General features: G+C 39.1%; 78 protein-coding genes and 3 tRNA genes (1 of these 81 running past the window's edge). 47 read left to right on the top strand and 34 right to left on the bottom strand.

Annotation, left to right across the window (positions count from 1 at the left end; translation table 11 throughout):
* Nucleotides 1-22 precede the first annotated feature (22 nt).
* Nucleotides 23-391 carry a helix-turn-helix domain-containing protein gene (locus BQ2683_RS04545; RefSeq protein WP_069987568.1) on the top strand — a complete coding sequence of 123 codons (369 nt, stop codon included), beginning with the start codon at nt 23-25 and terminating at the stop codon, nt 389-391.
* Between the two features lie 200 nt (nt 392-591).
* On the opposite strand, the gene BQ2683_RS04540 is transcribed toward BQ2683_RS04545, so the two are convergent.
* Entirely contained in the window at nt 592-1086 is a 495-nt protein-coding gene (locus tag BQ2683_RS04540) for a hypothetical protein (RefSeq protein WP_069987567.1), read from the bottom strand.
* A 175-nt stretch (nt 1087-1261) separates the two neighbouring features.
* Between BQ2683_RS04540 and BQ2683_RS04535 the strand changes: the two genes are divergently transcribed.
* From BQ2683_RS04535 to BQ2683_RS04525, 3 genes are all read left to right on the top strand, one after another.
* Nucleotides 1262-2980 (top strand): recombinase family protein, encoded by a 1719-nt coding sequence (locus BQ2683_RS04535; RefSeq protein WP_069987566.1) that lies wholly within the window; start codon nt 1262-1264, stop codon nt 2978-2980.
* A 7-nt stretch (nt 2981-2987) separates the two neighbouring features.
* Entirely contained in the window at nt 2988-3344 is a 357-nt protein-coding gene (locus BQ2683_RS04530; protein ID WP_076939116.1) for a sigma factor-like helix-turn-helix DNA-binding protein, read from the top strand.
* Between the two features lie 183 nt (nt 3345-3527).
* Nucleotides 3528-4679, top strand: a complete 1152-nt coding sequence (locus tag BQ2683_RS04525) for a 1-propanol dehydrogenase PduQ (RefSeq protein WP_069987565.1) — start codon at nt 3528-3530, stop codon at nt 4677-4679.
* 441 nt (nt 4680-5120) lie between these two features.
* Here BQ2683_RS04525 and BQ2683_RS04520 read toward each other — a convergent pair whose 3' ends face one another.
* Together BQ2683_RS04520 and BQ2683_RS04515 are read right to left on the bottom strand one after the other, a co-directional pair.
* Nucleotides 5121-9323 (bottom strand): FIVAR domain-containing protein, encoded by a 4203-nt coding sequence (locus tag BQ2683_RS04520; RefSeq protein ID WP_069987564.1) that lies wholly within the window; start codon nt 9321-9323, stop codon nt 5121-5123.
* Between the two features lie 229 nt (nt 9324-9552).
* Entirely contained in the window at nt 9553-10542 is a 990-nt protein-coding gene (locus BQ2683_RS04515) for an AraC family transcriptional regulator (protein ID WP_069987563.1), read from the bottom strand.
* Nucleotides 10543-10836: 294 nt separating this feature from the next.
* Between BQ2683_RS04515 and BQ2683_RS04510 the strand changes: the two genes are divergently transcribed.
* The 4 genes from BQ2683_RS04510 to BQ2683_RS04495 all read left to right on the top strand — a co-directional run bounded on the left by BQ2683_RS04510 (nt 10837) and on the right by BQ2683_RS04495 (nt 19487).
* On the top strand, nt 10837-15090 hold the full coding sequence (locus BQ2683_RS04510; RefSeq protein WP_069987562.1) for a glycosyl hydrolase: 4254 nt from the start codon (nt 10837-10839) through the stop codon (nt 15088-15090).
* A gap of 518 nt (nt 15091-15608) precedes the next feature.
* A complete protein-coding gene (locus BQ2683_RS04505; protein ID WP_069987561.1) occupies nt 15609-15959 on the top strand; it encodes a hypothetical protein in 351 nt (116 codons plus the stop codon).
* Nucleotides 15929-19111 (top strand): glycosyl hydrolase family 2 protein, encoded by a 3183-nt coding sequence (locus BQ2683_RS04500; protein ID WP_069987560.1) that lies wholly within the window; start codon nt 15929-15931, stop codon nt 19109-19111. The genes BQ2683_RS04505 and BQ2683_RS04500 overlap by 31 nt, the downstream gene beginning before the upstream one ends.
* Nucleotides 19112-19398: 287 nt before the next feature.
* A tRNA-Ser gene (locus BQ2683_RS04495) sits at nt 19399-19487 on the top strand.
* 580 nt (nt 19488-20067) lie between these two features.
* Here BQ2683_RS04495 and BQ2683_RS04490 read toward each other — a convergent pair.
* On the bottom strand, nt 20068-24576 hold the full coding sequence (locus tag BQ2683_RS04490) for a family 78 glycoside hydrolase catalytic domain (RefSeq protein ID WP_069987559.1): 4509 nt from the start codon (nt 24574-24576) through the stop codon (nt 20068-20070).
* 207 nt (nt 24577-24783) lie between these two features.
* On the opposite strand from BQ2683_RS04490, the gene BQ2683_RS04485 reads away from it, so the two are divergent.
* Nucleotides 24784-25884, top strand: coding sequence for an AraC family transcriptional regulator (locus tag BQ2683_RS04485; RefSeq protein ID WP_069987558.1), 1101 nt, complete (start codon nt 24784-24786; stop codon nt 25882-25884).
* Between the two features lie 84 nt (nt 25885-25968).
* On the opposite strand, the gene BQ2683_RS04480 is transcribed toward BQ2683_RS04485, so the two are convergent.
* Nucleotides 25969-27519, bottom strand: coding sequence for a DUF6056 family protein (locus tag BQ2683_RS04480; protein ID WP_069987557.1), 1551 nt, complete (start codon nt 27517-27519; stop codon nt 25969-25971).
* Between the two features lie 326 nt (nt 27520-27845).
* Nucleotides 27846-27921 (bottom strand) — tRNA-Lys (locus BQ2683_RS04475).
* 371 nt (nt 27922-28292) lie between these two features.
* Between BQ2683_RS04475 and lepA the strand changes: the two genes are divergently transcribed.
* On the top strand, nt 28293-30101 hold the full coding sequence (gene lepA, locus BQ2683_RS04470) for a translation elongation factor 4 (RefSeq protein WP_069987556.1): 1809 nt from the start codon (nt 28293-28295) through the stop codon (nt 30099-30101).
* Nucleotides 30094-31191, top strand: coding sequence for a radical SAM family heme chaperone HemW (hemW, locus tag BQ2683_RS04465; RefSeq protein WP_069987555.1), 1098 nt, complete (start codon nt 30094-30096; stop codon nt 31189-31191). The genes lepA and hemW overlap by 8 nt, the downstream gene beginning before the upstream one ends.
* A gap of 193 nt (nt 31192-31384) precedes the next feature.
* Here the strand turns inward: hemW and BQ2683_RS04460 are convergent, their stop codons facing one another.
* The gene (locus BQ2683_RS04460) at nt 31385-32353 is read right to left on the bottom strand and encodes a magnesium transporter CorA family protein (protein ID WP_069987554.1); all 969 of its coding nucleotides are present in this window, start codon (nt 32351-32353) and stop codon (nt 31385-31387) included.
* A 284-nt stretch (nt 32354-32637) separates the two neighbouring features.
* Between BQ2683_RS04460 and BQ2683_RS04455 the strand changes: the two genes are divergently transcribed.
* From BQ2683_RS04455 to BQ2683_RS04405, 11 genes are all read left to right on the top strand, one after another.
* Nucleotides 32638-33519 carry a phosphate ABC transporter substrate-binding protein gene (locus BQ2683_RS04455; RefSeq protein WP_069987553.1) on the top strand — a complete coding sequence of 294 codons (882 nt, stop codon included), beginning with the start codon at nt 32638-32640 and terminating at the stop codon, nt 33517-33519.
* A 107-nt stretch (nt 33520-33626) separates the two neighbouring features.
* On the top strand, nt 33627-34580 hold the full coding sequence (gene pstC / locus BQ2683_RS04450; RefSeq protein ID WP_069987552.1) for a phosphate ABC transporter permease subunit PstC: 954 nt from the start codon (nt 33627-33629) through the stop codon (nt 34578-34580).
* Complete coding sequence (gene pstA, locus BQ2683_RS04445; RefSeq protein WP_069987551.1) at nt 34570-35439, top strand: phosphate ABC transporter permease PstA; 870 nt, start codon at nt 34570-34572, stop codon at nt 35437-35439. Before pstC ends, pstA begins: the two co-directional genes overlap by 11 nt.
* A gap of 16 nt (nt 35440-35455) precedes the next feature.
* A complete protein-coding gene (gene pstB, locus BQ2683_RS04440) occupies nt 35456-36220 on the top strand; it encodes a phosphate ABC transporter ATP-binding protein PstB (RefSeq protein WP_069987550.1) in 765 nt (254 codons plus the stop codon).
* A 2-nt stretch (nt 36221-36222) separates the two neighbouring features.
* On the top strand, nt 36223-36864 hold the full coding sequence (gene phoU, locus BQ2683_RS04435) for a phosphate signaling complex protein PhoU (protein WP_069987549.1): 642 nt from the start codon (nt 36223-36225) through the stop codon (nt 36862-36864).
* Between the two features lie 39 nt (nt 36865-36903).
* On the top strand, nt 36904-37584 hold the full coding sequence (locus BQ2683_RS04430; protein WP_069987548.1) for a response regulator transcription factor: 681 nt from the start codon (nt 36904-36906) through the stop codon (nt 37582-37584).
* The gene (locus tag BQ2683_RS04425; RefSeq protein ID WP_069987547.1) at nt 37581-39239 is read left to right on the top strand and encodes a sensor histidine kinase; all 1659 of its coding nucleotides are present in this window, start codon (nt 37581-37583) and stop codon (nt 39237-39239) included. The genes BQ2683_RS04430 and BQ2683_RS04425 overlap by 4 nt, the downstream gene beginning before the upstream one ends.
* Before the next feature lie 783 nt (nt 39240-40022).
* Complete coding sequence (locus tag BQ2683_RS04420) at nt 40023-40679, top strand: hypothetical protein (protein WP_069987546.1); 657 nt, start codon at nt 40023-40025, stop codon at nt 40677-40679.
* A gap of 170 nt (nt 40680-40849) precedes the next feature.
* Complete coding sequence (locus BQ2683_RS04415; protein WP_069987545.1) at nt 40850-41170, top strand: helix-turn-helix domain-containing protein; 321 nt, start codon at nt 40850-40852, stop codon at nt 41168-41170.
* Nucleotide 41171: 1 nt separating this feature from the next.
* Entirely contained in the window at nt 41172-41678 is a 507-nt protein-coding gene (locus BQ2683_RS04410; protein WP_069987544.1) for an SLOG family protein, read from the top strand.
* Nucleotides 41679-41758: 80 nt separating this feature from the next.
* The gene (locus BQ2683_RS04405) at nt 41759-42121 is read left to right on the top strand and encodes a hypothetical protein (protein WP_069987543.1); all 363 of its coding nucleotides are present in this window, start codon (nt 41759-41761) and stop codon (nt 42119-42121) included.
* A 275-nt stretch (nt 42122-42396) separates the two neighbouring features.
* Here BQ2683_RS04405 and BQ2683_RS04400 read toward each other — a convergent pair whose 3' ends face one another.
* The 5 genes from BQ2683_RS04400 to BQ2683_RS04375 form a co-directional block, all read right to left on the bottom strand.
* Complete coding sequence (locus BQ2683_RS04400; RefSeq protein ID WP_069987542.1) at nt 42397-42957, bottom strand: phosphoribosyltransferase family protein; 561 nt, start codon at nt 42955-42957, stop codon at nt 42397-42399.
* 75 nt (nt 42958-43032) lie between these two features.
* Entirely contained in the window at nt 43033-43371 is a 339-nt protein-coding gene (locus BQ2683_RS04395; RefSeq protein WP_069987541.1) for a histidine triad nucleotide-binding protein, read from the bottom strand.
* A gap of 10 nt (nt 43372-43381) precedes the next feature.
* Nucleotides 43382-46015: an alanine--tRNA ligase gene (gene alaS, locus BQ2683_RS04390; protein ID WP_069987540.1), complete on the bottom strand. Its 2634-nt coding sequence runs from the start codon at nt 46013-46015 to the stop codon at nt 43382-43384.
* A gap of 533 nt (nt 46016-46548) precedes the next feature.
* Nucleotides 46549-50196 carry a putative Ig domain-containing protein gene (locus tag BQ2683_RS04380; RefSeq protein WP_069987538.1) on the bottom strand — a complete coding sequence of 1216 codons (3648 nt, stop codon included), beginning with the start codon at nt 50194-50196 and terminating at the stop codon, nt 46549-46551.
* A gap of 203 nt (nt 50197-50399) precedes the next feature.
* A complete protein-coding gene (locus BQ2683_RS04375) occupies nt 50400-51452 on the bottom strand; it encodes an AraC family transcriptional regulator (RefSeq protein WP_069987537.1) in 1053 nt (350 codons plus the stop codon).
* Between the two features lie 891 nt (nt 51453-52343).
* On the opposite strand from BQ2683_RS04375, the gene BQ2683_RS04370 reads away from it, so the two are divergent.
* Together BQ2683_RS04370 and BQ2683_RS04365 are read left to right on the top strand one after the other, a co-directional pair.
* Entirely contained in the window at nt 52344-54011 is a 1668-nt protein-coding gene (locus BQ2683_RS04370; RefSeq protein WP_069987536.1) for an FAD-dependent oxidoreductase, read from the top strand.
* 777 nt (nt 54012-54788) lie between these two features.
* Nucleotides 54789-55319, top strand: a complete 531-nt coding sequence (locus BQ2683_RS04365) for a dihydrofolate reductase family protein (RefSeq protein ID WP_069987535.1) — start codon at nt 54789-54791, stop codon at nt 55317-55319.
* 145 nt (nt 55320-55464) lie between these two features.
* Here BQ2683_RS04365 and BQ2683_RS04360 read toward each other — a convergent pair whose 3' ends face one another.
* Entirely contained in the window at nt 55465-56433 is a 969-nt protein-coding gene (locus tag BQ2683_RS04360; protein WP_069987534.1) for a hypothetical protein, read from the bottom strand.
* A 225-nt stretch (nt 56434-56658) separates the two neighbouring features.
* Between BQ2683_RS04360 and BQ2683_RS04355 the strand changes: the two genes are divergently transcribed.
* Nucleotides 56659-57780 carry an AraC family transcriptional regulator gene (locus BQ2683_RS04355; RefSeq protein ID WP_069987533.1) on the top strand — a complete coding sequence of 374 codons (1122 nt, stop codon included), beginning with the start codon at nt 56659-56661 and terminating at the stop codon, nt 57778-57780.
* Nucleotides 57781-58294: 514 nt separating this feature from the next.
* On the opposite strand, the gene BQ2683_RS04350 is transcribed toward BQ2683_RS04355, so the two are convergent.
* On the bottom strand, nt 58295-59899 hold the full coding sequence (locus BQ2683_RS04350) for a peptidoglycan D,D-transpeptidase FtsI family protein (protein ID WP_069987532.1): 1605 nt from the start codon (nt 59897-59899) through the stop codon (nt 58295-58297).
* A gap of 216 nt (nt 59900-60115) precedes the next feature.
* Between BQ2683_RS04350 and guaA the strand changes: the two genes are divergently transcribed.
* From guaA to BQ2683_RS04300, 10 genes are all read left to right on the top strand, one after another.
* Nucleotides 60116-61648: a glutamine-hydrolyzing GMP synthase gene (guaA, locus tag BQ2683_RS04345; protein ID WP_069987531.1), complete on the top strand. Its 1533-nt coding sequence runs from the start codon at nt 60116-60118 to the stop codon at nt 61646-61648.
* Between the two features lie 4 nt (nt 61649-61652).
* A complete protein-coding gene (locus tag BQ2683_RS04340; RefSeq protein WP_069987530.1) occupies nt 61653-62096 on the top strand; it encodes an SRA domain-containing endonuclease in 444 nt (147 codons plus the stop codon).
* A 133-nt stretch (nt 62097-62229) separates the two neighbouring features.
* Complete coding sequence (locus tag BQ2683_RS04335; RefSeq protein WP_069987529.1) at nt 62230-62667, top strand: hypothetical protein; 438 nt, start codon at nt 62230-62232, stop codon at nt 62665-62667.
* Nucleotides 62668-62750: 83 nt separating this feature from the next.
* Nucleotides 62751-63380, top strand: a complete 630-nt coding sequence (locus BQ2683_RS04330) for a CatB-related O-acetyltransferase (RefSeq protein ID WP_069987528.1) — start codon at nt 62751-62753, stop codon at nt 63378-63380.
* A 449-nt stretch (nt 63381-63829) separates the two neighbouring features.
* A complete protein-coding gene (locus BQ2683_RS04325) occupies nt 63830-64765 on the top strand; it encodes a DMT family transporter (protein WP_069987527.1) in 936 nt (311 codons plus the stop codon).
* Nucleotides 64766-64803: 38 nt separating this feature from the next.
* Complete coding sequence (locus tag BQ2683_RS04320) at nt 64804-66132, top strand: MATE family efflux transporter (RefSeq protein WP_069987526.1); 1329 nt, start codon at nt 64804-64806, stop codon at nt 66130-66132.
* Nucleotides 66133-66470: 338 nt separating this feature from the next.
* On the top strand, nt 66471-66944 hold the full coding sequence (locus BQ2683_RS04315) for a PH domain-containing protein (RefSeq protein ID WP_069987525.1): 474 nt from the start codon (nt 66471-66473) through the stop codon (nt 66942-66944).
* A gap of 784 nt (nt 66945-67728) precedes the next feature.
* A complete protein-coding gene (locus BQ2683_RS04310; RefSeq protein ID WP_069987524.1) occupies nt 67729-68724 on the top strand; it encodes an alpha/beta hydrolase in 996 nt (331 codons plus the stop codon).
* Between the two features lie 28 nt (nt 68725-68752).
* A complete protein-coding gene (locus BQ2683_RS04305; RefSeq protein WP_069987523.1) occupies nt 68753-69721 on the top strand; it encodes a glycosyltransferase family 2 protein in 969 nt (322 codons plus the stop codon).
* Between the two features lie 30 nt (nt 69722-69751).
* Nucleotides 69752-70438: a hypothetical protein gene (locus tag BQ2683_RS04300; protein ID WP_069987522.1), complete on the top strand. Its 687-nt coding sequence runs from the start codon at nt 69752-69754 to the stop codon at nt 70436-70438.
* Nucleotides 70439-70661: 223 nt separating this feature from the next.
* Here the strand turns inward: BQ2683_RS04300 and BQ2683_RS04295 are convergent.
* A tRNA-Leu gene (locus tag BQ2683_RS04295) sits at nt 70662-70749 on the bottom strand.
* A gap of 529 nt (nt 70750-71278) precedes the next feature.
* On the bottom strand, nt 71279-73843 hold the full coding sequence (locus BQ2683_RS04290; RefSeq protein WP_069987521.1) for a 3'-5' exonuclease: 2565 nt from the start codon (nt 73841-73843) through the stop codon (nt 71279-71281).
* Between the two features lie 331 nt (nt 73844-74174).
* On the opposite strand from BQ2683_RS04290, the gene BQ2683_RS04285 reads away from it, so the two are divergent.
* The 4 genes from BQ2683_RS04285 (at nt 74175) to rnr (ending at nt 81359) form a co-directional block, all read left to right on the top strand.
* Nucleotides 74175-76160, top strand: a complete 1986-nt coding sequence (locus BQ2683_RS04285) for a DNA gyrase/topoisomerase IV subunit B (protein ID WP_069987520.1) — start codon at nt 74175-74177, stop codon at nt 76158-76160.
* A 14-nt stretch (nt 76161-76174) separates the two neighbouring features.
* Complete coding sequence (locus BQ2683_RS04280; RefSeq protein WP_069987519.1) at nt 76175-78409, top strand: DNA gyrase subunit A; 2235 nt, start codon at nt 76175-76177, stop codon at nt 78407-78409.
* A gap of 510 nt (nt 78410-78919) precedes the next feature.
* The gene (gene secG, locus BQ2683_RS04275; protein WP_069987518.1) at nt 78920-79171 is read left to right on the top strand and encodes a preprotein translocase subunit SecG; all 252 of its coding nucleotides are present in this window, start codon (nt 78920-78922) and stop codon (nt 79169-79171) included.
* A 70-nt stretch (nt 79172-79241) separates the two neighbouring features.
* Nucleotides 79242-81359, top strand: coding sequence for a ribonuclease R (gene rnr, locus BQ2683_RS04270; protein ID WP_069987517.1), 2118 nt, complete (start codon nt 79242-79244; stop codon nt 81357-81359).
* Nucleotides 81360-81560: 201 nt separating this feature from the next.
* Here the strand turns inward: rnr and BQ2683_RS04265 are convergent, their stop codons facing one another.
* Both BQ2683_RS04265 and BQ2683_RS04260 read right to left on the bottom strand, forming a co-directional pair.
* A complete protein-coding gene (locus BQ2683_RS04265) occupies nt 81561-82904 on the bottom strand; it encodes a hypothetical protein (RefSeq protein ID WP_069987516.1) in 1344 nt (447 codons plus the stop codon).
* A gap of 269 nt (nt 82905-83173) precedes the next feature.
* Entirely contained in the window at nt 83174-84472 is a 1299-nt protein-coding gene (locus BQ2683_RS04260) for a two-component system regulatory protein YycI (protein ID WP_069987515.1), read from the bottom strand.
* 532 nt (nt 84473-85004) lie between these two features.
* On the opposite strand from BQ2683_RS04260, the gene BQ2683_RS04255 reads away from it, so the two are divergent.
* The 3 genes from BQ2683_RS04255 to BQ2683_RS04245 all read left to right on the top strand — a co-directional run bounded on the left by BQ2683_RS04255 (nt 85005) and on the right by BQ2683_RS04245 (nt 88490).
* The gene (locus BQ2683_RS04255) at nt 85005-86810 is read left to right on the top strand and encodes a Na/Pi cotransporter family protein (protein ID WP_069987514.1); all 1806 of its coding nucleotides are present in this window, start codon (nt 85005-85007) and stop codon (nt 86808-86810) included.
* A 79-nt stretch (nt 86811-86889) separates the two neighbouring features.
* Nucleotides 86890-87936 (top strand): LacI family DNA-binding transcriptional regulator, encoded by a 1047-nt coding sequence (locus BQ2683_RS04250; RefSeq protein WP_069987513.1) that lies wholly within the window; start codon nt 86890-86892, stop codon nt 87934-87936.
* Between the two features lie 110 nt (nt 87937-88046).
* Nucleotides 88047-88490, top strand: coding sequence for an RbsD/FucU family protein (locus tag BQ2683_RS04245; RefSeq protein WP_069987512.1), 444 nt, complete (start codon nt 88047-88049; stop codon nt 88488-88490).
* A 771-nt stretch (nt 88491-89261) separates the two neighbouring features.
* On the opposite strand, the gene BQ2683_RS04240 is transcribed toward BQ2683_RS04245, so the two are convergent.
* From BQ2683_RS04240 to BQ2683_RS04185, 12 genes are all read right to left on the bottom strand, one after another.
* On the bottom strand, nt 89262-91418 hold the full coding sequence (locus BQ2683_RS04240; RefSeq protein WP_069987511.1) for a YhgE/Pip domain-containing protein: 2157 nt from the start codon (nt 91416-91418) through the stop codon (nt 89262-89264).
* Nucleotides 91415-91873 (bottom strand): hypothetical protein, encoded by a 459-nt coding sequence (locus BQ2683_RS04235; protein ID WP_069987510.1) that lies wholly within the window; start codon nt 91871-91873, stop codon nt 91415-91417. The genes BQ2683_RS04240 and BQ2683_RS04235 overlap by 4 nt, the downstream gene beginning before the upstream one ends.
* Before the next feature lie 439 nt (nt 91874-92312).
* Nucleotides 92313-93140, bottom strand: coding sequence for a histidinol-phosphatase (locus tag BQ2683_RS04230; protein WP_069987509.1), 828 nt, complete (start codon nt 93138-93140; stop codon nt 92313-92315).
* Nucleotides 93140-93787: a bifunctional phosphoribosyl-AMP cyclohydrolase/phosphoribosyl-ATP diphosphatase HisIE gene (hisIE, locus tag BQ2683_RS04225; protein WP_069987508.1), complete on the bottom strand. Its 648-nt coding sequence runs from the start codon at nt 93785-93787 to the stop codon at nt 93140-93142. The genes BQ2683_RS04230 and hisIE overlap by 1 nt, the downstream gene beginning before the upstream one ends.
* Nucleotides 93788-93799: 12 nt before the next feature.
* Nucleotides 93800-94561 carry an imidazole glycerol phosphate synthase subunit HisF gene (gene hisF, locus BQ2683_RS04220; protein ID WP_069987507.1) on the bottom strand — a complete coding sequence of 254 codons (762 nt, stop codon included), beginning with the start codon at nt 94559-94561 and terminating at the stop codon, nt 93800-93802.
* Nucleotides 94562-94580: 19 nt separating this feature from the next.
* Entirely contained in the window at nt 94581-95294 is a 714-nt protein-coding gene (hisA, locus tag BQ2683_RS04215; protein ID WP_069987506.1) for a 1-(5-phosphoribosyl)-5-[(5-phosphoribosylamino)methylideneamino]imidazole-4-carboxamide isomerase, read from the bottom strand.
* A gap of 13 nt (nt 95295-95307) precedes the next feature.
* Nucleotides 95308-95916: an imidazole glycerol phosphate synthase subunit HisH gene (gene hisH / locus BQ2683_RS04210; RefSeq protein ID WP_069987505.1), complete on the bottom strand. Its 609-nt coding sequence runs from the start codon at nt 95914-95916 to the stop codon at nt 95308-95310.
* Nucleotides 95917-95935: 19 nt separating this feature from the next.
* Nucleotides 95936-96526 carry an imidazoleglycerol-phosphate dehydratase HisB gene (gene hisB, locus BQ2683_RS04205; RefSeq protein WP_069987504.1) on the bottom strand — a complete coding sequence of 197 codons (591 nt, stop codon included), beginning with the start codon at nt 96524-96526 and terminating at the stop codon, nt 95936-95938.
* Entirely contained in the window at nt 96523-97593 is a 1071-nt protein-coding gene (gene hisC / locus BQ2683_RS04200) for a histidinol-phosphate transaminase (protein ID WP_069987503.1), read from the bottom strand. Before hisC ends, hisB begins: the two co-directional genes overlap by 4 nt.
* A gap of 18 nt (nt 97594-97611) precedes the next feature.
* Complete coding sequence (gene hisD, locus BQ2683_RS04195) at nt 97612-98889, bottom strand: histidinol dehydrogenase (protein ID WP_069987502.1); 1278 nt, start codon at nt 98887-98889, stop codon at nt 97612-97614.
* Nucleotides 98886-99509 (bottom strand): ATP phosphoribosyltransferase, encoded by a 624-nt coding sequence (hisG, locus tag BQ2683_RS04190; RefSeq protein ID WP_069987501.1) that lies wholly within the window; start codon nt 99507-99509, stop codon nt 98886-98888. The genes hisD and hisG overlap by 4 nt, the downstream gene beginning before the upstream one ends.
* Nucleotides 99502-100629, bottom strand: coding sequence for an ATP phosphoribosyltransferase regulatory subunit (locus tag BQ2683_RS04185; protein WP_069987500.1), 1128 nt, complete (start codon nt 100627-100629; stop codon nt 99502-99504). The genes hisG and BQ2683_RS04185 overlap by 8 nt, the downstream gene beginning before the upstream one ends.
* Nucleotides 100630-100915: 286 nt before the next feature.
* On the opposite strand from BQ2683_RS04185, the gene BQ2683_RS04180 reads away from it, so the two are divergent.
* The 5 genes from BQ2683_RS04180 to BQ2683_RS04160 all read left to right on the top strand — a co-directional run bounded on the left by BQ2683_RS04180 (nt 100916) and on the right by BQ2683_RS04160 (nt 111001).
* Complete coding sequence (locus BQ2683_RS04180; protein ID WP_069987499.1) at nt 100916-102622, top strand: ABC transporter ATP-binding protein; 1707 nt, start codon at nt 100916-100918, stop codon at nt 102620-102622.
* A gap of 11 nt (nt 102623-102633) precedes the next feature.
* Nucleotides 102634-104364: an ABC transporter ATP-binding protein gene (locus tag BQ2683_RS04175; protein ID WP_069987498.1), complete on the top strand. Its 1731-nt coding sequence runs from the start codon at nt 102634-102636 to the stop codon at nt 104362-104364.
* A gap of 14 nt (nt 104365-104378) precedes the next feature.
* Nucleotides 104379-105167: a molybdopterin-binding protein gene (locus BQ2683_RS04170; protein ID WP_069987497.1), complete on the top strand. Its 789-nt coding sequence runs from the start codon at nt 104379-104381 to the stop codon at nt 105165-105167.
* 11 nt (nt 105168-105178) lie between these two features.
* Nucleotides 105179-105730 (top strand): TIGR01440 family protein, encoded by a 552-nt coding sequence (locus BQ2683_RS04165; RefSeq protein ID WP_069987496.1) that lies wholly within the window; start codon nt 105179-105181, stop codon nt 105728-105730.
* A 441-nt stretch (nt 105731-106171) separates the two neighbouring features.
* Nucleotides 106172-111001: a metallophosphoesterase gene (locus BQ2683_RS04160; protein WP_069987495.1), complete on the top strand. Its 4830-nt coding sequence runs from the start codon at nt 106172-106174 to the stop codon at nt 110999-111001.
* A 600-nt stretch (nt 111002-111601) separates the two neighbouring features.
* Here BQ2683_RS04160 and BQ2683_RS04155 read toward each other — a convergent pair.
* The 4 genes from BQ2683_RS04155 to BQ2683_RS04140 all read right to left on the bottom strand — a co-directional run.
* Nucleotides 111602-112393 carry a prolipoprotein diacylglyceryl transferase gene (locus BQ2683_RS04155; protein WP_069987494.1) on the bottom strand — a complete coding sequence of 264 codons (792 nt, stop codon included), beginning with the start codon at nt 112391-112393 and terminating at the stop codon, nt 111602-111604.
* 283 nt (nt 112394-112676) lie between these two features.
* Complete coding sequence (locus BQ2683_RS04150; protein ID WP_069987493.1) at nt 112677-112949, bottom strand: hypothetical protein; 273 nt, start codon at nt 112947-112949, stop codon at nt 112677-112679.
* Between the two features lie 336 nt (nt 112950-113285).
* Entirely contained in the window at nt 113286-114896 is a 1611-nt protein-coding gene (locus BQ2683_RS04145; RefSeq protein WP_069987492.1) for a CTP synthase, read from the bottom strand.
* A gap of 262 nt (nt 114897-115158) precedes the next feature.
* A protein-coding gene (locus BQ2683_RS04140) for a sensor histidine kinase (protein WP_069987491.1) crosses the window boundary here: on the bottom strand, nt 115159-115343 show its final stretch. The gene runs 925 nt beyond the window's last position; only the last 185 of its 1110 coding nucleotides appear in the window; its start codon lies beyond the right edge, outside the window; the stop codon is at nt 115159-115161.

Raw genomic sequence — 115343 nt, 5'->3', positions numbered from 1 at the left:
AATGAAAGGGGAGTTGATATTTATGCCTTTTTGCGATACATTACGCACTTTAATAGATGAACGTGGTCTTACACAAAAACAACTGGCGAAGGACTTGGAAATCCCTGTGTCTACCCTTGGCGGATATGTGCAGGGAATAAGTGAACCGGATTTTGAAACATTGAAACTGTTTGCAAAATACTTTAATGTGTCTGCCGATTATCTCTTAAATATCAAAATCGGAAATACTCAAACACATTTGGAAAATGAACTATTGCGTATCTTCCGGTCATTGAGTACAGAACAACAGGAGCTATATTTGGAGCAGGGAAAAGCTTTTATCAGAATCAATGCGAAAGAAGATGTAAAATCATCAAAGTCGACTTTACAAGGAAAAAATGAGGTTGGATAGAAAGAACCCTAGTTATCCTTTTAGATAACTAGGGTTTACTTACTTTTTAGGAGGTTTTGTCTGTGGCATTGGTGGTCCTGCCGTTGTGGGAGGAAGTGTAAAATTTCTATGGTCTGTCGATGAGCCGGGCTTTGATGGTGGATTTTTTGGGGTAGTAGATGGGTTGTTACTTGGCTTTTTATTTTCCATTTTTTCACCTTCTAACAATAATTTGATGTAAAATATTCATCTGTTTTTTGGTCAGCCATATCACGAAATTTTTTGTTTTCTACTAAACTATTTTGCTTTAAGTGTTTTTGTTCCAACTCAGCATATCTCTTCTTTAATGAAAATAACTCCTCATTTATTTCGTTTTCGGTGAGTTCCCCATTTGCAACCTTAAACCACATATAATCCGCTTTTGTAAAAAGCAGTTGCAAGTCCGCAATAAATGGTCGAATTATCTCAAGACGTTTACTGTAAGGAAGATACTGCTTTATTGCTGAAACAATCTGCGAAACTGCTATTATTGCACCCCATATAAAATTATACTTACTCCATATTGTCCAAGCTGCAATACTAGCGGAAGAAGTGATAGCAGTAAAAATGTTGATTCGCCTGTCCCATTTGTATGACGATTCCGCATAAACGTCAAGATAAAAAATCCATGCTTTAATTTGTACCAAAAAACGCCAATATCTTTTTTGAATATCCATAGCAACATATTCCCCGACCATTTTTTATATTGTAATTATCGCATTTTTACTTAGTAAATGCAAGCGAGAAAATGTTTTGCTTTTTTGGCGTATTCGGTTTATAATAAGGTTGTAAGGAAAAGCCATTGTGTGATAAATCAAAAAGTCACATAACTTAATATGGAGGGACAAATCAATGAAAGGACAGGATAACCGGAAATACGCCATCTATTCGAGAAAATCAAAATTTACCGGCAAGGGTGAAAGCATTGAAAACCAAATTGAGCTTTGCCGTCAACATATCAAGCTCCACCATGAAAATGTAACGGAAGAAGATGTTCTCATTTTTGAGGACGAGGGATTCTCCGGAGGAAATGTCAACCGTCCACAGTTTCAGGCTATGATGAAGCAAATCAGGGCAAATCAGATTCAGGCTGTGGTCTGCTACCGTTTAGACCGTATCAGCCGTAATGTGGGAGACTTCGCCAAGCTCAAAGACGAATTTGACTACTACAATGTGGAGTTCACTTCAATCCGGGACGATTTTGACACCACTTCCCCAAGCGGCAGAGCCATGATGATGATGGTTTCCGTTTTTGCACAGTTGGAACGGGAAACCACCGCAGAACGTATCCGGGACAATATGCACGAGCTCGCCAAGTCTGGACGTTGGTTAGGCGGTACGACGCCAACCGGATATAAAAGTACGCAGATTGTCGGGAGTGTTACGGTAGACGGAAAAGAGAGAAAAGCCTACAAGCTGGAACTCATTAAAGAAGAAGCGGAGATTATCAAGCTGATTTTCTCGAAATTTATTGAAACCAATTCCCTTACCAAGACGGATACTTACTTGTTGCAGAACAATGTCACCACAAAAAACGGGAAGAATTTTACCCGGTTTTCCATTCGTTCCATTCTGCAAAATCCGGTTTACATGATAGCCGACCAGAACGCATGGGAGTATTTTGACAGCTTAGGCGTGGAGATTTACGCCGAACAATCGGAATTTGACGGCAAGCATGGCATTATGGCCTACAATAAAACCATTCAGAAATCCGGCAAATCCAACCAAATGCGGGATATGGACGAATGGATTGTGGCTGTTGGAAAACACAAGGGCTTGGTTGCCGGAGCCGATTGGGTGAAAGTACAGGAACTGCTCAGTCAAAACCGTTCCAAGTCCTACCGCAAGCCCAAAAGCAATGTGGCGTTGCTCTCCGGTCTGCTGTACTGTGGGAACTGTGGCAGTTTCATGCGACCCAAACTCAGTCAGCGGACAAACGCACAGGGAGAGAAGATCTACAGCTATCTCTGTGAAACAAAAGAACGCAGTCGTTGTCAGCTCTGCAACAGCAAGAATCCCAACGGCAACGAGCTTGACAAAATGATATGCGAACAAATTAAGCTGATTTCGGAAGATAGCTCCTATTTCATGACAAACTTAGTGAATGTACAAAAGAAATTGGAAGGCAACCGGGAGGAATACAATCAACAGTTAGATGTTCTCAAAAAGGAATTGCAGGAGAATGAACAGCAGATTGCCAATCTGGTGGATACCCTTGCAAAGACGCCGAACACTCCGGCATTTGATTACATTACCGAACAGATTAACACCCTCCATGAGAAAAACGAGAAAATCAAGAATCGGATTAACGAACTGGAATCCCTCACGAAAAACCATCTCTATTCCAGCGAAGAATTTGACAGGACAAAAGAACTGTTAAAATCTTTCGGACAGTCCTTTGATACTATGAGTGTAGAACAAAAGCGGATGGCATTGCGTGCATTCATTCGCCGGATTGTCTGGGACGGGAAAAACGTCCATGTGGTGCTGTTTGGCGATACGGAATCGGAGATTGACTATACCGATTTGGCAGAGGAAAACCCAGAGCCAAACCGAGGGGATAGCGAATGAAATCCTAATGCATTTTCGGAATTTAAAAAAGACTGCTGGCGATGTTTACATAAGTGATGCGATTGATACTGATAAGGATGGAAACGCACTGTCACTGCTGGATATTATCGCAGATGAAACCGATATGGCTGATATGGTAGATTTAAAACTGCAATCGGAACAGCTTTATCAAAGTGTTCGAAAATTACTTTCTCCTAGGGAACAAAAGGTTATTTGTATGCGATATGGCCTTAATGGAAACCGCCCGATGACACAACGGGAAGTTGCCAGTTTTTTAAAGATTTCACGTTCCTATGTTTCCCGGATAGAAAAAAAAGCTCTGGAACTGCTACGGGACGGGGTAAAAAACGATTTTACAGATTAAATTAACTTAGAAATAAGGGTTGAATCTTTTAAATAAAAATATCCTTTTTTTTATGACAAATTTTTTACATCAAAAAATAGAATTTTCTTTGACAATGTTTTGACATTAGCTTGTATATGGAGTATAATATAGATTAGATTCTTATCTTTTTCGGAATTTTCTAAATAGTAAGGAGAGAAAATTATGAGTTCTTTTGCTGTAAAAACAAAAGTTTTTTCAGGCGTAGATGCGTTTGAATATCTAAAGGGCTATCCAATCCAAAATGTATATATTATTACTGACCCATTTGCAGCTTCTTCTGGCATGATTAAAAACCTGACCGATGTTCTGGATCAGATGGGAGCAAAATATACTGTTTTCAGCGATGTTGTTGCTGATCCACCAATGAATGTTATCATCGATGGTATTGCCCAGGCAATGGAAGTAAAACCAGATTCCATCATGGCGATGGGTGGCGGTTCTGCGATTGATACTGCAAAAGCAATCAGCTATTTTTACATGAAAATCGCTCAGGTTCCAAAACCATTCTGTGTTGCTATTCCTACTACATCTGGTACTGGTTCTGAAGTAACCGCATTTGCAGTTGTTTCTGATAAAGAAAAAAATGTAAAATATCCATTGGTTGATGATATTATGCTGCCAGATGTGGCAATCCTCAACCCTAAATTGACCTTAAGCGTTCCACCGACTGTTACTGCAGATACTGGTATGGACGTTCTAACCCATGCGATTGAAGCTTACGTTTCTACTGGTGCAACTGATTTTTCTGATACATTAGCAGAAAAAGCCGTACAGATTATTTTTAAATATCTGCCAATGGCGTATGATAATGGAAATGATATTCATGCGCGTGAAAAATTACACAATGCTTCCTGTATGGCTGGCATGGCATTTAATAATGCGAATTTGGGAATCAACCATTCCATCGCCCATGCAATCGGCGCTAAATTCCATGTTCCACATGGCCGTGCCAATGCAATTATTTTACCGTATATTATTGCATTTAATGCTGGTATGCGTGTAATTTCCAAAGAAGATTGTTCTTATGCTATGAGAAAATACGCAAAATTAGCCCATTTAATGGGTGTCGGTGCAGGAAGTAATCGCCAAAGTGTAAAGAACTTTATTCAATTAGTAGAAGGATTAATTGATGCTTTGGGTATTCCAGTAAGTTTGAGAGATCAGGATATTAATGAAGATGATTACAAAGGGTTCCGCAATATTATTGCAGAAAATGCAATGGCGGATGCTTGTACTCCTTCTAATCCACGTGTTCCAACCACTCATCAAATCCGTGAACTGTTGGATATGTGCTATTATCATACTGCATTATAATAAACAAAAAATAAAAGACCGTATCGGTTAGGTACGGTCTTTTTTATTAGTATAAACTTTATTTTCCTGTTTCAACTGCATGGTTTATTTAAGAAATAAGATAAAAAATCAATTTTTAAACCATATACATTGATTGTTAGTATCCGTATAGGCGATATAAACTCTTCATATTACATGTAATATGAAAATATTTGACTTGTACTGATATAATTTAACATTTAAATAATAGGAATTGTTTGTTAAGTATTTTTTTAACACTGCCTAAATTATTGTACTTAGATTCATTTTTTAACAATAATATATTTATTTCTTTTATTTTTTCAACTTTTAATTTGTTGAATGTTTAAAAGAAATGCTATTGAATAACATTATATTGGAAATTTTACAAACATAGAAACAAAACTGAAAGCCTTAATAAGGCTTTCAGTTTTATTATTATAACTATTTTTTCTTACGGGTAATCAGGATTGCTGCACCTGCTACTGCCAATACTGCCATACCTACGATTGGGGCATTGTCCCCTGTTTTTGCTGCATTCGCTTTGGTTGTTGTGCTTTCCTGTCCCGTTTGGGTAGCATTGTTGTTGGTAGTTGGTGTTTCAGTTTCTGTTCCTTCTACTGCTACTAAACTATCCATTGCAGCCTGCACAGATTGTACTGCTACGTCTACTTCTTCCTGGGTTGCGTTTTCATTTGCTAATACTGCATTCGCATCTTTTAATGCCGCTTCCAGTACTGCGTAGCTTTCTGCTGTGTATACATTCGCATCTATCTGATTTGCTTTTGCTACTACTTCTTCCAGGATAGATTTATCTGCTTTGTATCTCAGGTTCAACATTGCGTTTAACAGCTTATCCGCTACTTCGTTAATTTCTGCCTGCATTGCGTCTCCGTCTTTGTATACGCTCTGAGCTGCTTCCAATGCTGTGGTAAATTCCGCTTGACCTGCTTCTACATACTTACTCAGGTCGATTTCTTCTGCTGCTGCAATTAAGCTTGCTAATTCTGTTTTATCGCCTGCTACAAATCCCAACTTATGGATTTCGTTTAGCAAGGTTTTCCATGCTGCATCCACTTCTTCTTGAGTTGCCGCACCATTTTCTGCTACTGATTTTGCATTTGTCAATGCTTCATCAAAGGATTTTTGTACACTTTCGATGGCATTATCATATTCACCACTTGCTTTTGCTGCATCTGCGTATTCGATAATAGAATTTAAGATGCCTTTATCTGCTGTTTCCTGTGGTGTCGCAGAAATGACAACCTCTGTATATGGGCTTAATATAACCGAGGTCAATCCCAAAGAAATTGGATCAGTACCATTCATTTGAGGCATGCCACCTTCTGGTGTATACGCCATATTTTCTACCACTGCACGGTTAAACATGGAAGTCGCCAATTTAATAGTAATTTCGTTTTCACCGGCTTTTAGATAGCCGCCTAAATCGACAGTATCGGTGATGTTATCAATGTCTGGGATTGTCATACCATTAATAGAGATTTCTGTTACCTGGTCATGGTTATATGCAAACTTCATGGTTGCGCCATTTTCGCTGGTCCAGTTTTCTGGTAAGTTAAATTTTTTGGTGTAATATCCAATACCAATCACATTTTGCATAGAAGCTACACCTAATTGTTGTAATTGTTCTTTAGTCGCAGGAAGGTCTTTCCAATCACCCAAAGCAACATTATCAAAGTTTACTGTGGTAACAACGGATTTGCTTGGGTCTTTATACAATGGATAGGTTGGTTCTACACCTGGAATCATTTCATCCTGTATATTATCAGTAGACTTGTCTGGACCCCAACTTTGTAGTTCTAGGCTCCATCCTTCGCCGCTTAAATCGATATCTTCAAAATGGTTATTGATGGTTGTAGATTTTGTGGATCCATCTGATAGGGTAGTTTCATAGGTTCCAGTTTCGTTGGAACGCAGGGTGATCTCTCCATCTTTATTATATTGTACCGTACCGCCAGTTTTAGAAACCGCATGAACATCCTGCACTTCAGGGAAGTTTGTTGTATCATTTGTAATCGCAATCCAGGTGGATTCGCCGCCGGATAAGTTGATGTGGGTTGTGATGGTTCCATCCCCATTTACGGTATAATCCGCTATTGGAGTGATTTCTCCTGTCCAAGCATCCAACATATATGGGATACCATCTCCGGTTAAAGTAACATCTGTATCCACTTTTTTGCCGGATTTATATTTTTCATTTTCACCATCATCAATCATACCGGAGTTTTGCTGTACTGGATTATTGTAAAGGAAATAGTAGTTGCTTGCATCTGTAGCATCCACATAATGGGAGGTTTCCAACTGAGATTCAGTATAAGAAGCATAAGAAGAAACGGACATTTCCTCTAATATGCTTAAAATTTCTGCTTCAGTAGAAGCGATTTTTACATTGTTATAGGTTTTTAACTGGTCAAATAATGCGAGCATTGCCTTATCATTATTAGTAGCAGTACCGGTTCCATATACTTGGGTTGGCTGGGAATTATAGAGGATGATTGGTAAACCAGCTTGTGCGTATTCCAGGATGGTTTGCATCGCATCGGTGGAAATGGTAGAAACTTCGTTTAAGACCAGTGCTTTGTATCCTGGACCTTCTGGGTATATAACGCCATCTTTTACAGTTGCGTTGTCCAAATCCAACAGAGCTTCACTCATAATATTGTAAGAGTAGCCGTTGTCCAATAATTCTTGGAAATTGTTTCCGTGTACATTAGAGAAGGTTGTCAGCTTATCATTTAGAATAGCTAAATCTACTTTTGCTTCGCCTGTTTGCAGGATTGCTTGGTTGAGTGCCATATAGTTTGCTAAGGTATCCATATCCTCCCAATAAGGTTGGCGGTAAGAATAAGAACCACAGAAATTGTTACCAAACGCCATCCAGCCTGGCCAGCTTGCATTGTAGCCATTATAGGATTTGGAATAAGGTGTTCCATGAAGAATCAAGTGATTCACCCCACCCAAGAAGTTTTGGGTTACTTCTGTCGCAACGTCTGCCCAATTAATTTGTAGATTACCAAATCCAGTAACAGCTTCCATGGACAAATAGGTTTTGTCAGCCAGATTTACTGCTGCGGATAAGTTCCTTAAACCATCACCTTTGGTTCCATTATCCCCTTCTGGGATATCCAGTGTTGCGGAAGCACCAGCAATATCTAAACCCGGCAAGGAGTATGGCTGCGCGCGATAGGTGTAGTTAAAAGTAGAGGCCCATTCGCTAATTGGAGCGGCATGGACAGTTTCATATAATTCACCCAATAGGTTGTTATAATCCTGTGAGATTTTTTCGCTTAAAGCAGTATCATTAAAACTGCTTGTTCCCAACGCCATAACAATTGGAAATTCATCGGTATATTGGTAATTTTCCTGCTCCAATTCCTCCATTAGATTATAAGACCAAAAAGCACCGGTATGACTGGCTTCAATAGAATCTTCAAAAATACTGGAACCATTTTCTTTTAATAAAGAGACTAGTTCTTCATCATTTAAGATACTTTTATTCCAATAATCAAAGATCGCATCAACACCATCGCGATTAAAATAGTTTGTAACATAAGATCTTGCGTACATTGCATCACTGATTCCACCAAATGGAGCATCAGACATAATTTGTCCTGTACCACGGCGGTAGGTAGTAACAACAACATAATCGCCGGCTTGGATAGCGTCTCCTTCACTGGAAGTATAACCAGAAATATTTGTGGCACTTAAATCAGCTTGGTAATAGTTCTGCCAGTCAGCCATTCGTTTGCGGTTTCCATTTTCATCAATTTTTTTGTTAAAGCTTTGAGAAAAATCCGCGTCAGCTGCTGGTACTTCTCCAAATATACCAACTACATTAGTCTGATAATTCATATTTTCAGCAATACGGCCATCTTTCTGATATGTATTGAAAGTTGCTTCATCTGGTATACCAGCAGCATATCCTTCTCCGGTAGTAGAGGTATTCAAATCAATAATAGAGTTTAAATCATAAATAATGGTTCCATCCTTTTTTACAGAATCTACTTTTACCAAAGAAGAGGATACTAAAGTATCTGTAAAGAGAAATACTCCTGGTTTTAGCGCTTCTACTCTATCCTGTGTTTTTTGTTCCGGTAAAGCTAGTTTGTAAGAATTGGATTGTAAATCATCAGCGGTTACTTTTGTAACTGTACTTGTAATTTCTTGAGAAGCGGCATCATCATTAGGGTCAATATTATTAATGGTTGTTGGCCAATGTGCAGTAATCGTAATATCTACAATAAATCCACCCTCTACTTTTTTAGCGGCTTTTAATACCTTTTTTAAAGTATTATTCCATGCTTCAGTACCCCAGCCTACTACTTTTGCATCTTCACTAGCAATATTGCTAGAGCTTGACAGCATGGTAACTTCTACGCCACCAAAACCGGCTTCTGCCAATTCCATAATCTGTTTTTCCACAGTGTCATATTCATCAATACCAGCACCACCATCTGGGAACCACATTCTAGCCATTGGTTTTTGTGTATAACTTGGGTTCTGAAATGCGGAAATAACAGAACCGGATGCTGTTTGGTCAGTAGCGCCTGCTGGCAAAGCAGTGGTAACACTGGTTACTACCATAGCGGTTGCCAAGACGGCTGCCAATAATTTTGTTCGTTTCATTTTTTCCTCCCTAATAAAACATTATCTTGTGTGAAATGGTTTATGTTGCTATCATTTTATCACCTTATATCCTGTACAACAATGACTTTAGATGATGATAAGGCTTGCGAAACTTGACATCTATTTGCGTGAAGCAAAAAAATACCGATTTATTTTGTGCAATATATACAACGAACAAATAGGAACAATAAAAACAGCAAGGAAATCCAAGTGGATTTCCTTGCTGTTTTTATCGGGAAGCTCTATGCTGGCTTCGATATTCTTTTGGGGAACAATGGTATTTTTGTTTGAAGTTGCGAAAAAAATTGCTCACGTTTTGATATCCTACCATTTCCGCAATGGTTTCTACGCCTAAATCTGATTGGCAAAGATAATTTTCCGCAATCTGAAACCGTATATCGGATAAAATCTCGGAAAAAGTTTTTCCAGTCTGTTTTTTAATCATGCGGGATAGATGGGCCTCAGAATAATGGAATTGCTTCGCCATTGAAGCTAAATTTACGGTAGCGTAATTCAATTGGATATACTGTAAAATTTCCGGTAGCTTTCCCGATTGTATTAACTGATGATTTTGCTCCGCTACCTGGTTTTTGTGTATCCTGGCAATCTGCCCTAATACTAAGATTAAATTTGCTATCACCATCTGTTTATAGAATGGCTTCCAGTCAAAATGTTCTAGGATTAAGGCGTGAATATACTGTTCCATTTCAGGATCAATGGGAAACACCAGGTAATTTTTAATCATTTCATCATGATAGGTAGAATGAAAGAAAAAATGGAAAATCGTATAATCCTTATCAATAATATTTAAAAGCTGTTTTTCTACAAAATCCCGTTGGATCATAATATTGTAGATAACGGCGTTGGAATCGTTGCAATTCAAGACATGGCGGGTATCGGGATTCATCAAAAGCAGCTGTTTTGGATTTAGTAAAATATCTTCTTTTTGGTTTACAATGGTGTGCATTTCTCCTTTATAAACATAGATTAGTTCAAAAAAATCGTGATAATGGGGATATTTAATATGAGGTCCTGGAGTGACAGGATCATGAAGATTTATATCAACTGCCCAGCCATGTTCCATCAAACTGCTTTGTAAAATGCGGAACTCCCCTGTTTTTTCAATCTGCTGCATAATGGAATGCAATGGTTCTGTGTTAGGTAGAACAATGGGGGCAGGAATGTGTTCCCGAATAGTATAGTAATCCAGAGTTGCCATCTTCTTTATCCTTTCATTCAATCAATGATCTTTTTCTTTCATACTACCTGATATAAGGAGAAAAATCAAGGGAATATTTTTCTTTTAAAAGAAAGAACAGTCATAAAAAACCGTTGTAAGGTCATGGGAGACCGTTGTTTTTTATTGGAGTAAGCGTTAAAATAACTTCTGTTATTTATACAAACTGCCTATAAAATATTATGAATCATGCTGTTTTTTGATAAAAAGATAGCATAACGTTTTAATGGATTATTTTATAGGTAAAATTGACGTTCTTAAGGAGGAGAATGAACTATGAAAAAACGTACAAGAGTGCTTTCCGCCCTTTTGGCGGCGGCATTGGCTGGTTCTGTAGTAGGGGCAAACCTTCCGGTTTTCGCTACAGATGACAGTGTAACCGCAACGGTTGTGGATTCGTTTAAAGACCCATCTTCAGAAGCAAAACCAATGGCGCGTTTTTGGTTCCCGGATGCCGGTGCGGGTTTGCCAGATTCGGATTATAAGAACATGGTAGGAGATTTGATCCGCCAACTAGCTGATGGTGGATTTGGTGGTGTGGAAATTACCATGCTGGCTGACTCCAACAGTTATGACAACGACACAGCCGCAGAAATCGGATGGGGTTCCGACGCATGGGCTGAAGTGCTTTCCCAAGCAGTTTATGCTGCCAATCAAATTGAGGGCGGCTTCCGTGTGGATGTTACCATTACAGCACATTGGCCACCAGTTATTAACAGCATTGATCCAAATGATGACCAACAGCAACAGGAACTTACTTATGTGGTACAAAAACTGACCAATGCGGATTTAAGCGATACCACAATCGACCTGGACTTGCCAGAAATGAAAACACAGGATTTTTCTAATACCCAAAATTTAATTGCTACTTTCCTGTTCCAGGATAAAATTGTTTCTTCTGCAATTGCGAAAGTTGCCTCTGTAGATGAAAACGGCAATCCAGTAATTGATTATGATTCCCTTACAGAATTAAACACATCTGTAAAACCAGACGCAGGTTATGCGGTTGGTATTCCAGAACAAGGGGTATCCGCTTTAAAACAGGATAAATCCGGCGCTATGGTTGCGGTAACTCCTGGTGAAAATGGATATATGCTTTTAGACGAACAAACGGTTATTTGGAAAACTGGAGAAAATAAAGGTAAAATCATCGAAGGTGCTATTGTGGAAATAGAAAATGCCGGTATGCCATGGGCTTCTACAAAAGTAACATTAAATGGGGAAGATATCACATCTCAGGCAACAATATTTGATAAAGGGACTTTAGTACAATACGATGAAGCTACGGATACTTACTCTAACGAAGGGCTAGTAGCTGTAGTTAATAACGATACTTTTGGTGACCGGGAAAGGATGGCGGATTGGCAGGATATTTATCAGGTAAATGAAAGCGATCTCAGTGCAGAAGCAGTAGAAGCAATCCAAAATTCTTCTGATGACACCATCCAGGCTGGCGATTATGTTTTGGTTAATACATACCGCAGAGGTACCGGTCAGATTATGTCCGGGGGACAAACCATTACTATGCCAAACAGGACGTATGCTGTTGATTATTTCAACGAAGAGGGAATTCAGGAAGTCATTGATTACTGGAATGAAAACATGCTGCCACATGTTTCCCCAGACTGTGGCGGAAAAAGTTTGGCGGAACTGATGAAAATCAACGGTGGTAGTATTTTTGAGGACTCCATTGAAATCCATCGTACAGGTAGCATTTGGACTGCAAACATGTTGGAAGACTTTGAAGCCAGCCAAGGCTATGATGTTGGAAAATACGCTGGTGTTATCGCCGGAGTTTCCACTAATAAAGCAGATGAAGCGGAACGTGTTACCGAAGACTACAACTTGGTATTAGGAGAACTGTATTCCTCCGACCATGCTGATAAGATTATGGAATGGACAAAATCCTTTGGCTATACATACCGTGCTCAAGCTTACACACTATCTGGATTGGATGTTGCTGGTGCGGCAAATGCAATTGATATTCCAGAAGGGGATAACTCTACAGCTGGAGATGGTATCCGTAATTTGGCGTCCGCTGCAAATGTAGGTGACAAAGAATTCCTTTCGATGGAAGCCCTGACCTCCGCTAGTGACCATCCAGTGTGGTATGAAGCACTTCGTGAGATTAATATGAATTTATCCGATGGAATAAACCGCATTATCCTACATGGCATCCCATTTACAAAATCCTATACCGATGTAAACAACGAGTGGCCAGGCTGGACCTTTATGTCATACGGTTGTTGGGCTCCTCGCCAACCATTCTGGGAGGACATGGATCTTATGAGCAACTACTTTGCGAGAATCCAATCTGTTACCCAAGAGGGGACAGTAAAAATTCCAGTTGCTATTATGAATGATAAAACAAAATCATTCCAATGCTTGAACGGTACCATGTTCCCAACCTTGCTGAATAATGGCTATACTTACAATATCTTAAGTGAAGCTGTATTGGAAGATGAAGGGGCAATTGCTGAAAACGGAGTGCTTTGCCCAGATACAGCAGGATATCAGGTACTGGTGTTAAAAGAAGTAAATAGCATGTCCTGTGAAACACTGGAAAAAATCATTGGCTTCGCCAATGCCGGTGTGAAAATTGTTTCTTATAACAGCAATCCGACTAGCGTATATGGCACAGAAAAAGCGGATAATTCTGATGCTAAACTGCAAGAACTATATGCTAAACTGCAAACAAACGCAAACTTTAAAGCAGTAACTACAGAAGAAGAATTATTAGCATACCTGGATTCCTGTGATATCGAAACAGGAGCTAGCTATGACCAAGAAGGGCTGGAAGTTACCCATGTAAAAGATAGTGCCGATGATACAAACTATTATTTCTTCTTTAATGAACACAATATTGGGGAAGACCCTTCTGGTGGCATGGGAATTGGTTCGGACTTCAGCAAAGCTGATTATCAGCCAATCGAAACCACCGTTACTCTGGAAGGAGAAGGCACTCCTTATATGTTAGACCCGATTTCCGGTGAGATTACCCCAATCTCTGATTACTCTGTAACAGAAGATAGAAAAATTGAAATGACCCTTTCTCTCGAAGCACTTAACACAACTATTTTAGCAGTAACCAGTAATACGGAAGATTTTCCAGATCCATCTACTGCTCCAGCGGAAAAAACCTACACAGATAGCATTGATTTAAGCAACGAAAAATGGAATTTAGATATCCAAAGCTGGGGGCCAGACGCATCTGTAAATGATTATGACCCATCACAATCTACAAAAACAGAAATTACTGCTGGTGAGATCAACCTTGACTTATGGAAAAACTTGACCATCAACGAAGAAGAACTCGCGAAAGCTGGCGTTGAAAGCTCAGGGCAACTCTCCGGTATTGGTACTTATTCCATTGATGTAACCATGCCAGATGATTGGGATACTGACAATATGGGCGCAGAATTTACTTTTGAACACAAAGGTCTTGTACAATCCGGTGGCGGTTTCCCAGGCGGTCCTGGTAGCGGTTCCGGTGAAACCAAAGAAATTATGGAAACTAACCAGGATATGATTACAGCTGTAACAGTCACCAATGAAAATGGTACCTTTACTATACGGGATATCAACCCATTAAATGAATTTGTTGATTTAGGCAAGGTATTAACAGCTGGTAAAAACACAATCTCTGTTAAGTTGACCACAACGTTGGAAAATCGTGAAGATGGAAAAGCAACTGCTAACTACGGTTTGACGAAAGCTGGATTGAATTTATATGAACAAAAATCTACAGTGGATAAAGGTATCCTAAATTCTGTTATCGAATATGCAGATGCAGCAAAAGCAAGCGGTGAATATGATAATGCCATCGGAAGTGTACAAAAATCCTTTGATGAAGCGTTGACAAATGCAAAAGCAGTAGCAGAAAATGATGCAGCAACCCAGGAAGAAGTGGATGCAGCATGGAAAACCTTGCTAAACGAAATCCATAAGTTGGGATTTGTAGCAGGCGATAAAACAGAGTTAGCAAGCTTGATCGCAGCAGCAGAAGGAATCGATCTGAGCAAATATGTAGAAGCAGGTCAAGCAGAGTTCACCGCAGCATTGGAAGCAGCCAAAGGCGTATTTGAAGATGGCGACGCAATGCAGGCGGAAATTAATGAAGTAGCAGATAAGCTGTTAAACGCAATGTTGAACCTGAGATACAAAGCAGATAAATCTATCCTGGAAGAAGTAGTAGCAAAAGCAAATCAGATAGATGCGAACGCATACACAGCAGAAAGCTACGCAGTACTGGAAGCGACATTAAAAGATGCGGATGCAGTATTAGCAAATGAAAACGCAACCCAGGAAGAAGTAGACGTAGCAGTAGAAAATGTACAGAGTGCAATGGACGGTTTAGTAGCAGTAGAAGGAACAGAAACATCATCTGATAATAATGCTACTCAGACTGGACAGGAAAGCACAACAACAAAAGCAAACGCAGCGAAAACAGGGGACTTTACCCCAATCGCAGGTATGGCAGTATTGGCAGTAGCAGGTGCAGCGGTACTGATTACCCGTAAGAAAAAATAATATTGTAAAACTTCTTTTTCTCTTTTCTTTTATAAAAAATCCAGAGGTATATTGCCTCTGGATTTTTTAACATATTCCTATGATTAAAACATCTTTTTTAGGAAAAAACAGATTGTTATGTGATGCTATGGTAAAATTCCGTATATATTGAATTTAGATTCTCTAAATTTCAATCGCATATGCTATCCTTAATTTCCTATTTTAATATAATGAGCCTTTTAAATTTTATCAGAGTCAAGTAAAAAATTATTAGTTTCCGGGAAGAAGAACATATCATTACCGTAATTATCAATGAATAGCAAAAACTGTAAAAAATTGATATCTATCCTTGAAAGTAATTCGCATTTGTACATTTTTTAATGGATAAAATTTCTCCGCCAAAAAATTTGTATCACAATCAAAAGGTAATAGAAATACCAAAATAGGTACTAGAAGTACATTGTTAGAAGAAAAATGCAATGCTATAATAAACAAAATTATACTTTATACACAAAAGTATTTCGTTTAAGGAGGAAAAAATGAAAAAATCAATTCGTAAATTGTTGGCAGCAGTTACTACTACAGCTCTTGTCGCCAGTGTAACAGCTACCAGTATGGTTTCAGTAAGTGCTATTCCACAATACACAAAATCAGATATTATTTCTGCATTTCAAAATCCGGATTTAGATGCTAAACCGATGGCAAGAATGTGGTTTGTAGATGGGCAGGCTGGAGCGATTGAAAATGATATCATTGCCGAGCATTTGGCAGGTATGGCAAAATCCGGATTTGGTGGAGTGGAAATTGCCTTATTAGCAGATAATTCCAACATGACAAACGATCAAGCAGGAGAATATGGTTGGGGCACAGAAAACTGGAAAAAACAGTGAAAAAGATTTTAAAAGCCGCTAATACCATTGAAGGTGGATTTAAAGTAGATTTTACCATTACACCTCATTGGCCACCAATTTCCAATACAATAGATCCAAATGACGATGAAGCCGCGACAGAGCTTTCCTATGCTTATAAAAAAATTACAGCGGATGATTTGGCTGCTGGTACTGTTGATACTCCCCTTCCTATACAAGAAAAAACAGATTTGGCTAGAACACCCTTTTATAAAACTGACCGTTTTGTTGCAGCTACTGTAGCGCAGGTGATTGGATTTGAGGAAAAAACAAATAAACCGATCTTTCAATTTGAAACATTGCGAGACCTAACTGACGTAACTACCAAAAAAATTGCAGTGGAAGGGGAATGCTATAAAGAAGAAAACGGTATAAAATACGCTGGGTATGCGGCTGGTATTCCTTCCAGGGAAGTAGCCGAAGCGGATGGTATTGATTACGATACACAGATTTTAGCCAAATTTGGTCCAGAACCATCTACCAATGATTTTGAAGGAAAAATTGACAAAGACGGAAACCGCAAACGAATGGCGGATTGGCAATACCTTTACGAAACTGATTTGACAAAACTCAATTTACAGGATTACCATCCAAACAACGACGAAACCTTTGCTGTTGGAGATTATGTGCTATTTGGCAGCTACTGCCGTGGAACAGGGCAAGCCGTTTCCGGCGCAAATACAACGATGAAAAATCGCACTTATGTAACCAACTATTTTGAATCCGATGGTATCCAAAAAGCGTTGGATATTTGGAACGAATGTATTTTAGATGACGAAGTAAGGGCGTTGATGGAGAAAAACTGTGGTAGCATTTTTGAGGATTCCATCGAAACTACCCACGATGGTCCCTTCTGGTCCGCTGACTTAATGGAAGATATGACCAACTATTTAGGGTATGATACTACCCTATATGCTCCGGTTTATATGTCCGGAAGAACAAGCAAAACATTCGTGGATGTACCTGGACAAGCAGCGCCAGATATTATTGTTACACGTGACGCCGATTTTATTTTCCAATCGGAAAATGATGAATCCGAACGGATTATTGAGGATTATAATTTAGCATTGGCGCACCTGTTTGAGACAGAACATGTAAAGACGATTCAAGATTGGGCTGCTGGGTTTAACTATAATTACCGTGCGCAAGCATACTCTTTACCAGGATTAAGTATTGTAGGGGCGGCATTGATGACTGATGTAACAGAAGGGGACAACTCCACTTATAAGGATGCGTTGCGCCAACTTTCCAGTGCCGTCAATATGAAAGGGGAAAAATTCCTTTCTTTAGAATCCTGTACCTTTGCAAAGGCGGATTTTAATTGGCAGACCATTTTAAAAGAAATGAATCAAAACACTTCCCAGGGAGTAAACCGTGTCATTGTACATGGAAGCGCTTATCCTGTTACTTTAAATGATTACCAAGATTCTTGGCCAGGTTGGAACTGGGGTGGTGGGACAGGATTTCCAGCATGGGATAGCCGCCAAATTTTCTGGGATGATGCTGATGCACTCAATGGATATATTACTAGAACACAGGCAGTGATGCAGAATGGTACCGCAAAAGTTGACTTAGCAATCTTAAACGACACCGAGCAATCCTTTCATTTAATTACTAAAAATTCCAACCAGGAGTTATTAAATAACGGATATTCCTACAATATTTTGGATGAAAGCGTATTAAATTTGGATTCTGCTGTTGTTACCAATAGGGTATTAAATGAAAACGGGCCTGCTTACAAGGCCATTGTATTGGATAATGTTAATATGTTGTCTGCTCCTACCGCTTTCAAACTAATTGAATATGCAAAAGCAGGTTTACCAGTCATTTTGAAAAACAGTAATCCACAAAGAATTTATGGGACAGAAAAAGATGAAAATAATGTGGATAATTTGACTGCGTGGATTGCAGAATTGAAAAACATGGACAACGTAAAATCTGTTACCACAGAACAGGAATTAATGGATGTGTTGGCAGAGCTAAATATTTCTTCCAGTGCACAGTATACCGATGTCAATGGATTAGAAGCTTCCCATCGTCAAGATAATGTGGGGGATTATTACTACTTGTTTAACGATAATACAGAACAACCGGTGTCCACTACTGTACAATTGGAAGGGAATGGTGTACCTTACACTTTAGATCCATGGACAGGTGAGATAATACCAATTGCAACCTATACAGAACAGGAAGACGGGGTTTCTATCCACCTTGATTTAGGCGCAAAACAATCTGTAATCATTGCAGTTGCACCGGAAGGTGGAGATTTTCCAAAAGTAGAGGATACCCATGTGACAGCTGTTACAGGAGGTCAAGCTGTTTACGATGGGGAATCTCTCATACATCGGTCAACTGAAAACGGAAGTTACGGTGTGGTAATGTCAGATGGTTCCATCAAACAGATTGTAGATCAAGATGTGGAATCCCCAATTTCAATACAGGAATGGGATTTATCTCTGGAAAGCTGGGGCCCAGATGAATCTGTAAATGATGTTAACCCAACCATTAGTAAAAAAACAACTGTTTTATTCAACCATGTGGCAACAGGTACTACTTGGGATCAGCTGCCTGCAACAACAGAACAACTGAAACAGCTTGAAGTTAATTCAATGGCGGATGTATCCGGTATCGGGACTTACTCTGCAACCTTTACCTTGTCAGAGGATTGGAACATCAACAATGGCGCATACTTTAATTTTGCGAAAAATGAAAACGATGAAGTAGTGGAAGTAACTATAAATGGCAATGTGATACACAATATTGATACATTCGCAACCTCTGTAGACCTATCCCATTACCTTGTAGCAGGAGAAAATACCATCTCTGTCAAAGTAGACAGCACCATTACCAATCGCTTTAATGCAACCCATCAATCTGCGGATAGAACAACCCATGGATTGATGAGTACTGTGATAACTCCTTACCAGGATACTATGTTAATAACCCATGCGGAACAGCCAGAAGATCCATCTTCTACCCCTTCTCAAGGAGAGCAAGGTTCTTCGTCACAGGGAAGTGACTATACTGGCAACACTGATTCGGTAAAAACAGGGGATGTTGTTCCAATCGCTGGAATAGCTACTGTTTTAGCAGCTGCTGTTTCCACTGTTATAGTAACACGCAAAAAGAAATAGTTTTTCCACTATTTTTCCTTTTCCATAATAAAAACGTCCAGGGAAATTTTCCTGGGCGTTTTTACAATATCTTCTTTTGAAATTTAAGGATAACCAACTTATAATTGGCAATTATAGTTTGTCCTAAAAGTAAAATCTAAATTTGCTGTTAGAACTTCTTCCCATTTATAAAGATTTTAAAGACACTGGTTATCAAATTCGGTTTGAGCAAATAGAGTGTTCTCTTTTTAATGAAAAAAAGAAGGAATTTGACAATCTGCTCGGAACAAGGTATAATATTTTATTATGGAGAGTTGTCCGAGTGGTCGAAGGTGCAGCACTCGAAATGCTGTGTCCCCAAAAGGGACCCAGGGTTCGAATCCCTGACTCTCCGCCAAGTTGAGTCTGAATGTAAATGCGTTCAGACTCTTTTTTTGTCGTTTAACCATGATAACCTCTTAATTTTATCAGAAGTAGAGAAAAAGTTTTACACGAGAATTACTTTAGAACATTGCTAGTTTACATGGAAAAATCAAGCAATAGATTCGCCCTTTTATTATTTTTTATTTATTTTCATGTAATAGGAATGGTCTCAAAGCCACTAGTAAACTAGTGGTTTGCTCAGATCCCAGACAGGTTAGTACTTGCTGACCCCTGGAAAGGATATTGAAGGACTACCATCACAACGTTTGTCCCGCTACTGGTAACCAGTTTGGTCTATCTTTCCATGCCCTTATGTAAAAACAAAACTGTATGCAAAAATCCCCGAATTTTTTTCCGAAATCTTTCATTCCATTTTCAAACAGACGGCATTCTACATCTGCAAAAGTTTCTTACTCTGCCAATGCTTTTTTACCCCTGATTCTATCAGGGGTTTTGTTAAGCCTATGGGCAGCAATAAAGAATCCCCAGGAAAAATTTCCTGGGGATTCTTAATAGAGAAAGAGAAAAGGATGTCTTTAAAATAAAGTTAGATTTTATTTTTTCTTACGGGTAATCAGAATTGCTGCACCTGCTACTGCCAATACTGCCATACCTGCGATTGGGGCAATGTCCCCTGTTTTTGCTGCGTTCGCTTTTGTTGTTGTGCTTTCCTGTCCAGTTTGGGTAGCATTGTTGTCGGTAGTTGGTGTTTCAGTTTCTGTTCCTTCTGCTGCTACTAAACCGTCCATTGCACTCTGTACATTTTCTACTGCTGTGTCTACTTCTTCCTGAGTTGCGTTTTCATTTGCTAATACTGCATTCGCATCTTTTAATGCCGCTTCCAGTACTGCGTAGCTTTCTGCTGTGTATACATTCGCATCTATCTGATTTGCTTTTGCTACTACTTCTTCCAGAATAGATTTATCTGCTTTGTATCTCAGGTTCAACATTGCGTTTAACAGCTTATCTGCTACTTCATTGATTTCCGTCTGCATTGCGTCTCCGTCTTTGTATACGCTCTGAGCTGCTTCCAATGCTGTGGTAAATTCCGCTTGACCTGCTTCTACATACTTGCTCAGGTCGATTTCTTCTGCTGCTGCAATTAAGCTTGCTAATTCTTTTTTATCGCCTGCTACAAATCCCAACTTATGGATTTCGTTTAGCAAGGTTTTCCATGCTGCATCCACTTCTTCCTGGGTTGCTGCATCATTTTCTGCTACTGCTTTTGCATTTGTCAACGCTTCATCAAAGGATTTTTGTACACTTTCGATGGCATTATCATATTCACTACTTGCTTTTGCTGCATCTGCGTATTCGATAACAGAATTTAAGATGCCTTTATCTGCTGTTTCTGTTTCATCTGCTACATAGCCATCCGCAATGCTTGCTACCAATTTACCATCTTGCAGTGCAAAGTTGTAGCCGCCCGCTTCTACTGTAAATTTCGCTACAGTGGTTTCGTTGTTAATTGTCATACCTTCATAGGTAACGCCTGCAATATTTTCAAATTCTGCAACCGCCTCTTCACTTACTGGTAAATATAAGGTTGCTGTTGTATTTGCTGGTACTACTGCTTCATAAGAAGTCATTGTACCATTATCCGCTGTCCATCCACTGTAAATTTCACCATAGTTGGATTCAAAGGAACCGTTTGCATATGTAAAGCTTCCACCTACTGTTGGTTGTAAAATGAATTCCTGATAACCTGGATTTGCGTCATCACCTGTAATCCCCAATTGGTAACCCATCATCCATTCGGAGATTGCGCCTAAGGAGAAATGGTTAAAGGAGTTCATTGAGTTGTTTCCACCAAAACCGTTTTCTACGGTATAGGAGTTCCAGCGTTCCCATACAGAGGTTGCGCCCTGGGTTACTGGATACAACCAGGAAGCATAATCGGTGGATTCAAACAATTTATAAGCATCATCAATATAACCATTTTGGGTTAATGCTGGAACTAAATTTGGAGTACCAGAGAATCCAGAGGTAATTGTATAAGGCTTGATATTTCCATTATCATCTACAAAAGATTGGTCCGGATTTTTAACAGTATTAAGATAGTTTTCGGCCGCTTTTTCTTTATTTGCTTCATTAAATACATTGTAAACCAGTGCGGTTGCATAGGAAGCTTCTGTATCCTGAATTTTTCCATTTGGAGTTTTTGTTTTACCGGTTTCTGGATCAACATAAATTCTGTTCCAAGCCTCTTTTGCTGTATCGTAACGAGTACGCAGTTCGACAGCCATATCGGTTCTTCCAACAACTTCCGCCATTTGGGAAGCAACATCCATTAAATAAATGTATACGCCGTTATTAATTAACGCAGCATCTGTGGATACACGGGAGAGCCAGTCTGCCAAGAAACCAGTTTTGCTGGTTAAGGATGGTTCTGTTACTTGTTCGCCATCCTCATTGGTGTATGTCATATCATTATTGTCAAGATAATTCAAATATTTGTAGATTGCATCAATATTATCTTCAATAATGGATGGATTTCCATATTGACGATACATTTGCCATGGAACCAATGTTAAAGCCGCATCCCAGGAAACACCATTAAAGCCACCTGGATTTCCTGTACCAACTTCACTGGAAGTATCTTCTAAGTCATAGGAACCAAATGCTGGAGCATATACTGGCAGGTCACCAGCCTCGCCCTGTTCTGCACGTAAAGAATTTAACCATTGACGATAGAAGTTGTATACATCTGCATTATAGCTTGCCGCACGGGAGAATACCTGAGCGTCGCCAGTCCATCCCATTCTTTCATTTCTCTGTGGACAGTCGGTTGGTAGAGATAAGAAGTTACTTGTCTGGGAGTTTTGAACGTTTTTAAACAACCTATTGCTCAAAGCATTGGAGCTATCATAAGTGGCAGTGGTATCTACAGAGGAGATGATTAACGTTTTAATGCAGTCTGCTGGTAACTCTTTCTTTAACCCTGTAATTTCTAGATAGCGGTACCCATGGAAGGTAAAATGAGGTTCAATTACATTTTCGCCAGCTTTTGCAGTGTAGAAATCAGTAGACATTGCAGCACGGTAGTTTTCTGTCATCAGTAAGCCGTCAATATCCGCGCTTGTATATTCTTCTAAGTTATCTGGATAAAGGATTTCCGCGTAACGGATAGTTACTTCCTGTCCTTCTTCTACATATCCTTCTGGAATTGTAATTTGTGGAACACCAATTACGTTTTCACCCATATCATAGATGTAGGAACCTGAACCTGGACGGGACTCCCCTAAAGCTTCCTGCACAGGGATTTCGTTTACAATACCTGCTGGTTCGTCATAACGGGTAACCATATCAAAATCATCGAATTGCGCACGGAATGGAATCACTTCAGCATCTCTCCACTGAGAATCGTCATAGCCAGCTTCATCCCATCCTTCAATGGCGGCTTCTTTGGTAGCGTCATAGCGTTCCCCTTGGAAGAAGGAACCATATTCTACTGGACCATCCCCATAATAATCCCAAGTTGCATCATCAGTTACAATGGTCTCAGTGGAACCATCCGCATAGGTTACTTCCAGTTTTGCCATCAAAGCTTGTTTATCGCCATAGTAGTTGTAATTGCTGGCAGTAAAGGACATATAACCACTCCACCAGCCTTCCCCTAATTTTGCTCCGATTGCATTTTCGCCCTGTTTGAGCATATCGGTTACATCATAGGTATGGTAAGCCATTTCTTCTCGGTATTCGGTGTTTCCTGGATTAAACCAGTCATCGCCCATTCTTTCGCCATTGATATACATTTCATAAATACCAGCTGCGGTAACATACATTTTGGCAGAAGCAATTTCTTTGTCTGCGTTAAATTCTGTACGCAACATTGGGGCGGAACCATAGGATGGGTCAGCGTATGCTAGAACATCCGCATCCTTTTTTCCAACAGTAATGGTGTTGTCATCGTTAACCGTAACGCCATCCAACCCTTTAAAGATATCATAGGTTGCACCTGTTGTAGCGTCAAACAGCATACCAGTGCTATATGGACCTGGATTACGGATTTCAAAATTACTGTAAGTAGCGGTTTCACCAGCTGGAACCGCAAAGCCAACAGAATTTACATTTGGGAAACTGTTGTAGTTCCCGCCTGCTCCTAATGGGTTAAGTTGACGTCCATTATCCACTACAGTACCATTAATCGTACAGGTTACCTTACTGCTTTCCTGAGAAGCAGTATCCACAGAAATTGTGATTGGTTGGTGTGCGTTCTCCGCATTGATTACTTTACTGATATCAATTGTAATATCGGGGACAGAAGGATCATTTTCTACTTCCTGAGCTTCCATCTTCTGTGTTGGACCACCCCAGCCATCTTCCATGACAGGGTCTCCATTTTCGTCAAATACAGGAAGCATTGCTGGCATGCCAACCACATAAATATTTAATTTGGCTGCGTTTGGATCAGTGATATCAATTTCATATTTAAAGTAGTTTTCTCCACCATCCCGCCAGATATTAAAATATTCATTATTTAGACGAAAATCATTTGCGCCTAAAATTAAGGATGCTTTGGTATTTCCTTCTGGAATGGTAATGGTAGTACCTAAATCAAAATAACAGGCAGAAGTTGCATCAAATGTCAATTCATCTGCACCAATCCACTCTGCTCCTCCCCATGCATCCTGGGAAGTGCTCATCAGCCCTGTTTCAAAAATGGCAGGATCAGATGTATAGGTTTTTCCGTTTTCATCTGTTACAGTTACCGTCCAGGTATACGTAGATTTTGCATCCAGAGCATCACCAGCATATTTGATAAAGGTGGATTTCGAATCTTTTACAATACCAGAATCCCAAACTACAGCACCTTTTTTATCTTTTACTACAATATGATAGGATTCCTGTTTTGCCCCAATTACATTAGAATCCATCTGCCAGCTGAATTCTGGCACAGTATCATCAATCCCCAATGGGTTAACCAAACCATCGGTTTTCATGTTTACAATTGTGGTTGATACATCAGGTGCAGCAGAAGCAAATAAGGTTGCTGGAACCATAGTTGTTGCCATCGCTGCCGCTACCACAAAAGCAGCAATTTTCATTTTTGTTTTCTTCATAAATTTCCCTCCATTTTTATTTTTTGTGATTTCCGTTTCACAACACCTCTAGTTTACCATATATAAAAGTGGAAAATACAGGTTCATTTTCTCTACAAACAGGCTGTTTTTCGTAAAATTTCTATCACTTTAAAATATTTATTAGCAAGATTGACAAATCAGAACCAACTTGTTATGATAAAATTACCAAGAAAGGGAGAAGAGTATATGGAAAAAACAATCCGTCAACAGATTGATGCTATTATTCAAAATATACGGGAACATCCAGTACATATGACAAATATGATCCATCGTATGCAGCGGTTAAGGGAAAAAATCCAAGCTGGAGAACTTGCTCCTCCAGCCCAGTTTGGATTTGATGAACGGGCTTTTTTTGATGAAAATGAGGAAATTACCGTTTATCTTGATTTTATCTCCCCTATTTTTCCATCCAAAGAGGGGGATTCGTTTGAAAATCGGTATCAACTTGCAAAAAAATTTCTGCATCAGCACAATTTTTTTGAGCTGTACTATGTTTATTCCGGAGAATGCTGTTGCTTCATCAATCAGAAAGAGTACCGTCTAAAGCCTGGCTCCATCTGTGTTTTAAATACTCAGCAATCCCATAGCGTTCTATTGGTGGATGAAACCACTAATTTAATTAATATTTTAGTAAAACGCTCTACTTTTACCGATAAAATCTTATCCATGTTGGATAGCAACGATATGTTTTACCAGTTTTTTACCCGCTCCTTATATGATCCCAGTCCTATCCCTGATTTTATCAAGTTTGACGTAACAAATAACAGCCACATTGAGTTTTATTTATTGCGCCTATTACAGGAATATATGGAAAAACAAAGGCTGAACCAATCCATGATGTGTTATATGCTTTGTTCCATTATGGTAGAACTATCCCGCCAATATGAAAAACAGCTTAAATCCGCAAAACAAAAGGAAAGCCTACAAATTTTTGATGTACTAGCATATATCAACAGCCATTTTTTAACAGTTACCTTAAAAGAATTGTCGGAACAGTTCCATTATTCCCAAAATTATATTTCACAATTTATTTTAAAACAGACTGGAAAAAAATTTAGTGAAACCGTCAACCATTTAAAATTGAGGAAAGCGCAAGAACTTCTTTGCAACAGTGATTTGGATATCGAAACCATTGCCGCCAACCTGGGATACAGCGACCGAAATGGCTTTGAAAAAGCATTTAAAAAAGCTTTTCAAATTACCCCAAAGCAATATGCTTCTTGGAAAAAAGATAATATGGCTATTCCATCTATGAAACAAGAAAATGGAAAAATATCTTTACCTTAAAAAATAGGAGACATATTTATGTCTCCTATTTTTCATTTTTCTATTGTGCTAAAATTCCTAGTTAGTAATAGCTGGATTGCAGTTTTAATCTGGAAATATTTGATGATAGGTTTTCCAGTCAGCCCAGACAGATTCTTTTTTGTAATATCTTGCCATCGCTCGATTGGACCATGGATAATCAATCTTCTGTGTTAAATCTCCATAATAAAGCAAATAGGGGCGTTTAGTATAGGGGGTAAGTTTTGCCTGTCGGATAGCGGGGTCCTCTAACAATTCTAACCTATTTTGATATTCCTGGTCATAGCTGGCCGCTTCCCCACTTACCAGAGAATAGGTCGCTTCCAAGCTGATCAGCCCATGAAAATCCGCAGGGTCATCTTTCGCCATACGGATGCCGCATCCAGCAACTACTATTAAGGTGCAGAAAGCAATCATATAAGGTTTGGATTTTCGAAAACCCTTTCTCATTCCACATTGGTTTTCCCTATGTGTTGCGCAATAGTGGTTTATTTTTCTGCGGAGCCATCCACACCAATAAAACAATTGCGCAGCCCATAATAACCAAAACGAAAAATAGATAATATTGAGGATACGCCCTTCCCCATAGCTTCCCATACCGTATAGTGCTGGAGAAAATTGCGCGCAATACAGACAAAAAATTCCTACACTAACCAGCAACGGATAACGAAAATGGTAGGTCGTTTTTCCAGCCATCTTCCAAAACACCAGTGCCATTGCAATGGAAACTCCCCAAAAGAGGGGCTCACTCCATTCCCGAATAAAATAACTACCATAATAAAAGGAGTCCAAAATCGTCATTAAAATGGATTGTTTCTCATAGCTTTGAGCACGTACGAGATTCCCTGGAGCAATGATGCTAACGACAAAAGCCCCTGCTAACACTACAAGCGCAACAAAAATAAACCAGCGCCCAGGTAATTTGCGATAGATATGAACCGCAAGCCATATAAATAACAACAATACACTTAACAAAGCTGTTATATAATTTCCTCCTCCAATCAAAACGCAAAAGACAAGGATGATACCCTTTCGCAAGAAAGAAGGATGTTTCAAGTGTTCCTGTAAAATCCAGCCCCATAACAATAAACCCAAAGAATAAAAGAAGGTATAATAAACCGCACCGTTATACCAGTAAATTCCTTGAACCGGTGAAGGCATTGTCTGAATCGAAATCCCCATAATCAAGACTGACAACAAACACCACTGTGCTTTAGATGCCTTTAACAGATCCACACACAAAACCTTTCCAAAGAAAAAAGTACTTATCACATAAATACCCAGCATAATATACGGAGTGATCCAATAAAAAGATTCACCCCATACAGCAGGCTGGAAAGAAAATAGAAACACTGCGGCAAAGCTCCCCTGCCATTCCTGATAAACTTGGGCTGTCTGTTCTACCGCAACTCTTACTGTATCAAATATAGAGCCTCCTGCCTGGATTGTATGATGGATTTGTGCCCCAAACACAAAATCGTCAATTGCTGGATGGTCAAAAAATGCCAGTATCAACAATGGCGCTAAAGAAATAATAAAAATAACGGATAAAATCCGATTGACCTGTTTTAATGTAATCCGGTCCAAAACCGGATTCAGCTGTATTCCTTTTTTCATCTTCATTTCCTGTCTTTTATAAACGGATAAAGTAAATGTCCAATTTTTTAATAAAGCATTAGGATATGTATACTTTTTCAAGCTTAGCTTTAATATGCTGTTGAATATTAATTATGACCCGATATGGGTCTTTTTTTGTCTGTTTCCTTATGAATGAAAAAGTATGAAAAACCAGAATAAGATCGCAACATCCGTCTGGTTTTGGATAAAATGAAACGGTCTATTAAATTTACACCTGACGCCCCAACGCCTCTTAACACCACTCCGAGCAATTGCGTCATTGTGATATTAAGTCATTCAGATAAAATTTAATAGACCGTTTGTTATGGTGAGCCACCGGAGATTCGAACTCCGGACCCTTTGATTAAAAGTCAAATGCTCTGCCAACTGAGCTAGTGGCTCTCACTCTTATAAAAAGCACTTGGTGTTTGAAGTTGTCTCTCATCAAAGTGCTTATTTATTATAACAGCCCTACAACGTTTTGTCAACACTTTTTTCGAAAAAAATTCAAAAAAATTTTTTCTTCCTGTTTTATGGTTATTTTACCCCAATTTTATCCCAAAATTCTGCGGTTTCACAGCAGGGATTCTTATTGTCATCCTGTTTGTGGTTGTGGTATAATATCCTTACTATAAAAATGATTGTATATTCAGTATAACCAGATTTCTATTATTCTATGCGTTTTTGATTGGGATGGTGTGTTTACGCCGATAAAGCTACTATAATAGAAACAACCTGATAAAATTTTGAACCATTTAGAAGGAAGTGTTAATTTGTCAACCAAACGTGAGAACATTCGTAACTTTTCGATTATTGCACATATTGACCATGGAAAATCCACCCTGGCGGACCGTATTCTGGAAAAAACCAGCGCAGTAGCGTTGCGGGATATGGAATCTCAGCTATTGGATAACATGGAAATTGAACGAGAACGTGGAATTACCATCAAAGCGCGCGCGGTAAAGCTAAACTACCAGGCAAAAGACGGACAAACCTATGAATTTAACCTAATTGACACACCGGGACATGTGGACTTTAATTATGAGGTATCCCGTTCCTTAGCGGCATGTGAAGGCGCTGTATTGGTGGTGGACGCTTCACAAGGGATTGAAGCGCAAACATTGGCAAATACCTATTTGGCGATTGACCATGACCTGGAAATTTTGCCAGTCATCAATAAAATTGACCTTCCATCCGCTGACCCAGACCGTGTCTGTCACGAGGTGGAGGATATTATTGGAATCCCAGCGCTGGACGCACCACGTATTTCCGCCAAAAACGGCATTAATATTGAGGAAGTGCTGGAACGTATTGTAACCGATATCCCAGCGCCAACCGGAGATGAAACAAAACCACTACAGGCGTTGATTTTTGACTCTTATTATGATAGCTACCGTGGTGTTATTGTTTATGTCAGAATCAAGGAAGGGACGGTAAAACCGGGGCAGACCATCCGAATGATGGCAACCGGCGCGGAATTCACCGTAGTAGAAGTGGGTTATATGGGCGCTGTAAACCTTGTTCCAACCGAAGGGTTGGTTGCCGGGGAAGTTGGATATATTGCCGCTTCGATTAAAAGCATCCGGGATACCAAGGTGGGGGATACCGTCACCACGGTGGACAACCCTGCTACTGAACCATTGCCGGGCTACCGCCAGGTAAATTCCATGGTGTTCTCTGGGATTTATCCTGTGGATGGTGCAAAATATGAGGATTTGCGGGAAGCACTGGAAAAACTCCAATTAAACGATGCTTCTTTGACGTTTGAACCGGAAACTTCAATTGCGCTGGGGTTCGGGTTCCGTTGCGGCTTCCTTGGCTTGCTGCACATGGAAATTATTCAGGAACGGATTGAACGGGAATATAATTTGGATATCATTACTACGGCCCCATCCGTAATTTATCGAATTACTTTGACCAATGGGGAAGTACAGTACATTGACAACCCAACCAATTACCCTGACCCAGGAATTATTTCATTGGCAGAAGAACCAATGGTGAAGGCTTCTATTTTAACACCAACCGATTTTGTGGGCAATGTAATGGAATTGTGTCAGGATCGCCGTGGCGTCTTTAAGGATATGAAATATTTAGAGGAAACCCGTGCGGAATTGCATTATGAACTGCCATTGAATGAGATTGTTTACGACTTTTTTGACGCGCTGAAATCCAGAACCAGAGGTTACGCTTCTTTTGACTATGAGATGATGGGTTACGCCCCATCCCAGTTGGTAAAACTGGATATCCTATTAAATGGAGACATTGTGGATGCCCTTTCCTTTATTGTGCATAAGGATAAAGCCTATCCAAGGGCACGCAGAATTGCGGAAAAATTAAAGGAACAAATTCCACGCCAATTGTTTGAGGTGCCAATCCAGGCAGCGGTAGGCGGAAAAATTATTGCCCGGGAAACCGTAAAAGCGATGCGAAAAGACGTACTGGCAAAATGTTATGGCGGGGATATTACCCGTAAACGGAAACTGCTGGAGAAACAAAAAGAAGGCAAAAAACGTATGCGCCAGTTGGGCAGCGTAGAAGTCCCACAGGAAGCATTTATGGCAGTGCTCAAATTAGATGAATAAGATTGGCTTATATGTACATGTACCGTTTTGCAATGGAAAATGCCCTTACTGCGATTTTTATTCCATGGCAGCCTCTGAAACGTTAAAGCAGGAATATGTCCAAGCCATTTTGACCGAACTGGAACAGGCGGACCATACCAAGCAGGCGGATACCTTGTATTTTGGTGGGGGAACCCCAACATTACTGTATCCGGAACAACTGGTGCAGATTGTGGTACAGGCGAAACGCTTTTATCAATTGGAGGATTCCAGTGAAATTACTTTGGAAGCGAATCCGAATACTGTTTCTTTGTCCCAATTAACGCAATTGAGAAAAGGCGGGTTCAACCGGATTTCATTTGGGATGCAATCCGCAGTACCGAGGGAATTGGAAGCTTTGGGCCGGAAACATTCTCCAGAACAGGTGAAGCGGGCGGTGAAGATAGCAAAACAGGCAGGATTTGAAAATATCTCGGTTGATTTGATGTTGGGAGTTCCATACCAAACGGTTTCCAGCATAGAACAGTCATTCGATTTTATCAATCAGTTAAACATTCAACATGTTTCTGCTTATTTGTTGAAAATCGAGCCAGGAACTCGTTATTTTGGCGCAGAATGTTTAAAGTTTTGTCCAGATGAGGACCAAACAGCGGATATTTACTTGAAAACAGTGGAAAGTCTCTTTAATATGGGATTTGAACAATATGAGATTTCCAACTTTGCGAAACCAGGCAAGCAAAGCCGGCATAATCTGAAATACTGGGAATGTGGGGAATACATCGGATTTGGTCCTGCCGCCCATTCCTTTTATCAGAGAATCCGCTATGGACATAGTAGGGATATCCAGTCTTATTTGAAACTGGGGATTCAAGAACGGGAATTTTCCCAACCCGGTGGGGATTGGGAAGATTATATTATGTTGGGAATGCGCCTAAAAAAAGGGATTGACTTGGTACAGGCAAAAGAGAAATATCCAGTTGAATCCAGCCAACTAGCTAAAAAGATAGAGCCATTCCAAAAAGCAGGTTTTATCGTACAGGAGGATTCCCGTATTCATTTTACTCCAACAGGTTTTTTGGTATCCAACAGTATCCTTGCAACACTGATATAGTTTGTAAACTATAGTGATTAACGTAGTACAGGTGTATGTTAGCTTATCTAGAACCCGGATAAATGAAATCTGTTTTTATTGAATAGATGAATTGGTTATTATGGTTTTTCTATCTACCCTAGGCAAAACGGTTTATTTTGCCCTATAAACAGGAACCATAAAATAAATAGGGGGCTTCCTTGTAAGAAGCCTCCTATTTATTTTGCTCGTCTTTCTGTTTCTCTTTTTTGGGGTGCATAAAAAAGTTTTTGTAGCTTAAATAACCTAAACTAATAAAAAGAAATAACCCACAAAGTGCCGCAATTAATGCATAACCATATTTCCAATGTAATTCTGGCATATTTATAAAATTCATTCCATACCATCCAACAACTAAACTCAATGGCATAAAAATAGCCGATATAATGGTCAATACCAACATGGTACGGTTTTGTTTTTCGTTCTGTTTAGCCTGGTGTAACTGCCATAGTTCCATAGAATATTCCTGCAGCATCTTTGCTTCACTAGCTAGACGCTCTACACGCTCCACAAATAATTGAAAAATATATCGGTCCTGTTCCTCAAAATACTCATTTTCATCTTCCGCTAATTTTCTTCCTACATCAGCCAGTTGTTTGTAATATCGGTAAAGACAAAACGCTTTTTTTCGTATCTGTACCGAATATGGAATATCACCTGCTTTTTCCCCTTCCTCTTCTTCGATTTCTTCTTCCTGCTGTAAAAGTTTTGTTTCAAGTTGTTCCATAAAGATTAAGTCTCTATCAATTAACAAATTTAACAGGTCATATAGGAATTTTCCCATCTTAATGGGACGTCCATAATGTGTTAGTGGAATTTGTAATATCAGATGATCTATAAAATTTGTGTGGTCTAAAATAATAATCTGATCTTTTTGAATACAAAAAGAAGCTGAGTTATAGTGATCCTGATACATTTTTACTGGAATACCCAAGGTTCCAATAATGATTTCTGGGTACACCTCTGCTTTGCAAAATTTAACAATTTTTCGGCTATCCTGCAATTTCCAAAACAGTTTATCCAGTTCTGGGTAAGTAGGAGTACAGGTAGCTGGTATCCCTGTCCAAGTAACCATTTTATCGGTATTAGAAGGATATGTTTTAATGTTAAGCCCTTTTTCTCCTTTTGTAATTCTAAAATACATATAAGCCCTCCTTTTCTATCAAACACTCCATTTTTTACCATTATAACATAGATTTTAAGAAAAATCTCCAGATTTCATATATTTTACAAAAAATAGTCAAAATAGATGGATTTCGGAAACAATTTACAACTAGTTCTTGTATGAAAAAGCAAACAAGAACTAGTTTATCATTTTACATTTGGGTTTTTTCTGTTTTACTTATATTTTACATAACTGTGATTTTACACTTTACATAGCTTTTATATACTGTAAAACGTAATCTAATGATAAAGGAGAAACAAACAATGAAAACAATAAAGAAAATTCTTGCCGCTTTATTAGCTGGCGTTATGGCAGTAAGTTTAACCGCATGTGGAGGCAATGGAAATAGTAGTTCTAATGCATCTACAGGATCTTCTACATCAACTTCTGGTAATGTTGATTTAGGTGGAGCTAAAATTACAATGTCCGGTTCTACTTCTATGGAAAAATTCTGTTCCGCATTAACCGAATCTTTCAACGCAGATTGCAACGCAGCCGCAACCGCTGAGTATACAGGTTCCGGCGCTGGTATCGAAGCAGTAACCAATGGTACCGTTGATATCGGTAACGCTTCCAGAGCATTAAAAGACGATGAAAAATCTGCAGGAATTGTTGAAAATATTGTAGCGATTGATGGCATTGCAGTAGTAGTTGATACTGCGAACACAGTAACAAATTTAACAAAAGACCAATTGATTAGTATTTATAAAGGTGATGTTACGAACTGGAGTGAATTAGGCGGAAATGACCAAGCGATTGTTGTAATTGGACGTGAATCCGGCTCTGGTACCCGTAGCGCATTTGAAGAATTGCTTGAAATTGAAGACGCATGCAAATATGCACAAGAAGTTGATTCCACTGGTGGTGTTATGGCAAAAGTAGCTTCTACTCCAGGCGCAATTGGTTATGTTTCTTTAGACGTTTTGGACGATACCGTAACCTGTGTAAATTTGGAAGGTGTAGAAGCAACAGAAGAAAATATTAAATCCGGTGATTATTTCTTAAGCCGTCCATTTGTATTGGCAACAAAAGGTGAAATTTCTGAACAAAGCGAAGCTGTTCAAGAACTGTTTAAATATATTGAATCTGACAAAGGTCAGGAAATCATTCAAAAAGTTGGATTGGTTGTTCCAGATAAACAATAAAAAAGAAAAAATCTTACATACTATTCGATATCCTCAAGATTTTAAAATTCTTGGGGATATCGTCATGAAATTTATGTGTGGTCAAGAAAAAGGAGGCGTGTAATATCATGAAACCCCATGGTGGAGTAAAAAAACCTATTTCCATTATTGGAAGCCACAAAACAAAGTCCGCCATTGAGCTTACAGCTAATGTTATCTTTTTTATATGTGCAGTTGTTGCGATTCTTGCGGTTCTTGCAATTACAGTTTATATGATTTATTCAGGGGCTCCTGCATTATTTAAAGTTGGGATTTTAGATATTTTATTTGGAACAGAATGGGCTCCTACAGCTACAGATCCTAAGTTTGGTATATTGTATATTATTTTAACCTCTATTATAGCTACTACATTAGCTATTTTAATTGGTGTACCAATTGCGTTAATGACAGCTATATTCTTATCAGAGATTTCAAATAAAAAATTAGCGCATATTGTAAAGCCAGCAGTTGAGCTATTGGCGGGCATTCCTTCTGTTGTGTATGGCTTATTGGGTATTTTAATGGTAAACCCCGTTATATATAAATTGGAACAATTTATTTTTAAAAATGATCCAGACCATCAATTTACAGGTGGAGCTAATTTATTATCAGCTGTAATTGTGTTAGCTATTATGATTTTGCCTACTGTTATCAATATTAGCGAAAGCTCATTACGCGCAGTACCACAACAATACAGAAATTCTTCTTTAGCGCTAGGTGCAAGTAAAATTCAAACTATTTTTAAAGTAACAGTACCAGCAGCAAAATCCGGTATTATTACCGGTGTTGTTCTCGGTATTGGACGAGCTCTTGGGGAAGCAATGGCAATTGTTCTGGTATGTGGAAACTCAGTAAATCTTCCATTACCATTTAATTCAGTTCGAACATTAACAACCGCCATTGTCTCTGAGATGGGTTATGCTGGTGGTTTGCACCGTGAAGTATTGTTTACAATCGGTTTGGTATTATTTGCATTTATTATGATAATTAATATTATACTGAGTGCTATCCTGAAAAAGGGAGGCAGTAAAGATGACAACTAGCGTAAGTATTTATGATAAAAAACGGCGTCCAGGTGATATTATTTTACTTGTTTTAATCTACGCCTGTGCATTTTTAGCAGTATTATTATTGGTTGGGATTATTGGTTATGTGATATACCGTGGGCTTCCATCAATAAATTGGGATTTTATTTCTAAGGCACAAAGTGCATTAGAAGGTACATTTGGTATATTGCCTAATATTATTAATACGATATATATTATAGTAATTACCTTAGTCATTGCAACACCAATTGGTATTGGCTCTGCCATTTATTTAAACGAATATGCAAAGGGCGGAAAGTTAGTAAGACTAATTGAATTTACGACAGAGACATTATCTGGGATTCCCTCCATTATTTTTGGTTTATTCGGTATGGTGTTTTTCGGGAACGTGTTAGGGCTCGGTTTTTCTATTTTGTGCGGCGCCTTGACATTGACTATTATGATATTACCAATTATTACAAGAACAACACAGGAAGCCTTAAAAACCGTTCCAGAAAGCTATCGTAGTGGTGCTTTGGGGATTGGGGCGACAAAATGGTATATGATTCGCACTATTATCCTCCCCAGTGCGATTCCAGGTATTATAACCGGGGTTATTTTGTCTATTGGTAGAATTGTAGGGGAATCCGCAGCCCTTTTGTTTACAGCGGGAAGCGGTTATTTAATGGTACATAATTGGCTTACACATCCTCTTTCACCTGGTGGCACTTTAACGATCCAAATGTATTTGAGCATGACAAAGGCAAAATATGATGATGCATTTGGCATTGCGTTTGTACTGATTATTATCGTTCTAGCCATTAATCTATTGACAAAAGTTTTAAGCCGTAAACTTGATGTAAATAAAGAAAAATAACAAGTTGGAGGACAGTATGGAAAAACAACAAGTTACAATCCATGTGGAAAATTTAAATTTATATTATGGAACAAACCATGCGTTAAAAAATGTAAATATGGATATTTTTAAAAATAAGATTACCGCTTTTATCGGACCATCTGGATGTGGGAAATCCACTTTTTTAAAAACGTTAAATAGAATGAATGATTTGGTTCCAAACGTAAAAATAGAGGGAAAAGTGTTGCTGGATGGGGAAGATATTTATTCCCCAAAAGTAGACACTACCTTGTTGAGAAAAAAGGTTGGGATGGTTTTCCAGCAGCCAAATCCTTTTCCCATGAGCGTTTACGATAATATTGCATATGGACCGAGAATCCATGGAATTCGTTCTCGAGTTAAGCTAGATGAAATCGTAGAAAAAAGTTTACGGGATGCCGCAATTTTTGATGAAGTCAAGGATCGGCTAAAAAAATCCGCGTTGGGGCTTTCTGGTGGGCAACAACAGCGCCTCTGTATTGCTAGAGCGCTGGCTGTAGAACCAGAAGTTTTATTAATGGATGAACCTACCTCAGCATTGGATCCAATCTCTACCTCCAAGATTGAAGAGTTAATGGGCAGCTTAAAAGAGAAATATACAGTAGCTATTGTTACCCACAATATGCAGCAAGCAACCCGTATTTCTGATTATACAGCATTTTTCTTGGTAGGTGAAATGGTAGAATACAATGATACTGAGCAGATGTTCTCTATGCCACAGGATAAACGCACAGAAGACTATATTACAGGGAGGTTTGGATAATCATGCGGTCAAAGTTTGATAGCCAATTAGAAGAATTACATGTAAAACTAATTACAATGGGTAGTTTGTGTGAGGAGGCTATTTCCATCTCCGCAAAACTGCTTCAAAATAATGATGAGGAGCAAAAACAAAAGGTTTGCTCTTTGGAACGTGAAATCGACCATATGGAACGGGATATTGAATCCCTCTGTATGAGAATGATTTTACAACAGCAGCCAGTAGCAAGGGATTTACGCTCGGTATCCGCAGCGTTAAAAATGATATCGGATATGGAACGTATTGGCGACCAAGCTGCTGATATTTCCGAACTGGCTCCGTATATTGCGGATAATATGGTGCAAAGTAAAGTCCATATTGGAGAAATGGCTGTAGCTACTGTATCTATGGTGACCGATAGTGTAGAAGCTTTTGTAAAGCAGGATTTGGATTTGGCTCATCAGGTAGAAAAAAATGATGATAAAGTAGACCAAATGTTTGATAGTGTAAAAGAAGAACTGATTGGTTTAATCCGTCAGGATACAGTAGACGCAGGGGTTGCATTGGACCTTTTAATGGTAGCAAAATACTTTGAACGTATTGGTGACCATGCAGTAAATTTAGCTGAGTGTGTAGAATACTCTGTCTTGGGTTTTCATAAAAAGTAATTTATGTTACAATAAAAGGCGGAAAAGAGGCGATAACAATTGATTTACTGTTTAGAAGACGATGAAAGCATCCGCGAACTAGTTACCTATACCTTAAATACTCAGGGCCTAGAAGCCCAAGGGTTTTCCAAACCCAGTGAATTTTGGGAGGCGATGCAGAAAAGTGTTCCAGATTTAGTCTTGCTGGATATTATGTTGCCAGAGGAAGATGGGTTTAGCATCCTAAAAAAAATACGCACTTCATCTATGACAAAACGGCTTCCGGTTATTATGCTTACCGCGAAGGGAAGCGAATATGATACTGTCCGTGGATTAGATAGTGGTGCGGATGACTATATTCCAAAGCCATTCCGTATGATGGAACTGCTTTCCCGTATCCGCGCTACCCTACGTCGCGCTGGCGATGAAGAGGCTGCCATAGAGGAATATCAAATTGAGAATTTATATGTTTGCCCATCTCGCCATATTGTGACTGTGGATGGAAATAACATCACATTAACGCTAAAAGAGTTTGAGTTACTTTGCCTGTTATTGGCGGAACGAGGTACAGTGCTTACTCGATCCCAGCTGTTGGATCGCATTTGGGGTTATGAGTTTGACGGGGAGAGCCGTACGATTGACGTCCATATCCGTACGTTACGGCAAAAATTAGGCGAAGCTGGTAGCCTGATTAAAACAGTGCGGGGGATAGGCTATAAAATAGAGGATGTGGACAAATGACAAAACGGATTTTTCGCTCTATTTTATTGGTTTCCATTGCTTCCTGTTTTGTAGGCCTTGCCTTTGTTATTGGAATTTTATATCAATATTTTGACAACCAACTAATGCGGGAACTAGAAAATTCGGCCTATTATCTTTCCATTGCCGTAGAACATGAAGGGATTTCGGCTCTAGATGACCTTCCAGAGGGGAAAGAGCGGATTACAATTATAGATACGGATGGTACCGTACTATATGATACCTCTTCCAATCCAGCAACCATGGAAAACCACAATACCAGAGAAGAAGTGCAAGAAGCACGAGAAAATGGATCAGGAAAAGCTGTTCGGCAATCCAATACCTTAGGCCATAAAAATATCTATTATGCTTTAAAACTCTCCAACGGCCAGATTTTACGTGTATCCAGCACACAATATAATGTGGCTACCTTGCTGCTCAATCTAATCCAACCAATTTTATGGGTATTCGCCTTGATTGTATTACTGGCAACCATTTTCTCTTTCCGTGCATCTAAAAAAATTGTGGAACCATTAAATAAGCTGGACTTGAATAATCCAGACATCAATGAACCCTATGAAGAAATTGCCCCATTGTTAACGAAAATCAGCCGTCAAAAACGAACCATACGCAGCCAACTATCCAAAGCTAAACGTCAACAGGAAGAATTCTCCTTGATTACTAATCATATGGAAGAAGGGCTGCTGGTAATTGACAAACAGACAGAACTCCTTTCTTATAACAACAGCGCGTTGCAGTTGCTAGGGGCAAAAGAAACCAAACCACAGGGCAGCATCTTTATTTTAAACCGCAGTGAACCGTTCCGCCAAGTGGTGAACAAAGCACTGTCTGGGGAACGGACAGAAGCTGTTTTGCAGATAAACGATTTGTTTTATCGGTTGACTGGGAACCCTGTTTTCCATCATGACGAAATAGAGGGGGCTGTTCTTCTTCTAATTGATATTACCGAGAAAATGCAGAGGGAACAGCTGCGGAATGAGTTTACCGCAAATATTTCCCATGAATTAAAAACACCACTGACTTCTATTTCAGGGTTTGCGGAAATCATTCAAAATGGCCTTGTGTTACCAGAGGATATCCCAAAATTTGCAGAACGGATTTTTACAGAATCACAACGTTTAATCACATTGGTAAGTGATATTATAAAAATTTCTCAGTTGGATGAAAGTGTTCTACCATACGAAAAAGAAACGGTGGACCTTTACAAAACAGCAAAAGAAATTTTAGACCGTCTTACTCCAGCGGCAGAAAAAATGGATGTACGGCTCTGTATCGAACAAAGTTCCGCTACATTAGAGATTGTAAAGCCAATTTTTGAAGAAGTAATTTATAACCTTTGCGACAACGCTATTAAATATAATAATCGGGGTGGATCTGTACAGGTTATCATTCAACAAACAGATGAGATAACAAGTATTGCGGTAAAGGATACTGGTATTGGAATTCCGGTATCCGACCAGCAGCGTATTTTTGAACGGTTTTACCGTGTGGATAAAAGCCATTCCAAAGAAATTGGGGGAACGGGATTGGGCTTGTCCATTGTAAAACACGGCGCCGCCTATTTGGGCGCGGATGTTAAGGTGACCAGTACAATGGGAAAAGGAACCACATTTACCCTGATATGGACTCATATATAATATTTATATTACAATCAACCTTTATTTTTATATTTCATTGTTTCAATTCTCTAACTATTTTCCACAAAAAGGCCTGATGCATGCATCAGGCCTTTTTGCAATAAAAATAACTTTGGTTCTATAAACAATAAAATGGATCATGTAGGGAAATATAAAACAAACACAGAAAATTTCAAAATAATATAGTATGGTATGAGAATTATGTGGTATTTTATTGGTTTATTATAAGATATTCTTACAAACAGCGGGCAAGTTTGAGCTTGCTTTAGAAATGAACTTGCCCGTAGAATATCTGGCAGTATCCTCAACTCATCCTATTCTATGTAGCAAAAAAGACGCCGCTACAGTTCAGATGTAGCGGCTATCTTTTTCACCGATCAACAATGGGATCAATCGCCTATCCAATCATGCCCCACACAAACAGACCAACTGTGTTCCTTTGGAATCAATCTGTTTCCTGTATTGCATTGGCAGTAAAAATTTGTTATAATTTGTCGTAAGACATTACCTGTAAAACGGTAGGCGGTTGAATCTTGCCCCAGAAATGGGGTGTTGCCCATAGAATATCTGGTTATGTTCGCAATATTGTTATTGCTGATTGATCGTATTCTACATAGCAATAAAAAAAGATAACCGCCCACATTCCCCAGCGATTATCTTTTTAACTTAAAAATACTGGGGCAAACCGTCTATCCGGTAATGCCTTTTCTAACTTTATTATAACCAGTTTATTGGCAGTTGTCAATTATTTGTATGAAAAACAATAGAAAGAGAAAGAAGAAAATGGCGTCCAAAAAAATAAGAGAGAAAAAGTTAAAGCAAAAACAGAACTACCAGGCGTTGCGCCCAGTACACGACCAGAAAAAGAAATGCGATAGCCTTTTTTCTACACTGCGTTTTATCAAACGAATTGAATTAATCGGAATCATCGTTATCATTGTATGGTGTTGCTTTGTTCTATCCAATTCAATCTATTTTTCCCCTTACCAGACAGACACTATTACTGTAAAAGAACCCTATATATTTTCTCGCATTGGCTGGACTACAACCTATAATATTATTACAGAAAACGACTTTTATATGAGTGAAAGTCCAAAAAATATTACCCGTGAAATGTTTTTAAAAGAGATTACTCCTGGTTCAACGATCAAAGTTGAATATCAAAAACGCGGAATATTTCGGACAAAATATTGGAATAAAATACAAAAAGGAAACACTACTATCTTTCAATTAGAAAAAAAACAAAATGAAATTTCCTCTATTATGAAGCAAATCTTCATTGTTGATGGCGTGATTGGAAGCATTTTAATCCTGATACTGATTTTTCCCTATCGGAAAACCAAAATAAAATACAAACAAGAATATCAAAAATATATTGCCTTACAAAGGGAATATGAAAGCAGTTTATCCAACATTCAGATGGGACAACCTGAAAAATAACGCCTGTGGACAGCAGGCGTTTTCTTTTTTTGCCCAAAAAAATTAGAAAAAATATCCTTTTACCCATACGCTAATACCGATTCTTTGCAGGAGCGTATCTGTATTGCAACCCAGATTTTGTTTATACTAGTGATAAGCGAATGAGAATCAATAGATAAGGGTTAGGCAATATGATTGATAAACGGATTGGCAAGCGCATCAAAGAGCGCAGGGAACAACTTGGATTAACGCAAGAACAGTTTGCGGAAAAGGTGGGTTTAACTACAAACTATATTTCCACGGTGGAACGGGGCGCATCCTTTCCACGATGTGAAAACCTGATTAAAATTCTAAATGGACTGGAAACCTCTGCTGACGCTATTTTTTCTGATGTCCTTCTATATTCCAATAACTATCAATCCTCTAAACTTTCTGAAGAATTACATACTCTACCAATAGAAGAACAAAAACGCATTTTAAACCTTGTAGAACTGATGATAAAAGGGGATTGACATGGAACAAATCCTTACATGTTGTTTTACCGGGCATCGACCACAAAAATTTTCGTTTGGTTTTAACGAACAAGATGATAGATGTAAGAACCTAAAAAAGATATTGCGAGAACGCATTGAATATTTGATTACCCAACAAAACGTAACATACTTTATTACTGGAATGGCATTGGGGGTGGATTTGTTTGCCGCTGAAATTGTGCTGCAACTAAAACAAAACTACCCTCACATTCAACTGGAGTGTGCCATCCCCTGTGAATCCCAATCGAAACGCTGGTCAAAATCATTGCAAAATCGGTATGAAATGATTTTATCCCAATGCGATACACAAACTGTGTTGCAAAAATACTACACCTCCAATTGCATGCTAAAAAGAAACCAGTATATGGTTGACCACGCTGACATCATCCTAGCAATCTGGAATGGCACCCCAGGAGGGACAGAAAAAACCATCCAGTATGCCAAACAACAAAATAAACGGGTGTGGCTCACCCTTTTTTACGATTAATTTGTCAAAATTTGTTGAATTCATTTCTGAATTGGTTTATAATGTAAATATCTACTAAACTATTCCAAGGAGATGAAAAAATGGATCTAAATGGCGCAAAAGGGATTTTAAAAAGCTTAGCGGATGGTGTGGACCCCCTAACTGGCGAAGTATTACCAGAGGACCACATATGCAACCAACCAGAAATAATACGGGCAATTTATATGGTTTTAATGGAATTATCCCGTGGAAAACAGCATCGTGAAAAACCAGAAAATGATGGTGCTCCATGGTCAGAAGAAGAAGAGCAACTACTTTGCGATATGTTCGACCAAAACCGAACAACAAAAGAAATTTGCGACTATTTCAAACGGACAAATGGCGCAATAGCGGCGAGGTTAGTAAGGTTAGGAAAGATTTCTGATCGGACAGAATTCAGAAATAATAACAAACCATCCTTTTAGATGGCGCTTTGAAATCTGAAAATCTAGGATAATCATGTAAGTTAATAGCTTGAATAGATTCTATAGGGCTCTATAATTGACGGGTACGTGGAATATTTCTGTATCACTTTGTTGTGTTATCTATAAATACACAATATTTCCTTTTATATTTCGCTTCTACGATTCCCTTTGATAAGGATTTACTTCATTGGCTGCTTTCCCAACTAATCAATGATAAAAAATAAGGCTTGAATCAGAGCAATCTGGTTCAAGCCTTATTTTTTATACTGAATGTTTTATTCAATTGGTGTACCATCGCTTGTAAACAATGGGAGCTTTTCCAGGAAAATAATATCGTCACGGTCAGCGGAATCCCCTTCCGCCAACACGGTGGCTCTTCCTACAATTTTCCCTTCTGCGGAGTTCACCAAGTGTTCTAGTGTCCGCAAAGATTCTCCAGTACTAATCACGTCGTCCACAATCAAAACCCGTTTACCCTTCATCTTTTCGGCATCCTGTCCATCTAAGTACAAAGTCTGTTCATTCGCCGTTGTAATGGATTTTACCGTTTCATGAATGGGCGCCCGCATATATAGTTTCACCGATTTACGGGCAAGCAAATAAGGGATGCCGGACTGGCGGGACATTTCATATGCCAGTGGGATTCCTTTGGATTCCGCAGTCACAATGTAATCTGCTTCCGGACATTTTTTCAATAATTCTTCCGCACAGGCTATTGTCAGTTCCACATCAGAGAACATAATAAACCCTGCAATGGACAATTTATCATTTAACGGGCAAATAGGGAGCTGACGCTGTAAGCCCGCTACCGTTAAAGAATAATACTCGTTTGCCATATAAAATCCTCCAATTCAATGGAATCCCGACAAATAATGCTACTTGTCGGGAATTCAAACTTATTCTTATGCCAATCAGCCTGGAGGCCAAGACATATCCCTGCCACCAAGAACATGGAAATGCAGATGTGGAACAGACTGGCCGCCCTGTACGCCACAGTTGTTGACAATGCGGTAGCCATCCGCCAGTTTTAACGTGCTCACTAGATTCGCGATCACCTCAAAAATATGGGCGATAATCTGGGAATTTTCCGGTGTAATTTCACTTGCACAAGCAATATGTTCTTTTGGAATCACCAAAAAATGAACTGGAGCCTGGGGGTCAACATCATAAAACGCCAACACCTGGTCATCCTCATACAGCTTTTTGGATGGAATTTCACCTGCAACAATTTTACAGAATAAACAATCCATAAGACGCCTCCTATTTCACAAACTTCTGCACAACAGAAGGAAGCTGAGCCAAAGCTTCATCAATTTTAAATATTTCATTGACGCCAGCCATCGCACTATCTGGTCGTCCGCCACCTTTCCCGCCAGCTAGGGCAGAAACCTCACGGACAATGTTTCCGGCATGGGCGCCACGTTCTACCGCTTCTTTTCCACATACAGCAAGCATTGTTCCTTTTCCTTCCGCAATGCTAGCAAAGACAGCCACTACATTGGTCCGTTCTTTCACACGGTCCCCCAGAGCACGGAGGGACTGGGTATTTAACCCGTTAAAGCTTGCGGAGATTACCTGTATTCCGTTTACTTCCAAGGCGGAATCCAATACTTCCTCAAACCGATAAGAAGCCAGTTTTTGTGTCATCTCATCAATTTTATGGTCTTTTTCCTTTAGCTCGTCCATCAAGTTTTTACATCTGGATGGCAATTCATGAGGGTTGGTCAGTTTTAACACAGAACAGGTAGTAGCAATCATTAAGTGATTTTCGTGAATCATATTCAATACACCGGTACCAGTAGTAGCCTCAATACGGCGGATACCAGCAGCGGCAGAGCTTTCACTGATAATTTTAAACAGCCCTAATTTAGAAGTATTATCCACATGGGTACCACCACAGAACTCAATCGAATAGCCGGAAGCGTCCACAACACGCACAACATCGCCGTATTTTTCGCCGAACAGCGCCATTGCGCCCAGTTGTTTTGCTTCTTCAATTTTCATTTCCTGTACATTGACATCCAATGCATTCAAGATCTGTTCGTTTACTGCTGCTTCTACATCAGCGATTTCCTGTGGGGTCATTGGCTCAAAGTGGTTAAAGTCAAATCGAACCCGCTGGTCGTCTACTAGCTGGCCAGCTTGATGGACATGACTGCCTAAAACATCACGTAAAGCCTTTTGCAGCAAGTGTGCCGCAGTATGGTTGCGGGCAATCGCCTGACGGCGTTTTTCGTCAATTGCCAGATGGCCGTTCATCCCATGGGAGATGCTTCCAGCCATCACAACACCAGAATGGAGAAAATGCCCGGATTTCGCTTTTTTACAGTCGGTGACATTCACAATATTATCGCCATACACAAATACGCCACGGTCGCCAACCTGTCCACCACTTTCCGCATAGAATGGAGTCACGTCAAATACCAGTGTTACTTGCTGCCCTTCGGACGCAGTTTCCACTTCTTTACCATCCACAACAATGTGTTTTAGGGTAGCGTCACATTCGTACATGCTATATCCTAAAAATTCAGTAGCATCATCGGTGAACACCAGTTCATTTTCATCCCATGCCACATCATTTGCCGTTGCGTTCTTTCTAGCAGCTTCTTTTTGGGCGTTCATCAGTTCCATAAACCGTTCTTCATCAATAGCGATATTTTGTTCTTCAATTACTTCTTTGATTAAATCCAGAGGGAAACCATACGTATCATACAATTTAAACGCCTGATCCCCGGAAAGCATCCTCTGTTCCATGGAAGAATCAATATTATCAATCATATCATACAATAAATTCAAACCTTTATTAATAGTAGAAGCAAAGTTTTCTTCTTCTGCTTTTACAATCTTTTTGATATAATCCGCATTTTCCAACAGTTCTGGATAAGCTGGCTGGTTTTCTTTAATAACAGTGTCAACTACCTGATACAGGAATGGTTTTTGGATTCCAATCATTTTACCATTACGGGCAGCACGACGGAGCAAACGGCGAAGTACGTAGCCACGACCTTCATTGGAAGGGATTACCCCATCCGCAATCATAAAGGTAGTGCTACGGATATGGTCAGTAATAACACGGAGGGAAACATCCGTCTGTGGATTTTCCTTATAGGTTACGCCAGCAATCTGGCTGATATGTTTCATGATATTCTGAACAGTATCTACTTCAAACAGGTTGTCTACTTCCTGCATAATGCAAGCTAGACGTTCCAGCCCCATACCAGTATCAATGTTTGGATGTTCCATTGGTTCATAATTGCCTTCCCCATCGCTGTTGAACTGGGAGAATACCAGGTTCCAGAATTCTACAAATCGGTCGCATTCACAGCCAACTTTACAGTCTGGTTTGCCACATCCTTTTTCCACACCACGGTCAAAGTACAATTCAGAACATGGACCGCATGGACCGGAACCAATTTCCCAGAAATTATCCTCTTTCCCAAAGCGTACAATATGATCAGGGTTTACACCACGGTGTTTTGTCCAAATTTCAAACGCTTCATCATCGTCCTCATAAATAGAAACCCAGATGCGGTCAATGGGGAGTTCCAGTTCTTTGGTAACAAATTCCCACGCCCACTCGGTTGCTTCTTCTTTAAAGTAATCGCCAAAAGAGAAGTTGCCCAACATTTCAAAAAAGGTACCGTGACGGGCAGTTTTCCCTACATTTTCAATATCCGGGGTACGGATACATTTTTGGCAGGTTGTTACACGATTTTTTGGCGGGGTTTCCTGCCCTAAAAACCATTTTTTCATTGGCGCCATGCCGGAGTTAATCAATAGCAAACTGTTATCCCCTTGTGGTACCAGAGGGAAGCTTTTTAACCTTAAGTGGCCTTTTTTCTCAAAAAAGCTCAGGTATTTTTCCCTTAATTCATTTAAACCCATCCATTTCATTGGATTTGTTCCTCCTATCTATTTCTGTTTTTACTACAAAGGCCGTACCAAAAACAAATAAAAAAAGCTCTCGCCGCCTATGGGACGAGAACTTGCTGTTTCCGTGGTACCACCCAAATTGCTGCACATCCTTGTACAGCCACTTTGATTCTCCTTTAACGCAGGGAATACGATACGTTTTTTTGACGTATAGGCTCCGAGTTGGCCTCCAACTACAATCACCAGGGCACTTCCAGCAACGGCCCCTCTCTATTGGGATTGGCATGTTGGTTTTTCTCATCTCAGCCAGTTTTTTTATTGGGCTCCGCCCTTTTTGGTACAATGTACTTCGCAACGCAGCAAAAATATCATCCGATATTTCACTTCGTTTTATTACGATACTTTTCTTACCTTATTATATCGGAATATCTCCCCTTTGTCAACTTATTATCCGCGATAAAGCTGTTTTATCCTAATAGAAAAAGAAAAATATCAGAACCCCCCGCAACTGCAGAGGGTTCTGACCAAAGGATATTGGTATTGAGGATATCAAATTAGTTGGTTTCCTTTTTGCGGAGAGCTACTACTGCCGCAGATGCCAATGCTAATACTGCGATACCCACAGCTGGTACTACATCACCAGTTTTTACTGATTTTACAGCATTGTTGCTGGTTGTTACTTGACCGGTCTGGGTTCCCTGCACAGCATTATTCTGTTTGGTGGATTCTCCATTATCAACCGCTACCAAACCATTCATCGCTGCTTTTACCGCATCAACAGCCGCATCCACCTGTTTCTGTGTTGCGCTGTCATCCGCCAGCACCGCGTTTGCTGCTGCAACAGCTGTTTTTAATGCCTGATAGCTTTCCTGGGTATAGAGGTTTGCCTCTATATTGTTTGCCTGTGATACCGTAGATTCCAAAATGGATTTGTCCGCCTTTAACCTTAAATTTAACATTGCATTTAACAGGTTCTCCTCCACTGGTTGGATTTCCTGTTCCATCGCGTTGTCCTTATCCGCAAGCAAATCTTTCGCCGCAGCCAATGCTTCTTTTAATTCCGCCTGGCCTGCTTCTACGTATTTGCTTAAGTCAAACCCTTTTGCGGTTTCAACCAGTTTTTCTAAAGAGGTAACATCCCCTTTGACAAAGCCCAGTTTGTGGATTTCGTTTAACAACGCTTGCCAGGCTGTATCTACTTCCTTTTGGGTTGCAGCATTGTTATCCGCCACTGCTTTGGCTTGTTCCAATGCTGCGTTAAAGGTTTTTTGAACGTCTGCAATTACCTTGTTAAACTCTGGAGAAGCTTTTTGCGCTTCAGCATATTCAATGACTTGATTCAAAATAGATTTATTTGCAGTAACTGGTGTGATTTCAGCGGAACCCGCTGGATTCCCAGCACCACCTTTTAAAACATAATCCTCGGTAGTCACGATTACTTTGGAACCAATGGCATCGCCACCCTGTTTTGGATCATTAAAGAGGGATTTTGCATCACCGCCGATACTTTCCAGATGCGCTACAGAAATAGTGCCTACACCGGTAATACCATCTCCGCCATCTCCTTCATAGCCATGGCCGCCCAAAGCAACCAATTTGCCTTGTCCAGAAACTTCCCCATTATTCAATACAACACCATTTCCGCCAACACGTGCTGGAGCGTAATCTCCGCCGCCCTGTGCTGTCAACACAGAACCTTCTGGGATTACCAGTTCACCGTTTACAACCAATGCATCCTGTCCAGCCAGGACAGAATCACCAGGTTCCCCTGTAATCGTATTATTGCCTAAAGCGGTAACAGTCCCATTTACAATTACAACTGCCGGAGCATCCGGTTTATCAGAACCATCGGTCAGGTAACGGCCATGGGAATTTACTGTAGCGTTTTTCAGTACACTGCCATCATTTAAGGTCAAACTGTCAACCAATGCAGCGTAGTTGGACATTGAGAAAGTACCCCCATTCACCACTACACCACCATAAGCCACAGAATCTTTCAGGGTTAAGGAACCGCCTTTTTCTACAATGATCTGAATACTGCTATAGAATTTTATGTTTTCAAATACCACGTCACATCCTGCTGGAATGGTCAGGGTATCGGTTGCGTAACCCTGATTATTCCCTAAAGTGGCGTATAAACCGGATTCATGGGAGCCGTAAATTTCCTTTAAATTTATCGGAACAACAGCATTGCCGCTTTGGGAAATTTCATAAGGTTCAATATCCCAGGAAGTGATGGATGGATTCAGGGCATCAAAGCGTTCCTGTAAAGTTTTATCATCTTGGTAGATTCTCAAATCAACGGTATTACTGGTTGCTATCTGAACATCATTGGTCACTGTTACAGAAACCTGGTATATTCCCTGTTTTTCTGGTGTGCCGCTTACCACAACACTGTCAAACAGATAGCTGGCACGCATACCGCTTCCTTCTGGAGAAAGGGATACTGAGATTTTCGCATTTGGATTAGCCTGGCTGTAATCGTAGTAGTTGACTTGATCACCGTTTTCATCTGTTACAAAAACATCCAGATAGTTTTGATAACCACTTTGCCCCACTGTAACAGCATCCAATGTTCCTTCCAAAGAAACAGAAATGTTCTGTTTTGCTTCAAAAGAAACCGTTTTGGTTACAGGCTGGTCGCCATCCGCGGTTGCGATAACAGAAACAGTATAACTGCCTGGCTTTCCCGCTTTCCCGCTTACAACCACCTGGTTGTCCTGAACAGCCGCGGTAATGCCAGAACCTTCTGGTGTGACACTGGCTTGTACAGTGGCATTGTCTTTATTGGTACCATACAGTTCCACATTTAGTGTTTGGTTATATTCTGTCCCAACAATGGCGTTTTGTAGTGTTTCTGGGGCCAGGTTCATTCCCAAAGCAATGTGTGAAGGCTGTTCTGTCCCAATATTTTCAGGTTCTACTGTAGTTCCTGTATATACTGCGGAACCATTGTTTTCAATTTTACCAGTTTCAAAAGTACAATCTTTGCAGATGATTGTGCCATTGTTCACCGGTGTTTGTACAAAGGTACAGTTTTCAAAGGTAACATTTGCCCCTTGCTCTATTACAACTGGCTGTGTTGTATTAAAAATCAGGTCTTTTACCAATACATTGACGCCGGAAGCAAAACGGAGTGTCCCATCACTGCTATCCTTGATGGTACGCAGTTTGGCCTGATCCGCAAAAAAGTTCTTTTCCCAGCCAAGTAATTTTGATACTGGCTGCTGAATTACTGCTTCTCCTAAGCTGGTTAAATCAGCGCTGACTTTAACGGTTGTTGCTGTGCCAGCCCAAGCCAGATAATCGCTAAAATCATAGCTGTTGTCGTCAATGATATATTCGGTTTCCGCAATCGCCTGCAATGCTATTGTTTTAGAAACCGGGGAGTCCCCCTCTGCAGTCGCGGTAATGGTAACAGTGTATTCGCCGGATTGTTCCGGTGTGCCGGAGATTGCAACGGTGTTACCTGCCACATTCGCTGTCAAACCAGAACCTTCTGGCGTGATTTGCGCCTGTACAGTGGCGTTGTCTTTGTTTGTACCGGATAGTGTAACAGCCAGCTGCTGGTTATAAGCAGATCCTACCATTGCGTAAGGCAATGTATCCGGAGCAACCTCTATATCCAATGGGGTATGGGATGGCTGCGCGATATTTTCCGGTTCCTCTGTTGTACCGGTATAAGAAGCGGAACCATTGTTTTCAATTTTACCAGTTTCAAAAGTACAATCTTCGCAGATGATTGTGCCGTTGTTCACCGGTGTTTGTACAAAAGTACAGTTTTCAAAGGTAACATTTGCGCCTTTTTCTACTACCACTGGCTGTGCGGTATCAAATATCAAATCCCTTACCAACACATCAACGCCTTCGGCAAAACGGAGTGTTCCATCCTGTTTGTCTTTAATGGTGCGTACAGAGGGGACATCCTCAAAAAAGTTTTTGGTCCAGCCTAACAGTTGGGTGACTGGCTGTTGAATTACAGTTTCCCCTAAGCCTGTTAAGTTAGCGCTGATTTTGATGATATTGGCATCCCCTGCGCCTGCTAAATAATCGTCCATGTCAAAACTGCTATCATTGATAATATATTCTTTATCCGCATCGGCGGCGAAAGCAGTAGTGAATGGGATTGCACACAGTGCTAAAATGCACGCCAACAAAAAGCTAAGCACCCTAGCGCTGTTTTTTAAAGTTTTCTGGTTCATAGCTCCTCCTTCCATAAACCACAAAGAAATTAATTAAGTTAGGTTTAACTAACTTTTGTGAGAAAAACAAAGCGTTGTCAAACGCCTGTTAGTTAGTTTCAACTAACAATATAGCAGTATAGCAAACTGGAGTCAGTTTGTCAAGTAATATTTTCCAAAACAAGGGCTTATCTTCCCCATCTTTGGAAAATAAGCCCTTGTAATTAATGATATTGGTTTTCCACTGTCTGTTTCCGATATTCCTGAGGTGAGATACCCAACTGCTTTTTAAAAAATTTATAAAAATAGCTGGTGTCGCTATATCCAATTATTTCAGTAATTTTTTCAATGGGAAGCATAGAGTTTTGCAAATAACGTTTTGCCACCTCTAGGCGATACTGGGACACCAAGTCAGAAAAGCTGGAGCCTGTCTTCCGTTTGATCCACCGAGAAAGGTATCCAGTAGAATAATGGAACGCTTCCGCTACTTTGTCCAGAGTTACATCCGAATAGTTTAATTTAATATAAGAAATTACATCGGTTAATGTTCTATTTTGTACGTACTTTTGGATGTTATGTTCAATCTCCGTTTGGTGCAGCCGGGATAAAATCGCGAATAACGCCACAAAATAGGAATCTACAACCTGTTCATAATACAATTTTTGCTCACAGTTCTCTAAAATCAAACTAAATAGCAAATCTTGGATTTCCAGGTTATTGGCGAAAATCATATAATTATTTTCTTGATGGTGTCCATAAATACTATCCAAAAAGAAATTTAAAAATAACTTATTACCAGAAAGTAAATTAACTAAAATCTGTTCCACATAGGATTTCCGCAATAAAATATTAAATACAATATCCTCACGATGTACCGTGTAGGGAAGATGTGCCGCATATGGATTCATCAAAATCAAATGACCGTCTGTAGCAACTAGCTTGTTGCCATCTGGAAATTCGTTGATAAATTCCCCCTGGTACACATATGCTATCTCATAAAAGTCATGTTTGTGGGGCAGCATGTTTGGTGGTACATTCTGTGGTAAATCCTTTGGGGTACGGTGTACAGTGATCTCTACATTGCTTCCATCGCGAAAATGATTTGCCTCGGTAAATATCTGTACCCCATGTTCGATGGAAGGTTTCATGTGAAAAGCCTCCTTTGCCCGTGGAGACTGCGCCCTTTTTTGTTCCAATAAATCAATTAACATCTCAGCAGTAATCATGGTTTTATAAATTCTCCTCATCCAACCTTGCCCGAAATATGGTTTTACCATTGTTTTCCCCTTGGTAAAATCTATTATAGCACAAATAGCGGAATACAGACAATTTTTTATTTTTCTTTATATTGCTTTATCTATTATATTCAAAATAATTCTTTGTTTGGCTAAGGGCAGGATATAAAATTTTTCGGGGAACTGTAATGGCTGGCCGTTACGGGAATATAAGATAACATCTAAGACAATGGAATCAGCAGAAGTTTTTAGTCCATTGATGATTTTAATCAGGCTTTCACATCGTGGAAAGGATACGTCCCGTTCCTCCGTTGATATATAGTTTATGGATAAATCGACTTTTTCAGCAAACTGCTCCTATGTTAATCCAAGTTCTTGCCTGCGTTCTTTCATTCGTTTTCCAACTCTCTTATCAAGCATATGAAACATCTGCTTTCTATCATTTATTTAATAAAAAGTGCGTATGCACACTATTTTACTTCAAATTATGATAAAAATAATTTATCATAACCTTGTTTGAATATCGAAAACTTTCCCCTAAATTGTTTTACAATTGAAAATATCCGTTATTGTTATTTTTGTTCCAATTTTAACTGTTGTTTTTAAGGAATCCGGTTGCATAGGATTTGGACATTTTTAAAAATATCCATTTCCAGTACTACATGTTTTGTGCCTCGTTTATTTTAACATACCAGCCTTATCACCGATAAATTTTAATAAAAAATTTAGTGATTTTATAAGAAACAATTCCTGCAAACCTATTGTCTCGTTTTTCATGTTTTATATAGTAGACGCTTACCAATACGCCGAATTTTAAAAAAGATGATGTATTCTCACAATAATTCCTTAGCTATGTGACGTAGTTACAGAGCAAAAAGGAAAAATAGAATATAATTAGTACAACAACCTATAGAAAGGGCAAGGTAGAAAAATATGAAAATATGTATTGTTGGCGGCGTTGCAGGGGGAGCTGGGGCAGCTACCAAATTACGCCGTTTGGATGAGCAGGCGGAGATTATTTTATTTGAAAAAGGGGAAGATATTTCTTACGCAAACTGTGGGTTGCCATACTATATTGGCGGGGGAATTAAAAAAAAAAAGGCGGTATTTGTTACTCCTCCCGCGCTGTTGCGGAAGCGTTTCCACATTGACGTACGCATATCGAGCGAGGTAACCCAAATCCATCCACAAGAAAAGGTAATCCAGATAAGGAACCATCTAACTGGCGAAAGTTATACCGAAACCTATGATAAGCTGATTCTATCCCCAGGGGCGTCCCCTAAAAAATTCTCTATTGAAGGGATTGACTTACCAGGTATTTTTACTGTACGCAATGTACGGAACACTCTAGAAATTGATGAATATATCCAAAAAAATCAAGTAAATTCCTGCGTTGTGGCAGGTGGAGGATTCATCGGGGTAGAAATGGCGGAAAATCTCCGTTTACGTGGGATGGAGGTTACATTGGTGGAATTTACCAACCAGATTATGGCACCACTGGATCGGGAAATGGCAAATATCCTCCATCAGGAGATCATCTCAAAAGGAGTAAATTTAAAATTGGGTACCGGCGTCAGCAAATTAGAATCCCAATCCGATCATAGTTTGATAGTTTCTCTTACCGATCAGTCGCAAATCCATTGCGGTATGGTAGTTCTGGCTATGGGGGTAACACCAGAAAACGGTTTAGCCCAACAAGCTGGATTAAAGCTCTCTGTGGGCAATAGCATCCAAGTAAATGAGTTTTTCCAAACATCCAATCCGGATATTTATGCGGTTGGGGATGCCATTGCGGTTACTCATGGTGTCAGTGGGAAAGAGGCGTTGATCTCTTTGGCGGGACCGGCAAACCGACAGGGCAGAAGTGTTGCCGCCAATGTATTGGGCCAGCACCAAACCAACGGAAAAATCGCCTACGGCAGTTCTGTAGTAAAAGTATTCGACCTAATTGCAGCTTCTGTTGGTTTGAATGAAAAGCAGTTGGCTATATCCAATCAGAACTATCTTAAAACCTATGTGCATCCATTTTCCCACGCAACATATTATCCCGGTGCAACCCAGATCAGCATGAAAATGCTGTTTGCTCCAGATGGCAAAATCCTTGGGGCACAAGCTGTTGGGGCTGAAAATGTGGAAAAACAGATTGACGTCATCGCCACTGTGATGAAGTTTGGGGGAACCGTATACGATTTGGAGGAACTAGAACTTTGTTATGCACCACCATTTAACTCCGCTAAAAGCCCTGTAAATATGCTGGGATTCACCGCAGCTAATATTTTAAAAGGGGAAATGCCGGTATTCTATGCAGAACAGATCCCACAAATTGATCAGGAAAATTCTATTTTTGTAGATGTAAGCACTCCACCAGAAGTTTTGATGGGGACAATCCCAAATGCAATCAATATTCCACTGGATGAACTCCGGGAACGTCTCAGTGAACTGGATCCAAATAAAAAAATTTATGTCACCTGCCGTGTAGGTCTGCGGGGGAATATCGCAACCAGAATTTTGCTGCAACATGGCTTTGATGTTTATAACCTGAGCGGCGGATATAAAACTTATCGTCTGGTAAATACAACATTTTCCCAGGAAAATCCGTAAACAAAGACCGTTTCCATACAGACTCCTTCAATTACGATTGATACCTATGATTTAAATTATCCTGATCTAATCCAAAAATTTTCCAACAAATGAATCAATCGCATCCAAGAGTCTCGTTAATCGGAAAAACAAATGCTCCTTCATAACGAATCTACAGGTTTGGTACGAACAGACAAACAATACCTTTTTATCCGCATAAAATCAACATGGACTATAAAAAAGGCTATCAACCTGTTCTTTTCCAAATAAACTAGAATAAACATACCGCCAGAAGATACTGGCGGTATGTTGTGAATAAAACAAAAATAAATTCGATAAACTAAAATTTGTTTTTATTGCTGATTTTGTGGAAAAAGTAGAAATTATTTCTTATTAAACGGATTACTAAATGGTTAACAGCAAAAATTCTGTATGTTCTTACAAATTGAAAAATAATATCGAAAAAATAGTTACAGAATGGATAGTATAAATTTCTATATATTCCCTTTTTAAAAGAAAATATCGCAAACAGGTCATGAAATGTCACAATATTACCAGAAATATGTCAAATTGAAACATTGCATAAACCAAAAAAAGATGGTATGATATAGTCAACAAATCAATTAATTGATTTGTCTTATCTTCTTTTCTTTTTCTCTTTTTCTCTTTTTTTATTTCTGGCAGGGATTGAAAAATCTCTGCCGAATTTTTTTGCCCAAAACGCAATATACATCGCAATAACCAGACATGCTAGGTAAAATAGCAATTTTCCCTTGTAGATGGATTTGAGGTAGCACTATGAAAAAAGTAATTTTATTTATCGCAATTAGTTTAGATGGATATATTGCCGATGGTAACGGACAAGTCGATTGGTTAAATGGGCAAGACCCCACTTCCATACCGGATAGTAACTATGATGAATTTATGAAAACTATTGATACCGTTGTGTTAGGTTGGAATACTTATCATCAAATTGTAACAGAACTTTCTCCTAATCAATGGGTCTATAATGGAATATCTAGTTTTGTTGTAACCCATAAAAAATTAATATCTACCAGTGAAATCCAGTTTGTCAACGAAAATCCCTGTGAGTTAGTCACCAGGTTAAAACAGCAAAGAGGGAAAAATATCTGGATTTGTGGTGGTGCAAACCTGGCACAACAGTTGATTCGTGAAAATTTAATTGACCAATTTTATATCTCGGTTATTCCCATCCTTCTGGGAAAAGGAGTCCCTCTTTTTGGACAAATGGAACAGGCACTTCCGCTCAAATTAATCAAAACCCAAACCAGTAACGGCATTACAGGTCTCATTTACGAACGCCGTTGAAAACAACTGTTATTCCAAGTATCATTTCCAGTCAAACAGTAGTCTAATTTTATATTTTCTCTGTAAATTAATATTATTTCATTAAAAGCAGTCAAGACCACCAGTTCGATCAGTGGATTGCACAGCCTCTATAAGGGATACTAAATTATATTGTTGCATCACACGTACACTTGTAAATGAGCCTATTTTTATTCGTTATTTTTCGTACAATATTTCCCTTTTCGGCTCGTATAAAACTCGCTATTATGATTGTTGTACTATTCTTTTTTCCCTCACGAAAGCTAGGAAGCTTTTCTAGATCGAAAGATATCATATAAGATTTTCCGGTAGTTGCCGGTTTATAAGATTCACTAGTACCGTATTTCCAGAATGCGAAGATTACAGTACCGTCATCCGTTGCGGTATAGTTTAAGCATGGGTTTCCATTTTCATCGAATGAAACCTGGTCCGTTAAATCGGTTAAGGAATTTTCATCCAATGTAATGGCGTCATCCACACAGTTCCCAACCTGCATTTGCCTTGTGCCCACTTTTTTCGCGGAGATTACTTTTACTAAAGTTTGTTTGGTTGTTTCTCCTGGCAATTCACAGGTTGGTAATGCACCGTTAAAAGATTCGCCTGCTGCCAAATCAATTGTTTTATAGCCCAGCTCCTGAGAAGCTTTATCTTCATCTGGAGTGATATTAACTAGGTTAGAAGTAGCCCAATGGGTACCACCTGTCATACTAAAGCCCATCCCCAGTTCTGCACAGGTTTTGGCTACTAGATGGGAGTCATGGATCCATTCTTCAGAACCCCATGCGTATCGTTCATTGTCTAAATATTTGGACTCATCCAAAGTGACAAATTCAATTCCCCCAAATCCAGCGTCATATAACTCGTGGACAGATTCAATAATCGTCTGGTCAGTGTGACTACCTTCTGCCATCCACCAACGAGCATATAATTTGTGGGTCATTTCCGGATTTTCAAACCGGTTTTCCATTTTCTGAGCGAATTCATCTGTTTCTACAGCTGAAACAATTCCAGTGGAAGAAACAGTTGCGGCAGCTAACATGGATAAACAAATAGAAGCCGCGATAATCCGCTTTAAAGTACTTTTACTTTTCCTCATTGTGCTTTCTCCTTTGCAACAAATTTAGTTGGAATTTAAATCCTCTTACAGGATACCACAAGGAACTAGAGGAATATAGCATAATTTATGATTCAATCAGTACATTTTTTATGATATACCATGTCAATACAATAGATTGTTAATTGTGCAAAATAACTAAATAAATCGTTGACATAGGGAAAAATAGAATTTATAATGAGGTATAAAAGAAAGGGGAGAGGCTAGATGGAAACTTCTTTGCATAAAAAGTTTGGGGAACTGTTGGAAGAAATGCGGCAATCGCCAGATATTTGTGAGCATCGTACCAACCGGATTAGTGACCGAAAAAAGATCGATTTAGACCTTAGCCAGTTTGAAGTTCCACCAGAGGATATACAAGAGTTTTGCAAAGAAAGAAAGTGGAATCCGATTCCAACCAAACGGCGTTTTTTATCCGAACAAAAATATTTTTTGCCGAACCAAAACATAGGTGTGGTGTTGGATTGTGTTTCTAGATGGGAAGGGCTAGCGATTACATCGGAAAGCCAGCGGTTTTTAAATTCAAAAGATATATTTTACCATCCGACCCATTACCATGAGTTTTTTGAGCTAACCTATCTTTACTCTGGTACTTGTTATTGTTATATGGCTGGAAATGAATACCGAATGAAAGCCGGACAATTTTGGATTTATAATTCCCAAATCAAACATGGAATGTGCATTGTAGGGCGGGATACGAACCTAATTAATATCTTAATTCGAAAAACAATCTTTGAACAAACTGTTGTACCTATGTTGAAAGAAAATAAGATGTTTTTGGATTTCTTTTTAGAATCAATTTATAATTTTAAAGAAGGGCCCAGCTGCTTACAATTTGAGGTGCCACAGGAAAGCTCTGGCCAGTACTGTCTTTATAAATTGACTCAGGAATTTGTAAAAGATGATATGTATTCCCAACAAATCATGTTGTTTTCCCTTTGTTCTTTATTGATGGAGCTCAGCCGGCAATATGCTCAAGTTGTTGACCAGCAGCCAGAGAAAATTTCTAGGGAATTGACCATAGAACAGGTCATTAGTTACCTCAATGATAACTACGCTGCCGCTACTTTAAAATCTACTGCCACTTTTTTTAATTATTCTTCCGAATATATTTCCCGATTAATTTCCCGCAAAACAGGAAAGTCTTTTTCAGAATGGCGTCTGGAAATTCAAATGCAGCATGCGTCGGAACTGCTGTCAAAAAGCCATTTACCAATTGATTTGATTTCCCAGCAAATTGGCTACTCAGAACGTCGAGCATTTGACTACGCTTTTAAAAAATATTTCCAAGTTACTCCGGCTCAGTACCGGAAAGAATTTTTTTCATAATAGATAAATAACGCCTTCCATTGTAATATAAAGTTGCAATGGAAGGCGTTTTATGATGATGTAGAAAATTAGAGAAGATTGGGGAAAAAACAAATATAGAATTTATCTTTTCCACTATTATGGTTAGATGAAGCTGTACTTGTATCAAATAAGGCCATATCTGTTTTGTAAACGAATGATTTGATCCTTTTAATCGAAAATAAACAACCAAAGTATACGAAACAAAATGATATTTGGTGAAACGATTTGCTTTATGCTAACGCATAACCATGTTATATTGGCTTTGTATGACAAAGTTTTCTATCTAAAAATAGATAGAAAACTTTTACGCCAGTGTACCAAAAAAGCGGGGTTTTATGTGAAAAGCCCAATGTAAACTCCAGATTTATTGTATCGTTTATTCTGATAAGAAGTAAAATTGTGCTATGTCTATGAATTGTACAAATTACTAATTAATGCGTAATTTTGATATTTTTTACAATTGTTTCAATATCATTTCTAATAGGTTAAAGCATTATTTTTGCTCATATAGGGTAATCGCATCCGCTAGTTTTGCGAAAATTGGACCAGCAGTATCGTTTCCAGAGGCCCCTTCTTCTACCAAAACTGTTATCACATATTTGGGGTCTTCTGCTGGAAAAAATCCGGTATACCAAGTTTGGCAGATTTCTACCCCGTTTTCATCATAGGTTCCAGTCTGTGCTGTTGCGGATTTTCCTCCAGCTGTTGTCAATTTTGGTTTTAGTTCCTCGGTATCCTGCCCCTTTAATGCTAGGATTAAATCTTCTTTTAAAATCGATGCGGTTTCTTCACTCATTACATAGGTAGGAGGTTGCGCCTGTGTAGGTTCTGTTAAATCTGTTCCATTTTCTGTAGTCCCTAAAATTAGGCTGGGTTGAACTAGTTTTCCCTGGTTGAGTACACTTAAAAGCAGTCCGCTTACCTGAAAAGAATTTGCGGTGAGTTTTCCTTGCCCAAATCCAAAGTTTGCCAATTCTGCTGGGTTTTTTAAGTCATCCGTAGAGGGGAGAGTCCCTTTGGCAGCAACAATCCCACTTGCCAGTTCTAATTCTTTTCCAAACCCCATATCGGATGCGGTTTGTAAGATGGCATTTCCACCTGTTTGTAGTGCTAGATTGATATAGTAAGGATTACAGGATTTCTCTAAAGCTTGTTGCATATTTAAAGATCCGTGTCCAGCTAGGTGGTGGCATTTGAATACTTGACCTTTTACGTCAATTTTACCTGGGCAAAAAAAGGAATAGTTTGGAGAGATTCCCTGTTCCAATGCGGTGGCAGCGGTGGCGATTTTAAAGGTAGAACCAACATTGTAGGTGTACAGGCTGCGGTTAATTAAGGGTTTATTCTCATCGTTGATACTGGCTGCTACGTCATTTTGGGAATAGGTTGGAAAGCTGGCGCAGGCAACGATTTGGGACGTTTTTACATCAAATACGGTAATTGCTCCTTTTGGAATGGATTGTCTCCCTATTTTTTGCGCTAATTCCTGGATGCCACGATCCAACGTGAGTACAACGCCGCCATCGGAATTTCCCTGGATGGTCTGTTCCATTTCTTTTCCTTTGATTAAATTTCCCGTCCCGTCCAACTGAAATGTTATCTGATAGTTGGAGGTGAAATTTTGCAATAATTCGTTGTAGGATTGTTCAATCCCACATACCGCTTCACCATCCCCGTTTAAATATCCAATTAGATGAGGAGCAATACCGTTATCCTGGTAACGTTCTGAAACAGGAAATACCTGAATGCTGGAATGATTGCTGGAAGCCTTTTTGGATTCCACTAAGAATGGTTTGCCCTGTTGAATTTGTTCCGCGATTTCTTCTCGTTTTAATTCCGGATTTAAGTCTAATACTTGTTGAATGCAAGAAGGGTCAGGGAACACAACAGCAACATATTTTGTGGTTTGATTTACCATATTGTTAAAATTTCGGTCATAAATTCCTCCCCGTTGGCTATTTAAGGTTAGGGTATAACTACTTTGCCTTTGTGCTGCCTGTGTCAAATCGGTAGAACTTGCAAGGTAAACAATCCTTGTAGCTAGGATAGAGCATAATAAAATAAAAATAATAAATAATTTGGTTGCCCGTTTTAGCATATGTTTTCACCTGCTTTGTTTTTTGTCTGTCCATCCAAATTTTCCTGGAATCCTTTTTATTTTCTTCCCAATTTGCTGATTCATACAGAGGTAACGAAAAATAGCTTGAAATTTGTGAAATTTATTTGTACAATAATAAATGATAGGATGGGAAATAGCAGGGAACCTGTTATTTTTTCAATCACCCAAAAATTTAGTGAAGAAAGGTAATTGAATATGGCACATCAAAAAGTATTGGTCATTGACTTTGGTGGACAGTATAACCAACTGATTGCCCGGCGCGTTCGTGAATGCGGTGTGTATTGTGAAGTGGAACCCTATACCAAAGGGCTTGCTGTTGCAAAACAAGAAAAACCAGTTGGTATTATTTTTACTGGCGGTCCAAATAGTGTTTATGAGGAGAACGCCCCTAAAATTGATAAGGAAATTTTTGAACTGGGAATCCCTGTGTTGGGGATTTGTTATGGTGCTCAGGTGATGGCCCATTTGATGGGAGGTACTGTTTCCAGCGCTACCATGCGGGAATACGGCAAAACCGAAACAAACTTTGATACTTCTTCGTTAATGTTCCAGGGATTATCCGAAAATATGATTACCTGGATGAGCCATACGGACTATATTTCCGGCTTGCCAGAAGGGTTCCGTGCTTCGGCACATACCAAAGAATGTCCTGTGGCTGCGATGGAAAATCCGGAAGCGAAACTGTATGCAGTACAATTCCATCCAGAGGTAATGCACACCGAAAACGGCACAAAAATGCTGCATAACTTTTTGTATCACGTTTGTGGTTGTGTTGGTGACTGGACCATGGGGGATTATGCGAAAACCGCAATCGAGGATATCCGTGCAAAAGTTGGCGATGGGAAAGTATTGTTGGCACTATCCGGAGGGGTGGATTCCTCTGTTTTGGCTGCATTGCTTTCTAAAGCGATTGGCCATCAGCTGACCTGTGTATTTGTAGACCATGGTTTAATGCGGAAAAACGAAGGGGACGAAGTAGAACAGGCTTTTGCTGATTGGGATTTGAACTTTATCCGTGTCAATGCAGAAGAGCGTTTTCTCTCCAAACTGGCTGGCGTGAGCGACCCAGAAACAAAACGGAAAACCATTGGAGAAGAATTTATCCGTGTATTTGAAGAAGAAGCCAAAAAAATTGGTGCAGTTGATTTCTTAGCACAGGGAACAATTTACCCAGATGTGATTGAATCCGGTACAGGGGATGCTGCTGTCATCAAGAGCCACCATAATGTAGGCGGTTTGCCGGACTATGTTGATTTTAAGGAAATTATCGAGCCATTGCGTCTGCTGTTTAAAGATGAAGTTCGCCAATTGGGGATAGAGTTAGGTCTTTCCGATGTATTGGTATGGCGTCAGCCATTCCCAGGCCCAGGGCTTGCAATCCGTGTTATTGGAGAAATCACCAAAGAAAAACTGGATATTTTACGGGATGCTGACTGGATTTTCCGGGAGGAAATTGCAAAAGCAGGTCTTGACCGGGATATCCATCAATATTTCGCTGTGCTGACATCCATGCGTTCTGTTGGCGTAATGGGGGATGGCAGAACTTATGATTATACCTTGGCCCTGCGTGGCGTTACAACTACTGATTTTATGACAGCTGATTTCGCAAGAATCCCTTATGACCTTCTTGCCACAATTTCCAGCCGTATTGTCAATGAAGTAAAAAATATCAACCGCGTTGTGTATGATATCACCACGAAGCCACCATCTACAATTGAGTGGGAATAATGTTATGTTACAATTAGAACAAGGACAAACATTTACAAATAGAGCTGAAATCAGTAAACTGTTGGGAGGAAATCCACAAAGTGGAATTACCTTGGCGACAAAAGGAAAAGCAATTCTTCTATTTAAAAATGAAGAAGAACTTTATTCTGATTATTTCTATCCAAGAGGTACTCATGATTATTGTATGTATACTGGCATAGGAAGAGTGGGCCATCAAGACAGTTTATCCAACAAAATGTATGATTTAAATATTGCTGTTTTGTCGCATAAAAAACAAAATACGCCGCTACTAATTTTTGAAAAGAAAAAAGGAAATTATCATTTTGTTGGAGAATATGAGTTAACAGAAACACATCAAAATGTTCAACCAGACGATAATAATTTTTTGCGTAGAGTTTTTGTGTTTCATCTAAGAAAAGTTTCAGATTTTATCAAATTAGATTTATAGAATTAATAAATCTCGCTGACGAATCAGTAAATGGCAATAAGATGAATTGCTTCTGATTACCTAGCGAGATTTTTTCTTTACATTTAAACATCAAAGCAATATAATGAAACCAATGATAGGAGAAATAGAAAAAATGATTGAAACCATTTTGGCATATGCTCTTTTATGGAAAGTAAATTTTATTCAAAAGGCATCATACGATGAGGCAGTAGATAGGCTTTTTCTTCAGTATGAAAATGATCCGTTATTGTTGGAATTGGAATGGAATTCGTATGATTGTGAGGAAAATTTGCAGCTTATTTATCAGTATATGTATGATAATCAATTAAGCTGTCAATATAATGCGTTTGGGAAGATATTGTTTCAGCTTTTAGAAAATATTTATTATAGTGGAATAAACAGTATTGAAGAATTTGGAAGGAAATCCTTTCAGTTATCTCGTCTATTTCCTGAACAAATTTTTCAAACAGAACCATTTTGGACGTTATCCTATGCTGATGATTGTTTAGCCTATGACGATGAAGCTCAAACGAGAGAGCTTTATGAAAAAGCGTTTCAATTTTATCAATAGTTAGATAGGAGTGGTAATGGTGAAAATTTGCATTGTATTATCTGGAATAGGGAACGAATAATTGAAAATTAGGAGGATATCAAATGACTATTCCAGATAAACAAATTTATCCCCGTACAGGAGACCAACAAACAATTTATTTGAAAAATGTAATTACCAACCCCAATATTATAGTTGGAGATTACACGATTTACAATGATTTTGTCCATGATCCAGTTATGTTTGAGCAGAATAATGTACTATATCACTATCCAATCAACAAAGACAAACTGATTATTGGAAAATTTTGTTCCATTGCTTGTGGAGTACGATTTTTGTTTAATAGCGCAAATCATACCCTATCTTCTTTATCCACCTATACATTTCCTCTTTTTTATGAGGAATGGGATTTGAAACAGCAAGATGTTGTTAATTCCTGGGATAATAAGGGCGATATTATAATTGGAAATGACGTTTGGATTGGTTATGAAGCAGTTATTTTATCCGGTGTTACCGTTGGGGATGGCGCAATTATAGGAACTCGTGCAGTGGTAACAAAAGATGTTCCACCATATACTATTGTTGGCGGTGTTCCTGCAAAACCAATTAAAAAACGGTTTTCAGAGGATACGATTGTTTCTTTGTTGAAAATCAAGTGGTGGGATTGGCCAAAAGAAAAAATTACAAACAATCTTTCTGCAATACAATCCGGCGACATCAAACAATTGAGATGATAGAATTGTCGATGCAACAATAAGGAAAAATCTTGGCTGTGAGATGGATAGTCTATATTTAAAGATATTGAAATTACTTATGGTAATTGGTGAGAAATAGTTAGCAAAAAGGCTTATGGAAAGTTCCATAAGCCTTTTTGTATATTGGTGTAAATTGAAAATATTTTGATTGTAACACAATAGGATAATCAGATTTCGGTTGTAAGAGAAGTTTTAATATGATAAAATTGAATGATATAAAAAAATAGTATTTGAAGTAAAAATCTAGCATAATGTAAGTGAATCTCCATTTTTCTACCTTACAATGAAGCTTATACAAATCAGTGTTATTTTACTTGTGTATATTGACATTATGATATAACATTAGATTCAATAGAACAGTAATGATCTTATTCCATTAAGATATTGTTACATCATAATAAAATAACTTATTAAAAAGGAGTATTTGAGTGAAGCCACAAAAATTATTACAAAAGCCTATTATAGTGGGAATATTAGCACTTATTTGTTGTGGGTTATGGGGGAGTGCCTTCCCTTGCATTAAAATTGGCTATCAATTATTAGAGATTCCTTCTGACGCTGTGGGGGATCAAATTGTATTTGCAGGCTATCGATTTGCGTTGGCAGGAGTTTTAACTATTTTATTGGGCAGTATATTGCAAAGAAAGCTGTTATTGCCTCGAAAACAAGCAGCTGGCAAAATATTTCATCTTTCTTTGTTACAGACGGTCATCCAGTATCTGTTTTTTTACATGGGATTGGCCCATACCAGCGGAGTAAAAGGGGCTATCATTGTAGGTACGAACAGCCTGTTGGCAATTTTAATTGCCAGCTTGCTATTCCGGCAGGAGAAATTAACTTTGCCAAAATTGATAGGGTGTATGGTAGGATTGATTGGAGTAATACTAGCAAATTTGAGTAGTGGTGGAATTGATTTTGATTTGAGCTTTCAAGGGGAGGGATTTGTTTTTATCTCGGCTATTTCCTATGCTTTTTCTTCTGTTTATTTGAAAAAATATTCGAAGGATGAAGATCCAGTAATGCTTAGCGGATACCAATTCCTGTTAGGTGGAATTATTTTAACCGGAACTGGTCTATGTATGGGTGGGCGTATTACAAATTTTCATTGGGATTCCAGCCTCATGCTCATTTATCTTGCATTTTTGTCCGCAGTTGCTTATTCTCTATGGGGAATTTTGTTAAAATATAATCCAGTATCCAAAGTGACCATTTATGGCTTCATGAATCCGGTTATCGGGGTTTTATTATCAGCTATATTGCTAGGCGAAGGGGAACAGGCATTTAGTCTTAAAAATATTTTCGCTTTGGTTTTGGTAAGTCTGGGAATATTTATTGTAAACCGTTTTCAATCCAAAACAGAATAATTGAATCGTGATAAAAAGAGACGATATGGAGGTTATCATTGAAGCATCACATTGAAAAAGAATTTACCTTTAAAGAACTGTTGGAGTTTGCTTTTCCAACCATGATTATGATGATTTTTATGTCATTATACACTATTGTGGATGGTTTTTTTGTTTCCCGTTTTGTTGGGGCAGAAGCTTTGTCAGCAGTAAATATTGTATATCCTTTGATTAGTATCAATATTGCAGTTGGCGTTATGTTTGCAACAGGGGGAAGCGCGGTTGTTGCCTGGACAATGGGACAGGGCAAGGAACATCAGGCGAAACGGTATTTTACTGGGTTGGTGATTGTTGCTTTTGTCTTATCAGTAATTATTGCGGTTTTAGTATTGTGCAATATGGACCGTTTGATTGAGTGGCTGGGGGCTGAAGGGGAGTTAAAGCAATATTGTAAAGATTATTTGTGGATTATGATGCTATACTCCCCTGTTTCCACGTTACAGTTGATGTTCCAGGATTTTCTGGTAGTGGCAAGCCGTCCTCATCTGGGATTAGGGCTTTCCATTGGTTCTGGTATATTCAATATGGTATTTGACTATTTGTTAATTGCGGTATTCCATATGGGTGTTCAAGGTGCCGCCTATGCTACCGTGGGAGGATATTTTGTTTCAGCAATTGGGGGAATCCTGTTTTTCCTGTTCCATAAGAAAGGGTTGAAATTTACAAAACCAGCATTTCCTATCAAAATGATTTTGAAGAGCTGTGCCAACGGCTCCTCCGAGATGGTCACCAACCTTTCTACCAGTATTACAACGGCATTGTTTAATTTTTATATGTTGCAATTCGCCGGTGCAAACGGTGTGGCTTCGATTACAACTGTGTTGTACTGCCAATTTTTAATGACCTCTATTTTTATTGGCTTTTCCATTGGTGTAGCACCGGTCATTTCTTACCATTATGGGGCACAAAATCAGACTTTTTTAAGAAAAGTATTAAAATGGTGCGTCCAGTTTATTTTAGTTTGTTCAGTAGCGATGTGGTTGCTTTCTCTATTGGGGGCGGATTTTGTGGCAAAAGTATTCTTTACATCAGGTACAGAAGCATACTCCTTAGCCGCGCATGGGCTGCGTTTATTTGGTGTTTCGTTCCTGTTCGCAGGGATTAATATCTTTGGGTCGGCAATGTTTACCGCTTTGGGAAATGGACTTATTTCCGCAGGAATTTCCTTTTCCAGAACATTGGGCTTTACCGTTATTGGAATAGTAGGGATGTCTTATATTTGGGGGATGGATGGGTTATGGTTCGCAGTACCGTTTGCGGAGTTGGTGACTATATTTGTTGTAATAATATGTGCGAGAAAATTAAAAACACAATATCATATTTTCTAGAAAAATAAAAATGAATAAGAGGACTGCCCTATAAAACGAGGATAAAAAATTCTTTTGGATGTTGATCCAATTGAATGGAAGTAAATTGTTTGAAAAGGCAGCTTTTTATCATACAATGCAAAATAAAGTTTGTGATAACATAGGAATTGTATTACAAATTATGTTGATATCAATGCAATCATTTTTGTGCTTAAAAGGAAACTTTTGTGTGAGTTTGCTTTTTTGCCTATACGAACCTTACATCAATAGGTATTCATGGATTTTATGTGAAATGCCAAAAGTTTTTTCACAATTATTTGTTATACTTAATAAATCGATATAAATTAGGGGGGATACAGTTGCGTTTTTATACCAAAATAGATATATGGGTACATGTTGCATGTCTCTGTATTTGCTACCAGACAATTGTATTTACCTGGTTTTTAATAACACAGGATACTTCTAATTTATGGGTAGGACTTGGTACTGCAGTGGGATGGATTTTGAGCATTTTGCTTGTATTGCCTTTTTATGTATTGTCTTATAGTGAGATAAAGAAGGATACTTTAGTATTGCGTTTGGGCTTTTTAAAGCAAGCTGAAATTCCGTATGAGTGTATTTTAAAAGTGGCACCTACCACAAAGGCTTTTTTCTCTTTTGCGCTTTCTTATGACCGATTGGAGCTGGTGTGTTTAACACCAGAACATGGAAAACAGACTCTGCTAATTTCACCAAAAAACAAAGAGGAATTTATTCGACAATTACAAAAAAAGAACCCAAAAATTGACACAAATTGTCCAGGAAGTGGACTAACTGTGGAATCAAAAAGTTAAAAAATTTTCGTAAAATTCGCCAAGTTTTAAGGTTGTATTTTTAACTAAACGTCGAATTACGCAGCATATTAACCAAAATAGTGCGTTAATATATGTATTGTTGTGCCAAATGCTGATTTTACTAAAATACCGTTGACATTTGTCGATTATATGAGTATACTAAAGTTGTAATCAATCAAGATCTGAATCAACATAAAGTTCTTTTCGATTTGATTATTTGTTTTATACAGTACCTGATATGTATAGAATAAATTAAATTGAAAAAACAGTCTGCACCGTATCGGTTTTATTCCACATCCTCCTTGGTGGAAACGCAGAATGGTTGGTAACAAGATATTTTTCTCGATTTTGATTTTAAAATATATCAAATAATATTACTAAGGCAGCAGCCCAACTGCCAAGTACCCCAAAAACAGGAGAAAAATAGTTTAACGTTACACTTTATGTTGCGATTTTAGTTGATTTCAACACTTTTTCTTCTTCTCAGAAATCGCAGGAAAATGGATTTTTGGAGCATGCGCCCACATCGCTCCGCCTACGTACGTGGTAGGTTCCCCTTTTAATCCTTATAGTTTCACTGCAGATTTCGATTTTTTCCTCTCCAAATTTAAAACGTGAAAGAGAAAAGCCTACTTTATGCCCAAAAGTAGGCTTTTCTCTTTTTTGTTTTTCTTGTCAACTCATCCAAAAACATGTATAATAAAACGTAAATTCACAATATAAACATGTTACTACCATACGATTGGAAAACATGTAAATTGAAAATTCCAGAACAGGAGCTTTTATGGCAATTAATAAATTGATGAAAGCCGCATTAAAAGCGCTTTCTTATCCGGATATCAACCTAAAGAAGAATTATAAGCTGGAACGTACTTTTATGAACGTAAAAGGATACCATCCAATTAAACCCAGCTATAATGTATGGGACCACAGTGTTTTTTATCAGGATCATAAAATACCAGTGCGTATTTTTTCTCCCGTTTTGGGCAAGAATCCATCTGAGGAGATTGTGGATGAACACAATTGGAATAATACCAAGGAATACCCAATCCTTTTATTTTTCCATGGTGGGGGATGGGTTGCTGGAAATATTGACAGCTACAATCGGGTCTGTTTAAACCTGGCTACCAAAACCAAACATTTGGTTGTTTCAGTGGATTACCGTTTGGCACCGGAACACCCTTTTCCAGCAGGATTGGAAGATTGTTATGCAGTAGCGAAAGAAATTTTTCAAAAGACAGATTTACTCCACTCTAAACCGGAATATATCACCTTAATCGGGGATAGTGCTGGAGGAAACTTGGCAGCGTCAGTTTCCCTGATGGCTCGGGATCGTGGGGATTTTGAGCCTAAACGGCAGGTGCTAATTTATCCGGCTACGTATAATGATCATGGTGATACTTCCCCTTTTGCTTCCATTCAGGAAAACGGGAGTGATTATCTACTAACTTCTAAGATGTTGCAGGATTATATGGAACTGTATATGGGAAACCAGAATGATTGGGAAAACCCCTATTTTGCACCATTGTTGGCCAAGGATTTTTCCCGTCAACCAGATACGCTAATCCTTACCGCAGAATATGATCCTCTACGGGATGAAGGGGAAGCCTATGGTGAGAAACTGCGGCAGGCAGGAAACCAAGTGGAAATTATCCGGATTTCAGATGCGCTACATGGTTTTATTTCATTGCCGCTAAAATTTCAGCAAGTGAAAGAATCTATGGAATTGATCCAACAATTTATTCAAAAACATTCTGAGCCAAATTTACCAATTACATAACAGCGAATACGAAAGGGGAGAACCAGCTTTGAAAAATACATTGTATGTTGTAATTCCCTGCTATAATGAGCAGGAAGTTTTACCAGAAACAGCAAAACAGATGAAAGATAAAATGGAACAACTGATTCGCCAGAAAAAAATTTCTGATTTAAGCAGGGTTGTATTCATCAATGATGGTTCCAAAGATAATACATGGCAGATGATTTGTAAATTGCATCAAGATAACCCTCTTTTTAGTGGGATTAACCTAAGCAAAAATCGTGGGCATCAAAATGCGTTGCTAGCTGGATTAATGACCGTAAAGGAATATGCGGATATGGTAATTTCCATGGATGCGGATTTACAGGATGATATCAATGCAATAGATCAGATGGTGGATAAATATTTAGCAGGCTGTGATATTGTATATGGTGTGAGAAGCAAGCGGAAAACCGACAGCTTTTTTAAACGGTTTACAGCTGAAGCTTTTTATCGGATTATGAACCACTTAGGGGCAAATACAGTGTTTAATCATGCTGATTATCGCCTAATGAGCAAACGGGCATTGGAAGGGTTAGCTCAATTTAAAGAGGTAAATCTATTTCTGAGGGGAATAGTGCCTATGATAGGGTATCCTTCTGATATTGTCACTTATGAGAGAAAAGAACGGTTTGCTGGAGAAAGCAAATATCCGTTAAAAAAGATGTTGGCATTGGCATTGGAGGGTATTACTTCATTGAGTATTAAACCAATCCGTTTGATCACAGGATTAGGGTTTATGGTGTTTTTTGTTAGTATTGCCATGCTTATTTATATTTTAGTTCGTTTCTTTATGGGAGCCACTGTCGTTGGATGGGCTAGCGTAGCGGTTTCGGTATGGGCTATCGGAGGACTTTTGCTGTTATCCATTGGTGTAGTAGGAGAATATATTGGAAAAATCTATTTGGAGACCAAGGAGCGGCCTCGGTTTATCGTTGAAAGTTTTTTAGAGGAAGAACACAAACAAGGACATCAATAAAAAAGGAATACAAGGAGCAAAAGGGCGGATATGATAGTTCAGTTACAAGAATGGGTAAATCAGCAAGTAGAAGAAGTGGTACAGACACACCAAAAAGATTGCAGGGAACAGCGAAAAAAGGTAATACCAGTTTGTATTGTTGTGGGAATATTAATCCCAATTTTATTTGGGCTAGCACGGAAGGGACCCACGCAAAGGGTGTTTTTCATTTTTGGGATAATTGGAATTATCCTTGCTCTTTGTATGACAGTGGTGGTTTTTATTGGTTCAGCCAGCACGAAAGGAATAAAAAAATTTCAACAACGATACATACAACAAGTGGAAAAAAATTTGACCGAATCTGAACAACAGTTATTTTCAGATGAATTACAATCTAGTTCCTTTGAGGTGATTCCATTAAAATGTGGAAAAAATAAATTATTAAAACCTAAATTATTATTTGGGGATCCTTTTTGTGTCTATTGTGATGAATATGGTGGCTGTAGCTTTATTCAATTTGCTCATTTAAATTTTGTCGAATTTGAAGGAAATTTGTTTTCCCACAAGGAAAATGAATCTGCAGATACAGTGGTGATTCGTTTTCATTTGAAACAAGAGATAAACGAGAAGGATTGGGAAGATTTTTATATTTCAATGAGGGAAGCAGAATGGGCTTATCAAACGATAAGAAAAATATTTTCGGAGCTTACAATTAAGATTACTCCGGTTCAAAATTAACCCAAAGAAAAAAGTGATTAGGATATTTTTGGAAAAATGGTATAAAGCTGGTAAAGTTTTATCATTTAAGGCGGAATTATTCCATGAAAATAAAAAAGATAGTGGAATTAATAAAAACCCACTATTTTAAAATTTTAGTGTTATAAAAATACTTAGCTTTCAGTGTAGGTATCTTATTTTGGGCAAAAAAAGAGTCTGAACACAATTTGCGTTCAGACTCTTTTGGTGCCGCTGACCGGACTTGAACCGGTACGGTATTATCTACCGAGGGATTTTAAGTCCCTTGCGTCTGCCTATTCCGCCACAGCGGCTAATGAATTAACCTATATTATTCTACATGATAGTTTGAGATTTGTCAATAGGTTTTTGAAAAAAAGTTGCTTATTATTTTATAAAAAATGAAAGGAAAAAGAGAAGAAATTATTTTTTACGGAAAACCAAAGTGATTACTCTGTTATTGCTATCCTCGCAATAGCACAAAATTCCCGATCTTTGCAACAATTGATTTTGATAATGGTGGCTTTTTAGTCCTATCGAAGTAGCGATGTTTGTGATAGGAGTTTTATTCTCTCTTCCCACTATTGTGATTCGTTTATCCATTCTACTGGTATGTTTACTGCATTTATTTCGCTCTGGACTATGTTTTCGTTTGCTAATACTGGCTTTTACATTATTTCATATAATATATCGTTTTCCGCTGTATCGCAACAATTTGCGATGGAGAAAACTTAATTTATCCTCTTCAATTTTTCCGTTTAATACGTGTTTAACGGGTTGCTGAATACTGGATTGAATATTATCCATCTTATTTTAACAAACAAATGTGGAAAAGTGGAAAGTTTAAATTACATGAAGATATTTTTTTGGAATCTCCCCAATAAACCGGCTGATTTTTTTCGGCCTTCCGTCAATAGAGAGAGAACAGCTAAAATAGAGCTGCTTTTTTGCCCGGGTCATGGCCACATAAAAAGTTCGCCTTTCTTCTGCCAAATTGCCCTCTTTTTGAGAAAAATAAGAAGGAAACATATCATCCTGTAATCCAGCGAGAAATACGTAGTCAAACTCCGCTCCTTTTGCCTGATGTACGGTGATAATCGGAACCCTTGGTTTTAGTGCCAGCATACGGTCCAGGCTAGTAGCGGATAAGCTGGAAACCTCCAACAGGGCGTGGATATTGTCCCAACAACTTTTTTCGGGTTGGGATAATTCCCGTACCAGGTAACGGATTTCCTGGATATGATTTTGTTGCTGCTGTGTATTGTTAAGCTGTTCAATATGAGCGGATTGTATCACCTGTTCTACTAATTCCTGTAGCGGGGTTGTTTTGGCATCTTTTTGTAATTGCTGTAACATCTGTGCCAATTTAGCGAATTTTGGCTGGTATGCCAGATAAATTGGTTGACGCTGCAAGGCAAATTCCGGCAATTTTTTTGTCACCAAATGGATCAGGACATCCTTGGTTGCCAGAATATCATCCATTGCGTCATGGCTGGATTTTACCTGGGTATCCAATAACTGGCTTAGTGTTTCCAACTTATGGTTTGGAAGTTCTGGATAAAAACGCCTTGCCAAATCCAACGTGTCAAAATCATCGATGTAACCGGCCTGTGGCAAGCCGAGACGTGCCAATTGGCTGGAGAGTATTGTTAAATCATAGCTTACATTGTGGCCAACCACAACACGCCCATATAAAAACTGGTTGAATTCCTGTAAAACCTGTTTGGCATCTCTTCCATGTTTTTGTAAATAGGAATCACTGAAATGATGGACTGCTTCAGAGCTACCCACAGGTTTGGAGGGAATTAAAAGCTGCTCAAATTGTTCCAATACTCTACCTTCCGCATCAATCCTGACAGCGGCAATTTGAATAATTTCATCGCTGGAGGTGTCTGTCCCGGTGCTTTCTACATCAAAAACAACTACATTTTCGTTTAACAGTGCTTTTTGCAGTGGATCATACGGGTTTCCAGTCTGGATACCAGGGCGGAGCCAGTCGTTTAGGCGGATTCCAAGAGTACGATAATCTTTGCTTTCCAGCTTTTGGAGGGTTTTTATCCCCACCCCACGTACATATCCCAACATAATTCTGGCTAAACTGGTATCATCGTACCGATTAACAGCGAGGCGCAAGAAAGCCAGAATATCTTTGATTTCCTTTGTCCGGAAAAACTTATATTGGTCCGCCAACAGGAAATCAATCCATTTACCACCTTCCAGATTGATTTTTAATAGATCTTCACTCAAGCGATAGGCATGGATGTTATTCCGGCATAGTACCGCAACCCGGGATAGGTCCACATCTCCTAACTGTTGGATTTGTTGATGGATCCATGCAGCTTCATCCGCAGGATGGTCAGCGCAATGGAGTAAAATTGGATTTCCGGGGTCAGTGGCTTTTGCCTGCATCTGTTCCCCATAAATATCCTGTACTTGTTGGGGAAAGGATGTTTTTAAAAAGTCATAGGAGGCGTTTAACAACAGTTGGGTAGAACGGTAGTTTTGGTCGAATACAATGCGGGTAGGGTGATATTCCTTGGTAAACCTGCCGAAGATATCCCTTGGTTTGGACCCCCTCCATTGGTAGATGGTTTGAAAATAATCGCCGCAGAGCATTATCTTTGCGTTGCCAAATATTTTTTCTACAATTTGGTATTCAATTAGGCTGGTATCCTGTACTTCGTCAATGTGGATAAAATGGTATTGCTGTTTTATCCTGTCGCAATAGGTTTCATCACTTAACGCTTCCATCCCTTTTGCTAAAATATCGTTAAAATCTACACTATGCCGTTCTTCCAACAACCGATTATACCGTTTGACCAATCCAGCGCCGTATTTTAAGAGAAACCGATATTGTACTTGGTTTAAATTTCCACGGATACTGCATACCTGTTCCAACTTCATCCTGTCATGTTGGTAACAGTATTGAATAATCTGTTGAAAATTTAGGGTGGGAAAAATCATTTTTTGTTCTTTGATGTGGTTGATAAACTGCTGTACTGGCTGTAAATTATCGCAGCCCATGGCAGATAAATCCAGCTCTTTGAGCAGGTCAAGGCAATCATCCTCATCGCTAATCATCAAATCAGTTGAAATATCGCTTTGTTTGGCATAACCACGCACAACTTCAAAACAAAAGCTGTGGAAAGTGCGTACCGTAATATCCTTTGCGGATTCCATAGAAGAAATCCGCTCTTTCATCTCTTTACAGGCGCGGTTGGTAAAGGTAAGGCATAAAATCTGATTTCCTTCCGCTAGCCCTTGCCGCAGGATATTGGCAATCCGCAGTGCCAATGTATTGGTTTTTCCCGTTCCTGCGGCCGCCAACAATAGAATATTTTGGTCCAGCCCATCCACAACCCGTTTTTGCTGTTGGTTGAGCTGTTGATATTGTTGTTCAAATGTCATATGAATCCCTCAATTGCTCGAGAATTTTTCATTGCACCATCGGTGTATATCAATCGGATACAAAGTTGATATTCTAAATCAAATCAGATAGCCTCCGTTTATGGTACACTTTTATAGCTTATATTTTGGAATACAATTAAAAACCAATACGGTTTTTTTATTTTAGTATATCATATAAACTACGATACAAGCAACGAAATGCAGGGGATTCGACAGGTTAAAAGTTGACTTTCGGGATTTTTCCAGTTAAAATAAGAATTTAGAGCTTAATTTTTAGGATGAAAGAATAGAACAAGCATTTGTATGGACAAGGAAAAGCAGGAGAGTGCAAATGGTAAAAAAATCAAAAAACACATACGATAATGATAGTATTTCCTCCTTAAAGGGTGCGGACAGGGTCCGGAAGCGCCCAGGGGTTATTTTTGGTTCCGATGGCCTGGAAGGCTGTGAACATTCTGTATTTGAAATTTTATCCAACTCAATTGACGAAGCCCGGGAAGGGTTTGGGCATAAGATCGTGATTACCCGGTATCAAGACCATTCGGTAGAAGTAGAGGACTTTGGACGGGGTATCCCAGTGGACTACAATAACAATGAGCAACGATATAACTGGGAGCTGGTATTCTGTGAATTATACGCTGGTGGTAAGTACAATACCAATTCAGCGGAGAGTTATGAGTTCTCTTTAGGGCTGAATGGGCTTGGTCTGTGCGCTACCCAATATTCTTCGGAATATATGCAGGTGGAAATCCACCGTGACGGATTATGCTATGAGCTGGAATTTGAGCATGGCGAAAATATAGGAGGATTGAAAAAATCCGAGAGTTCCCGCAAACAGAGTGGGACCCGTATCCGTTGGAAACCGGATATTCAGGTGTTTACCGACATCGACATTCCAGCGGATTATTACCGGGATATTTTAAAACGGCAGGCGATTGTCAATAATGGGCTGCTTTTTGTGTTCCGCAACCAGACGGACAAGGGATTTGAAACCGAAGAATTCCTCTATGAAAATGGAATTGAGGATTATGTGAAAGAGATTGCTGGGGATACGGCGCTGACCTCAGTACAGTACTGGTCCACTGAGCGGGTAGGACGGGATAGGCCGGATAAGCCGGAATATAAGGTAAAATTATCCGTGGCGTTGACTTTTTCCAACCGGGTAAAATGCACAGAATATTACCATAACTCCAGCTGGCTGGAACATGGGGGTTCTCCAGAACGGGCGGCAAAACAAGCAACTGTTTCCCAAATTGACGCCTACCTCAAACAGAACGGGAAATATCTGAAAAACGAAAGCAAGATTTCGTTTTCTGATGTAGAAGACTGCTTGGTTTTGATTTCCTCTTCTTTTTCCACCCAGACTTCCTACGAAAACCAGACCAAAAAGTCGATTACCAATAAATTTATTTACGAGGCAATGACGGATTTCCTGAAACATCAATTGGAAATCTACTTTATTGAAAACCCAATGGAAGCGGGCAAAATCGCGGAACAGGTATTAATCAACAAACGCAGCCGCGAAAAGGCAGAAAAGACAAGGTTGAACTTGAAAAAGACCTTATCCGGAAATATGGATATTGCTAACCGTGTACAGAAATTTGTGGATTGCCGCAGCAAGGATATCTCCATCCGGGAACTGTACATTGTGGAAGGGGATTCCGCTTTGGGCGCTTGTAAATTGGGGCGTGACGCCAATTTCCAGGCAATTATTCCAGTGCGGGGGAAAATCCTCAACTGTTTAAAAGCAGATTATGATAAAATCTTTAAAAATGATATCATCAGTGATATTGTCAAAGTGTTGGGCTGTGGCGTAGAGGTCAAAAGCAAGGCGAACAAGGATTTATCCATGTTTGATTTGAATGGCTTGCGTTGGAATAAGGTAGTTATCTGTACCGATGCGGATGTGGATGGGTTCCAAATCCGTACTTTGATTTTAACTATGATTTACCGTTTGATGCCTACTTTAATTGAGGAAGGCTATGTGTATATCGCGCAGTCCCCTTTATTTGAGATCAATACCAAACAAAAAACCTATTTTGCCTATAGTGAATCCGAAAAGACCAAAATCCTTTCGGAGCTGAAAGGGCAGAAATTCACTTTACAGCGTTCCAAAGGACTGGGGGAAAACGAGCCAGATATGATGTGGCTGACCACCATGTGCCCGGATACTAGGCGGTTGATTAAAGTAACTCCAACCGATGCCCAGGCGACCTCTGAAATGTTTGACCTGATGTTGGGGGACAACTTACAGGGAAGAAAAGATTATATTGCTGAATTTGGCGCCGATTATATCGACCAAGCAGATGTTTCTTAAGGAAGGAGGACCAAATGGCTCGAAAAAAATCTGACACAACACCAAAAAAGGTAAACCATGAAGCTTATATTGAAGGGGCAGGGATTGTAGAAGAACAAGCAATTACTGAAACCTTGGAGAAAAACTACATGCCCTATGCCATGAGTGTTATCCTTTCCCGTGCTTTGCCGGAAATTGATGGGTTTAAACCATCCCACCGGAAATTATTATATACAATGTATAAAATGGGGCTGCTAACAGGGCAAAAAACCAAATCCGCCAACGTGGTGGGACAGACGATGAAACTGAATCCCCACGGGGACGCCACGATTTATGAAACCATGGTGAGGCTCTCCCGTGGCTATCAGGCGTTATTGCACCCTTATGTAGACAGTAAGGGGAACTTTGGCCGTGCCTATTCCAGGGATATGGCATATGCTGCTTCCCGTTATACCGAGGTAAAGCTTGACCCAATTTGTGGGGAGCTTTTCCGAGATATTGACAAGGATACTGTGGATTTTGTTCCAAACTACGATAATACCACAACAGAACCATTGTTGTTGCCTACTACCTTCCCTTCGATTTTGGTCAATGCCAACGTGGGGATTGCGGTATCCATGGCAAGCTCGATTTGTCCATTTAATTTGCAGGAAGTGTGCGAAACCGCCATTGCCTATTTAAAAAATCCGGATTGTGAGATTTCCGAAACTTTAAAAGGGCCTGATTTCCCAGGCGGCGGCTTTTTGGTGCAAAACCAGGAAGAACTGGAAAAAATTTACCGGACGGGTAGAGGTTCCGCTAAAGTCCGTTGCCGGTATGCTTATGATAAATCCCAGAATTGCATTGATATTACGGAAATTCCGCCAACCACTACCGTAGAAGCGATTATGGATAAAATTATTGATTTGATTAAATCCAATAAAATCCGTGAGATTTCCGATTTAAGGGATGAAACCGACCTTTCCGGCTTAAAACTGACATTGGACTTAAAGCGTGGGACAGATCCGGACAAATTGATGCGCCGTTTGTTTAAAATGACGCCGTTGGAGGATTCTTATTCTTGTAACTTCAATGTACTGGTTGGGGGGACGCCACAGGTATTAGGTGTCCGGGGCATTCTGGAAGAATGGTCTGCGTTCCGTATGGAATGTATCCGCCGCCGAGTATGTTTTGAGCTGAATAAGAAAAAGGACAAGCTCCATCTGTTGACTGGTTTGCAGAAAATTATTCTGGATATTGATAAAGCCATCCGGATTATCCGGGAAACCGAAGAAGACAGCGAAGTTGTGGCAAACTTAATGATCGGTTTTGGGATTGATGAAATCCAGGCGGAATTTATTGCAGAAATCAAGCTGCGTAACCTAAATAAGGAATACTTGTTAAAGCGCACCCAGGAAATCGAACAGTTAAAACAGGATATCCAGGAGATGGAAGAGATTCTGGCAGAAAAACGCAAAATCAAACAGATTATTATCAAAGAACTGAAGGATGTTATCAAAAAATATTCCCAACCAAGAAAGACGCTCTTTATTTATCCAGAGGAAGACTTGGAAGATCTGGAGGAAGAAACAGTTCCAGATTATCCAGTAAACTTGTTCCTGACAGCGGAGGGATATTTGAAAAAAATCACTCCCCAATCTTTGCGCATGAGTGGGGAACATAAACTAAAAGAAGATGACCAAATCATCACCCACATTGAAACAACCAATAATACCGATTTATTGTTTTTTACCAATCAAGCACAGGTGTACAAAACCAATTTAAGCCAGTTTGCAGATACCAAAGCCAGCGTAATGGGGGATTATGTACCTGCAAAATTAAACTTTGATGAGGAAGAAAGAATTGTGGGGATGGCGTATACCAAAGATTATTCTGAAACCATGTTATTTTTCTTTGATAATGGCAAAGTCTCAAAGGTACCATTAAGTTCCTACGCAACCAAAACCAACCGTAAAAAATTAGCAAAAGCTTACGGAACGAAGGCTCCTTTGGTGACTTGTTTCTGCCAGCAGGAAGATCAAGAATATTTGATGGTTTCCAATAACCAGCGGTATTTATTGTTCCATTCTGGTATGATTCAATCCAAAACGACCCGTGACAATCAAGGGGTTGCGGTGATGACCTTAAATAAGAACTGCTTGCTGGAGCAGGTAAAGCCTTATCAGGAGGATATGCTGGAAAATGCCCATCGTTTCCGTACCAAATCGGTACCCGCCAGAGGGGCTGTTTTGCGGGAAGAAGATAAAGGGGAACAGTTAAAACTTTCCTAACCACAATGTAAAAATTAAAAATTTTTTCAAACTGGGGTTACTCTTATCCTACAATTTTGTGGCATACTAATAGTAAACATTTTTACAAGATATACTCATGGTGTGCCTATGTAAAATTTTTTCTTTTACTCATAACAAAATAATTGTGTGGGAAAATATCAATTTTTAACATCTGATTTGATATGTGCCCTGGATCTGTAGTTGATTCACTTCAGTTAGTTTTTTGCTTCACATAAAAATACCGCCAGTTTTCTGGCGGTAACATCACAATTTAGAAAAGCAAACGCAATTTTTAGCAGATTAAAAAACAAATTTTATTATAAAATAAAATTACTTTCTAACATGCTGATTTCTTTTTTGTTGTGATGTACTTTTAGTATCAACAAAAAATTTTAATATATTCTTAGAAAATTGTTCCATTGTGTAAACAAAATACTTGCATTTTTATGGTTTGTATGTTATCATATGAAATGCACATAATTTTTTTAGATTATGATGGAGGTTACATTCATGAGCGTATTACAAATTGTCGGCGGGGCTCTGCTGTTACTGGCTAGTATTATAATTATCGTTTTGGTTATGCTGCAAGAAAGCAAAGACAGAGGTTTGTCTGGTCTGACAGGTGGCAGTACAGAATCTTATTTAGATACCAATGGTAACAGAACAAGAGATGCACAGCTTTCTAGATTTACAAAATTCGTTGCAATCGCATTTTTTGTATTATGCATTGCTATCAACGTTGTTGCGGTTTTTGTAAAATAAGAGCACATGAAACTCATAAATGCCCTGCGTTTTCTGCGCAGGGCATTTTACTAGTTACAAGGAGAGACTCATGAAAAAAAATATTGATGATAAATTATTGGCGGCAATTGTAAGATCAGGCAAAAAAGGGCTCTTATTTGGGGAATTAAAGAAAGTGGCAAGAGGAAAAAATATTACGCTGGATATGGTGCGGAATTCGATTCAGCGCCTTTGTGCCAATGGAAAAACCGTATATTTGAAAAATCGGTATTATACACCAAAGGCATTGGGGATTTATCCTGCAAAAATTGTCCGCAATAATCGGACGTTTTGTTTTGCACAGCGTTTATCGGATGATGCCCAGATTTTTATTCCTGGCAAACATAGCCAAGGGGCAATGCAGGATGACTTTGTTCTGGTAAAGCCACAAAAACAACTTGGTGAGAGTGAAGAAGGCGTTGTGGTTTCGATTACCCAATATGGCCCATCTACCTTTACTGGTATCTTACAAAAACAAGGAAAGCGTTATTTTGTTATGCCGGATTCCCTTTCCAAAGACCTAATCCCTGTTACGATACCAGAAGGGATAGAAGCTGCTATAGGAGATAAAGTGATAGCTAAGGCAATTTCCCGTGGAAACCGCCACAGTGAACACAGGTGCGAACTGGTAAGCAGTCATGGCAGCGCTGAAACTGCTTCGGCATGTGCGGCAGCTATTTTAGAGGCAAACGGAATTAGCACAGAATTTCCTTCTGAAGTACAAGATAATGCGGCTAGAATTGCACAGAAAGGGATTTCTGATGTGGAACGCCGCCACCGTTTGGATTTGACGGACTTACCCATTTTTACAATTGATAGCGCGGAATCCAAAGACTTAGATGATGCCATCTCGATTGAAAAAGGGGAACATTGCTATTATGTTGGGGTGCATATTGCGGATGTCTCCCACTATGTAAAATACCGTTCACCATTGGACTTGGAAGCATTTGAACGGGGAACTAGTATTTATTATGCTAACAAAGTAGTTCCTATGTTACCAAAGGAACTTTCCAATGGAATTTGCTCTTTAAATCCAGATGAGGAACGTTTGGCATTTTCCGCACTGTTAAATGTTGGATTTGATGGGAAATTAACCAATTTTACCTTTAAAAAGACGATTATCCGTTCCCGAATCAAAGGAATTTATAAAGAAATTAACAGCATTTTGGATGATACTGCTACAGAAGAAATCAAGCAAAAATATGAGATTGTAAAGCCAGAAATCCAATTGATGTATGAACTATACCAAATCCTGTTGAAAAATAAGATCAAACGAGGTGCCCCACAAATTGAAACAACCGAAAGTAAGATTTTAATTGATGACCGGGAACAGATTGTAGATATCCAGCCAAGGACGCAGGGAATATCAGAAGGGATTATTGAAGAATTTATGTTATTGGCAAATGAGGCAGCCGCTACTCTTGCCAGAAAACAGGATATTCCATTTGTTTACCGTGTTCATGAACGACCATCCCCTGAAAAGGTTTCCAGCTTGAAACAAATTTTAGACCGGTTAGGGTTACCATCCAACAAGGTAGAACCTAAAATGAAGCCTGGGGTGATGTCCAAGATATTGGAAAAATCCAGAGATACAGAATTGTTCCCCATTGTAAATACACAGGTTTTGCGCACCATGTCCAAAGCAAAATACAGCGAATTCCCCATTGGACATTATGGTTTGGCATTGGAAAATTATTCTCATTTTACTTCTCCAATTCGCCGTTATCCTGATTTAACGATCCATCGCATTTTAAGTGACCTGCTGTGTTATCATGATAGTATGGATGCCATTCAAAAACGTTACCAGAAATTTGTGGTACAAGCTGCTCGTCATTCCAGTGAAACTGAAATGCTTGCTATGCAGATTGAACGTGATTGTGAGGACTGTTATAAAGCGGAATATATGACCCACCATATTGGTGAAATATTTGAAGGGATTATTATTTCGGTATTGGGGAGGGGATTCTATGTAGAACTTCCTAATACAGTGGAGGGATATATCAAAATAGAAAGTTTGGATGGACCTTATGAATATGATGGATTTATCCGTTTGAATAATTCTGTGACAGGAAAATCCTATCAAGTAGGGCAGCATGTTATGGTGCAATGTGTTGCTGCGGATGTGAATGCGGGAAATATTGATTTTGAACTGGTCGAACCAGAAAAATAGAATATCCAAAAAGTAGCCTCTAATTTTAGAGGCTACTTTTTTACTCATATATGAAATTCAAGCAAAAAAAGTTGTAATAGGATTTGAAATTATTTTTTATTAGAAATATAGTATACAAGTTTTATTTTACTTATAGTAATTTATATTTCAATTTATACAAATATAATAAGATCTGTTATTGTATTAATAGATGATTTTGGATTAACGGTAGTTCATCATTTCTCCAGTAATCGCATCTACATAATCCTTAGTAACATAGTTTTGTTCTTCTTCCGGCAATTCTGGATTCACTTTTGTTTGTGAGGATATTACCCAGGCAGGGCGTAATTCAAAGTTAAAATCTTCTTCATATTTTGGAACATATAATAATTGGATTTTAACCGCTTTTCTCGCTTCTTCTTCAAAAGCGTTTTTATATTTTTCGGCGTATACCGAGATTGCCTGTTCCATGCTGATGCAAGACAGGTTTTTTTGTGTTGTTTTTACATTATAGATATCTCCGAAATAAAAATAGAAAATGCCATTTTGGTTGACAAATGCCTGTAGGCCGCTTCCGGTGGTCATGATGGGGTCATTGAGTACTTTGCCAGTCAGATTAGGGGTGCTGCTGTCTGTAAATTTGACACCGCCTAACATCATGTTGTAAGTAATATAATAGCACTCTTGATTTTGATTGGTCCATTCTGTTGGGACACCAGAAGCATATTGGATACTATCCGCATTCGGTTTTACTTCATTTTGAATCCATTTGTTTACGGATTCTATATCCAGGGCATACACATTAGGATTTCCTAAATTTTGAATTCCCAGGGCATTTATTTTTTCTTCCACCATTGCAAGGGCAGAATCTTTACTAAATCCAGCTAATTCCTCTTTTGGAAAGCGGTTTCTCAATACGATGTCCTTTGATTCGGATTGCCCTACACTAAGGATGGGGATTTTAGCTGGATTACTTAGGTCATCATAGATTGAAGTTATTTTACTAGAATTATCTGTGAACATATGGAAATTATTGCTAATCAATAAACTTTCTCCATCTATCGTTTGATCTTGATAATTATAGTTTGGAATTGTGTCATCGTTCAGCATCATATCCTGCATATGGTTTTGCGAGGCAAACTGCTTTCCAGGAATGAATGTATCGACCCATTTTTGATATACTTTTTCAGTATCTTGTAAGGTAGCTTGATATAGGTTATACGTACCTTCTGGATATACTTCAATATCAGCTTCTATGGTAAGGTATTGTTCCAATGACCCTTTTAAATAGTCCGGAAGTTTTGAAAGGTCGGTTACCCCTTTGATGTCTTTTAGGCTACCTGGACGTTGTCTGCTTGCGTTTGGCGTTGTGGCATCTGTATTGTTATCTCCCTCTGCGGTATTATTGTTATTGGCTGATTGGGAAGCAGATGGGCTATTACTAGAGCCATTGTTTAAAGCGGCTGAGTCTGTGTCTTCCCCTTTGTTCGAGCATCTGGAGCATCCGCTACAACAGAGTAAAAACAGCCCAACGGCTAGTAGGATACTGATTATTTTTTTTAACATACAAATCCACCTCCATCAATCTTTCTACTTTTTGTTACAACTTAATCAAGCAAAATGAACTTACTATCTACTTATATCGTACCGTAACTATAAGAAAAGCAGATAAAATATCAATATTTGTCGAAATTTAGTATAAAAATCAATTGATAATGATTCAATAGGTTATTTTTGTAAAAAATTCACTAATTGGTATGTGAAAAATTATAAAAGAAAAACAGGTGCTGTTCTTTTACAAAAAAGCTTTCTAATTTTTTAAAATTTTTTATATTTTAATGGAAGGTCATTAATTTTCCTGTGATGGCATCAACATATTCATATTGTTCAATATCATTTGACGTATCCATATCTGAAGTATTATGCCAAGCAATAATCCAGGTAGGATGTAGCTCAAACTCATTTTTGGATAGTGTGGTTTCTTTAGGGACGTATTGTAGACTAATATAGGTAACTGTTTTGGATTCTTCAGCAAAAGTGTTTTTATAATTTTCTAAAAATTGCTTCAAAGCATTTTCTAAGCTGATAATAGAAATATTTTGTTGAGTTGCATTTGCCTGGTAAAAATCGGTTGCTTCAAAAGAAATAATTCCATTTTGATTGATAAAGACTGTAAGCTTTGTACCATACGAATTGGTGACTATCGGTGGTTGTATCTGGTTATGGGTTATTTTTACACCATCTACACAGCAGTCGTATACAATATAATAACATTCTTGGGAACGATCCCAGCTAGCTGGAACACCGGTTTGACTCAAAACAGGGTCATTTTTAATAGAATTCACCCAGTTATTTACAGAATCCACATCCATTGCGTATACACGGGGTTGTGATAGATTGGATATCCCCAATGCTTGGATTTTTTCATTTACCTGTTGGATAGCGGATTCTTTAGGAAAGTTTTCTAGTTCTTGTTTAGGAAAACGTTCCCTTAAAGTTAATTCTCCCATATCATCTGCAAAAGCAATATAATGATAAGGCTGACTATTATCATCGTAAATGGATGTTACCTTACTGGAGAGGTTTCGGTATTGCTGTTTGTGGGTATCTAGAATCAAGTACTCATTGTCTATTGTTTGGTAATTATATTGGTAGTTGTAATCTCCGTTTTGAGGTTCAGATAGATTTTGTGTAGCCAGTTCTTTACCAGGAATAAAGGCAGAAATCCATTGTTGGCAAATATCCTTTGGTTCTAACAGGAACGCTTTATAAAGGGAATAGTTTTGTTCTGGATATATCTCAATATCTGCTTGTATGGTGATATATTTTTCTAAGGAACCTTCTAGATAATCTGGAAGTTTGGATAAATCTGTAACCCCTATGATATCCTTTAAACTGCCTGGATTTTGCCTAATTGTATTTTTTGTTGTGGAATCCGTTTCTGTATTCTTTTCTTCCCCGTTTCCGATATTTTCATTATCTACAGATTGGGAAGCATATGGGCTGTTATTTGTGTCGTTTTCCAAAATTGATGAATCTGATCCATCCTCTTTTTTGGAACAACCAGAGTACCCACTACAACATAGGATAAATAAACCAGCTACCAATAAGATGCTAATTGCTTTTTTTAACATGTCAATTCACCTCTTTTTGTTTTGACGCTTGGCTTAAAATAAATTGATTTCAAATAGATTACTATCTACTTATATTGTACCGTAATTATAAGAAAAGTAAATAAAAATATCAATATTTGTCGAAATTTAGTATAAAAATCAATTAATAATGATTCGATGGGTTATTTTTGTGCAAAATTAGGTATTTTTGTAAAAAGTTCACTAATTGGTATGTAAAAAATTACAATTAATGTATTTCAATAAATCATAGAACCGTTACCAAAATAAAGAGAAAAAATAGTTTTAAAAATTATCACTTAAAGTGTGCTATTTGAGACAGTTTTTGAAAAAATAAAAATGATAAAAGCAAATAAAGTAAAATATATGTTATATCTAGGTAAAAAATAAGTAAAAACAAGAGGAAACCTTGGCATAAATGACAGGACTAAATTTTAAAAAAACTCTGTACAACTGATTTCGGAAAATGGTATAATAAAAAAGTACATGGATTTTAACGGCATCAACAATACTTTTATTTTACCGGAGGACAACCATGAACTTTTTTACTGTTGTATCCCTTTTTGGTGGTTTGGCACTTTTCCTGTATGGTATGCACGAAATGAGTGCTGGACTAGAAAAATTTTCGGGGGGTGCATTGGAACGCACCTTACAAAAATTTACCAGCAATATTTTTAAGGGAGTTTTATTTGGTTTAGTAGTAACAGCGTTGATACAAAGTTCTTCTGCAACTACTGTATTGATTGTAGGCCTTGTAAACGCAGGTATTATTAAATTAAAACAAGCTGTAGGGATTTTGATGGGTGCTAATATTGGTACTACGGTTACTGGACAGATTACCCGTCTACTCGATTTGGATGCTACTGGCAACCCAATTTTGGAGTTTTTTAAACCCTCTACCTTAGCCCCTTTGGTTGCTGTAATTGGTATTATTTTGATTATGTTCTGCAAAGGCAAGAATCAAAAGATCATTGGACAGATTGCAATGGGATTTGGCGTCCTGTTTACCGGTTTGTTAAATATGTCGGCATCTGTAGAGCCATTGAAAGATAACCCGGTATTTTTGGGTATCTTGGAGAAGTTTTCTGCTTTTCCTATTTTAGGGCTATTAGCTGGTATTGTGATTACCGCAATTATTCAAAGTTCTTCCGCTTCGGTTGGTATGTTGCAGGCTCTTAGCTCAACTGGAGCATTGACATTTGGCTCCACTTACCCTATTATTTTGGGGCAAAATATTGGTACCTGTGTGACATCTTTGATTTCCAGCATCGGTGCGAATAAAAATGCGAAACGTACTGCTGCTGTCCATATTTATTTTAACGTAATTGGAACTCTTATTTTCCTGGTTGCCATGACAATCTTACATATGTTGGGCGTATTTGATGGAATTTGGAATCAGGCAATGTCTAGCGGGGATATTGCAAATTTCCATACTGTTTTTAATATCGTAACAACTTTACTATTGCTGCCATTTGCTAGCGCTTTAGAAAAGCTGGCAGTGGTTACTATTAAAGACAAGCCATCTGAAGAAGATGAAGATGAGGTAGCAACTGGTTTGGAAGGATTGGACGACCGTTTTCTCGTATCTCCAACTTTGGCGCTGAACCATTGTTCTACTATTGTAGGGAATATGGGGAAAAAGTCGTTAAAAAATTTCCATGCTTCTATCAAACAAATCCGTGAATATGACCCGAAAAAAATAGAACGGATTCAGGAACGGGAAAATACCATTGATATGATGGAGGATTCCCTTGGAAATTATATGGTAAAATTAGCAGATTGTGAGTTGTCCGACGACGACAATAAACAATTGACTTATTTACTGCATATTATTTCTGAATTTGAGCGGATTGGGGATTATTCAATCAACCTGGTTGAACAGGCAACAATATTAAATGATAAAAAGATTAAATTTTCTGAAAACGCGCAAACGGAACTAAAAGTGTTGGCTAGCGCAGTAGAGGAAATTATTACCTTATCCTTACAGACTTATGAACAAATGGATTTGGTTGCAGCAGTTCGTGTGGAACCCTTGGAAGAAACCATTGATAGTATTCAAGAAATATTGAAGAGCAGGCATATCGAACGCTTAAAAACAGGATTATGTACGGTGGATACTGGTGTTATCTATTTGGATTTATTGACTAATTTAGAACGTATCTCTGACCACTGTTCCAATATTGCGGTGTATACGATTGGGGCCCATTTAGGGAAAAGCGAAATCAATCGACATGAATATATTCAAAAAATCCACAATAGTAAAGAGGGCTCCTACGTTTCTGATATGCAGTATTTTTATCAGAAGTATACTGCTCTAATCGAACAGGAAGAATCCTTTTGACAAAAATAAATTTGAACAGGACCCTGGCTACTACTGGGGTTCTTTTTGTATTTTTTCAATGGAAAGGAGTAGGGAAAATTTGAATCAGCAAATAGGGGGAAAAAATAATAAGAAAAAACCAACCATGAAAGACGTGGCAAACCGATCTGGAGTTGCGCTGTCCACAGTATCCCATGTGATCAATGGAACTGCGCCAATTACAGAGGAAGTAAAGCGGAGGGTAAATCAATCCATCCAGGAATTGAATTATATTCCAAATGCGCTGGCACGCCGTTTGCGGCAGGATAGAACCCATATGATTGGGATTATTGTACCGGATATTTCTAACGAATTTTATTCCAAAACAGCTTCTACGATTATTCGCCATTTTAGCAATGATGGATATACTACTGTTATGGTGGATACAGGATATAGTTTAAAACGGATGCAAAAAAATGTAGATACCCTAATTGAACAACGGATAGATGGCTTAATTGTATTGGGCGGAGGGAACGATGAACATATTCTCAACCATGCTGCAGAAACAGGGGTTAAAGTGCTTTTGGCAGATCGGCATTATGAAGATTATCCTTCTGTGGAATTTCAATATCAAGAATATATGGATCAAACTATCTGTTACCTTCATGAAAAAAGATTTCGAAAAATAGGGTATATTAGTGAATCATTGGATATGGTCAATTTACAGGAACGATACGATGGGTTTATCCAGGCGATGAAAAAGTACCATGTCAGGATCAATCCAGACTGGATTATTACAGACCGCTGGCTACAGTTAGAAAAAATGGATAGTGGAAAAGTTGTGATGCAGGAGCTGATTCAAAAACTAGAGGGATATGACATGCCGGAGATTATAATTGCCTCCAGTGATATGATTGCCATTGGCATTATGGACGCCCTACAGGAAAATGGGTACCATGTTCCAGAAGATGTTGGAGTCATTGGCATTGATGATATTGCGTTGGCACGGTATTGCAGGCCTTCCTTAACTACGATCCGACAGGATTATGAGGTGTTTGGAAGAAAATGCTATGCAACATTAAAACGATATATGGAGCACAATTTGCGGCAAAAACATTATTATATTCCCGGAAAACTGGTAATCCGTAACTCCATTCGAAAATTATAGTGATGAACAAATTTTATAGCATATTTTTGTGTAAAATATACCTTGAAAATACCGCAAAAAAGAGATATAATGAAAACGATTTTGTTGTTTGATGGAGTGGAGGAATTGCAGTGTTAAAAGGAATCCCAAACATTTTATCTCCTGAATTATTAAAGGTTTTAGCTGAAATGGGCCACAGTGATACCATTATTTTGGCAGATGGAAATTTTCCGGCTGAGTCAAAAGGCAAAAATGCGAAGGTAATCCGTTGTGACGGACATGGTGTACCCGAATTGCTGGATGCGATTTTAAAGGTGTTTCCGTTGGATACTTATGTAGAAAAACCAGTAAAATTAATCCAAGTAGATCCAGGTTTCGAAGTAGAAACCCCTATTTGGGATACATTTTATGAAATTATTGGGAAATATGACGAGCGTGGCGCATCCGCTGTAGGTACAATGGAACGGTTTGACTTTTATCAAAAATCAGAACAAGCTTATGCCATTGTTGCTACCAGCGAAAAAGCATTGTATGCTTGTATGTCTTTACAAAAAGGTGTTATCCAGCCAGAGTAATCAAAGAGAGAAGAGAACAAAAATCCCCTGTGTAAACATGACACAGGGGATTTTTGTTGGTTACGGAAACCATCGGCTCTACCAGTGTATGTCCTGTAAAAAATTTTAGCTTCAAGTACTGAGTGAAATGAGCCGCTAACAGTAATAATTTTCCGATGAGATACAGATTGTTAGAAGGATGATTTGACCGTTTACAGGCTGTGGGACAAGCAATATAAGTAAAATAAATTTGGTGCATCTTGCGATGTTGCCTTATAGGGACAACTTATAACACTGGCTTAATCAGTAGTTGTAGCTGAAAAAACCTAAAAATATTGATAATATCCAATAAGGAACAAGAATTGCCATGATTCCAACGAGAAATTTTGGAACTTTTGAGAGAACCCCAGAATGAGTTGTGACAAACAAAGTGCAGATAGTAGTTTTTGCCGGTTAAAGTTCAAACAATTTAATCTCTGCAATTTAGTTTGGAGCGAAAAAAGTCCATTTTTTAACTGGCAAAGATAATATTTGTTTTGGGCGTTGATAAACGTATAATGAAAAGAAATACAGTATACTCAAAGGCAAATTGAAATAAAATACTTACTATTCTAGTAGTCTTTCATTATATCTTAAAAAAACAAGCTAGTAGACACTCAAAGAGGAAGTGTCTACCAGCTTTAATTATTTTTATGATGGTTAAAGTTTTATGAATCTATTTGAAAGAAATATAATGAAACTATAACTGGAAACATCGGGAAACCTGATTTAAACCATAGGACTAGTTTTTTGTTACATTAAATGGGTGTCCTCTAGCCGCTCGTCAAAGAACCGGTTAAACTTAATCAATGGTCTTCGCAGGACTAATCCCAGCAGTAGGGCAAATGGTAGGAATGCGAGAACCTGTAAAAGATAAATCAGGTATTGGTTGCCATAAAATCCTGCAATGGTTTCCCGCATAGCATTGATTGCATAGGTAAATGGCAGGAATGGATAGACGTTTTGGAAAAATTTTGGTGTTACTTCGATTGGAAAGGTACCACTGGAGCCAGCAATTTGAATGACCAGGATGATGACACTGAGTGCTTTTCCGATATCCCCAAACGAAACGGTCAAGGTATAAATAATATTGGTAAATACTAGGCTGGAAATCCAACCGGAAATCATAAACAGCATTGGGTGCAAGCATTGGATTTTTAAGAAGTATAAATCCCCTAAACAAATAATGGTTGCCTGCACTAAGCCTAATAGCATAAATAAAAGATAACGTCCTATATAGGCTTGATATGGTTTGATATTCCCCAACCGTTTATCTTCATCCACCGTTACTTTCATTATCGCTACTAGGACAATTCCACCTACCCAGATAGCCAATGTAGAATAGAATGGAGCCATAGCGGAACCATAATTTTCGATAGGATACAACTGGTTGGTTTCCAACTGTACAGGAGAGGCCATAAATCCGCCTAACATAGAAGGGTCCTGTTGTAATAATTCTAACAATTTTTCAATTTGTTCGTTATCGGATGTATTTTCTAAAGTAGTACGTAAGTTATGGATTTTTTCTTGGGTTGTTTTAATAATAGCAGAAGTGTTTTGCAATGCGCTATTTCCGGATGTAATTGCCTGGTTTACTCCGTCCAGTATACCATCTATATTTTGTATGCTGGAACCTGCCGTACCTAATAGAGAAGAAAGGCTTTGTAATGCACTATAGGTAGAACTCATAGTAGAATCTAGGGTTGGACGTACAGTAGTAGTGTATTCATTTTGTACGGATTGTAAATCTGATTTACCAGAAGCAATCCATTGTTTTAAATTGGTTTGCGCGTTTGCCAAGGCAGTTTGAAGGTCTTCCCCACTGGTAATAATTGTATTGATGTTATCCACAATCGATTGCAAGGATTGGTTTGTGTTATTTATTTTATTTACTAGTGGTTGAATTGCATCTGAAAGGATTGGCAACTTTTGCTGAATTTGAGTGAGTACACTGAGTACTTTTGAATTGATCTCCATAATAGAACTAGCCTGTTTTTGAATATGTTCTAACTCCGCTTTTGCCTGGGTTGTGTCCAGATTTGGCAGGCTATCAATACTTTGATCCACAGAATCCAGCATTTGGTTTACAGCTGTAAAAATATTGCCAATGGTCTCACTGGTCCCCTGGGAATTTTGTTGTGCCGCTGAAATTAAGGATTGGATATCGTTAGTTGCAGCCTGACCATCGGATGCCATAGAGGAAACATCTGGCAAGGTCAGTTTTGCAGAATCCACAATGCCTTGTACAGCAGTAGTAGTATCGGACAAGGCAGTAACTGTGTTGTCATACAAGGTTAAATCATTGTCCACTGTTTGGAGGATTGTTAAAAAATGGTCCATAACAGTTTGGCCATCCTCATCAATTACAGCAGAGGTAGTATTTAATACATTTCCGATTACTTCGGCAGCTGTTTGAATAAATGTCTGGTTGATTTGTTGCTGAACCGTACTGGCTCCGGCGTTTGTAATTTTAGGGGCAATGGCGTTTTTCTTTTCATTAATATAATATTCCAGTTTTGGAGTGGTGATATCGGTAGTTAAAAAGCTTACCATATCCTCACTAAAGTGAGAGGGGATAACAATAGCAGCATAATAATCCCCCTTTTTAACCCCTTCAATCGCTTGTTCAGAATCTACGAATTTCCAACCGATATCATCGTTGGATTTTAATTGTTCAATGATTTGGGAGCCAAGGTTGACCGAGATCGTTTCTACTGTACTGCCTGTGTCCTCACTTGCCACCGCAACCGAAATACCGTTGGTGCTGCCATATGGGTCCCAGTTGGCGGCAATATTAAACCAGGCGTATAAAGCAGGAATTACACAGACGCCAACTACTACAATCAATGCGATTACGTTATGGCGCAGGCGTTTTAAATCCCGTAGAAAAATATGTAGAATTGTTTTCATATCGAATCTCCTTCTTTCTTTGGCAGATGTAAACGTTTACGGTAACGGTAATCCATATATTCAAGGACAATTAAGTAACATGCGATGCCAATAATAGAAAGGATCCATAAACAGAGGGAAATTAACTTTGCCTCTACCGTAAACATTAAAATAAAGAATACTAGAGGGATTAAAATAATTGCGAGAAATCCACCTTTTACCCTGCGGGGATATTTTTTTTGGAACTGTTGGTATTGCTCCAGCTCTTTTTGATGCTGTGCTTCCCGTTTTAAACAGGAGTATAGCCCAAACATGACAAACAATTCCTGATAAATTTCCTTTTCTTCCATGCCTTCCTGCTGGCACATATCATGGGCTTGTTGTAACTGTTTTTCCAGTTCCTGTTGGGCAATTGCTGAGTACTGATCGTCGGGCAATAGTTTCATTGCTTCCTGAATCTCTTTTTGGAATTGCACCAGTATCATCTCCTTCTTAGCGGGTTTTATTTTAACACTTTTTTGAGATTGATTCAATAGTTCTACAAATAATAGTCATTATTTTAGAGATGCTTATAGCAAGGTTTACAAATACATTTATAAAAATTCATAAATTCATAAAATATCTATATTTTTGTTGAAGATAAATCTTTTTCTGTTTTTTAGCATACAGATCTTCCTTTTTCAAAAGAGCTTATTTCAGCAAAAAATCCAAGGTATACTGAAATTTCATTTATTCATATAGCCCACCATCTATAAACAAATAAGTATTATTATACCAATTAAAACATACAAATACATCATTTACTTATTTTATATTGCTCAATATTTACAATGAAAACTTTGCCCTCCTTAGTAGAGCAAAAATTTTATTTTACGGAACAGGGTAAAAATAAAAACCGCTCAAAAAAGAGCGGTTCTATTCTATGTTTGTTGGTGTCCATTTTCCTTGAACTAATTGATAAATGGTAGAAAATCCAGAGGATTTTAAAAGTTCTGCCATTTCTGTAAACATAAAATCCAAAGAATCCGGGTTGTGGGCATCGCTGGTGATGATGACTTTTGCGTTTTTTTCTGCCAAACGTTTTAGCAAAAAAGGGGCGGGGTAGGGTTTATCGCAATATCCCCGGTACATCCCACCAGTATTTACTTCAAACAGGCAGCCTGCTTCGATTGCCCTGTCTAGTCCCTGCAAAGCGATGTTTTGATATTCGGGAGAATCCTCATCAAAATAACGGTTCCCCCTGTTTAACTTGGTAATAATGTCAAAATGCCCAATGATATCCGGCTTCATCCAGTGGGGGAGTTCCCCCATTTGCTCATAAAAAGAACGGAGCATTGCCTTTACATCTCCATGGAATCCCTGATTGAGGCAGGCTTCCATCATTTCATGAGTATCCTCGAAGGTATATGGAATCCCAGTTTCAGGGCTACGCAAATAGTGCATAGAACCAATGATATAGTCAAACTGGGAGCGGTCCACCGTATCTGAATAAGCATCCCATTCTAATCCCAAAGAGATGGAAATTTGGGATTGATAAGCTTGCTTTAACCGGTTGATCTCCTGGCAGTATGCCTGGGTACCTTCCTCACTCATGGTCCAGCCGCTGTCAAATGACAGGTAGGAATGGCCGGAAAAGCCTAATGAGGTAAACCCTTTTTGAATCGCACCCAGAACCATTTCTTCCGCTGTGTTTTTGCCATCACAAAAATTGGTGTGGGTGTGAGCATTGGAGCAAAATTTCATTATTGCATCCTTTCTTGTTTTACCTTATGGTCAATCACATGACGTTTTGCCAGTTCATCCTTGATTTCGTTTAGGGAAATTCCCATTTCCACCATTAATACCATTACGTGGTAGGTTAAGTCAGCAATCTCAAAAATGGTTTCCTTTTTGTCCGCACCTTTTCCAGCAATGACTACTTCGGTGCATTCTTCCCCGACTTTCTTCAGGATTTTGTCAATTCCCTTTTCAAACAGATAGGTGGTATAAGAGCCTTCTTTTTTATCTGTTTTTCTTCCCTTAATCAATTCATAGAGGGAGTCCAGGGAGAATTCTTTAATTTCCGGGCTGATATACAGATAATTTTCGAAACAGGAATCCGTCCCTAAATGGCAGGCAGGACCGTCCTTTACTACTTCCACGACCAAAGCATCATTGTCACAGTCGGACTTGATGGTGACAATATGCTGGTAGTTTCCGGAGGTTTCCCCTTTCCGCCATAACTCTTGGCGGCTTCTGCTCCAAAAGCAGGTTTTGCCTTCTTCCATGCTGATTTTTAAACTTTCCTGGTTCATATAAGCAACGGTTAATACCGCTTTGGTGTAATAATCCTGTACAACAGCGGGGATTAGACCGTTGGCGTCAAACTTTAAGTCCTCAATTTTTGTCATAATGATTCTCCTTTATACCATACGCACTTCAACCCCGTTTTCACGGAGGTGCTGTTTTAAATCTTGAATCGCAATTTCTTTAAAATGGAAGATAGAAGCTGCCAAACCAGCGTCTACTTTGGGGATGGAGTGAAATAGTTTCGAGAAATCTTCCATTTTTCCAGCTCCGCCGGAAGCAATGATTGGGATGGAAACTCGGTCAGCCGCAGCTTGCAGCATTTCTAGGTCAAAGCCATCCTTTACTCCGTCGGTGTCAATGCTGTTGACAACCAATTCCCCAGCGCCGTTTTGTTCCCCCATCTGCGCCCATTCCAAAGCGTCAATACCGGTATCTTCCCGTCCTCCTTTGGCAAACAGGCGGAACTTTCCATCTACCCGTTTTACATCCATGGATAAGACTACACATTGGTCGCCGTATTTTTTTGCCGCCTGTGCGATCAGACTAGGGTTTTTGATCGCACCTGAATTGACGCTTACCTTATCCGCGCCGCATTTTAACACGCGGTCAAAATCCTCAATGGTATTGATGCCTCCCCCCACTGTCAGAGGGATAAAGATTTGGCTGGCAACCTGGGTGAGGATATCGGTAAATAATGAGCGTTCCTCCACCGAAGCGGTAATGTCGTAGAATACCAGCTCGTCAGCTCCGCTTTCATTGTAGAACTTTGCCAGTTCTACGGGAGAAGAAACATCCTGTATTCCTTCAAAATTAATCCCCTTTACGACGCGCCCATTGCGGACGTCCAAACAGGGGATGATTCGCTTGGTAATCATGTTATGCCCTCCTTTTCCGTTATTTTGCCAGCTGGATGACACGGTCCAACTGGAGGGTATCGGTATAAATCGCCTTGCCTACAATGGCGGCGTATAAATTCATTTTTTTTAATTGAACAATTTCTTTTTCATAGGAAATGCCGCCGGAAGCCACAATATCCAATCCTTTTATCTGGCTTAGTTCCTGGTAGATTTCCAGGTTTGTCCCAGAAAGCTGCCCATCTTTGGAGATGTCGGTGTAAATTACGGTTTTTACCCCAATATCAGCAAGCTTCTGACAAAAGTCAACCGATTTGGTATCAGTGATTTCTTTCCATCCGTTGATGGCAACATAGCCGTCCCGCGCATCTACTCCAACGGCAATTTTCTCTTTGTATTTTTCCACCATCTGTTGCAGAAAAGGAAAATTAGTAATGGCGACAGTGCCCAAGATAACCCGGTTGACCCCCAATGAAAGGTATTGCTGAATCCTTTGTTCGTCACGGATTCCACCGCCAACCTCTACAAATAATCCGCCTTGTTCCACAATCGAACGGATGGTATCAAAATTGACCAGTTTGCCATCCTTCGCACCATCCAAATCCACTACGTGTAGGTTGGTAGCCCCTTTTTGTTTGAATTGTTGGGCGATCTCCGCAGGATTGGAAGAATAAACATCCATCCTGTTGTAATCCCCTTGGGTAAGCCGTACCACCTGGCTGTTTCTCAAATCTATTGCAGGAAAAATTTCCATGGTAACCTCCGTTTTACAGTTCGGCGAATGCCCGTAATATTTTTAACCCAACCTCGCCGCTTTTTTCTGGATGGAACTGGGTTCCGTACACGCTGCCTTTGTTGACTGCCCCAGTGATGGTGATATCATATTCCGAGGTAGCAATGGTATCCTCCTGGCAGTTTTTGGCGTAAAAAGAGTGGACGTAATATACGTAATCCCCCTCTTTGTTATATTGGAACAGAGGATTTTCTTTTGGAAAATGCAGGCTGTTCCAACCAATATGGGGCACTTTCAAAGGCTGTGTTAAATCGTCTTGAATAGGGCAGACTTCCCCATGGATCAATCCCAACCCTTTGTGCTCCCCGTATTCGTAACTTTTATCAAATAAGAGCTGCATTCCCAGGCAGATACCAAGCAGTGGTTTCCCGTTGGAGGTTTGCTGCTTGATGGTATCAATCAGATTGGTCTGCTCCAATTTTTGATAGGCGTCCGCAAAAGCACCCACACCGGGGAGGATAATATGGTCTGCTTGTTCTATCTGCTGAGGGTCACGAGTAATCGTGTTCTCCAGCCCTAAATAGGAAAGGGAACTGCTTAAAGAAAATAGGTTTCCCACACCATAGTCGATGATTGCAATCATGGAAGTGGCTCCTTTCTATTTATTTTAGTAATCCTTTTGTAGAAGGGATTTCATCCGCATATTGTTGGTCAATTGCCACAGCCTGTTTTAAGGTACGGCCAAACGCTTTAAACATCGCTTCAATTATATGGTGGGAATTGCTTCCCGCCAGTTGCTTGAAATGCAGGGTTGCTCCAGCAGCACGGATAAATCCCAGCATAAATTCTTCTACCAGTTCCGTATCAAAATCCCCAACTTTTGCTGTTGGGATGGAAACATCGTAATTCAAATAGCTGCGTCCGCTGAAATCCAAGGCACACAACATAAGGGTTTCATCCATTGGAAGAAGAAAGCTGCCATACCGGTTGATTCCCCGCATATCACCCAGTGCTTTGGAAAAGGCCTGCCCTAAGGCAATGCCAATATCCTCTGTGGTGTGGTGGTAATCTATCCAAGTATCTCCTTTGCAGGTGAGCTGTAAATCGAACCGTCCATGCCGTGTGAATAAATCCAGCATATGATCTAAAAAGCCGCAGCCAGATTGATTCTGGTATTGTCCCGTTCCATCCAGATTTAGTTGGATGGTAATTTGGGTTTCGTTTGTATTCCGTTCTATGGTTACTTTTCTCATTGTGTTTCCTCCTCCATCAGCCTTTTGGTTACCTGAAGGAACTGCTCCATTTGTGCCGGTGTGCCAATGGTAATACGTACAAAATCTTGAATCCGTTCCTGGTCAAAATGCCGTACCAGGATGCCGTTCTGTTTCAGTTTGCTGTAATAGTCCTCACCGCTGATTTTCGGGCAGCGGGCAAACAGAAAATTGGTTTTGGAATCCAGGACAGTAAAACCTAATTGTTCTAAAGCGCATTTTGTCTTGTTACGTGTTTGGATTACTTCGTTAGTACAGTATTCCCAGTATAGACGATCCTGCATAGCAGCAGAACCTGCCAATATACTCAGGCGGTTGACATTATAAGGATTGTAAGAAAATTTTATTTTGTTTAAATCCTGGATAATCTCAGGGGAGGAGATGGCGAACCCAAGGCGGGCACCGGCCAGGCTCCTGGACTTGGAGAATGTCTGGATTACCATTAAATTGGAATACTGTTTTAACAATGGGATGCAGGTTGTCCCGCCAAAATCCACATATGCCTCGTCAATCATCACCAGATGGTCTGGATTGGTTTTCAAGATCTGTTCGATTTCCTCTAATGATAAGGACAAGCCGGTTGGGGCATTGGGATTGGCGATTACGATGTTTTTCCCACAATCGCAGTAGTCCTGATAATCCACGGTAAAATCCTGTTTTAAAGGGATGGGGTTTTGCTGCAATCCGAATAGCTGGCAGAATACCTGATAAAAGCCATAGGTAATATCGGGATAACAAATTTGCTGTTGCTGGTCGCAGAACGCCATAAAGCTAAATGCCAGCACCTCGTCCGAACCATTTCCTACAAATACCTGGTCGGTGGATACCTGGTAAAAATCAGCGATTTGCTGAATCAGTTGTTTTACTTCTGGATCAGAATACAGCCTTAATTTCTCCACCTCTTTCTGGTTAACTACCTGCAATACACGGGGAGAAGGAGGATAGGGGGACTCATTGGTGTTCAGTTTAATATATTCAGTATCTTGGGGTTGTTCCCCAGGGACATATGGTTTTATTTGAGAAAAACGCTGGCTTAAAAACCGGCTCATAACAATCACTCCAATCAGCTAGGATTCAAACCGGATGGATACAGATTTTGCATGGCCTGTAAGACCTTCCCTGGTGGCAAAATCCACAACTCGTTCCTGTACTTGGGAAAGGGCGTCTTTGGTGTAATAGATAAAAGAGGATTTTTTTACAAAATCATCTACTGACAATGGAGAGGAAAACCTGGCTGTACCACTGGTGGGGAGGGTGTGGTTTGGCCCTGCGAAATAGTCTCCCAACGCTTCTGGAACATTTTTCCCTAAGAAGATGGAGCCAGCATTTTGGATGGAATTTAGTACAGCAAATGGATCATCCACACAGATTTCCAGATGTTCTGGTGCAATACGGTTGCTGATTTCCACTGCTTGCTGGATAGAATCGGCCACAATAATTTTCCCGTTTTGGTCAATGGAAGTCCGTGCGATTTCACTGCGTAGCAGTTGCGGAATCTGTACTTCCAACTCCTGTTGTACCTTTTCCGCCAAAACTTTGCTGTCTGTAATCAGCACAGCGGTTGCCAGTTTATCGTGTTCCGCCTGAGAGAGCAAATCCGCCGCTACATAGGACGGGTTGCAGCTTCCGTCTGCGATTACTAGAATTTCACTTGGACCAGCAATCATGTCAATATCCACAATACCATATACTCGGCGTTTTGCAGTAGCTACAAAAATGTTGCCAGGTCCTACAATTTTATCCACTTTTGGCACGGTTTCAGTGCCGTATGCCAATGCAGCCACCGCCTGTGCTCCACCGGATTTGATAATGCGGGTAACACCGGCTACTTTTGCGGCGGCTAAAATCGCTTGTGGTAAACTGCCGTCTGGGTTGGGAGGAGTGGTCATGACAATCTCTTTCACCCCTGCGATTTTAGCGGGGACAGCATTCATCAATACGGAAGAAGGATAGCTTGCTGTTCCCCCTGGGACATACAAGCCAACCTTTTCGATTGGAGTTACCTTTTGTCCCAATACAATACCTTCTTTGTCGTTGATCACAAAGTTTTTACGCACCTGCTGGCGGTGGAACGCCTCAATATTGTCCCGCGCCATCTTCAGTGTTTGGATAAATTCAGGGTCAATGCTATTGTAGGCGTCATCGATTTCTTCCTGGGATGCTTCCAAGGAATCTAAATCAGCATGGTCAAATTTTTTGCAGTAATCCAATAGTGCCTGATCGCCATTGGCACGGACATCATTAATGATGTCCGCTACAATGTCTTCCACTTCGTCGTTATTTTGGATTTCCCGGTTTAAAATATCGGATTCTTTCATTTCATTGGAATAAAACAGTTTTATCATTGGTTCAATTCCTCCGTCAGTTTGGATAACATTTGCTCAATTGTGTCGTTTTTAAATTTAAAACTGGACTTGTTTGCGATAAAACGGGCACTGATAGGAACAATGTCGTTATATACCTTCAAATTGTTTTCCTTTAATGTGGTACCGGTTTCCACAATGTCCACGATTACATCGGACAGCCCTAAAATCGGAGCCAGTTCAATAGAACCATTTAGTTTGATGATTTCAATTTCTCGGTTCAGGGAAGCATAATACTGTTTGGCGATGTTAACAAATTTTGTTGCCACCCGCAGCGTCCTGTCGGTGTCTTCAATATAGTCTGTTTTCGCTGCAACAGCTACCCGGCATTTTCCCAGGTTCAAGTCCAATAATTCGTAGATATCCGGTTCGCTTTCCAGCAGGATATCCTTACCTACAACCCCTACATCGGCGGCGCCATGTTCGACATAAATGGCAACATCGCTGGGTTTTACCAGGAAATAGCGGACACCATTTTCCGGGTTTTCAAAAATAAGTTTCCGATTATCCTCATAGATGGATTTACAGTCGTATCCAATTTTGGAGAACAGTTCGTAAACTTTATCCCCCAAACGTCCTTTTGGCAATGCGATATTAAGCACGGCTATCCACCTCCTCCAAAATATCTCCATTTATTTTCATCAGTTTTTTATAACGCAGGTCAGCAGGAATCTGCTTTCCAGCCCGAACCCGTTCCCCAGAGGAAACCAGCTTGTTGATCTGCTGAGAGAGTATATTGCAATCGGCATCATTTTGGTACAAAACAAAGGTATCCACATCGTAATCCATAGCAACGGGGTAATACCTACTTAATTCATCTAGATAAAGCGCAAATCCGATGGCACCTGCATCACGGTTGAATTTTTTTAGCAGGTTATCATACCTGCCGCCAGAAAGCACTGCGCTTGGGGATTTTTGTACATATCCTTGGAAGATAATCCCGTTGTAGTAATCGATATCTTGGATGATGGAAAAGTCCAGCCGGATATGTTGAGCAAGTTGGTTTTGGGAAATGATTTGATAAATGGCTTTAAGCTCATTTACCGCATCCTGCATGTTGTCATTGATGACCAATTCCTGTGCCGCTTGTAGGGTGGATTCAAATTCCCCGTCCAAAGCAGCAATTTTTTCCAGCTTATCCCGGTAAAAATCAGAAATATGTTCCTGTTCCACGATTCGTTTCAGGTCGTGCAGATTTTTGGAGCGGAGGCAACCCAACAGTTGCATTTTTACACTGTGTTCGACCGAGAGACTATCAAATAGCCCGGAAACAAACCCCATATGGGAAATATCTAAAATACAGTTGGGATCAATCGCTGTTAAGCTATCCATTGCCAGTTGGATTACTTCCAACGTGGCATACAGGTCAACATCTCCTATGTATTCCAATCCCATCTGGTTAATCTCTTTATATTCATGATTTTGGCGGGACAAACGGTAAACGTTTTCGATATAATAAAGTTTTTCTGTCTGTTCACGGTTGGCGTTGGTGTTTTTAATAATGGACAGTGTCACATCAGGTTTTAATGCCAGCAACTTTCCATCTAGGTCATTAAAAGTAATGATCTGCTCACTTTTTAAAAAATTTTTGTTTTCTAGGTAAAGCTCATATGCTTCAAATTTGCTTACTTTATATTTTTTATAGCCAAACTGCTCATACAGTTTGCGTAAACTCAAAGACACCTGTTCGTCTTTTTTCAAGGTATCCAGTGTGAATTCCATTTTATACCACCTTCCAATATGTTTTTCCGTTACTTAACAATTACTATCATACAACGCTTTAGCGCTTTAGTCAAATAAATCAATAAAGTATTTACAAAATATTCATAAATTTTCAGTATAATAAAAACCGTCTTTCCTGGCATAATTTTCTGCCAAGTAACAAACGATAAAATAAAGATGAAATTCAATTTGTTTAATCATTTATATAAATATTATACCACGCAACTGTTTGATAGGACAGTGTCACAAGGGAGAAATATCATCGGAAAATTGGAGTGATTTCGTTTTGTTTCAACTAAAAAAATTTTTGCGCCCCTATTTAAAACAGACAATTATCGGGTCTGTTGCAAAACTGGTAGAAGCAATATTGGAACTATTGCTACCTTTGCTGATGGCGAGGATTATTGATGTGGGGATACACAATATGGATATTCCTTATATTTGGAAAACTGGGATACTGATGCTGGGTGTTATTATTGTAGGGCTTGGCTCGGCAACGTTATGCCAATATTTTGCGTCTGTTACCTGCCAGAACGTTGGTAATGATATCCGCCGGGAATTGATCCAGAAAATATCCCAACTTTCTTATCAGGAGCTGGACCAATTTGGAAACGCCACTTTGATTAATCGATTAACCAACGATGTCAATCAAGTTGTAATGGCAGTTGCCTATTTGATCCGTTTGGTGAGTAGGGCGCCTTTTTTGTGTATTGGTGCACTGGTGATGTCGATTTATATTGACCCACAGCTTTCATTGGTGTTTGTGGTGCTGATTCCTATCTTTGTATTGGTGTTGGTAGTTATCATGAAAAAGACGGTTCCACTTTATCAAAACGCCCAACGCAAATTGGACCGGTTAGGGCAGGTTCTGCGGGAAAATTTAAGCGGTGTAAGGGTAATCCGGGCTTTTGCCCGCCATGAAAAAGAACGGGAACGGATGGACGAAGCAACCGAACAGTTGGCTAGGGCGAATATCCATGTTACCAATCTTTCCGCTTTGATGAACCCGATTACCTCAGTGGTAATGAATGCTGGCATTATTGTGCTGCTTTATTTTGGGGGTATCAGCGTAAATGCGGGTAATTTAACCCAGGGAAGTATTGTGGCTTTGATCAACTATGTCACCCAAATTTTGATGGCACTGATTATCGTGGCAAACTTGGTAGTGTTGTTTACCAAAGCATCTGCTTCTGCCAACCGAATCAATGAAGTATTGACTTGTGATGTTTCGGTAAAAGACCAACAGGCGGAACGGGAACTAGATCCAACCGCTCCTTTCGTAGAGTTTGACCATGTTTCCTTTGGGTATAACCAAAAAGAAGTGTTGGAGGACATCTCATTTACCTTGCCAGTAGGAAATATCCTTGGGGTTGTGGGAACCACAGGAAGCGGGAAATCCACCTTGATTAATTTGATTCCACGGTTTTACGATGTAAACCAAGGGGAAGTAAGGTTTGGAGGCAAACCAGTGAAGCAGTTAGCACAGGATTATCTGCGCTCCAAAATCACAATTGTTCCCCAAAAGACAGTGCTATTCTCCGGTAGCATTGCGGACAATATTCGTTGGGGAAAAGAGGATGCAACAGAACAGGAGATCATAGAGGCGCTGAAGGCTGCGCAAGCATATGATTTTGTAAAGACATTGAATAAGGGAATCCATTCCCAAATTCATGAGGGTGGTAAGAATTTTTCCGGTGGACAACAGCAGCGGCTGTCCATTGCCCGAGCATTAGTTCGGAAGCCAGATTTGTTAATTTTAGACGACAGTTTGAGTGCGTTGGATTATCAGACAGATCTGAAGCTGCGCCGCTCTTTAAAGGAATATCTGAAAAATGGGACAATTATCATCGTTTCCCAGCGGATCAGTTCCGTCACTCTGGCAGACCATATTCTGGTGCTGGATGACGGAAAATTGGTTGGACACGGGAAGCATGAGGAATTGTTACAAACCTGTGAAACCTATCAAGAAATTTATCAATCCCAAAGCAAGTGAGGAGGGACAAGATGAAAAATTTTCGCCGTTTGCTTGGATACGCCAAAAAATACCGGTTTCAAATCCTGCTTGCGTTGGTTTGTGCCTTGGTTAGCAGCTTGGGCGTAGTGGCTGCTACCTATCTGAATGGGGTTGCCATTGATCACATCCACGGTCCAGGTGCAGTGGATTTTCCAGGTCTGATTCAAATTCTGATTGGATTGGGGGTCATCTATGTGATTTCCTCCTTGTTCCAGTGGTTTATTTCCCGCTATGCCAATAAAGTGTCCTACCTTGTGGTGCGGGATATGCGACGGGATACCTTCCACAATTTAAATTTGCAGCCACTTTCTTATTACGACAACCATCCCCATGGGGATATTATCAGCCGTTTTACCAATGATTTAGATAGTGTCAGCGACGCTATGGCGGTGTCCATCACCAACGCGTTTTCTGGAATTGTTACCCTGATTTCCGCAGTAGCGTTTATGTTTTATCTGAACGTGACAATTACTGTTACCATTTTGGTGTTGACGCCGATTTGCCTGATTGTGGCATATTTTATTACAAAGTTTAGCCAGAAAACCTTTACCAGACAGCAGCAGTCGGTTGGGGAATTATCTTCGTTTGCCGCTGAGATTGTAGGTAATCAGAAAATTGTCAAAGCATTTGGTAGGGAAGGACTGGAGTGCGAAGAATTTGACAATATTTCCGATCGTCTACGGAAAACAGCTACTCATGCTATGTTTGCTTCCGCAATGGTAAACCCAAGTACCCGATTTGTGAATAATATCTGTTATATTGCTGTAGGTATTGCAGGGGGGATAATCGCTGTTACGCAGGGGGTTTCTGTTGGAATTATCTCCAGTTTTTTGATTTATTCCGCCCAATTCGCCAAACCTTTTAACGAGATTTCCGGCATTACCGCTCAACTACAAACGGCTTTCGCTTCGTTGGAACGCATTTTTGCGGTGATTGATGCTCCACCGCAAACATCAGATATCCCAGATGCCATGGAGTTACATGACTGCAAGGGTCATGTTTGTTTTGACCATGTTTCTTTTTCTTATCGTTCAGACCAGAAATTAATTCAGGATTTTTGTTTTGAGGCAAAGCCGGGTCAGACAATCGCCATTGTTGGACCAACAGGTTGTGGAAAGACCACACTAGTTAATCTGTTAATGCGGTTCTATGAAGTGACGGATGGGGCGATTTTGATTGATGGAATTGATACCCGCCGAATTACTCGGGACAGCCTTCGCCAAAGTTTTGGCATGGTGTTACAGGATACCTGGCTGATGGGTGGAAGCATCCGGGAAAACTTGACTTATGGAAAACCGGATGCTACCCAAGAAGAAATAGAACAGGCGGCAAAGGCCGCTCATGCCCATGGATTTATCACCCGATTAAAAGATGGATATGATACGGTAGTTTCCCAAGAAGGGGGGCAGCTCTCACAAGGGCAGCGGCAGCTGCTCACCATTGCTAGGGCAATGTTGGCAGACCCAGAAATGCTGATTCTGGATGAGGCTACCAGTTCAATTGACACTTTAACGGAAATACGGATTCAGAAAGCCTTTTTAAAATTGATGGAGGGGCGGACCAGTTTTGTTATCGCCCATAGGTTATCCACGATTGTGAATGCAGACCAAATTCTTGTGATGAATCAGGGGAATATTGTGGAACAGGGAACCCATACCCAATTATTAGAGAAAAAAGGCTTTTATTATGAATTATATAATAGCCAGTATGCAAATTCATAAAGGAGGATATTGCGATGGTGGCAGAAATTTTATGTGTAGGAACAGAGCTTTTGCTGGGAAATATTTGTAATACGAATGCCCAGTATTTAGCTAAAAAATTGGCGCATCTAGGGATTGATGTCTATTACCAAACGGTGGTGGGGGATAACCGGCAGCGTTTACGTTCGGCTTTAGAGATTGCTTTTACCAGGGCTGACCTGGTGGTGATGTGCGGAGGGTTAGGGCCTACCAAAGATGATTTGACCAAAGAGGTTGCCGCAGAGTATTTCGGAAAAACTTTGGTAAAAGATCAAAAGGCTTACCATTGGATTGAGGAAAAGATTGGGCAGCTGCACATTGCAATGACGGATAGCATCGCCAAACAGGCTTATTTGCCAACTGGCTGTATTCCGTTGTATAATGATGTTGGGACCGCACCGGGCTGTATTATCGAACGAAATCGCAAGACAATTGTACTGCTTCCTGGACCTCCAAGTGAAATGCAGCCGATGTTTGAACTGTGTTGCCATCAATATTTAAATTCCCGTAGTAATCGGGTATTTGTTTCGGTCAATTTGAAATTAAAGAGTATGCAGGAAGCTCCACCAGAAATAGTAGGGGAAGCACCAGTGGCAGACTCCATTTCTGCTCTGTTGGATTTAACCAATCCTACTGTTGCTACATACGCAAAGGATGATGGTACTCTAATCCGCATTACCGCTTCTGCGGATAATAGAGAGCAGGGGATGCGTCTGATTATCCCCATTGAACAGGAGTTAACCAGAAGATATTCCGGATACATCAAACAAAGGTATGAAGAATAGGAGGGATTTTTATGTTAGAAGAAATTAAAAACCAGGCCCGTCAGGCGGTAGAAGAACTGCTGGAGATTGCAAAATTAAAACCACAGGAAATTTTGGTGGTTGGATGTTCTTCCAGCGAAATTGGAGGGCATAAAATTGGTTCTGATTCCAGTGTGGAACTGGCAAAAGCGGTATTTGAGGGGATTTATCCAGTGCTGCAAGTGCATGGTGTCTATTTAGCGGCACAATGCTGTGAACATTTAAACCGGTGTATTATTTTAGAGCAGGCGGCAGCTGAAAAATATGGGTATGAGCCGGTCAATGTGGTTCCCCAGCCAAAAGCAGGGGGAAGCTTTGCCACAACAGCATACCAGAATTTCCAGAACCCAGTTGCAGTAGAAACCATAAAAGCTCATGGTGGAATGGATATTGGGGATACTTTGATTGGGATGCATTTAAAACAGGTAGCGGTACCCGTACGCCTATCCCTTTCTTCGATTGGAGAAGCCCACCTGGTTTGCGCAAGGACACGCCCTAAATTTATTGGCGGAGAACGTGCCCATTATGATACTGCAAAAATCTAATTGGAATGGTATGAACGATATAAACATTTTTGTAGAGTAGATAACATTAAAGTGGATTGGATAAACTGGTTTCGTTTTTCGGACGGAATCAGTTTATTTTTTGTATATTGATTCGTTAATATAGGTGCATTTTTGAACTATAGGGAAACTTTTAGGCAATCAATTGGTTGGCTTTTGGAAAAATAATGAATCAATTGTTCCTTACCGTGCAGCTGAAACCACACATTTATTTAACATAAATTTTTCTTATATTTCTTTTTGTTTACTTTTATCTTTTATATTGTAAAACAGATTTTATTTTATCGCTATTTTTCCGAAATGATAATTTATACATTTAACTTGAATATGATTTGTTTATGATAGTAACAGAAATTTATATATGGTAGTGTATCAATTGGAGTAAATCAATGCTCCTACTATCATTTAGGAAGGAAAATGTAAATGAAAAAGCGATTTGGAAAAAGGCTTTTAGCGGCTTGCTTATCCGTTGCGGTAGCGTCTACCATGATTGCAGGGTCAGCACTTCCAGCATTTGCGGTACAAGATACTGCAAATAATTTGGATCAACCAGCGCAAAAAGGCTTGTGGATGACTGAAATTTATCAAAATGATGTATCTTATCGAAGCGATGTTTATGGAAATACTAGTGACCAGATGGAATTTGTTGAAATTACAAATACTTCTGACCAGACAATCAATTTTAACCAAGACTATGGTTTTTGGTACGAATATCCTTCTGAAGACAACTATGTGATGAAACAGTTGGCAGTTACCACTGTTGATGGTAGCAGTGACGTTAACATTGCCCCAGGACAGACTGTTATTTTTTGGAGCCAAAGAAAAGACCTAGGGGAAGGCGGTTATGCTTCTGAAGAGGAATTCCGTAAAGATATGAATGTACCGGATGATGTTCCAGTATTCATAGTAAGCGGACAAAACGGATTTGCAGAAAATGATCGTGGTTTTGCGATTAAAAAATCTACTGGGGAGACGGTTTCTTACTACCATTATAACAAAACAACGGATGAGGTAACATCCGATGGACTTTCTGTCCAATTGAGCATTCCAGACTTTGGCTCTACAATGAATGTATATGAAAGCAAAAAGCCAACCACTGCCGGTGTTGTATATACCGCTCAATTAAATGGACAACGTGAAATCCATATTCCAGAAAATCGGAAACCAGAAGGTTTATATTTAACAGAGATTAGAGCAAACGATAGTAATCGAGATGCGGTTTATGGGTCTGGATCCAATGATTTAATGGAATGTTTTGAGTTAACAAATACAACCAGCCAGGATATTGATTTAAACAAAGAATACCAAATTGATTATCGGATTAAAACGGATAATGTAAAAACATTGGAAATTACTACTATGGATAAAAGTAAGGAAGGCTGTATTATCCCAGCAGGAAGTACAGCAGTTATCTGGTGTTACCGTGCAGACTCTTTAGCAGGTTCCTATACAACCTATCCAACTGAAGAGGAATTCCGTGCGGCCTACAGTATTCCAGAAAATGTTCCAGTCTTTATTTTTGAAAATCAAAATGGATTAAATAATACACTCCGTGGTTTTGAAGTTTATAAAATGGCGGAAAACCAAGACAGGGAATTAGTTTCCTATTACTTCTGGGATGGAACTAATGATATGAAGGACAACAAAAGCGTTGACCTGAAGATTAATCCAGACGGACCAAAAATGGATGTTTATAAAGCGCAATCCACAACAAATATGGGTGCTATCAATGACGCCCAGGTAACCTATGCTGAAGATGATGGTTCCTCTCCAAATCTATCTTTGGCAGTTGATCCAGTAACCAGTGTAAACCAAGGGGATTTTATTCGAATCCCATATAACTACAGTGGGAGCGATGTGATGCCGGTAAAATCCATTGAATTGTACTATAAGACACCTGATATGGATTCTTATGTATGTGATAAGACAACATCATTTGCTATCTATAACAAATGGTATGCGTTTATTCCATCCGATGTAGTATTAAACGCGGATTATGTAGATTACTATGTAAAAGCATATAATACCTACCGCTATACCATGACAGATGTCCAAAGAGTTACCGTCAATAAACTGGATAATGTAACAGGATTACGTGTAAACTTTGGTGGAGATGGAAGTTTATCCGGAACACAATCTCTTTCTATCAAAGACTTTGACAATACAACTTCTTCCATTACCGCCACAGTAGATGGTGCTCCAGTGGAATTAACCCCATCTTTTGAAAATGGCGCATTTTTCACCTTTACCCACCGTGGTGTAGATAGCTATTTTAAAAATGCCTTGACCTGTGGGGATAAGATTATCAAAAATTTCTCCAAATGCAGTGAAATTCCGTCGGACTCTTCTATGGCAATTATGGTAGACCAATCCTATTTTACATACAATGAAGATGGTTCCGTTTCGATTGAACTGGCAATCCGTGCTGGTACCTATGGTTCCACCTGGGAATCTGATACTGATGCGAATAATGATGACTTTTATATCAGTAATATGGCACTTTCCTTGACAGATGGTACGGTAATCCAGCCAACTTCTGTAGTTGGAGTAAACGGCAATGATCTCAGCACAATGGGCGAAATTAAAATGGGGGATTCCGCTGATTGCGAAATCGCTGCGATTATGGATTTTGAAATCCCAGCGGGCAAAGTAGATGCCGTATCTGGTATGATTGATACCACAGCGCTTTCCGATGGTGGTCACCAGTTGGTTGTCAACAGCAGTTCTGGCAATTCCAAAACCATTGATTTTACAGTAGATAACAGTACCCCACAACAACCAGAAGAAACTCCAGTAGCAACCGATTTGGATTTCAGTATTGAATCCTCTACTTATCCAGCAGTAGCCACAGTAGGAAGTGTGGAAGGTGCAGCCAATACCACAATTTATCAAGCAAAAGCTTTAAATGACCTTAGTATTTATACAGGTGTTGGAGATAGTACCGCAGAGGCTGAAGCTGCCAATGGATTGGGTTCAGTAACTTCGGATAATGGTCAATACCCATATCAGATTTTTGAAATCACAACAGATGGCACACAACAAGAACAAATCAGAATAGATCTCTCTGCTCAAGCGGATTATGATCAACCAATCCAGTTATACGCTTTAAATACTACAGACAGTACCTGGGATATTCTTGAAACAACTGAACAGAATGGTAAAATTACCGCAGTATTCCCATTGGAAGATTATCGAGAAAACGGAAAAGTTACTGTTTTGGCGCAAGCAAGAGGAGAAGAATACACCCCTTATACAGAACCTCAAGCTACCCAGGATACCGTAAAAAATGATTACAACTGGGATGGTACAGGAATTCCAGAGCAGTATGATTTCTCAATTGCTTGGATTTCCGATACGCAATATTATTCGGAACAATATATGGAGAACTTCTCTAAAATGACCAATTGGATTGTAGATAATAAAGATGGTCTTGGTATCCAATACGTTGTCCATACGGGGGATATTGTTGACGAATTTAATGAAGAATACCAATATGTCAATGCTTCTAATGAGTTAAGTAAATTTGAACAGGCTGGTTTGCCTTATGGTTTATTAGGCGGAAACCATGATACTGGTCACGGAAATGAACGTTATGAACTATATGATAAATATTTTGGTGCAGAACGTTATGAAGGAAACAGCTGGTATGGTGGAACTTACGATGATAATAAAGGGCACTATGACCTGGTGAACGTAGATGGAGAAGAATTGCTGTTCATATATATGAGTTGGGATATCTACACTCCAGAGGTGGATTGGATTAACAGTGTATTGGAACAATATCCTGATAAAAAAGCGATTATCTGTACCCATCCAGGAATTAATGCAAATGCAGAACCGGATTATTTCAGTGATTTATTGTTAGAACAGGTTTGCAAAACACATACTAATGTCATTGCTATGTTAAATGGACATTACCATGGTGCTTCTATGAATAACGTAGGATTTGATGATAACGGCGATGGAGTCGAAGACCGCGTTGTTTATCGTATCTGTACTGACTATCAAAGCGCTCCAGGTGGCGGTGAAGGATACATTAAAATGATGTACTTTGACCTGGCAAATGGAAAAATTTATTTAAATTCTTACTCTCCAGTATTAGATGACTATAACTATTATGATACTCCTAAACTAGATAATTATGGAAGCGGAGTAGTTGCTAGTGATATTGATATTGCAGAATTGCCAGTCAACTTTGATCGCACTACACCAAAAACTTTAACAGTGGATAGCTTGAACGCTAATTTACTTACAAACAATATTTTAGGACAAGGAACAGAAGGTCAAACACAAATTGAACTTTCTACCGCAAAAGGGCAAACAGACATTGCTTATGCAGTGGCAAAAGATGCAGAGGGAAACATACTTGGTTATTCTAATGCACTTCAATATACAGTTGGAACGGTTCAATCCACGAATAAGGATATTTTAAAGAAAGTAGTAGCATATGCAGACAACGTAAAAGCGAGTGATGAGTTTGACAATGTAATTGCAGATGTACAGAAATCTTTCCTTGAGGCATTCGATCAGGCAAAAACAATTTTAGAGGACCCAACCGCTTCTCAGGAACAAGTGGATGCTGCGTGGAAAACATTGTTAAATGAGATTCACAAACTTGGATTTGTAAAAGGAGATATTACTTCCTTACAAATGTTGGTCGATATTGCAAAAGGCTACGATTTATCCCAGTATATTGAGGCTGGACAGGCAGAATTTGATACTGCTCTTACTGCGGCGGAAGAATTACTGGCAAATGCGGACAATGCAATGCAGCAGCAGATTACAGAGGCAGCAGATAATCTGTTAAACGCAATGATGAACCTGAGGTTTAAAGCAGATAAATCTGTACTGGAACAGGTGGTAGCAGAAGCAAACGGAAAAGATGCGACAGCGTATACAGCAGAAAGCTACAATGCGTTAACAGCAGCCGTACAAACTGCAACAACAGTATTGGAAAATGATAATGCAACCCAAGATGAAGTTGATACGGCGGTAAATGTAGTACAACAGGCAATTGACAACTTGGTTCCGGTTACAACAGAAGATACTACTTCAAAACAACCTTCCCAGGATGAAACGAAAGAAGTAGTTTCTACCGGACAGGAAAGCCAAGAGACGAAATCTGCAAATACAACAACAAAAACAGTGCGGACTGGAGATACAGGAAGAAATATACTCTATCTCATGATTTCCGGTTTATCTGCAGCAACCGTTGGTGTTCTAGTAGGACATAAAAAACGTATGTCTAAATAATAGAAAATAATTAAAATAAAAAGGTCTAACAATATTGTTAGACCTTTTTTATGGTGTCTTTCGATGTAGAAAATTTTCTGGTTTTACCAAGGAAAGAAAAAGAATAGTGCAACCAATCCTAAGAGAGAGCTATACGTGGACAGAAAAGGGAAAGACTGTACTGAAAAAAGAGCAAAATAGTACTATTTTTGACCTGTTTATGGTTGGTAATGCAATAATATCATTCAGCACTTCTTATAGACGCTTTGTAAGCCGCTGATTGAACCAGTGGATTTGACTAGATTGTGATAAACTATTTTTTGTTTTTTCCCTTTGAAGAAATTTTTTTGATCATATTGAAAAAGAGGAAACGATACACTTTTTACAGTGATGTAAATAATAAATCGTATTTGAAGTAGATTTGTTTGTAATGAAAAAACATCTTTTTCAAAAAATAATTTTGTTTTTTGGTATGCAATAAAGTACAACTAGCTATTATAAAACAAAGTATAAACAGCTGGATTGGGCTCCAGTATTCCTTTATAGAGTAAATATTCCTAGCTTTTACTGTTTGTGATTTACTATAAAATGATATAGATGAGAGGTTAAAAGTGATCGAGATTAATTAATATTTTGTCTGGCTTTATACCGTTTATATTGTCTGATTATTAATATAATACCACATGGAACCACAAGCAGGCTAATCCACTGGGAGGTGGAGAAGATGAGCCAGGAACCCCGTTCCGCATCATAACGGAAAAATTCCGTAATAAATCGGATTACACCATAACAGATGAGATAAAAACCAAGTAGAGAAATCTTATTTTCGACTCTGCTGATTCCATAATACAGCACAAAAAATAAAATTAAATTCAAACCAGCTTCCAACAATTGTACTGGAAATAGAGTAATATCATGAGGTGCTACAGGGGATGCTTGAAACATCATGCCAATTGGTGGATCAAATGGAATACCATAACAACAGCCAGCGCAGAAACATCCTAGTCTACCAAACGCATGAATTAATGGAATTGCTGGAATCATCACTTGAATGAGAGGATAAAATGGAATACGGTATATTTTGGAGTATAAATATACACCGATGATTCCACCAAATAATCCACCATAAAAGACAAATCCCCCTCCTAAAAGTCCCAATATGTTCTCTGGAGACTGGATTAACTCAGAGAAATGTTCAATGAGTGGCTTTAGAATCGTGAGGATATATAAGATTTTTCCACCTATTACGACGCCAATAGCACCAAATAATATAGAATAGAAAACATCTTCTTTTGGTACACCGCATTTTGAAGAACGGAATACAGATACGAGACATCCAAGGGCGAATCCAATTAAAATAAGCAGCCCATACATCGCAATCGTAAAATCTCCAATTGTAATGGTTGGTAACATAATAAGCTCCTTTCGTATTGCAAAAGCGGGATAGAATTTAAGAAATAAATCGATATGGGAGATACAATAAAAATAAAGTATTTTATTTGATAATGAATATCATTGGAATTCATATCATTTGATATTTTATAGTAAAAGTTTTGTTTTCTGGTGCTTTTATAATAGCTAAATGGAATAAGTTGTATTTCCATTTTGTCTTACAATCAGAGGGGAATTCATTTTCGAATCATATGAAAAAAACGGGCAAACGTAATGGTTTGCCCGTTGTGTGCTTTTCTAATTATTAGTAAGATAACATACCAGCTGTACCGATACAGCCAACACAAGCAACACAAGCAATTAAACTAATTGCACACAGAGCTACAGCGATAATGGACAGAACCAAACCTGCTGTAGCCATACCGGATGGAGCCTCTTTTTTAGCAGAGATACCTAAGATGATACCTACAATACCTAAAATAAGACCAACCCAACCACCGTATGGAATAAACATCAGTACCAGGGAAATAATACCCAACACTAATGAAGCTACCGCTTTACCATTTTTTTGTTCCATAAATGAAACCCCCATTCAATTTATTAATTAATATATTATTATGTTAATATATAGGACGCATTTTGTCAATAAATAAATCGCAAAAATTTTCAGTTTAATTTTTATGTATTTTGTCATATTATAGGAGAAACACAAATCATTGAATAATTTGTGTTTTATAAAGTTATTTTGTTTTCCATTTGGTTATGCAAATATGTTTTTATTATATGCACTATGGGAACCTTTGTTTCCTAATTATATACGATATAAAAACCTTTTTTACCAATAAGGCAATGATGCCATTTTGCTAAAATTATATAAAAAGGAAGGCAAATTTAACTGCCTTCCCAATTCAAATTATTGATTTTCTTTGTGTTGTAAAGCGGCTCCGACAAAATCCACAAACAAAGGATGAGGACGGTTTGGACGAGATTTAAATTCTGGATGGAATTGTACCCCAACAAACCAAGGATGTTCTTTTACCTCTACAATTTCTACCAATTTTTCGTTTGGAGAAACACCTGCTAAGGTCAAACCAGCTTCCTCCAATTTTGCGCGATAAGCGTTGTTGAATTCATAGCGATGACGGTGACGTTCGTAAATCACTTCTTCTCCATATAGATTACGGCACTTGGTATCTGGACGAAGTTTACATGGATACAATCCCAAACGCATCGTACCACCTTTTTTGGTGATATCTTTTTGGTCATCCATAATATCAATTACTGGATCTTCTGCATCTTCTAAAAATTCTGCGGAATTTGCGTTTTCCAGTCCTGCTACATGGCGTGCGAATTCAATAACAGCCATCTGCATGCCCAAACAAATTCCGAAGAAAGGAAGGTTGTTTTCACGGCAATAGCGGATTGCTGTGATTTTTCCCTCAATACCACGGTCTCCAAAACCGCCAGGAACCAAGATGCCATCACAGTTCTTCAGTAAATCGGCACAATTATCTTCTGTGATATCTTCAGATTGGATATATTCAATTTTTACTTTTGTAGAGTGTGGCAAACCACCATGATATAAGCTTTCAGCTACTGAGATATATGCGTCAGGCAACTCTACATATTTTCCTACCAGACCAATGGTAACTTCTTTGTTTGCACTTTTCACCTGGTCGATCATTTGCAGCCATTGTACATGGTCTGGTTCTCGTTCCTCCAAATGTAAATGATGACATACAGATTTCACCAAACCGTTTTTTTCCAACATCATAGGAACTTCATACAAAGTACCAGCAGTTAGGTTCTGTATAACATCCTGTGGACGGATATTACAGAATAAAGCAATTTTGTTTACCATATCATCTGGCAGAGGGTAATCGCTGCGGCATACAATTACATTAGGCTGGATACCTAAACTCAACAATTCTTTAACAGAGTGCTGGGTTGGTTTGGATTTTAATTCAGTAGAACCTGGAACAGTTGGAACTAATGTAACATGAATATAGATTACGTTTTCTCGCCCTACTTCGGTGACAACCTGACGGATTGCCTCCAAAAATGGGGTGCTTTCAATATCCCCAACAGTACCGCCAATTTCCGTGATAACTACATCACAATTGCTGTTTTTGCCTACGGCATATACTTTATTTTTGATTTCATTTGTAATATGGGGGATTACTTGTACAGTACGGCCCAAATAGTCTCCACGACGCTCTTTGTTCAATACATTCCAGTATACTTTACCTGTAGTAATATTGGAATCAACAGATAAATTTTCATCAATAAAACGCTCATAATGGCCTAAATCCAAATCAGTTTCAGCGCCATCGTCTGTAACAAATACTTCACCATGCTGGTAAGGGCTCATTGTACCAGGATCCACGTTAATGTAGGGGTCAAATTTTTGGATGGTTACTTTATACCCTCTATTTTTTAGCAAACGCCCTAAAGATGCCGCTGTAATGCCTTTTCCAAGCCCGGAAACAACGCCACCTGTTACAAAAACATATTTTACAGCCATAAGTCGATAAACCTCCATATCTTTTATAGTTGCTGTCCCAAAAAGGGTGGTTTGGGTGTGTGATAAAACAAACCGCTTTTTTACCGTACTGGCGCTTGTTGTTTTTTCATAAACCATCAAAAGCTTAAAAATATGGACTTTTGGGACAGAAACAAAATAATAATCAAATTAATTGTACTATTTTTTTATGGCTGGGTCAACCGATTTTCCAATTATCTTGCTGAAAAAAAGTATTTTGTATCAATCACTAAATTTATTTGAATTAAAAGATAGGGATTTCACAGATATCTGAAAGGTAAATAGAAACGGGAGAGAATCTGCCAGTGCTATATTCAAACCGATTAGATTGAAATTGTACGGTATCTTTTACACTGTTTTTTATGGGAAGGCGTAGGACAACCTGTGTGCCTTGATGAGGCTGGCTAGTTAATAAACAGCTTCCTCCTA

Origin of the sequence: Massilioclostridium coli, assembly GCF_900095865.1 — a bacterium.
Lineage (GTDB): Bacteria > Bacillota > Clostridia > Oscillospirales > Ruminococcaceae > Massilioclostridium > Massilioclostridium facile.
This window is presented reverse-complemented; position numbering and strand designations above follow the sequence as displayed.

What these genes read in the sequence shown, in the direction of transcription:
- BQ2683_RS04380 (WP_069987538.1), bottom strand. Translation starts at nt 50,196, where the DNA reads ATGAACCAGAAAACTTTAAAAAACAGCGCTAGGGTGCTTAGCTTTTTG.
- secG (WP_069987518.1), top strand. Translation starts at nt 78,920, where the DNA reads ATGAGCGTATTACAAATTGTCGGCGGGGCTCTGCTGTTACTGGCTAGT.
- pstC (WP_069987552.1), top strand. Translation starts at nt 33,627, where the DNA reads ATGAAACCCCATGGTGGAGTAAAAAAACCTATTTCCATTATTGGAAGC.
- BQ2683_RS04300 (WP_069987522.1), top strand. Translation starts at nt 69,752, where the DNA reads ATGATAGTTCAGTTACAAGAATGGGTAAATCAGCAAGTAGAAGAAGTG.
- BQ2683_RS04285 (WP_069987520.1), top strand. Translation starts at nt 74,175, where the DNA reads ATGGTAAAAAAATCAAAAAACACATACGATAATGATAGTATTTCCTCC.
- BQ2683_RS04350 (WP_069987532.1), bottom strand. Translation starts at nt 59,899, where the DNA reads ATGCTAAAACGGGCAACCAAATTATTTATTATTTTTATTTTATTATGC.
- BQ2683_RS04505 (WP_069987561.1), top strand. Translation starts at nt 15,609, where the DNA reads ATGAAAAAATCAATTCGTAAATTGTTGGCAGCAGTTACTACTACAGCT.
- BQ2683_RS04485 (WP_069987558.1), top strand. Translation starts at nt 24,784, where the DNA reads ATGGAAAAAACAATCCGTCAACAGATTGATGCTATTATTCAAAATATA.
- hisC (WP_069987503.1), bottom strand. Translation starts at nt 97,593, where the DNA reads ATGAGCCGGTTTTTAAGCCAGCGTTTTTCTCAAATAAAACCATATGTC.
- BQ2683_RS04165 (WP_069987496.1), top strand. Translation starts at nt 105,179, where the DNA reads ATGTTAGAAGAAATTAAAAACCAGGCCCGTCAGGCGGTAGAAGAACTG.
- BQ2683_RS04410 (WP_069987544.1), top strand. Translation starts at nt 41,172, where the DNA reads ATGGAACAAATCCTTACATGTTGTTTTACCGGGCATCGACCACAAAAA.
- BQ2683_RS04420 (WP_069987546.1), top strand. Translation starts at nt 40,023, where the DNA reads ATGGCGTCCAAAAAAATAAGAGAGAAAAAGTTAAAGCAAAAACAGAAC.
- BQ2683_RS04155 (WP_069987494.1), bottom strand. Translation starts at nt 112,393, where the DNA reads ATGTTACCAACCATTACAATTGGAGATTTTACGATTGCGATGTATGGG.
- BQ2683_RS04515 (WP_069987563.1), bottom strand. Translation starts at nt 10,542, where the DNA reads ATGGCAACTCTGGATTACTATACTATTCGGGAACACATTCCTGCCCCC.
- BQ2683_RS04145 (WP_069987492.1), bottom strand. Translation starts at nt 114,896, where the DNA reads ATGGCTGTAAAATATGTTTTTGTAACAGGTGGCGTTGTTTCCGGGCTT.
- guaA (WP_069987531.1), top strand. Translation starts at nt 60,116, where the DNA reads ATGGCACATCAAAAAGTATTGGTCATTGACTTTGGTGGACAGTATAAC.
- BQ2683_RS04280 (WP_069987519.1), top strand. Translation starts at nt 76,175, where the DNA reads ATGGCTCGAAAAAAATCTGACACAACACCAAAAAAGGTAAACCATGAA.
- BQ2683_RS04530 (WP_076939116.1), top strand. Translation starts at nt 2,988, where the DNA reads ATGCATTTTCGGAATTTAAAAAAGACTGCTGGCGATGTTTACATAAGT.
- hisIE (WP_069987508.1), bottom strand. Translation starts at nt 93,787, where the DNA reads ATGACAAAAATTGAGGACTTAAAGTTTGACGCCAACGGTCTAATCCCC.
- pstB (WP_069987550.1), top strand. Translation starts at nt 35,456, where the DNA reads ATGGAAAAACAACAAGTTACAATCCATGTGGAAAATTTAAATTTATAT.
- BQ2683_RS04310 (WP_069987524.1), top strand. Translation starts at nt 67,729, where the DNA reads ATGGCAATTAATAAATTGATGAAAGCCGCATTAAAAGCGCTTTCTTAT.
- BQ2683_RS04330 (WP_069987528.1), top strand. Translation starts at nt 62,751, where the DNA reads ATGACTATTCCAGATAAACAAATTTATCCCCGTACAGGAGACCAACAA.
- BQ2683_RS04455 (WP_069987553.1), top strand. Translation starts at nt 32,638, where the DNA reads ATGAAAACAATAAAGAAAATTCTTGCCGCTTTATTAGCTGGCGTTATG.
- rnr (WP_069987517.1), top strand. Translation starts at nt 79,242, where the DNA reads ATGAAAAAAAATATTGATGATAAATTATTGGCGGCAATTGTAAGATCA.
- BQ2683_RS04185 (WP_069987500.1), bottom strand. Translation starts at nt 100,629, where the DNA reads ATGGAATTCACACTGGATACCTTGAAAAAAGACGAACAGGTGTCTTTG.
- hemW (WP_069987555.1), top strand. Translation starts at nt 30,094, where the DNA reads ATGAATAAGATTGGCTTATATGTACATGTACCGTTTTGCAATGGAAAA.
- BQ2683_RS04395 (WP_069987541.1), bottom strand. Translation starts at nt 43,371, where the DNA reads ATGGATTGTTTATTCTGTAAAATTGTTGCAGGTGAAATTCCATCCAAA.
- BQ2683_RS04525 (WP_069987565.1), top strand. Translation starts at nt 3,528, where the DNA reads ATGAGTTCTTTTGCTGTAAAAACAAAAGTTTTTTCAGGCGTAGATGCG.
- BQ2683_RS04160 (WP_069987495.1), top strand. Translation starts at nt 106,172, where the DNA reads ATGAAAAAGCGATTTGGAAAAAGGCTTTTAGCGGCTTGCTTATCCGTT.
- BQ2683_RS04255 (WP_069987514.1), top strand. Translation starts at nt 85,005, where the DNA reads ATGAACTTTTTTACTGTTGTATCCCTTTTTGGTGGTTTGGCACTTTTC.
- hisA (WP_069987506.1), bottom strand. Translation starts at nt 95,294, where the DNA reads ATGGAAATTTTTCCTGCAATAGATTTGAGAAACAGCCAGGTGGTACGG.
- BQ2683_RS04240 (WP_069987511.1), bottom strand. Translation starts at nt 91,418, where the DNA reads ATGAAAACAATTCTACATATTTTTCTACGGGATTTAAAACGCCTGCGC.
- BQ2683_RS04490 (WP_069987559.1), bottom strand. Translation starts at nt 24,576, where the DNA reads ATGAAGAAAACAAAAATGAAAATTGCTGCTTTTGTGGTAGCGGCAGCG.
- BQ2683_RS04175 (WP_069987498.1), top strand. Translation starts at nt 102,634, where the DNA reads ATGAAAAATTTTCGCCGTTTGCTTGGATACGCCAAAAAATACCGGTTT.
- BQ2683_RS04265 (WP_069987516.1), bottom strand. Translation starts at nt 82,904, where the DNA reads ATGTTAAAAAAAATAATCAGTATCCTACTAGCCGTTGGGCTGTTTTTA.
- BQ2683_RS04335 (WP_069987529.1), top strand. Translation starts at nt 62,230, where the DNA reads ATGATTGAAACCATTTTGGCATATGCTCTTTTATGGAAAGTAAATTTT.
- BQ2683_RS04370 (WP_069987536.1), top strand. Translation starts at nt 52,344, where the DNA reads ATGAAAATATGTATTGTTGGCGGCGTTGCAGGGGGAGCTGGGGCAGCT.
- hisD (WP_069987502.1), bottom strand. Translation starts at nt 98,889, where the DNA reads ATGATAAAACTGTTTTATTCCAATGAAATGAAAGAATCCGATATTTTA.
- BQ2683_RS04425 (WP_069987547.1), top strand. Translation starts at nt 37,581, where the DNA reads ATGACAAAACGGATTTTTCGCTCTATTTTATTGGTTTCCATTGCTTCC.
- BQ2683_RS04150 (WP_069987493.1), bottom strand. Translation starts at nt 112,949, where the DNA reads ATGGAACAAAAAAATGGTAAAGCGGTAGCTTCATTAGTGTTGGGTATT.
- BQ2683_RS04520 (WP_069987564.1), bottom strand. Translation starts at nt 9,323, where the DNA reads ATGAAACGAACAAAATTATTGGCAGCCGTCTTGGCAACCGCTATGGTA.
- hisF (WP_069987507.1), bottom strand. Translation starts at nt 94,561, where the DNA reads ATGATTACCAAGCGAATCATCCCCTGTTTGGACGTCCGCAATGGGCGC.
- BQ2683_RS04375 (WP_069987537.1), bottom strand. Translation starts at nt 51,452, where the DNA reads ATGGTAAAACCATATTTCGGGCAAGGTTGGATGAGGAGAATTTATAAA.
- pstA (WP_069987551.1), top strand. Translation starts at nt 34,570, where the DNA reads ATGACAACTAGCGTAAGTATTTATGATAAAAAACGGCGTCCAGGTGAT.
- BQ2683_RS04460 (WP_069987554.1), bottom strand. Translation starts at nt 32,353, where the DNA reads ATGTATTTTAGAATTACAAAAGGAGAAAAAGGGCTTAACATTAAAACA.
- BQ2683_RS04545 (WP_069987568.1), top strand. Translation starts at nt 23, where the DNA reads ATGCCTTTTTGCGATACATTACGCACTTTAATAGATGAACGTGGTCTT.
- BQ2683_RS04260 (WP_069987515.1), bottom strand. Translation starts at nt 84,472, where the DNA reads ATGTTAAAAAAAGCAATTAGCATCTTATTGGTAGCTGGTTTATTTATC.
- BQ2683_RS04365 (WP_069987535.1), top strand. Translation starts at nt 54,789, where the DNA reads ATGAAAAAAGTAATTTTATTTATCGCAATTAGTTTAGATGGATATATT.
- hisH (WP_069987505.1), bottom strand. Translation starts at nt 95,916, where the DNA reads ATGATTGCAATCATCGACTATGGTGTGGGAAACCTATTTTCTTTAAGC.
- BQ2683_RS04400 (WP_069987542.1), bottom strand. Translation starts at nt 42,957, where the DNA reads ATGGCAAACGAGTATTATTCTTTAACGGTAGCGGGCTTACAGCGTCAG.
- BQ2683_RS04230 (WP_069987509.1), bottom strand. Translation starts at nt 93,140, where the DNA reads ATGAAATTTTGCTCCAATGCTCACACCCACACCAATTTTTGTGATGGC.
- BQ2683_RS04415 (WP_069987545.1), top strand. Translation starts at nt 40,850, where the DNA reads ATGATTGATAAACGGATTGGCAAGCGCATCAAAGAGCGCAGGGAACAA.
- BQ2683_RS04360 (WP_069987534.1), bottom strand. Translation starts at nt 56,433, where the DNA reads ATGAGGAAAAGTAAAAGTACTTTAAAGCGGATTATCGCGGCTTCTATT.
- BQ2683_RS04170 (WP_069987497.1), top strand. Translation starts at nt 104,379, where the DNA reads ATGGTGGCAGAAATTTTATGTGTAGGAACAGAGCTTTTGCTGGGAAAT.
- BQ2683_RS04340 (WP_069987530.1), top strand. Translation starts at nt 61,653, where the DNA reads ATGTTACAATTAGAACAAGGACAAACATTTACAAATAGAGCTGAAATC.
- BQ2683_RS04480 (WP_069987557.1), bottom strand. Translation starts at nt 27,519, where the DNA reads ATGAAAAAAGGAATACAGCTGAATCCGGTTTTGGACCGGATTACATTA.
- alaS (WP_069987540.1), bottom strand. Translation starts at nt 46,015, where the DNA reads ATGAAATGGATGGGTTTAAATGAATTAAGGGAAAAATACCTGAGCTTT.
- BQ2683_RS04540 (WP_069987567.1), bottom strand. Translation starts at nt 1,086, where the DNA reads ATGGATATTCAAAAAAGATATTGGCGTTTTTTGGTACAAATTAAAGCA.
- phoU (WP_069987549.1), top strand. Translation starts at nt 36,223, where the DNA reads ATGCGGTCAAAGTTTGATAGCCAATTAGAAGAATTACATGTAAAACTA.
- BQ2683_RS04290 (WP_069987521.1), bottom strand. Translation starts at nt 73,843, where the DNA reads ATGACATTTGAACAACAATATCAACAGCTCAACCAACAGCAAAAACGG.
- BQ2683_RS04405 (WP_069987543.1), top strand. Translation starts at nt 41,759, where the DNA reads ATGGATCTAAATGGCGCAAAAGGGATTTTAAAAAGCTTAGCGGATGGT.
- BQ2683_RS04510 (WP_069987562.1), top strand. Translation starts at nt 10,837, where the DNA reads ATGAAAAAACGTACAAGAGTGCTTTCCGCCCTTTTGGCGGCGGCATTG.
- hisB (WP_069987504.1), bottom strand. Translation starts at nt 96,526, where the DNA reads ATGAGAAAAGTAACCATAGAACGGAATACAAACGAAACCCAAATTACC.
- BQ2683_RS04355 (WP_069987533.1), top strand. Translation starts at nt 56,659, where the DNA reads ATGGAAACTTCTTTGCATAAAAAGTTTGGGGAACTGTTGGAAGAAATG.
- BQ2683_RS04535 (WP_069987566.1), top strand. Translation starts at nt 1,262, where the DNA reads ATGAAAGGACAGGATAACCGGAAATACGCCATCTATTCGAGAAAATCA.